Genomic DNA, 115,343 nt, shown 5'->3' with positions numbered 1-115,343 from the left:
TGCCTGGGCGGCCATCGGCAGAACGGCGGCGACGACTGCGGCGAGAATAAGTGGGCGTTTCATATAGCGAATCTCCTTTGCGCTGCGTTGCTATGAGGAGAATACTATTAGCAAGTTAATTAGCTTACTAACAGTTTGTCGCAATATGGTCGATGCGCTCTGCCTATCGGCGTCGGTGTCTACAACGGGGCCTGCAACGAAAACGCCGCCCCGGGGGGCGGCGTGACTAGTCACTGGGAGGCAAGACTATCGAGCCCGTTGCAGCAAGCACCTAGGCTCGACGCGCCAGGATGGAAGCCTCGATGCCGGAGACGTCGAGACCGCAGTCGCTGAGCAGCTCGGCGGGCGTGCCATGCTCAACAAAGGCGTCGGGCAGGCCCAGGTTGAGCACAGACACCGGCTCGCCGGCCTCGGCGAGCAGCTCATTGACGGCGCTGCCGGCCCCGCCGGCCACCACGTTTTCCTCGAGAGTCACCAGCAGGTCATGATAGCGCGCCGCCGCCAGCACCGCCTCTCGATCCAGTGGCTTCACCGAGCGCATGTTGAAGTGGGTAGCGTCCAGGCGCTCGGCGACCTCGGCGGCGGCACCGTTGAGGCTACCGAAAGCCAATATGGCGATGCCATGGCCCTGACGGCGCATCTCCGCCTTGCCGATCTCTACCGGCTCGAGGTGCGAAGGAATCTCCACCCCTGGACCAGTTCCACGCGGATAGCGCACCGCTGCCGGCCCCGGGTGATGATAGGCCGCCGAAAGCATGGCGCGACACTCGGCCTCGTTGGCCGGAGCCAGGACCACCATGCCGGGCACGCAGCGCAGGAAGGACAGGTCCATGGCCCCGTGATGCGTGGGGCCATCCTCACCGACCAAACCGGCACGGTCGATGGCGAAGGTGACGTCCAGCTCCTGCACGGCGACATCGTGAATCAGCTGATCGTAGCCGCGCTGCAGGAAGGTCGAGTAGATCGCCACCACCGGCTTGCTGCCCTCGCAAGCCATGCCGGCCGCCAGCGTCACTGCATGCTGCTCGGCAATCGCCACATCGAAATAGCGCTCGGGGTATTCCTTGGAGAAGCGCACGAGATCCGAGCCTTCGCGCATTGCCGGCGTAATGCCAAGCAGCCGCTCGTCCGCGGCGGCCATGTCGCACAGCCAGTCGCCGAAGACGTTGCAATACTTCTTCGGCTTCGGGCGCGGGGCCGTGGCGCCCGGCGGCATCACCGGCGCCGGCGATGCGGCCGGCGGCGCGCTGGGCTTTTCGAGCTTGGTGATGGCGTGATAGCCGATCGGATCGGCTTCGGCGGGCTCGAAGCCGCGACCCTTGCGCGTCTTGACGTGCAGGAACTGCGGGCCCTCCAGGTCGCGCATGCTGCGCAGGGTCTGGATCAGCAGCGGCAGATCGTGACCGTCGATGGGGCCGATGTAGTTGAAGCCCATTTCCTCGAACAGCGTCGCCGGGCTGACCATGCCCTTCATGTGCTCTTCGGTGCGGCGTGCCAGCTCCAGCGCGCCGGGCAGGTGCGAGAGCATGCGCTTGGAGTTCTCGCGCATCATGGTATAGGGCTTGCTGGTGAGGATCTTGGCCAGGTAGCTGGCCATGCCGCCGACGTTCTCGGAGATCGACATCTCGTTGTCGTTCAGCACCACCAGCAGGTTGGCGTCAACATGCCCGGCGTGGGCCAGGGCCTCGAAGGCCATGCCGGCGGTCAGGGCGCCATCGCCGATGACCGCACAGACGCGGCGATCCTCGCCCTGGGCGCGAGCGGCCAGCGCCATGCCGAGGGCCGCCGAGATCGAGGTGCTGGAGTGGCCGACCCCGAAGGTGTCGAATTCCGACTCGCTACGCCGCGGGAAGGCGGCCAGGCCGCCATGCTGACGAATGCCAAGCATCGCCTCGCGCCGGCCGGTAAGAATCTTGTGCGGATAGGCCTGGTGACCGACGTCCCAGACCAGTCGGTCATGGGGGGTGTCCAGCGCCTGATGCAGCGCCACGGTGAGCTCCACCACGCCGAGCCCGGCGCCAAAGTGGCCGCCGCTGACGCCAACGCTATATAAGAGGTAGGCGCGCAGTTCATCGGCCAACTGGGCGAGCTGAGTCGCGCTCATCGCATGCAGCGCGGCGGGCGTATCCAGGGTGTCGAGCAGCGGCGTGGCCGGACGCTCGGCGGGAATCTCGTCGAACAGCTTCATGTGGGCATCTATCGTGTCAGTGGTCGCGCTCGATCATGTGGCGAGCCAGGGCGGCCAGGGTAGCGGCCTCGTCGCCCAATGGCGCCAGCGCCGCCAGGGCCTCGTCGAGCAGGTCATCGGCCATGGCGCGAGCGCCATCGAGGCCGAGCAGGGCCGGATAGGTCGGCTTGTCTCGGGCGGCATCGGCCCCCGAGGTCTTGCCCAGCGTCACGGTATCACCGGTGACGTCGAGAATGTCGTCCTGGATCTGAAAGGCCAGGCCGACCGCCGCCGCGTAGGCGTCCAACGCCACCAGGCGCGGGTCGTCTGCCTCGACGGCCGTGAGGCCACCCAGGCGAACGGCGGCACGAATCAGCGCGCCGGTCTTGTGGCTATGCATGCGGGCCAACGCCTCGAGATCGGCCGGCTGGCCCACCGCGGCGAGATCCAGCGCCTGACCGGCCGCCATGCCGCTGCGCCCGGAGGCCTCCGCCAGCGTCGCCACCAGGGCGGCCAGCCGCGGATGTGCCTGGCGCGCCAGTACCTCGAAGGCCAGGGTCTGCAGGGCATCGCCAGCGAGAATCGCGCTGGCCTCATCGAAGGCCCGATGGACCGTCGGCTGGCCACGGCGTAGATCATCGTTGTCCATCGCCGGTAGATCGTCGTGCACCAGCGAGTAGGCGTGAATCAGTTCCACCGCCGCGGCGGGCGGATCGAGCGCCTCATCGGTAGCACCCAGGGCGCGGCCGGCGGCATACACCAGTACCGGCCGCAGACGCTTGCCGCCGCCCAATACACCATGTCGCATGGCGGCGTCGAGGCGCTCGGCCACGCTCGGCGTCGCGAACAGCGCCTGGAGCCAGGCATCGATGCGCGCTTGGTCAGCGCTCAACCTAGTCTTCAGCGTCACCGGCCCGGCGACGGCCGACGCGTTTTCCTGGGCACTCTCTTGGGCACTCTCTTGGGCACTTTCCTGAGCACTCACCGCACGTCCTCCGCAGCGCCTGGGAAGGGCGCTTCATCGAGATCGCCATCGCCGCCCTCGACCAGGCTACGCACCTTGAGTTCCGCTGCATCGAGGCGGCGCTGGGCCTCACGGGTCAGCCCCACGCCCTGCTCGAAGGCGGTAAGCGAGGCCTCGAGGCTCAACTCACCGGACTCGAGACGAGTCACCAAGGCTTCGAGCCGCTCGAGGGTCGAGGCAAAATCCTGAGGGGGCGCACCGGCATCCGGCATGCTGTCCTGATCGGCCATGGGCATCTCGCTGTCGTGGGCAGGCCGCCGGGCCCGCGCGCGTCAAAAAAATCTGGTCGATCAGTATACACGCAACCCCCGGGGGTGCGTCTGCCCCGTGCCCGACTTGCACCACCCTCATTCCTGCTGTTCATGCAGCCCGTTCATGACCAGCAAGCAGCATTTTCATTCCGGTCACCCACGGCGGAGGCCGCGTCTGTGCTAGGATATGCGCCCTGTTGACCCTGCTTCTCGCTTCTTACTTCTCGCTCCTTACTTCTCGCACCTATCAAGCTGTCAAGGGCGACCAACTAGTAGGGACGGCGCTTAGTCTGGGCGCCACGGGATGGAGCCTCAACAGGCCAACAGACGACATATCATCAAGAGGCACCGCGCCCGTGGTTGGCCGGGTCTCGCAGAACTAGGCGACTCACGCCAACGATAGGGTTGATTCGACAATGGCCAAAACGTCCCTGGACAAGAGCAAGATCAAGATCCTGCTGCTCGAGGGCGTCCACCAGAGCGCGGTGGACAACTTCCTGAATGCCGGTTACACCAACATCGAGCATCTCTCCACCTCGCTGGATGAAGAATCACTGATCGAGAAGATCCGCGATGTTCACTTCATCGGCCTACGTTCCCGCACCCAGCTGACCGAGCGTGTCTTTGCCGCCGCCGAGAAACTCGTTGCGGTGGGCTGCTTCTGCATCGGCACCAACCAGGTCGACCTGAACGCGGCGCTCAAGCGCGGCATCCCGGTGTTCAATGCCCCCTACTCCAACACCCGCTCGGTGGCGGAGCTGGTGCTGGCCGAGGCCATCATGCTGCTGCGCGGCATTCCGGAGAAGAATGCTCAGGCCCACAAGGGCGGCTGGCTGAAGAGTGCCAAGAACTCCCACGAAGCTCGCGGTAAGACGCTGGGCATCGTCGGCTACGGCAGCATCGGTGCTCAGCTGTCAGTGCTCTCCGAGTCGCTTGGCTTCGACGTCATCTACTATGACGTGGTGACCAAGCTGGCCATGGGCAACGCCCGCCAGGTGGGCAGCCTCGAGGAACTGCTGGCCCGCGCCGACATCGTCAGCCTGCACGTGCCCGACCTGCCCTCGACCCGCTGGATGATTGGCACCGAGCAGATCGGCCTGATGAAGCAGGGCGGCATTCTGATCAACGCCTCGCGCGGCAGCGTGGTGGAAATCGAACCGCTGGCCGAGTCCCTGAAGGAAGGGCGCCTGCTCGGCGCGGCCATCGATGTCTTCCCGGTCGAGCCCAAGGGCAACAGCGAGGAATTCGTCAGCCCGCTGCGCGGCTTGGAGAACGTGATTCTGACCCCGCACATCGGCGGCTCGACCCTGGAAGCCCAGGAGAATATCGGCGTCGAGGTCGCAGAAAAGCTGATCACCTACTCCGACAACGGCACCACCATCACCTCGGTCAACTTCCCCGAAGTGGCCCTGCCGGCGCACCCGGACAAGCACCGCCTGCTGCACATCCACGAGAACGTGCCCGGCGTGCTGTCCGAGATCAACCGCGTGCTGTCGGAGAACGGCATCAATATCTCCGGCCAGTACCTGCAGACCAATGAAGAGGTCGGCTACGTGGTGATCGACGTGGACAAGGCTTATGGCCCGCAGGCCCTCGAGGCCCTCAAGGAGGTCGCGCATACCCTGCGTATCCGCGTGCTCTACTCCGAAACCAACTATTCGGAGTGACCGGGTCTCGCCTGACCGGGTCTCGCCTGACCGGGTCTCGCCTGACCGGGTCTAGCGTGCCTCCGCGAAGCTAGCCCTGAGCGGGCACGCCCTGCATCAACGCCACGACCCCGGCTTTAGCGGCCGGGGTCGTGGCGTTTGGGCACACCTGACCACACCACTGACCACGCCAACTCGTCACCGGCCTGATCGAGATCAAGGCCCGCGGGGTGCGCACGCCTCGTCGGGCGGGTAAAATGCTTGCCACTTTCAACCCCGGTCCGTCCTTTGCGAGGACGACAACCAGGAGAGCTTCATGGCATCACCTCACATCGAGGGGGGCATCGTCGTTGCCGCCCTCTACAAGTTCGTAACGCTGGATGACTTCGAGGCCCTGCGCGAGCCGCTGCGCCAGGCCATGCTGACCTATGACGTCAAGGGCACCCTGCTACTGGCTCGGGAAGGCATCAACGGCACCGTCTCCGGCACCCGCGAGGGCATCGATGCCCTGCTTGGCTGGCTTGGCCGTGACCCGCGCCTTGCCGACGTGGATCACAAGGAATCCTACTGCGACGAGCATCCGTTCTACCGCACCAAGGTCAAGCTGAAGCGCGAAATCGTCACCATGGGCGTGCCGGACGTCGACCCCAACGCCAAGGTCGGCACCTACGTCGATCCCGAGGAGTGGAACGCGGTCATCGCCGACCCCGAGGTGCTGGTCATCGACACCCGCAACGACTATGAAGTGGCGATCGGCTCCTTCGAGGGCGCCGTCGATCCCCAGACCAAGTCATTCCGCGAGTTCCCGGATTACGTCAAAGCGCATTACGATCCGGCCAAGCACAAGAAGGTGGCCATGTTCTGCACCGGCGGCATCCGCTGCGAGAAGGCCTCTAGCTTCATGCTCCACGAGGGCTTCGAGGAAGTCTTCCACCTCAAGGGCGGCATTCTCAACTATCTAGAGAAAGTGCCCGAGAATGAGTCGATGTGGCGCGGCGACTGCTTCGTCTTCGACAATCGGGTGACGGTGCGTCACGACCTGAGCGAGGGCGTATTCGACCAGTGCCACGCCTGCCGCATGCCGATCTCCGCCGAAGATCAGCGCGCCGAGACCTATGAGCCAGGCGTGAGCTGCCCGCACTGCTTCGACTCGCTGCCCGAGAAGACTCGCGCTGGCGCCCGCGAGCGCCAGCGCCAGATCCAGCTGGCCAAGCAGCGCGGCGAGCCGCATCCGCTGGGCCGCGACCCGCGTCAGATGAAGGCAGGCGCAAACAGGCAGACCAGCGAAGACACTCAGTAAGCCTACACCCGTCCCTCACGATCAAAAGCGCCGCCCACGAGGCGGCGTTTTACATGCTTTCTTGCGTTCCTACTCGGCCAACCTTCGCGACTGGCTATCCACCGACACAGCTTGCGGTCGAGCCAGTTGATGATATACAAGGAATGTATACAAAATATTCCAAGGTGTGGACCCTCGAACAGGCGACCTGTCGACGCCACCGCACCCGCCCGCGATGGTTTCGCGGGCCATCCCACGCCCGCTCCAGCATCCCCAATCATCAACAACAATGCATGCGGAGAACCCAGGATGACCCTTCACAGCGACTCGCTCGCCGATGCGCCCTCGCGCGCTCGCAGCACCCATGACGTCAATGCCCTGCCACCCCTGACCCGAGCGATTCCGTTGGGGCTGCAGCACGTACTGGCGATGTTCGTCGCCAACGTCACCGTCCCCATCATCATCGCTGGTGCCGCCGGCCTGCCCGCCGAGCAGACCGCCTTCATGATCCAGGCGGCGATGTTCGTTGCCGGCGCCGCGACCCTGCTGCAATCGCTGGGCCTGGGGCCAATCGGCGCGCGACTGCCGATCGTGATGGGCACCAGCTTCGGTTTCGTGCCGGTGCTGATTCCCATCGCCGTGGGCATGGGCCTGCCCGCCGCGCTCGGCGCCGGGCTGTGCGGGGGCATCGCCATGGCGCTGGTCGGCAGTTGCCTGCGCTGGGTGCGCTTCCTGTTCCCGCCGGTGGTGACCGGCAGCTTCGTGGTCATGCTCGGCACCCTGCTGATTCCGGTTGGCTTTGCCTATGTGGGCGGCGGCTTTGGCGCCGAGGACTTCGGCGCCCCGCATCACCTGCTGTTGGCGGCACTGGTGCTGTTGGTGACCCTGGGGCTGCATCAGTTCGGCCGCGGCATCTGGTCAGAGGCCGCACCGCTGATCGGCCTGCTGGCGGGCTACGCCACCGCCGCGGCCTTCGGTCTGGTGGATGTCTCGGCGGTGGGTAAGGCGAGCTGGCTATCGCTGCCGACGCCGTTTGCCATCGGTGTCGAGTTCCATCTGGCGGCGATCCTGCCGGTGGTGCTGCTGGCGGTGGTGACCTGCGCCGAATCGATTGCCGATATCGTCGGCACGACGTCGGGCGGCATGGATCGCCAGCCGACCCGCCGCGAGCTCTCCGGTGGCGTAATGGCCGACGGCCTGTCCAGCGTGTTCGCCGCGGTGTTCAACGCCTTCCCGCAGATCAGCTTCAGCCAGAACGTCGGCATGGTGGCGCTGACCGGAGTGGTCAGCCGCTATGTGGTGGCGATCGGCGGGGCCTTCCTGGTGATCGCCGGCCTGGTCCCCAAACTGGGCGCACTGATCTCGAGCATTCCCGACGCCGTGCTCGGCGGCGCGGTACTGATCATGTTCGGCATGATCGCCAGTGCCGGCATCAAGATGCTTTCCCATATCGCCTTCGACAAGCGCAACATGGTGATCATCGGCGTCTCGCTGTCGGCGGCCATCGGCCTGCCGGCGCAGCAGGGCCTTTATGCGGGCCTCGGCGAGAACCTCCAGGCGATCATCGAATCCGGGCTGATTCCCGGCGCACTGTGCGCCATCATCATGAACCTGGTACTGCCCAACCGCGAGGCCGGGCCCGCCGAACACAAGCCGTCCTGACGCTAGGCCCCGCCGACAGGGATCACGCATGCCGATCTAGAAGTAGGTCGGCATCTCTTCGACTACATTCAGCGCCGCGTCGACCCGACAGACGCGGCGCCACTTGTCGAAGGTCAGGCAAGGATGCGAGGTGCCGAAGGCGATCACGTCGCCAACGGCGATAGGGGCGTCTTCAGGGATCTTAAGGAAGGTGTGCTGATCCATGATGTGAGTGGTCTGCCAGCCGCTCACATCGACCGGCTCCCTGCCCCCCTCGGGATTCGAGGCCAACGCATAGCGCCGCAACGGCAGCGGTAAGTCCGGTTCGTGGCCGATGTCACGCTTGCCGAGCGCGACGATCGCCAATCCCGGCTCGGGCAGCGACTGCACATGAGCGAACACCTCGAGTGCTGGCTTAAGCTCGCCTTCCAGCTGTGGCTGACGCGCCTTCACGTCCGCCATGGCACCGGCATAGAGGCGATGATCGTGGACCACGTAGCAGCCCGGGCGCAGCACTGGCGTATAGCCTTCGCGCAACGCCGCCTTGTCGAACGCCTCGGCGATCAGGTCGAACCACTTGGACCCGGAGGCGGTGACGATCGGCGCCTCGCGTCGCAGAACGCCGCTGGCCCGCAGGGCCTTGACGGTATCCACCAGGCGCTCGCCGTAGGCGCGAACCGCGGCGACCTCGTTGCCGCCCGCGATCATTCCCTCGTAACCCTCGACCCCGACCAACGCCAGTGCCGGCTGCGCGGCGATGGCCGCCACCAGCGCCTCGATCTGATCGGCATCACGACAGCCGCTGCGCCCCCCCATGACGCCCAGCTCTATCAGTACGTTAAGCGACTGGCCTCGCGCGGCAAAGTAGCGCCCCAGGTGCGCGACATTGGCGGCGCTATCGACCACGCAGAAAACCTCGGCGCCTTGTTCGACCAGCTCGGCGATGATCGCCATATTGGGCTCGCCGACCAGTTGATTGGCCATCAAAAGCCGCGTGACGCCATGAGCGAAAGCGGCCCGACACTGCGGCGCGGTGGCCAGGGTGATACCCCAGGCCCCCGCCTCGAGCTGACGTGTGAAGAGCGAAGGCGTCATGGTGGTCTTGCCGTGCGGAGCCAGGTGCGCGCCATGGGCGTCGGCGAAGCGCTGCATCCAGGCCAGGTTATGGGCAAGTGCCGGCTCGAAGACCGCCGCAGCAGGCAGGCTGACGCCGCCCAGCAGGCTAGGGCCAGTTTCGGTGGTGCCCTTGTCGGTGTTCATGGGGCCTCCTGGGGAGGGGGAAATGGGGGATAAGGTGAGCCGCCATCATGCCCCAGGAGCGGAGGTGGTAACCAGAGAGCCGCCCGAAGGCGGCTCTCAGCTAATGCGTATCATGATCGTCAAGAAAGGCTGACCCGCACCGGTAACGCCTGCTCGTCGCAGTTATTGCCGGGGCCGCCCCGGTCGACGACCAGAAACTCCCCTTCGCGCTCGAGCACCGACTGCACCGCGTGCCAGGTGCCGGCATGGTAGTTGACACCCTGGCGGCCATCGGTGACGAAGGCGCATACCTGACCGGGGTCGATGACGTCCCCCGGGGGCGCCACCACGATCAGGAAGCGCTCTTCGTGCAGCGGCATGAAGGCCTGGCTGCCCAGCGGATGCCGCTCGAGATGCGCGATCTCGAGCGGCAGGCTGACCGGCTGGCTGACGAACAGGCTGATCAGCGGTCGGGCGCCCTCTCCCAGGAGCTCGACGCTTGCCAGATCATGGTGGCGCTGGGTGCGCCCGGCATTGATGGGGAAAGACGCCGTGCCCCGGCTATCGATGACGTCGCCGAAGGTCGCGAAGGCCTCGTGAGTCAAGGGGCGGGCGATCAGCTCGAGCATGGCAAACTCCTCAACCAGCATTAACGTGTCAGGCCACGATAAGCCGCCGAGGCGTTCAACGCCATATGGCGATTGACGTCCTTGTAGAGCAGATAGCGGAAGGGACCCGGGCCACCCGCATAGCAGGCCTGCGGGCAGAAGGCGCGTAGCCACATATAGTCACCGGCCTCGACCTCGACCCAGTCCTGGTTGAGATGGTAGACGGCCTTGCCTTCCAGCACGTAGAGGCCGTGCTCCATCACATGGGTCTCGTCGAAGGGAATCACGCCGCCGGGCTGGAAGGTGACGATATTGACGTGCATGTCATGGCGCATGTCGCTGGGATCGACGAAGCGCGTGGTCGCCCAATTGCCGTCGGTATCCGGCATCGGGGTCGGCTCGATATCCTGCTCGTTGGTCACGAAGGCGGTCGGCGGATCGATGCCCTCGACGGCTTCATAGGCCTTGCGAATCCAGTGGAAGCGTACCTCGCTCGAGGCATCATTGCGCACCTGCCAGTCGCTGGCCGGTGGAATGAAGGCATAGCCGCCCGGCATCAGGCGATGGGTCTCGCCGGCAAGCGTCAGGGTCAGCTCACCTTCCACCACGAACAGCACCCCCTCGGCGCCGGGGTCGAGCTCGGGCCGGTCGCTGCCGCCACCCGGGGCAATTTCCATGATGTATTGGGAAAAGGTTTCCGAGAACCCCGTCATCGGCCGCGACAGCACCCAAAGCCGGGTCTTTTCCCAGAAGGGCAGATAACTGGCAACGATATCGCGCAGCACGCCCTTGGGTATGATCGCATAGGCCTCGGTAAACACCGCCCGATCCGACAGTAGTTGGGTTTGCGGGGGCAGTCCGCCCTTGGGGGCGTAATAGGAACGCTGTGGCATGCTCTCTCCTCAATCCATCGTTATGGCCCGGCTAGCGCCCGGCAACTGTTTTTTATCAGCTCAGCGCTGACTGATGCTTTGTCACTCTGCGCGCCGGCTGCCCTGGCTATCTACCAGGCCTATCTATCAGGTCTATCTATCAGGTCTAGGGCGCCAGCTCTTCGAGCTCCTGGTAGAGTTCCATTACCTCGCCAATGCGGGCACGCCCTTGCGCCAAGCGGCGATGCAGCATGGCATTGGCCAGCAGGCTGACCAGGCTCATCGCACTGGCATAGCTGTCGAACGCTGAAAGCGTCTCCAGCGAACATTCCAGCCGCCAGGTCACGCGATCATCATATTTGGCGGTCGTCGGGTCCCCGATCAGCAGCACCCGCTGCTCACGCCGGGCAAGGGTCTCGATCAGCGTCTCGAACAACCGTGGGCGACGCCGAAAACCGATCAGCACGATCAGCGCCTGTGGATCGAGCTCGACCAGTTCCTCCGCCAGCGACTGATTGGGGGACGGCAGTAGCTGTACCGCCGACCGTGCCTGCAACAGCTGCTGACGCAGATGCAGGGCGATGGGATAGCTATTGCGATAACCGATAACGGCCAGTGCCGGCGCTTCGTCCAGCGCGCCGACCACCTCATCGAACAGCACCGGCGTCAGTCTCTCGAGGCACTGGCGCAGGTTGTCCTGCTCACGCTCGGCATGACGCCGGAAGCGTTCGATTCCATCGCCCAGCGAATCGGCACCCGACGCCAGCGGCACACCGTAGTGGCGCAGTTGCCGCGCATGCGCCTTGACCGCCTTGAAGTCGTCGTAGCCCAAGCGCCTGAAAAGACGCGTGACGGTCGCCTTCGACACTCCGCTCAGCCGGGAGAGGTCGGCGGCACTGTAGACCGCCAGATCCTCGAGGTGGGCGAGAATGAAATCGGCCACCCGTCGCTCCTGGGGACCCAGTTCGGAAAAATGCTGCTGTAACCGACGCCCGATATGGGTCTGCGTGCTCGCTCCCGCCATGACGCTTCTCGCCTTCCATCTCAATTACCAATACGTTACCGCACCCGACGGCTTACTACTTGCTTACCACTTTCTTACAACACCGAGGCGATGAACTGGCTCAGTTCTGGGGTCTTGGGTTGGGTGAAGAGCGTCTGCGGATCACCCGATTCGTGAATGCGCCCCTGGTGCATGAACACCACCCGGTGGCTGACGTCACGGGCGAACTTCATCTCGTGTGTGACCAGAATCAGCGTCATGCCTTCCGCCGCCAGGCTCTCCAGCACCAGCAGCACTTCTCCCACCAGTTCGGGATCGAGCGCCGAGGTCACCTCATCGCACAGCAACACCTTGGGGTCCATCGCCAGTGCCCGGGCGATGGCCACACGCTGCTGCTGGCCGCCGGAAAGCTGGGCCGGATAGGCATCGACCTTTTCCAGCATGCCGACCTTGTCGAGCACTTCCTCGGCGATCTTGCGGGCCTCGGCGCGGGGCGTCTGCTTGACCACCACCGGCGCCAGCATCACGTTCTCGACCACCGTCTTGTGTGGGAACAGGTTGAAGCTCTGGAATACCATGCCCACGTTCTGGCTCAGCTCTCCCGGCGACATCGCGCTGCCGTCGAGACGCTGATCGGCCAGGTGAATGGTGCCCCAGTCGTGTTGCTCGAGCTGATTGAGACAGCGCAGAAAAGTGCTCTTGCCGGAGCCGCTGCGCCCGATGACGGCGACCACCTCCCCCGGTTCGATGTCCAGATCGATGCCCTTTAGTACCTCCAGATCGCCGAAGGATTTATGCAGGTCTTTAACGGATACCAGCGCCATAGAGTCGTTTCTCCAGATAACGGGCATAGCGGGACAGCGGATAGCAAAGGATGAAATATCCGAGCGCCACCAGCGCGAAGATGGTGAAGGGAGCGAAAGCTGCGTTGTTAAGCATGGTGCCGGCCTTGGTCAGCTCGACGAAGCCGATCACCGAGGCCAGGGCAGTGCCCTTGATGACCTGTACGGAAAAACCGACGGTCGGTGGCACGGCCAGCCGCAGCGCCTGAGGCAGGATGACGTGGCGCATCGACTGCAGGTAGTTCAGCCCGAGGACACGCGAGGCCTGCCACTGACCGCTGGGCACCGCTTCAACGCAACCTCGCCAGATATCGCACAGGAAGGCGCTGGTAAACAGCGTCAGTGCCAGGCTGGCAGCGGTCCAGGCGGAGACATCAAAGCCCAGCGCCGCCGCACCGAAATAGGCCAGGAACAGTTGCATGAGCAGCGGCGTACCCTGGAACACATCGACGTAGAGCCGAATCAGCCAGCGAATCGGCTTGAAACCGCCCATCCGCAGCAGGGTCAACACCAGCCCGACAGCGGCCCCGCCGACAAAGGCAATCAGTGACAGGACGACTGTCCAGCGCCCTGCCAACAGCAGGTTGCGGACGATGTCCCACAGCGTGAAATCCGTCATGCCGATCCTCCTTGGCGAAAGGCGAACAGTCGCCGCCCAACCAGCTCGAACGAGCGCCGCATGCCGACGGCCAACAGCAGGTAGATCAGGGTCACGACCAGATAGACCTCGAAGCCGCGGAAATTGCGTGACTGGATGAAGTTGGCGGCATAGGTCAGATCGAATACCGAAATCTGGGACACCACCGCCGAGCCCAGCATGACGATGATGCACTGGCTGATCAGCGACGGATAAACCCGCGAAAACGCCGGCACCAAGACCACATGGCGATAGCTCTGCAGCCGGGAAAGCCCCAGTGCCCGCGAGGCTTCATGCTGGCCGCGGGCGGTGGAGTCGATCCCTGCGCGCAGAATCTCGGCGGTATAGGCGCCCAGGTTCAATATCATCGCCACCAGGGCCGCGACCGTCGCGCTGATCGGTATGCCCAGCGCCGGCAGTCCAAAAAACAGAAAGAACAGCTGCACGATAAACGGCGTATTGCGCACCACCTCGACATAGCCGCCCAGCAGGCGGCTCATGATTCCCGATTCAAGGTCACGCACATAGGCGACGACAATCGCCAGGGCGATACCGACAAAGGTAGTGACGACCGTCAGCCATAGCGTCGTCACCAATCCCTCCATGATCTCGCCCGAATACGGCAGCAGGGTGGAAAAATCCAGCGTCATGGTCGGTCACCCGCTCAGTTGGACAGGTCGTCAGGTAGTGCAGTGTGGAACCACTTCTGCGACATCGATTCCAGGCTGCCATCCTGCTTGGCCTGCTCGATCAGCGTGTTGACCTTGTCCTTGAGCGCCTCATTGCCCTGGCTCAGGCCGATGTAGCAGGGCGAATTCTTGATCCGGAACACCATGGTCGGCGCCCGTTCGGCGTTGCGCTCGGCAATCTGTGCCGCCACTACGTTACCGGTAGCGATGTAATCGACCTGGCCGGAGAGAAACGCAGAGATGGTCGTCGCGTTGTCCTCGAAACGCTGGACGGTGGAATCGCTCGGCACCAGCTCGGAAAGCTCCATGTCCTCGACAGAGCCGCGGGTCACGCCGATGGTCTTGCCGGAAAGCCCGGCCGCATCTTCGATCATTACCGCCTCAGGTGTGCCGAAGACCCCCAGGAAGAAGGGCGCATAGGCGTCGGTAAAGTCGATCACCGCAGCACGCTCAGGGTTCTTGCCCAAACTCGAGATCACCAGGTCGACCTTGTCGGTCTGCAGGAACGGAATGCGGTTGGCGCTGGTCACGGCCACCAGCTCCAGGTCCACCTCCATCTGATCGGCCAGGTAATGCGCCATGTCGATGTCATAGCCCTGAGGCTGAAGGTCAGTACCCACCGAGCCGAACGGCGGGAAATCCTGCGGGACAGCGACCCGCAGCGTGCCACGCTCCTCGATGGTTGCCAGGTCGCTGGCCTGCGTCGAGACGGCGGCCAGGCCGGTCACGACGGTACAGCAGAGCGCCAGTAGGGCCTGGCGGTAGAATCGATGCTTGGTGAAAGCAAACATGACACATCTCCTGATGAGCTCGGTGTTGTTGTTCATATGGAGAAACGATTGGCGACTTCTATTAGCGATAAGAAACCTTCGTTTCACCTTTGGCTCTGCAAACACGACGCCAATCTTTGTTCTATTGGCGTCAATTCAGGGGATTAGCCAATATTCACGGCCGCAGCACGCTCACTTCAGGGCCCACTTGAAATGCTAAAACGCACGCATTGAGTGCGTGCTACGGGCCTCGTGCGCCATCGGGGCACACAATGGAGGCAAATGGACGATGAGCCTATGACGGCGTGCCCCATCACCACCAAGCCCCGCGACAAGCCTTTGGGATAGACCGCAACGAATCACGGCCAATCCTCACCGCCTCAATCTAAGGGCCGCTCAGCCGGGGTGCTCGGCCTGCCAATGGCGTGCGATATCCACACGCCGGGTGATCCACACCCTGTCATGGGCCTCGATATGGTCGAGAAACCGCTGCAGCGCCCGGAACCGCCCGGGACGGCCGATCAGCCGGCAATGCAGGCCGATCGAGAGCATCTTCGGTGTCTCCGCTCCTTCGGTGTAGAGCACGTCGAAGGCGTCCCGCAAGTACTGGAAGAACGGTTCACCGTGGTCGAAACCGGTCGGCGAGGCGAAGCGCATGTCATTGGTGTCCAGGGCGTAGGGCACGATCAGATGACGATGCGATTGCCCCTGGCTGTCCTCGGCGTCGGTCCAGAACGGCAGATCATCACCGTAGTAGTCGCTGTCGTAGAGGAAGCCGCCCTGATCGAGCAACAGGCGCCGTGTATTGGGGCTGTCGCGGCCGGTGTACCAGCCCAATGGCGGCTCACCGTAGAGCGACTCGAAGATCGCAAGCGCGCGCTGGAGGTGGTCGCGCTCGACCGCTTCCGACACGTTCTGATAGTGAATCCAGCGATAGCCATGGCAGGCCACTTCATGGCCGAGCTCCTTGAAGGCATGAGCCACCTCAGGGTGGCGCTGCAACGCCATGGCGACGCCGAATACCGTCAGCGGCAGGCCGCGGCGCTCGAACTCCTTAAGTACCCGCCACACGCCAGCGCGGGAGCCGTATTCATAGATCGACTCCATGCTCAGGTGGCGATCGGGGTAGGCCTCGGCGCCGGCGATCTCGGAGAGGAACTGTTCGGAGTGGCTGTCGCCGTGAAGCACGCAGTTCTCGGCGCCCTCTTCATAGTTCAGCACGAACTGAACGGCGATGCGGGCCTTTCCAGGCCAATTGGCCTGAGGTGGCGTGCGGCCGTAGCCGATCAGGTCGCGGGGATAGCCGTAAGAGTGCTTGCTCAGTGTGTCCCTGGTCATGGCTCAAGTTCCCGGGGCGGATGCGTGGTCAGCGATGAAGGCACCAACCGTCGCCCGCTCGTCGTCGGTCATGCCGGTCACGTTGCCAAGCGGCATATAGTGAGTGGTGACCGCGACGCGCTGAATGTCCTTGAGATGCCGGCGAATCTGCTCGCCGGTATCCAGCTGCACGCCGGCCGGTGCAGCAGCGAAGCCTCCGAAGGTCGGCACGACGGCGTGACAGCCTGCGCAGCGCTCCTCGATGATCGCCGACACCTCGCTGAAGGCGATCTCGGGGGCTGCGTTCTCAGTGGTCTCGGCGGCCGCGGTCGTCCCGCGAGACGAGGGAGCCGGCGCGGGCGCCATCACCGCCATCAGCGTCACCAGCACCAGGCCGGCGACGGGCAGCACCCATATCTTGCGCCCGGCCAGATGGCGGATATTGAAGTAGTGACGCACCAGTACGCTGAACGCCATCAGCCCCGCCAGCACCAGCCAACCCCACTCGGAGGCGTAGGTCATGGGATAGTGGTTGCTGATCATCAAAAACAGCACCGGCAAGGTCAGGTAGTTGTTGTGCCGCGAGCGCAGCAGGGCATGGCGACCGTGGGCGGGGTCCCGCTCGGCGCCGGTCTTCATCGCCGTCACCAGCGCCTTCTGGCCGGGGATGATCACCCGGAAGACGTTGGCCACCATGCAGGTGCCGATTGCCGCGCCGACATGGATATAGGCCGCGCGACCGCTGAAGACCTGCATCAGGGTCCAGGTCAGCCCGATCAGCAGCGCAAAGCCGATCAGCGCCAGCCAGGCCGGGCGGCGCCCCAAAGGGCTACGGCACAGGCCGTCATAGACGAACCAGGTGCCGAATATCACCGCCAGCCCCACCAGCACACCCTGCCAGGGTGCCAGCGCCGAGCCCGGTGGCAGCAGCATGGTATCCGCGTTCAGGTAGTAGACGACCCATAGCAGCGCGAAGCCGGTCAGGAAGGTGGTGTAGGCCTCCCACTTGAACCAGTGCAGGGGGTCAGGCAGGCGAGGTGGCGCCAGCTCGTACTTCTGCAAGTGGTAAAAGCCGCCGCCGTGGATCGCCCATAGCTCGCCGGCCACGCCGTCGCCCAGAGACGCATTCCGGCGCTCGAGATGGTTCTCGAGCCAGTTGAAGTAGAAGGAGGCGCCGATCCAGGCCACGCCAACGATCAAATGGCCCCAGCGCAGCAGCAGGTTGGCCCAGTCATGAAGATAGTCCATGAGCATTCCTCGAAGAGGGCGTTAGCTGCCGCGGTAGGTGGTATAGCCGTAGGGCGAGAGCAGCAGCGGCACGTGGTAGTGCTCGTCGGCACTGGCAACCCGAAAGCGCAGCGGAACACGTTCGAGGAAGACGCCCGACGCCGGCTCGCCAAGATAATCACCGGCATGAAAAAGCAGCTCGTATTCGCCCTCGGTGAAGGCATCACCCTGCAGCAGCGGCGCATCGCAGCGGCCATCGGCATTGGTCACGGCCTCGGTGAGGCGGGTGCGGGACTCGCCGTCGAGGCGATAGAGTTCGAGGCGGATGCCATGGCCCGGGCGTCCGCGAGCGGTGTCGAGCACATGGGTAGTCAGGTACCCCATGAGACCTCCTGTGGGTTGTCGGGACGTGTTTCGCCCCTGATTATTGTATACAGTTACTGTATCGCATATCTGCCGCCGCCGCGCAAAGGAGTCGCCATGGCCGATCGTTCCTCCGCTTCCCTGCCACTGCAGCTTCGCCCCAGCCGCCTCGACCGTGAGGCCTTCATCGCCCGCTTCGGCGATCTCTACGAGTCTTCGCCCTGGATCGCTGAGGCCGCCTGGGACCAGGGGCTCGGCCCGGAGGCGGATAGCCTCGACGGCCTCGCCGGACGGCTCGCCGCCGTGCTCGATGCGGCGGATGAAGACCGTCAGCTCGCGGTGATACGCGCCCACCCGGATCTCGCCGGTAAGGCGGCACTGGCCGGCGCCCTCACCGACGACTCGCTCAAGGAACAGGCCGGTGCCGGGCTGGATCAGTGTACTCCCGCGGAGCTTTCACGCTTTACACGACTCAATGAGGCCTACCAGTCGCGCTTCGCCTTTCCCTTCGTGATCGCGGTCAAGGGCAAGGATCGCCATGCCATTCTCGCCGCCTTCGAGGATCGGCTCGATAACACCCCGGATGAGGAACGCCGCACCGCCATCGACCAGATCCATCGTATCGCCCGACTGCGACTCGAATCCCGCGCCGCGGAATACGGCAAAGAGCGCGGGCATGAGCGCGAGCAATAACGACCGGCCCTGTCCCAGTGAAAAGGGGCTAGTGAAAGGGCTAGTGAAAAGGTGGAAGCCCTTTCCGTTTTCACGACAGCCCACCGCCGAGGCGGTATCCTGTGAACCGACTAGGCAGGCCATGAGGAGCACGGCGTGACAGACGGCAAACGCAAGACGGTGGGACGCCCCGCCGGCACGGGCAAAAGCGGCGGTGGCCACAGCCAGTCGCTGGTGCGCGGGTTGAACATCCTCGAGGTGCTGGCCGCTGAGCCCCAAGGGCTCGCGCTGTCGGATATCGCCGAGCGCATGGAACTCGCCCCTTCCACTACACACCGGCTGCTGCAAGCCCTGCACGGCCAGGGCTTCATCACCCAGGAGGCGGAGCTCGGCCGCTGGCGTATCGACGTCAAGACGTTTCGCATCGGCAACGCCTTCCTCGAGGCCCGCGACCTGGTCGCCACCGCCCGCCCCTTCCTGCGCCGGCTGACCGACGCCAGCGGCGAGTCCGCGAACCTCGGCATCGAGGACAACGGCCAGGCGGTCTTCCTGGCGCAGACCGAGTCGCCGCAGATGATGCGCATGATCACGCGACTTGGTTCACGCGCACCGATGCACGCCTCCGGCGTCGGCAAGGCCCTGCTGGCCTGGCTGCCCGAGTCCGAGGTGGCACGCATCCGCGATGCCCACGGCCTTCCGCGTGTTACCTCCAATAGCCTGGATAGCTCCGCCGCTCTCGAGGCCGCCATGGCCGAGATTCGTCGCGCGGGCTATGCCTGCGACCGCGAGGAGCACGCGATCGGCCTGCACTGCGTGGCCGCGGCCATTCACGATGAACACGGCCGGCCACTGGCGGCGATCTCGGTCTCCGGCCCGATGGCTCGCATCCCCGAGGTGCGGCTCAATGAACTTGGCCAGCTGGTGCGTGAAGCGGCCGACGAAATCACCGCCCTGCTGGGCGGCCGGCGACCCGACGCTCAGGCCTGAGTAAACGCGTTCAGCGGAGAGAATTAGCCACTAGGGTTGAGACAACAGCACACGAGAGCCGCCGGCGCGATGCGCCGAGGCTGAAGCGTGGCGCCACGCGGAGTACACTAGCGCCCACCGTATCCAGTCAGCCGAGGCCCGCGATGAGTTCCCACCTGCTCTCCGTCGATTCCCTGTCACGCGACGATGTCGATCACCTGATGCGCGTCTCCGCGCTGATGGAGCCGATAGCCCAGCGCCGCAAGGTCACCCGCGTGCTGGAAGGGGCGGTGCTCGGCAACCTGTTCTTCGAGGCCAGTACCCGCACCCGCGTCAGTTTCCACGCCGCCTTCAGCCGACTCGGCGGCAGCGTGTGCGATACCACCGGCTTCACCTTCTCGTCGATGGCCAAGGGCGAATCGCTCTACGACACCAGCCGCGTGATGAGCGGCTACTGCGACGCCATCGTGCTGCGCCACCCCGAGCAGGGCGCAGTGGCCGAATTCGCCCGCGCCACCAACGTACCGGTAATCAACGGCGGCGACGGCCCCGGCGAGCACCCCAGCCAGGCGCTGCTCGACCTCTATACCATCGACAAGGAATTCACCCGGCTCGGCAAGTCGCTTGCCGGCGCCCATATCCTGCTGACCGGCGACCTGAAATACGGGCGTACCGTTCACTCGCTGATCAAGCTGCTGTCGCTGTACGAGCCGATGCGTATCACCCTGGTGGCCCCACCAGGGCTCGAGATGCCGAACCACCTGATCGACCTGGTCAGCAACCGCGGCCACCGGATCGAGACCCGCGAGAGCCTGGCCAGCGATTTCAGCGACCTGGACGTGGTCTACACCACCCGCATTCAGAAGGAACGCTTCACCGCCGAGATGAGCGAAAGCTTCGGCGGCCTGACCCGCGACTTCACCGTCGACCGCGCCTTCATGGATCGCTACTGCAACCGCGACACCATCGTCATGCACCCGCTACCCCGCGACAGCCGCCCCGAGGCAAACGACCTGGACGTTGACCTTAACGGCGACCCGCGCCTGGCCATCTTCCGCCAGACCGATAACGGCATACCGGTACGCATGGCGATCTTCGCCACCCTGCTCGAGGTCGATCACCTGATCGAGAAGGACCTGCGCGACGTTCGCTGGTTCGTACCCGACACCGTCGGCGTCGACGACCTGCGCGGCTGATACACGACAGGCACTCGGCCTCTCACTATGCAAGGGCCCGCTCAATGGGCGGGCCCTTGCATGCTGACAGTAGAAGGGGAACAGGTCAGGCGAGCGCATGCCAGCCAGGGGCAGTGGAAAGGGCAAGCCAGCATCGACACTGGCTCTGGACTAGAGGACGGCCCAGCTCGCCATTGAAGCTCAGACCGCTATGCCACCTACTCGGTACAGACCTGGTCGCGACCAGCGCGCTTGGCGGCATAGAGCGCAGTGTCCGCGCGCTTGAACAGCTCCGAGAACGCCTCGCCCTGGGCATACTCGCTAAGACCGATACTAATGGTGATGGGCAGTTCACTGTCGTCCTGGAGGGTGACAGCGCCGGCCTTGATATATTGGCGCACCCGCTCCATGACGTTCTCTGCGGCTGGCAGGCTTGCCTGTCGCATCACGACAACGAACTCCTCACCGCCGGTTCGCGCCACGATGTCGCCATCGCGCAGACACTCCGAGATACGGCTACTCAACCACTGAATCGCGATATCCCCCACGTCATGGCCGTGGGTATCGTTGACTCGCTTGAAGTGATCGATATCGACCACCGCAAGCGAGAAGCGTTCTTGCCGCGCGATCAATGTCTCCAGGTGCTGATCCAAAAACGCGCGATTGGGTAGCCCCGTCAAATAATCCCGGGACGCCTTGTCGGCCATCAGGTCGAGCTCCTGGCGGACCTGTTCGATCTCGGCTTCGTTGGTGATGACACGCTCCACCGCATCGGCAATCAGCCTGACTAGCTCGACCTCCACTTGGCTAAAAGGCGCTTGACGCGGGCTTGTGCTCGAGAAATTGAGCGTTCCCCACACCTCGCCATTCAGATGCAGCGGCGTGCCGATATAGGTCTCGAGACCAAATTGCTGGTAACAGGGATGACCGCTGATGCGAGCATCCTGACTCGCTTGAGTGGTATAGAGGATATCCTGGGTATCGAGCATCAAACGACAGTAGGTATCTCCCAGGGCGAAGGTATCACCCGGCGAGATACCGGCATCTGCCGCAGCCCATTTGACGATGTACTGATCATCGATGATGCGGCTGACGAGGCCGATTTGCAGAGATAGGGTGTCCAACGCATCGCGGAGCAGTCGATCGATGATCTCGCTGGTGCTGATATCGGTACGATTCACGCTGCTGTGGATATCACGCAGCAGTTGGATCATGGCACGATCTTCTGAGACATCCTGGATAACGGCATAGAACCCCAGCACTTCCTGTTCCAGAAAGTCGGGGAAGTAATTCACTTTGAAAAAACACGTACGGCCGTCAGAGAGTGAGATTCTGTCCTCATAGTTGACTTCCTGGCCGGAGAAGGCCCGCTGAAAGCGGGGCCACAGCTTGGCGTAGGACTCGGCATCGAGGACCGACGACACCGGCTGGCCATAGAGCGCCTCCCGGCTTAGGCCGATGAAGTCCACGTAGGCCTGGTTATTGAAACGAAAACAGCCCTCTCGGTCGATGTAAGCCACCATGACAGGCAATTGGTCGGCGAGTCGCCCGAGGATGCCCTGACTGGCCTGAGGGGATGACGTAAGTTTGATGACGATACTGCCATCCGATAGCCCGTAATAGCAGCCTGCACCATCTTCGAACGCCCAGGTTGCGCCTGGCCGCACCTCACGCCTGGCCAGGCATTCCGAAACGGCGACACCGAGCTGCGTGCGAATGTCCTTCAGCTCATTCGGTGACAGGCCAATCAAATCCTCAGGGTTGCGACCTAGCAGCGACCGTGTGTCACCCACGGCATCGGTGATTATCCGCTCACTCGAAATGCGCAGGTAGGCAGACTGCGAGAGGGACAAGACCTCATTCCACCATTGCGGTTGGCTCACGGCGTCATATTTCCTTTATTGATTAAGCGGTACCACTGCCTAGTGCTCATGCCTCCAACTACGACTATGCCGAGCCGATCCCCCATGATCAATCAATGGATATCCAGCGCCTGATGAGGGGTGTGAGACGTTGTCGATTAACGACATCATAGTCTTATGGGAGGCGAGGCGTCTGGCGGGTATTCATTATTTTATTAGAGTCAGGAATCAAAATGAACTTCATTCATTTTGATGCGGGAATCCTTCATTGGTGGTAGCGGCTAAGGGCCTGCCAAAATGCGTCCTCAGTTGAAGACGCATACCACCACGGAGGCATCCAGCCATGACGCAAGACCTGATCACCCAACGACTCGACCAGGGTCCGCTTATCTGTGCCGAGGGCTTTCTGTTCGAGCTCGAACGGCGCGGTTACCTCTCCGCCGGTGAGTTCGTGCCTGAAGTGGCGCTGTTGCGCCCGGACGCGCTGGAAGCGCTGCATCGCGATTTCCAGCATGCGGGGTCGGATGTCGTTCAGGCGTTCACCTACAACGGCCACCGCGAAAAAATGCGGGTGATCGGCAAGGAAGAGCTGCTGGAACCACTGAACCGGGCTGCGTTGAAGGTCGCTCGCAAGGTGGCCGATGAAAAACCCGGCAACCTGATGGCCGGCAACATCTCCAACAGCAACGTCTGGGACCCGGAAGATCCGGCCGCCCAGCAGAGCGTGCGCGCCATGTTCGACGAGATGGTGCAGTGGGCCGTCGAGGAAGGTGCCGACTTCATCATCGCGGAAACCTTCTACTATGCCGGCGAAGCGGAAGCGGCCCTGGCAGCGATCAAGGCCCAGGGGCTTCCTGCCGTGGTCACCTTGGCGCCAATGGCCGAGAACCGCATGGTCGATGGCCCCGGCATCGTGGAAACCTGTGTCGCCCTCGAGCAGCAGGGAGCCAGCGTGGTCGGCCTGAACTGCTTCCGGGGGCCGGATACCATGCGCCCTTGGATCCAGCAGATTCGCGACGCCGTTTCCTGCCATGTGGCGGCACTGCCGGTGACCTATCGCACCACCGAGCAGGAGCCAACGTTCTTCAACCTCTCCGACAATCATGGATGCAGCTGCCCGGCGCCCCACGGACGCGCCTTCCCGACCGCCCTGGACCCGCTGTTCTGCAACCGTTACGAGCTCGGCGCCTTTGCTCGCGACGTGCATGCCCACGGGGTCAACTACCTCGGCGTGTGCTGCGGCGCATCGCCGATGCACGTGCGTGAGGTGGCCATGGCGGTGGGGCGTGAACCGGAAGCCGCCCAATTTGCAGAGCGCATGGAGAACCATTTCATGTACGGCTCCCATGAGCGCCTGCCGGAGCATATCGCCGCCCTGGGGGTAAAGGCCTAGGCAATGTCCGAAAAGTGCTGCATCTGAAAAGTACTACTGTACTTGACCATACGGCGTTAAAAATCGCCTCAGCCGCTCTTACGGCCACCGGGCAAGCCTTCCCCGTGAGCGAACCAGCCCTCGAGAATCAGCGCGGCGGCGAGGCCGTCGACGCTGTCCTCGCGGTAGTTGCCGCGGTGGCCGGCCTCCCGGGCGAGGGTCTTGGCCTCGCGGGTGGAGCCGCGCTCGTCGACCATTTCACAGGGTTTGCCGTAGCGCCCGTAGAGCCGGTTGCCGAACTTGCGGGCGCGGGTGCTCATCTCGGACTCGCTGTCGTCCATGTTGATCGGTAGGCCGACCACGAACAGGTCCGGACGCCACTCATCGATCAGCCGCGTGACCTGAGTCCAGTCGGGAATGCCGTCTCGAGCCGGCAGCGGCTCCAGGGCTGTGGCGCTCCTTAGCATCTCGTTGCCTACCGCCACGCCGATGCGCCGGGTGCCGAAGTCGAAGGCCAGAACCAGCCGTTCGCCTGAGTTGGCCATCAGGAGTGCCCCGCCTCGCGGCTCATCAGGTTCAAATCGATGCCGAGGATGCCGGCGGCGGCGTGCAGGCGCTGCTCCGGCGGGGTGTCGAAGAGAATGCGACTATCGCCCTCGACGGTCAGCCAGGCGTTGTCCTTCAGTTCGTCTTCGAGCTGGCCGGCCTCCCAGCCGCTACAGCCCAGGCAAATCAGGAAGTCGTCGGGGCCTTGGCCTTCCGCCAGCGCCTTGAGCATGTCCATCGAAGTGGTCAGGGCGATGTCGTTATCGACCTGAATGCTGGAATCCCAGGGCTTGGCGGAGCCGCGGTGCAGAATGAAACCGCGATCCTGATGGACCGGCCCGCCATAGTAGACAGGGGCGTTGCGATGCAGGCTCTCGCTGGCATCCAGATCCAGCTGCTCGAACAGGGCGTCGAGGCTCATATCCAGGGGGTGATTGACGATCACCCCCATGGTGCCGTTGTCGTCGTGATCACACAGGTAGCTCAGGCTGCCCGCGAAGTTGGGATCTTCGAGGTGGGGCATCGCCAGCAGAAAGTGGTGCTTCAAGCTTTGCATGGGCCTCCCGGGCGTCAGCGCACGCCGAAATCATTGCCGGTGCCGAATCGCCAGATGCGGCTGATGGACAGGCGGTCGAGCCCGGCCATACCACGATCGAAGGGCCGGTAAGGTGCTGCACCACGGATGGTATCCAGCGCCGCCTGGTCGAGTTCGGGATGTCCCGACGATTGTACCACCTCTGCCTGCAGGAGCTGTCCCCGGTGGTCGATCACCACGCGCACCTTCAACTGACCGTCCAGGTCCGGCGGCGCGGGGTAGAAGCGGTTGCCGTAATCTTGCACCCGCCGCGTCCAGGCATCCACGTAGCGGGCCTCGGCGGCCTCCCTCGCGGCCTGCTGCTCTCGGTCGGCGAGCTCGGCGGGCTGCTCACTCATGGCGAAATCCCGCTCGCGAAGCGCGGCGGTGGCATTGGCGGCCAGCTCGCGGCCGGACTGGGACGGCGCCTTATGCTCACTGACTGACTCACTGGCCGGCTCGCTGACGGGCTCATTCAACGTCTCAGTCACCGGTTCTGCGGTGACCGGTGGCTCGGGGGATGGGTCTGGGAGAGACTCGGTGGCCTGCTCGGACGTACGCCCCTCTGAAGTCGGCTCAGATGATGGCTCAGGCGTCGTGTCGGGCGCCATCTTGGAAGGCGTCGCCGGGGTAGGTTCGGACAGGGTATCGGCGCTTGCCGCCTGCTGCGAGGCCTCGGCGATGGCGGTGGCTCGCTCCGGCGTCGCTGCCGGGCGGCTGACCAGCACCACATCGAGGCTTTGCGACGATTCTGGCGCGGGCGCCTTGGGCAATGACACGCCCGCCACCAGGGCGAGCAGTATCAGGTGCAGGACGATCGCCACTCCCCAGGCGATGACATGCCGATAGCCCCGGGTAACCGGAACCTGGCTAGCATCAGGCGCCACGCCGAAGGGCATGCTGACGACATCGCCGAACCAAGCCATGGCGCAGGCGCTAGCCGGCCCGCTGGGCGTCGAGGCGGCGCTCGATGGCGTCCATCAGGGTACCGGCGATGTCGGTGCCGCGTTGGTCGTCGATCTCGCGCACACAGGTGGGGCTGGTCACATTGATCTCGGTGATGTAATCGCCGATCACGTCGAGGCCGACGAACAACAGGCCCTTCTCGCGAATCATCGGCTGCACCTGTTCGATCAGCCAGTGATCGCGAGCGGTCAGCTCACGGCTGATGCCACGCCCGCCGGCGGCCAGATTGCCACGGGTTTCGCCGGCCATCGGCACCCGGGCAAGACCATAGGGAATCGGCTCGCCGTCGACCAGCAGGATGCGGGTGTCGCCGTCCTTGATCTCGGGGAGGTAGCGCTGGGCCATGATCTGGCGGTGGCCACGATCGGAAAGCGTCTCGATGATGGCGCCGATATTGCGCCCGTCCGGCAGCACGTGAAAGATGCCGCTGCCACCCATGCCGTCCAGCGGCTTGAAGATGACATCACCATGCTCGGCCTGGAAGGCGCGCAGCACCGGCTCGCTGCTGGATACCAGGGTCGGCGTGCAGCACTGAGGGAACTGCTGGGCAAAGAGCTTCTCGTTGCACTCGAGCAGCGCACGGGTCGGGTTGACCACCAGCACGCCCTCGCGTTCGGCGAAGCCCAGTAAATGCACCGCATTCAGGAAGTTACCGTCTACCGGCGGGTCCTTGCGCATCAGGATAACGTCGAGCTCGGCGAGCGGCGTGGCCACTGGCTCACCGAGGCGATACCAGTCCTCGGGATCGTGGAAGACCTCGAGATCGCGAAGCCGGGCGTGGGCGCGGCCATCGCGCAGGTAGAGATCCTCCTGCTCCATGTAGTGAAGCGAGGCACCGCGTGCGGTGGCCGCCCACAACATGGCCAGAGTGGTGTCCTTCTTGTAGGTGATGTCGGCGATAGGATCCATCACCACCCCGATCTTCAGGGCGCGACCGCCCCGTGCGGCGTTCTTCGACTCGTTCATGGGCTCGTTAATCGGCTGGCTCATCAAGATGGCTCTCGGCTAGGGGAATGCCGCTAGGGGCATGATGGCCGCAGTATGCCGCAGCAACGTGGCCGGCACCAAGGTCGATGCCCCAGGCAGGCGACCTTGGCGTATCAGTCCTGGTCGTCTTCGCGCCGGCGAATGCCATTGGCCTCGAGGACGATCTGGCGAGCCTTGTAGAGGCCGCCGATGGCCTGCTTGAAGGCATTCTTGCTGACGCCAAGCCGTGCCTTGATCGCCGGCGCCGGGCTCTTGTCAGTCAGCGGAAGAAAGCCGCCGGCCTCGTCGAGGGCCGCCAGCACCTTGTCGGTGGCCAGATCGCGCTTGGCGCCGCCCGCCGGCATCAGCGACAGGTCGAGGCGGCCGTCATCGCGCCGCTGCTTCACATAGCCGGTCACCCGCTCACCGCGCCGCACCTGGCGTGGTAATTCGTCGTGATACAGAAGCCCCCAGATGCGGTCCTCGACCACCGCCTTGAGGCCCAGGTCGGTGCGATCGCCGATCACCAGCGTCACTGCCCGACCTGGCAGCATCGCCTTCGCCGCGTCTTCGCTCAAGCCGCCATCGCGCAGGGCATCGTCGATGCTGTCGTGAAGAAAGTCATCCAGGCGCATCGAGGCGGTAGGGCGACCCTGGTCGTCCTCGAAGATGATCACCAGCACGCGCTTGCCCACCGCGGGCCGGTAGGGCTGCTCGTTGAAGGGCAGCAGCAGGTCCTTGGGGCGCCCCCAGCCGAGGAAGGCACCGGTGTTATTCACCGCCACCACCTCCAGATAGGCCACCTGGCCGACCTCGGCCAGCGGCGTGTCGGCGGCAGGGGCAGGGCTCGAGGCAGAAGCGCCACGGGTGTCGGGGCGATCCTTGGAAGACCGGGTCATGGGCATATCCTGGAAATTAATGATGAGGGGCAAGGTAGAACGATACTGACGGGACGCAACAGCAGCACCAGCAGGGTAGTGCGCCGGATCACGCTGGGGACTAGAGATCGCCGAAGTGGTGCTGCAGCAGCGTCAGCGCCACCACCGGGGCGGTCTCGGTGCGTAGGATGCGCGGACCCAGCGTCAGCGGGGTGAAGCTATCAGCCAGGGCACGCTCGACCTCGCGAGGCGAGAGCCCGCCCTCGGGGCCGATCAGCAGCGCTGCCGCCTCGGGCGCTGACGACTGGCTAGCCGCCTCGAAGATGCCTTCCGTCGCCGGGTGCAGCACCAGGCGCAGCGGCTCGCCGCGCTCAGCGAGCCAGTCGGCCAGGGCCATCGGCGCATGCACCGGCGGCAGGGTGGCGCGGCCACACTGCTCGCAGGCGCTGGCAGCCACCGCCTGCCAGTGGGCGAGTTTTTTGGCCGCGCGATCGCCCTTGAGGCGCACGTCGCCATGCTCGGTGTAGAGCGGCGTGATCGCCGCCACGCCAAGCTCCACTGCCTTCTGGATAGCGTAGTCCATGCGATCGCCCTTGGAGATCGCCTGGCCCAGGTGCACCGCGAGCGGCGATTCACCGTGCCCCGGGGTCACCGACTCAAGGCGCGCCACCACCCGCTTACGGGTGACCTCAATCAGCACGGCAGCGGCCTCGAGACCCTCGCCGTCAAACAGCGTCAGCGTCGCGCCTTCCTTGAGACGCAGCACCAGCGCCACATGACGCGCAGGGCCCTCGGGCAGTACGAGTTCGCCGCCAACGCTGAGGCCGGCGGCGACATGGATACGCGGGCCGTTCATGGCCGCCCTCCAGCGATCGGATACATCTTACTGGGTCGTCTCGCTGGCCTGAGCCTCTCGCTGCTTCTTCTGGGCGTACATCGCCTCGAAATTGACCGGCGCCAGCATCAGCGGCGGGAAACCACCGCGATTGACCAGGTTGTCGATGCACTCGCGGGCATAGGGGAACAGCAGGTTGGGGCAGAAAGCGCCCAGGGTGTGTTCGAGCTGCGCGCCTTCGATGTTGGCGATGCGGAACAGGCCGGCCTGCTCGATTTCCGCCAGGAAGGAGGTGTTGCCGGTCTCGCTGTGGGAAACCTGGGCGGTGACCTTGATCACGACCTCATAGAGGCCTTCGCCGACCTGGCTGCTGGTGGTGTTCAGATCGAGACCGACCTTGGGCTTGAACGGCTGCTGGAACACCGCCGGCGAGTTCGGCGACTCGAAGGAGATGTCCTTGACGTAGATACGCTGCAGAGAAAACTGCGGCTGGTTCTGCTGCTCGCCGGAGGCGGCACCTTCGGCACCACCGGTGGTTTGGTTGTTGTCTTCCGCCATGGCTTTGGTTCCTTGATGCGTGCGTGATGGTATGGGGATATAAAGGCGGTGCGCAGCGGTTTACTTGCGCACCATCGGCAGGCCGTCCGCCTGCCACTGGGCCATGCCGCCCTTGAGCTTGAGCGCCCGGGTGAAGCCAGCCTTCTGAAGCTTGGCAAGCACCGTACCGGAGGCCTGGCCCTGCTTGCAGACCACAATCACCGGCTTGTCCTTGACCTTGTCGAGTTCATGAAGGCGATTGTCGAGTTTGCTCTGGGGAATATTACGGGCGCCGGCCAGGTGACCTGCCTTGAAGTCCTTGGCATCGCGGATATCGAGAACCACTGCATCTTCACGATTGATCAGCTGGGTGGCTTCGCTGGCGTCGACGCCGCTACGACCACTCTGCATGGTTTCGTAGGCGATCCAGGCCGCCAGCACGATCACGAAGGCGCCAGCCAGCAGCGCGTGGTTCTGCACGAATTCGAACAACTGATCGATCATGGGTCCGGGACACTCTCGTTGGAAATCACTGGTGTTGATAATCGCGGGTGTTGAGAAACACAGGATGCCCCGCCGCCGGGGCGGCGCCCAGTATACACAAGGCATCCTGACGCGTCTGGCACAAGGGCGGCTGACGTTATGCACCGCCCTAGGATATGATGCCCCAAGGAGCCGTGAGTCGCGACCCCGTGCCGGCACCGCCGACCGGGGAATCTCCGACGTTTACCAACGAGGCCTTTTCATGTCCGATGCCAACTCCCGCCCGCGCCCGGTGGCCCTGATCATTCTCGATGGCTATGGCCACAGCGATTCGCTGGAATCCAACGCCATCGCCGCCGCCAACACGCCAGTGATGGACCGCCTGACCAAGGACTATCCGCATAGCCTGATTCATACCGATGGCAAGTATGTCGGCCTACCCGAGGGCCAGATGGGCAACTCCGAGGTCGGCCACATGAACCTGGGGGCCGGTCGCGTCGTCTATCAGGACTTCACCCGCATCACCAAGGCCATTGAGGACGACACCCTCAAGGACAACACCACCCTGACCGCGCCGATCGATGCCGCCGTCGAGGCGGGTCGCGCCGTGCACCTGCTGGGGCTGCTGTCGCCCGGCGGCGTCCACAGCCACGAGGATCACATCCTGGCCGTGGCCGAACTGGCCGCCGCCCGCGGCGCCAAGCAGATCTATCTGCACGCCTTTCTCGACGGCCGCGACACCGCACCGCAAAGCGCCAAGGCCTCTATCGAGCGCGCCGACGCCAGGCTCGCCGAACTGGTCGGCGAGGGCAACGGCTTCATCGCCTCATTGGTCGGCCGCTACTACGCCATGGACCGCGACAATCGCTGGGACCGCGTCGAGAAGGCCTATCGCGTCGCCACCGAAGGCGCGGGCGAGCATGTCGCCGCCAGTGCCGCTGAAGGCCTGGACGCCGCCTATGAGCGCGGCGAAACCGACGAATTCGTCGACGCTACCAGCATTCGCCCCCAGGGTGAGCCGGTGACGATGGCCGACGGTGACGCGGCGATCTTCATGAATTTTCGCGCCGACCGCGCCCGGGAGCTGACCCGAGCCTTCGCCGAAGATGACTTCTCTGGCTTCAGCCGTCAGGCACGCCCCGCGCTTGCCGGTGACGGCCTGGTGATGTTGACCCAGTATGCCGCCGACATCCCGGCACCGGCTGCCTTCCCACCCGCAGAGCTGACCAACACCCTGGGTGAGGTGATCGCCAAGCGCGACATGAAGCAGCTGCGCATCGCCGAGACAGAGAAGTATGCTCACGTGACCTTCTTCTTCTCCGGCGGTCGCGAAGAGCCCTACAACGGCGAGATCCGCGAGCTGATTCCCTCGCCGCAGGACGTCAAGACCTACGACGAGAAACCCGAGATGAGCGCAGTCGAGGTCACCGACAAGCTGGTCGAGGCCATCGACGGCGGCAACTATGACCTGATCGTGTGCAACTATGCGAACGGCGACATGGTCGGCCATACCGGCAAGTTCGATGCCGCGGTCAAAGCCATCGAGGCCGTGGATGCCTGCGTCGGCCGCGTGGTCGAGGCCCTGGAGCGCGTCGGCGGCGAGTGCCTGATCACCGCCGACCACGGCAACGCCGAGCAGATGGTCAACCCGGAAACCGGTGCGCCGCAGACCGCTCACACCACCTGCGAAGTGCCGCTGATCTGGGTCACCAAGCGGAAGGCCAAGCTGCGCGAGGATGGCCGGCTTTGCGACCTGGCACCGAGCCTGCTGACCATGATGGGCGAGGCCATCCCCGAGGAAATGACCGGCCAGGTACTCACCGAACTGTCGTGACCTCGCTGCACCCCAAGGCCGCTTCGTCAGCCGGCACACGTCGTCTGCCAGACTGCACGTCGAAGCGGCGTCTCGCGACCCGGCTGATCGATGTCCTGTCAGCGGTGCCCGGGGCCGGGGCATCGCTGCTGGTGGTCTGTGCCCTGAGCGCTTTCCCGGTCACCGCCCTAGTCACGCCTGCCCTGGCCGCCCCCGACGAGGAGGCGGCCAAGGCCCGTGTGGACGCCCTGGCCAAGGACATTCAGGCCCTGGAGCGCGAACTGTCCGGCCGTCGCGAGGCCCGCGACGATGCCGCCGAATCGCTTGCCGAGGTGGAGACGGCGCTGGCCACCACCCACCGTCGGCTGGATGAGCTCCAGGCCGAGCGGCGCTCGCTGAACGATGACATCGCCGACCTGGAGGATCGCCGAGATATTCTTGAAGGTGAGCGCCGCGCCCAAGAGGCGGCTCTCGCCAAGCAGCTCGACGCCCTCTACCGCCTCGGCGTCACCCCCGAGCTCAAGCTGTTGCTCAACCAGGACGACCCGGCGCGACTGGATCGGCTGCAGACCTATCTCAATCACCTGTCACGCGCCCGCAAGGCCCGCCTGGACGAACTCGCGACCCTGGATGCCAAGCTTGCCGACAACCGCCAGACCTTGACCACCCAGCTCGGTCAGTTGGCCAAGGTGCGCGAGGAAGTCGAAGCACGCAGCCAGACGCTGGCCTCGCGGCGCAGCGAGCGCGAGGCCTTGCTCAACGAGCTCGATGCCGATATCAGCCGTGGTCGCACACGACAGGCGCGTCTCGAGGAAGAGCGGGAAAATGCCGAGCAGGTCTTGGGCCAAGTCCGCGACCGGCTCGCCGCGCTCAAGCGTCCGCCTCCCACCACGGCGATCGAATCGACCCGCGGCGATCTGCCCTGGCCGACTCAGGGTCAGGTGCTGTCGCGCTTCGGTGCCGGCGAGGGGGTGGATCGCGATGGCCTGCTGATCAAGGCCGCGGCGGGCAGCCCGGTCAAGGCGGTGCATGCCGGGCGGGTGGTGTTCGCCGACTGGATGCGCGGCTTCGGCAACCTGTTGATCATCGATCATGGTGACGGCGTGATGACCCTGCACGCCCACCTGCAACACTTCACGGTCTCTCCCGGTGACGCCGTGACCGGGGGGCAGACCATCGCCGCCGTGGGCGTGAGCGGCGGCCGCACCAGCCCAGCGCTCTACTTTGCGGTGCGCCGCAACGGCGAGCCGATCGACCCCTCGACCTGGATCGCCCGGCGCTAGGCGCCTCGATGCCTGCGCCATAAAAGAGGCACCCAGAGGCTTTTTCTGAAAAGTCGACGAGCGAAGGCAAGACCGGGGCGCGTGGCTAAGGCAAAAATCAGCGAAAGTGCGGACCGGGCTGGCGCTCCAGTTCACGGGGTGTAAATGAGCATCTTGACCGGACTCGCGCCCGAGACGATTTTTAACGCCGTATGGGCGAAGACATTGCCTGGCAATGGATTCCTGCCCCGCTGTAACGCTATGCTGGGCACTTGCCCCCAGTTCCGCGACGGAGACCGAATGCGCGTCAAGGCCCCTCTCTCATTTTCGACCCGGTTGTTCTCGTCCCGGCTCACGGCCTGGCTATTCGCCGCCCTGCTGACGCTGCCCGTTTCCGCTCAGGCACAGACCCCGAGCTCGGGTGACGACCTGCCGGTCGCCGACGTCCAGACCTTCGCCGAGGTCTTCGAGCGCATCAAGCGCGCCTACGTCGACGAGGTCGATGACAGCACCCTCTTGCATAACGCCATGCGCGGCATGCTCAGCGAGCTGGATCCACACTCGACCTATCTCGACCCACAGGAATTCCAGAGCCTCAAGGAAACCACCGAAGGCGAGTTCGGGGGCATCGGCATCGAGGTCGGCATGCGCGACGGTCAGCTAATGGTCATCTCGCCTATCGACGACACCCCCGCCGCAAACGCCGGCCTGCAGTCTCAAGACGCCATCCTGCGTATCGATGACACCGCCACCGACGGCCTGTCGCTGCAGGAAGCGGTTGAGCTGATGCGCGGCGAGCCGGGCAGCGATATTCGCATCACCATTCTGCGTCAGGGTGAAAGCATGCCCCGCGACCTGACGCTAACCCGTCAGGTGATTCGTACCGAGAGCGTCAAGCACGAGTTGCTGGCGACCGGATACGGCTACCTGCGCATCAGCCAGTTCCAGAGCAGCACCGGCGAGCAGGTCAATGACGCCCTTGCCGACATGCAACAGGAAGGCGACCTGGACGGCCTGGTGCTGGATCTACGCAATAACCCCGGCGGCGTACTGCAGGCGGCGGTCGAGGTGGTCGATGCCTTCGTTGATCAGGGCCTGATCGTCTACACCGAGGGGCGGCTGGAGGACAGTCAGATGAGCTTCTCCGCCCACGCCGAGACCACCGCCCCCGACGTACCGATGGTGGTGCTGATCAACGGCGGCAGCGCCTCGGCCTCGGAAATCGTCGCCGGTGCTCTGCAGGACCAGCGTCGCGCGGTGATCATGGGCACGGAAAGCTTCGGTAAGGGCTCAGTGCAGCAGATCATGCCGCTGGGTAACGACGACGGCCTGAAGCTGACCACCGCGCTCTACTACACGCCCAACGGCCGCTCGATCCAGGCGCTGGGCATTACCCCAGACGTGCAGGTGGTGCGCGGACGCCTGGAGGTGGCTGACGGTTATGCCCAGCAGCTGCGCGAGTCCGAACTCTCAGGGCACCTCAAGGGCAGCGGCGATAGCGCCACCGCCGCCGAGACCTCGCCCAAGGTGCGCGACGACTACCAGCTCGGCGAGGCGCTTAACCTGCTCAAGGCGCTTAACGTGCTGGGGCCAAGAGCCGAGCGCTAAATCGCCAACGCTAGTCCAGAGGGGCGAGTCCAAGGGCAGTGCCGCAAAGCGGCTCTCTAACAAAAGGGGCGCATCGACAGTCAGTCGATGCGCCCTTTTTTGTTCCTCGACGCGTGCGGATTGCCCGGGGCACGCTGCCCGGGGCACGCTGCCTGCGAGCGGTCGATCCGTGCCCGGTGCTTCAGCGACAGCTGACGGGCAGACGGCTACGCTCGCCGATCGCCTGGCGCATCATCAGGCGCTTGAGGGGCGTCAGCCGGTCGATGCCGGCAAGCCCCAGATTGCGCGCCAGGGTCAGCGCAGGCTGGCGCGACCCAAACAGCAGCCGGAAGGCATCCATCAGCATCAGCATGCTGGCGTTGTCACCACGCCGGCGCCGGGCATAGCGTGACAGAATTCGCTCGTTCCCCATCGACACGCCCCGCTCGCGAGCGGCCAGCAGTTCCTCGGCCAGCACGGCCACGTCCATCAGCCCCAGGTTGACTCCCTGACCGGCCAGCGGATGGATGCTGTGGGCGGCATCGCCGACCAGCGCCAGCCCCGGCTGGACATAGTCACGCGCGTGGCGCTGGGTCAGTGCCACGCTGACCGCGCTATCGATGGGAGTGACCTCGCCAAGCCGATGGTCGATGGCCGCCGCCAGTTCCTCGCCCAGCGCTTCGGGAGAGAGCCGCGTCAGCCGGCTGGCCTCGTCGGGGCTGGTCGACCAGACGATCGAGCAGTGATCATTGCGCCCGTCGATGCACAGCGGCAGGAAGGCCAGGGGGCCCGTGGCGAGGAATGCCTGGCGGGCCACGCCGCCATGGGTACGCCCAAGACGCACGGTGGTAACCACGGCGACATGCCCCGTCTCCCGAGACAGCGTCTCGATGCCCGCCCGTTCGCGAAGCGGCGAGCGGGCACCGTCGGCGGCCACCACCAGCGGAGCGCTGAACCGGCGGCCGTCTTCCAGCAGCAGCTCACGCCTTGGCTGATGCCCCCACTGGGCTTCCTCAAGGACAACGACCCGCGCCTCGGCCTCGCAGCGCACGTTGGGCAAGGCGGCGAGGCGCGTCTCCAGGGCGGCCTGGGTGACGTCGTTCTCGACGATATGGCCAAGTACCGGCACGCCGGCCTGATCGGCGTGGAAGTGAATTTCACCGCTGCCTTCGGCGTCCCACACCTGCATCGCGGTATAAGGCGACAGGCGGCGCTCGGCCATCGCCGACCAGACGCCGAGACCTTCCAGCAGTCGCTGAGAGACCGGCGTCAGGGTGCTGACTCTGAGCCCAGGCCGGCCGCGGCCGGCCGTGTCGTCGGGCAGGCTGGCCGGACGCGCATCGAGCAGCCGCACCGCGACACCGGCCTGGCCCAGCAGTACCGCCAGGGTCGCGCCCACCATGCCGGCGCCGACAATGATCACCTCATCCGGCGTGCCTTGCTGTTCCTGCATCTTGTTCTCCCATGTTTCCTTTGCCCCGGCCTGATGGCCCTGGATGATGACCTAGCATGAGCCTCCAGCGCACCGTCTCAGCGTTCTCGCCCCATGGCCCGACGCCCCAGCGCCCGACGCAGCGGTCCCGCCAGGTTGAGGCCAACAAGCCCTGCCGCCCGGGCATGGGAGAGCAGCGGGTGATCAACCCCAAACAGCCGGATCAGGCCATCGCTGAAGCGGGTGACGCTGTGACGGTCGGCGGCGCGCTGCGCCTCGAAGGCCTGCAGGGTCGCCATATCGCCCGGCGCGCGGCCGTCCTCAACTCCCGCCTCGAGGGCGGTCACCAGATCCATCACCCCGCGCAGCGCCAGGTTGAAGCCCTGACCGGCCACCGGATGCAGGGCATGGGCGGCGTTACCCAGCACCGCAAGACCCGGCCGTACCTGCTCGGTGGCAGTGACCAGCGACAGCGGATAAGCATGGCGCTTGCCGACCCGGCGGAAGTGGCCGGCCCGGTCGCCGAAGGCCTGCTGCAGGCGCGCCAGGAAGTCGCCGTCGCTTGCGGCCAGCGTCTTAGCCTCGGCGCCCCCCTGGTGGGTCCATACCAGTTCCATCCGTTGGCCAGACAGCGGCAGCAGTGCCAGCGGTCCTTCGGGCGTGAAGCGCTCGAAGGCCACGCCGTCGTGGGACCGACTGACCTCCAGGTTGGCGATCACCGCCACCTGATCATAGGCCTCGTGCCGGCTCTCGATGCCAAGCCGTTCCTTGAGCCCCGAGCGGCCGCCATCGGCCAGCACCGTCAGGTCCGCCTCGAGCCGGCCGCCGTCATCCAGCTCAAGCAGATGGCCACCATCCTGCGGGTTGATCGACGTCACCCGTGCCGGACAGTGCCAATCCAGCGACAGCTCACCGAGCCGCCGATGCAGCACTCGCCCCATCCAGGCATTGGGCAGCACATAGCCCAGCGCCTCGACGCCGAACTCCTCGGCATTCAGTCGGGTAGCCCCCAGCCGGCCGCGCTCGCTGACATGAATGCGGCGAATCGGCTCGGCCTCCTCGGCCATCTCCGCCCACAGCCCCAGTGCCTCGAAACGATCTCGAGAGCCCTGAGCGATGGCGCTGGCCCGGGCATCGAAACTGGGCTGATAGGCCGTCTCATCGGGGTCGGGAAGCGGGCTGGCCTCGATCACCGCCACCTTGAGCCCCGACCGCTCGATGAGGGGCGCCAGGGCACAGGCCAGGCTAGCCCCCACCAGGCCACCGCCGACAATGGCGATATCGACCCGCCGGCACGGCCTATCCTGCGTATTGCGGGCGTCTTGGGTCATGCGCTCTTGCATTGGCTGTCGCTCAACGTAAAGAAAATCACGCCTTTACGTAATTTACGTAAGGCAGTCTCATCGACCGTTCGCGTTGATCATTCCTTGGCCATCAGGGCTTCGATCTCGGCCACCCGCTTAGGCACGCCGGCGGTCAGCACTTCGTGCCCCTCAGCGGTCACCGCCACATCGTCTTCGATGCGAATGCCGATGCCGCGGAAGGGCGCGGGAATGTCCTCTTCGTCGGGAATATAGAGGCCGGGCTCCACCGTCAGCACCATGCCCGGCACCAGCGGGCGCGGCTCGCCATCGCGGCGATAGCTGCCCACGTCGTGCACATCCAGGCCCAGCCAGTGGGAGGTGGAATGCAGATAAAAGCGCTTATAGCGTTCTTCGCTGATCACCGTCTCCAAATCACCGTCGAGCAGGCCAAGTTCCAACAGCCCACGGGACAGGTCGCGCACCACGCCCTGGTGGATCGCGGCCAGGGTAGCGCCGGGCGTCACCGCCTCGATGGCGCGCTCTTGGGCCGCCAGCACGATGTCGTAAAGCTGGCGCTGAGGACTTGAGAAACAACCGCTAACGGGGAAGGTGCGAGTGATGTCGCCAGCGTAAAGATCAAACTCGGCGCCGGCATCGATCAACACCAGTTCACCGGCCTCAAGCGGGTCACGGTTCTCAATGTAGTGCAGCACGCAAGCGTTGGCACCGCCACCCACGATGCTGTCGTAGGCCGGGCCCTGGGCGCCCTGCCAGCGGAACTCGTGCTCGAGCTCTGCCTGCAGGTGATACTCGTTGAGGCCTGGGCGGGCGGTACGCATGGCGCGAACATGCGCCTTGGCCGAGACCTTGCCGGCATGGCGAAGCAGGGCGAGCTCGGCTTCGCTCTTGATCAGGCGCTGCTCGTGCAGCAGCGGGGCCAGGTCGGCCAAGGCCTGCGGGGCGGTGGCACCGCGCCGGGCGCGCCCCTTGAGCTCGCTGCGCACCTCATCGGCAAGCGCCAGGCTATCGGCATCGTCGAGCAGCAGGTAGAGCGTCTCGCGACCGTCGATCAGCTCGGCAAGATGCTCGACCCGCACCGGATTCTCGAAGGCCTCGTCGATGGCAAAGTGGGCCAGGGCACCCTCGATGCCCAGGCGAACGCCGGTCCAGGCCTCGATGGCCGGATTGCGCTCCTGGCAGAACAGCACGCTTTCCCCGGCCTCACGGCCGGGGAGCAGCAACAGCAGGGCATCCGGCTCGGGGAAACCGGTCAGGTAGTGGAAATCGCTGCGCTGACGAAAGGGGTAGTCGCTATCATTGCTGCGTGTCGTCAGGCTGGCGGCAGGCAACAACACGGCACTCTGCGAGGGGAGGGCGGCCATCAGGGCTTGGCAGCGCTGGCGATACTCGTCCCGTTCGATGGCGGCCGGGCGGGGAAGTAATTCGGGTGACATCTCGGCTCCTGAGGTGGGGTTCACTGTTGTGGGGCGTCAGCCTCTTCGACCTGCGGCTGGCCGGGATGTTGCTCGGTATAGAGCAGCATGGCCGCCATGCGGGCGTGCTCGGTGAGCGCGAAGAGGTCGTTCTCGTTCTCGCTGCTATCGTCCAGGTCGACCTCGATTGCCGCCAGCGCCTGCAGATCGTCCAGCGCTTCACGCAGATTGGCCGACCAGGCGTTGCGGGTCTCGGTGTCGACGGCCTGCACCAGCTCGAGGAAGCCCAGTGTCCACTCTTGCAGGCCCTGGGCGCGCTCGGCCAGGGAGAAGAGGTCATCGGGCAGCAACGGCTCGTAGTTAAGCTCCGCAGCGGACAGGGCATCTAGGGCCTGGCGGCGCCAGCCCAGCAGCACCTCGGCGCTTTCCTGGTCCCGGGGCTGCTCGATGCCGAAGGTCGCGCACAGCTCGTCGAGCCAGGCCTCGGCGGTCAGGTCATGGAGCGCCAGGGCGCCAGCCAGTCGCCCATCCTGGAAGGCCGGGGACTGCATGCTGCCGTGCATCAGGAAGACATCGGCGACGGTGGAAAAGTCGAGGCGATCGTTGATTAGGGACATGAAGCACTCTTGGATCGGGCCGGCGCGGCGGCCGGCTAATATGGCTTGCGTTGACCGCTCGTGAGCGGCTCTCTTATAGTGAATCGATATCTTTCATAGTAACGCATCGGGCCCGTCGCTGGCCCGGTCTGGAGCCCACCGATGACCGATGACGCCCGTCGCACTGCCGACATCACTCTTTTGGGCCGCAGCTACGTCATCGCCTGCCCGCCGGATGAGCAGGACCAGCTCGACCGCGCCGCCCGCTATCTGGATCGCGCCATGCATGGCATCCACTCCCAGTCCAAGGTGCTCGGCACCGAGAAAACCGCCATCATGGCGGCGCTGAACATCACCAATGAACTCTTGCAGATGATCGACGAGCGCAAGGCCGACGAGGAGAGCCTCAACCGCCTCAACGAACGTCTCGAACGTGCGCTGGATGCTGGCAAGGGCGACTGAACAATCTGCGCTTTGGCGCTTAGCCCCGCTCTGGTAGGATGAGGGCGTTCCCTGGAATGTACGCCAGTCGTTACAGTCCCTCGAGCCTATGCGCATTACCCAGGGGGCCAAATGCTAGACAGACCCGTGTGCATGTCCGCGCGACGGAAAGCCTGACGGTCTGTCTGCGGCCACCCACCTTGAACCAATGGGTTCAAGGGCCAGAACGACAGCGGCATTCTGGGGAACCTCGATATCCGCCGCCCGCCGTGAGCTCGTACGCCATGCCTCATGCGCCCTTATCTGATACGCCCCTCTCGCGTGATACCCATCACGACGAGCAAGCTCACGAACCGACAGTCGCCGATACGCCCAGGCAACGCCGTGAGCTGCGCCGTACCCTGCGCCGCCGTCGTCGCTCGCTAACGCCAAGACAGCAACGCCAGGCCGCCAAGGCTCTGTGCCACCGCCTGCGTGGGCTGCCGGAGTTGCGTCGCGCCAAACGCGTGGCGCTCTATCTGCCCAACGATGCCGAGATCGATCCCCAGCCGCTGATCGCCTGGCTCGAGCGCCGTGGAGCAGAGGTTTATCTGCCGGTACTGGCACCGCTGACACACAACCGGTTGTGGTTCGTGCGCTATCACGCAGGAACACCAATGGTCACCAACCGCTTCGGCATCCGCGAACCCGATACCCGGCACGGCGCCCATCGTGCCCGACGCCTGCCCGCCTGGGCGCTGCAACTGGTGTTGATGCCGCTGGTCGGCTTCGATGACCAGGGACAGCGTCTGGGCATGGGCGGGGGCTTCTACGATAGAAGCTTCGCCTTCACGCGCCAGCGCGGCCCGCGTCCCCGGCTGATCGGTCTGGCCCATGACTGCCAACGCGTACCGACGCTGCCGGTGGCGAGCTGGGACGTGCCTCTGGACGCTATCGTAAGCGACGCCCGAGTGCTGCGGCCCTAAGGACACCTCGTCAGGCCAGCACCTTCGCGAACCTCAGGCCGCGCAAAGAACTCCCGAACCGGCGCTAACCCTCCCGCCAACCTCAGGCCATCAAAAAAAGACCGGCCGCTGCCTGAAGGAGGCAGCGGCCGGTCTTTTCCCTAACCCGCTTTTAGCACGCACCGGTCACGCGAGGGAGCCGTCGGTGCGCGTCGGAGGGACAGAATAGGGGTATTCACAGTCGGTATGGCGTGGTTCGGGCTGTACGAGCCTAATGAAAAGCGCTCTGGTCAAGAAACCTCATCACATGAGCCCTAGCTGACTGAGTTCAAAAAGGCCTGAGAAGATCGGGTGGACCTTGCGATGCAAGCCACAGGGTGGCGCCTCTCGCGTCACCAGAGGCTCAGCGAAGTATCAGCTACCGACCAGGGCCTGAGCGTAACCGGTGGCGACCACTCCGAGACCGAAGACCAGCACCAACGCCATGACCAGATCGGGCTTGCGTTTCATTTCCAACTCCGTGTTGTCGTAACAAAAGATGAGAGCGTCGTCTGACTAACGACGTGTATGACTATAAGGCTAAGCCTAAAGAATGACAATTACCTTAATAGCCAAAACACATGATAAAACGCCTACCACCTCTAAGGCTAGCCGTTAGTCAACGCTTACCTACTATTACGATTACGGGCCATCAGGCCATGAACAGTCTATAGGCCGGGTTATGGGTTTCTTTCCAGTACCGATAACCGATGGCGTCGAAATACTCCTCCACGTGAGAGCGATCGTCGCTGGGCATCTGCATACCAACCAGCACCCGGCCATAGGCCGCACCATGGTTGCGGTAGTGAAACAGCGAAATGTTCCAATCGGCCGGCAGATGCGTCAGGAAGTTCATCAAGGCCCCGGGGCGTTCCGGGAACTCGAAGCGATAGACTTCCTCTTCGAACTGCTCTTTGGGCCGGCCACCACCCAGGTGACGAATATGCAACTTGGCCATCTCGTCATCTGTGAGATCAACCACCGGATAACCCTCGTCGCGCAGCTTGCCGATCACCGCCTGGCGATCCTCGCCGCCCGGCTTGACCTGCACACCGACGAAGATATGCGCGGCGTCGGGGTCGGCATAGCGATAGTTGAACTCGGTGACCATGCGCTTGCCGATGGCCTTGCAGAAGCGCTTGAAGCTGCCTGGCCGCTCGGGGATGGTCACCGCCAGAATGGCCTCGCGCTGCTCGCCAAGTTCGGTACGCTCGGCGATATGCTGCAGGCGATCGAAGTTGGTATTGGCGCCGGAGTTGATGCACAAAAGCGTCTCGCCCTCGGCGCCGTCACGCTGGATGTACTTCTTGAGGCCGGCAAGCGACAGGGCGCCTGAGGTCTCGGCAACCGCCCGGGTATCTTCGAAGATATCCTTGACCGCGGCACACATCTCATCGGCGTTGACGGTGATGATCTCATCGATCAGGTCCCTGGCAATGGCGAAGGGCACTTCACCGGCCTGAGCCACCGCGACGCCTTCGGCAAAGACGCCGACTTGATCCAGCACCACTCGCTCGCCAGCGTCCAGGGCGGCCTTGAAGCTGGCGCTGTCCTCGGATTCGACCCCGATGACCTTGACCTCGGGGCGCAGGTACTTGATGTAGGCGGCCACGCCGGCAATCAGGCCACCGCCACCCACCGGCACGAATACCGCATCCAGGCGACCGCTGTGCTGGCGCAGGATTTCCACGCCGATGGTGCCCTGACCCGCGACCACGTCGATATCGTCGAAGGGCGGAATGTAGGTATAGCCGTGCTCGGCGATCAGCTCCTGTGCATGGGCGGCGGCGGCGGCAAAGGCGTCACCCTTGAGGATGACCTTGGCACCCCGGGCGCGCACCGCCTGGACCTTAATTTCCGGGGTGATGCGCGGCATCACGATCACCGCCTTGACGCCCATCAGTTTGGCCGCCAGCGCCAGCCCCTGAGCATGGTTGCCCGCCGAGGCGGCAATCACGCCCTTGGCCTTCTGCTCGTCGGACAGCTGGGCCATCTTGTTGTAGGCGCCGCGTATCTTGAAGGAGTAGACCGGCTGGAGGTCTTCACGCTTGATCAGAATCTGGTTGTGCAGACGCTTGGAAAGGATGGTGGCCGCTGAAATCGGCGTTTCCCGTGCAGCTTCGTAGACCCGGGCGGTAAGTATCTTCTTGACGGTTTCTTCGAGCATCCTGATATCCCAAGGGCGTCGGCATGACCCAAGGCCATGCGGCCAACGCATGCGTGGCAAAACATCTATTGGTAGCAGACCCGCTACCGTGGCGTCCAGCGCCTTCGATACCGAGGCAGGGGACCATCAACACGGCCGTGTAACTGGCCTATAATCGCGGCGCATCTTCCGCCAATCCCAAGCGAGCTCTCATGACCCAAGACGAACTGAAGGATGCGGTGGCCGCCGCTGCCATCGAGGAAATTCGCCCGTTGCTCGGCAGCGAGGTGATCATCGGCGTCGGCACCGGCTCTACCGCCGACCGTTTCATCGACCGTCTGGCCGCTCTGCGCGACGACTTCAAGGCCGCCGTGGCCAGCTCCGAAGCGACCGCCAAGCGCTTGAAATCCCACGGCATCGACGTGGTCGAGATGAATTTCGCCGGCACGGTGCCGGTATACGTGGACGGCGCCGACGAGATCAATCCGCGCCTTGAGATGATCAAGGGGGGCGGGGCGGCCCTGACCCGCGAAAAGATCGTGGCCGCCTGCGCCCAACGCTTCGTCTGCATTGCCGATGCCTCAAAGCAGGTAGACGTGCTGGGCGACTTCCCGCTGCCGGTGGAGGTGATCCCCATGGCCCGTTCCTACGTGGCCAGGGAACTCATGAGGCTCGGTGCCACGCCGGTCTATCGTGAAGGCGTGGTGACCGATAACGGCAACCAGATCCTCGACTGCTATGAGTTCATGATCGAGGACCCGGTGGCCATGGAGGCCCGCATCAACGCCATCGTCGGCGTGGTCACCAACGGCCTGTTCGCCGCTCGCGGTGCCGATGTGCTGCTGCTGGGCGGCCCCCAGGGCGTGAAGCGCATCGAAAAAGACAACGCATAAGTAAGCGCCTACTTCGCCTCTATCATCCTCTCCAGGCCTTCCAGGGTGCGGGAGAGCGCGCCCCGGTTGGCGGCCACCACCTGCCACCCCGCCTCGCCGAGGCGGGCTCGAGCCGCCGGGTCGTCGATCAGCGTACCCAAGACCTTGGCAAGCGCCTCGGCATCGGCGACTTCGGTGAGCGCCCCGGCCTCACGCAGGATCGCGGCGACATCGCTGAAATTCTCAAGCGACGGCCCGGTGACCACCGGCACTCTCCGAACCGCGGGCTCGAGCAGATTGTGCCCACCGATGGGTACTAGGCTGCCGCCCACGAAGGCGACATCCGCCGCCCCATAGCAGGTCGAGAGTTCACCCATGGTATCGGCGAGATAGACGCTGGTGTCGTGGCCGGGGCGCTCATTTTTTGATCGACGCGCTAGCCGCATGCCCTGGGCCGTACACAGCGCGGCCACGTCATCGAAGCGCTGGGGATGACGGGGGACCAGGATCAACAGCGCATCGCCATGCCTCTCGCGCAGGCGTCGATGGGCGGCGAGAAGTTGCTCATCCTCGCCCGGATGCGTCGAGCCGGCGACCCAGATCGGTCGCTCGCCAAGCCAAGTATGCAAGCGCTCACTACCGTCTGAATCCTCGTCAGAGGTGCTGATATCGAATTTAAGCGAACCCACTACGCTGGTGTACGCATCGGCCATGCCCAGCAACCGGTAGCGTTCGGCATCCTGGGCGGACTTGGCGGCCAGCCAATCGACATGGGCCAGTGCATCCGCCATCAAGGGGCGAATCTTCAGGTAGCGCGCGAAGGCAAGGGGCGACAGGCGGCCGTTGACCACCGCCACCGGCACGCCCCGCCGGTGGCAGGCGGCAAGCAGGTTGGGCCATAGCTCGGTCTCGAAGAAGATCGCCTGCACCGGGGCAAGCCGGGCGACGAAGCGTCGCGCGGCGCCGGGGAAATCCAGCGGCACGAAGTGATGACTCACTATCGCGCCAGCGCCTTTTCCATTCAGGGTGTCGGCCAGGGCTTGAACCCGGTCGGCGCCGGTCGCTGTCATGGTGGTGACCACCAACCGGTGGCCGGGTCGCGCAGCGGCCAGCGCCTCGATCAGCGGACGCGCCGCCAGCACCTCGCCCACCGAGGCGCAGTGCAGCCAGGTCACGGGGCGCTTGCGGTGACTATCCGCGGCGGTGCCCGCAGAGGGAGGGGGAATCAGCCCGAGGCGCTCGCGCCGAGGGTGAGTGAGCGCCTGCTCACGCCATACCCGGCGCCAGATAAGCGGCGAGAGGGCATAGAGCGCCGCCGAATAGAGGCAGCGCGGCCAGCAGGCAAACATCAGCGCTCCCGATCGAGAATGGTCGAGATCATCGCCGTGGTAGAGACGCCGTCTTCGAAGTCGAGCACCCGCACCTCGCCACCGTTGGCGATTACCGCCTCGCCGCCGGCAATATCGGCAGGCTGATAGTCACCGCCCTTGACCAGCACGTCGGGCAGCACGGTCTCGATCAGCGACGCCGGGGTGTCTTCGCTGAAGGGCACCACCCAGTCCACGGCACCGAGGCCTGCGAGCACTTGCATGCGCCGCTTAAGAGGGTTGATCGGCCGGGTCGGCCCCTTGAGGCGCGCGATTGAAGCATCGTCGTTGACTGCCACGATCAGCCGATCACCGAGAAGGCGAGCCTGCTCCAGGTAGGCCACGTGGCCGGCGTGCAGAATGTCGAAGCAGCCATTGGTCATCACCACCTTCTCGCCGCGGGCCTGGGCGGCGCGCACCGCTTCGACCAGCGGCGCGGCCTCGATGAGGCCGAACTCGGCGAGCTTGTCGCCGTGCAGCGCCGTGTAAAGCTCTGCGATCGAGAGGGTCGCGGTGCCGGGTTTGGCCACCACCAGGCCGGCGGCCAGGTTGGAAAGCGTCATGGCTTCGGGGAAGCCGTGCCCGGCGGCCAGCGCCAACCCCAGCACGCCGATCACGGTATCGCCGGCGCCGGTGACGTCATAGACCTCGCGGGCCCGGGTGGGCAGGTGAAGAGGGGCATGATCAGCGCGGATCAGGGTCATGCCCTTCTCGCTACGGGTGATCAACAGCGCCTCCAGGTCGAGCTCGTCCCGCAGTGCCTCACCCTTGGCGGCCAGTTCCTCGTCGGTTCGGCAAGGGCCCGCCACGGCCTCGAATTCGGTCAGGTTGGGGGTGACCACGCTGGCCCCACGATAGCGGCGGAAATCGCTGCCCTTAGGATCGACCAGCACCCGCTTGCCAGCATCGCGCACCATCTGAATCAGCGACTCGACGCGATTCAGGGTGCCCTTGCCGTAATCGGAGAGGATCACCAGATCGGCGTCACCGAGCTGTGCCGCGACCCGGTCATGCAGGTCCTGGGTATCCACCTCGTCCAGCGCCTGCTCGAAATCCAGACGGATCAGCTGCTGATTGCGGCTCATGACCCTGAGCTTGGCAATCGTCGGAATCTCAGGGCTACGCTGAAAGTGAGTACTCACTCCAGAATCCTCGAGCCGATGAGTCAGCAGGTTGGCATTCTCATCGTCACCGACCAGACCCGCCAGGGCGGCGTGGGCACCCAATGAGGCGATATTGAGCGCCACGTTGGCAGCCCCGCCGGGGCGGTCTTCGCCGTCGTTGACCTTGACCACGGGGACCGGCGCCTCCGGAGAGATCCGCGAGGTGCCGCCGTGCCAGTAGCGATCGAGCATCACATCGCCGACTACCAGCAGACGGGCCTGTTCGAGAGCAGTCAGATCAAACTTCATCGCGGGACTCCATGAGTAGAGCGTCGAGGTGAGCGATCACGTCATCGGCATGGATCAAGGACATGGCATCGGGGTGACGTACACGGGTGCCCCAGACGATTTCGTCAGGCGACTTGTGCAGGTAAGCGCGCACGGCCTCGGGATAGCGATTGACGACATGCTCGCGCCAGCGATAGGGAGCGGCACGCTCGGGGTTGGTGGTGGCATAGAGCCCCACGGTCGGCGTATTCAGGGCGTTGGCCATATGCACCGGACCGGAGTCCGGCGCGACGACGGCACGTGCCGCGTCGATCAGTGCCAGCAACCCTTTTAGCGAGGTACCGCCGATGGCGTCGATCACCGCACCCTCCGAGCACAACGCCTGAATGCGGGCGCCCATCTCGCGCTCCTGGGTGCTGCCGCCACCGCTCATCACCGTCGCCAGGCCGTGACGGCTCCACAGGTGTTCGATCACTGCGGCATAGCCCTCGGCGGACCAGTTGCGGAAGTTGCGCAGCCGCGGATTGGCGCAGGGGCTGATCAGCACATAATCCTGCTCGCCGCTGACCTGGCGCGCCTCGCGACGGGCCTCATCGGGAATCGCCAGATCCCATTCAGGCGTCAGATCCTTGACACCGAGCTCGCGGGCGAAGTCCATGAATGACTCGAGCACATGGGCACGCGGATGCGGGGCCAACTGATGCTGAGTGAACCAGTGCTGCCAGTCCTTGGCGCGAGCCTTGTCGTAGCCGATACGCACCTTGGAGCGCAGCCCCAGCGACAGCACGCTGGCACGCAGCGACTGCTGCATGTGCAGCAGCGCATCGAAGCGGGTGTCCTTGAGCATGCGCCATATCTCGCGCATGCCGGCAAGGCCGGTCGACTTGTCGTAAACCACGAACTCGACCCCGGACAGGCCCGACAGTAAACTGTGCTCCGCCTTACCGACGATCCAGGTAATGCGCGCGCCCGGCCACTGTCGCTGCAGGGCACGCACGGTCGGCACCAGGTTACAGACATCGCCCAGGGCCGAGAGCCTAAGCACGCATAGGTGCGTGGGGTGGACGGGCAGAGGATGCTTCATGCAGTTGGCAACGTTCCAGAAAGACAGGGCCCTCATTCTATATGATGCGGGGCGTTTTTGTGACGGGGGAAAACCGGCACAGGGCCGCGAGACTGCCACCAAGCATGCTACGGCCAGCGACCACCTGGCGTCACCTATACCCTTGGAGCCACGCTGGTTCTGCCCGGACTATTGGCGTGCGCATGGCACCGTGACCGGCGAGGCGCCCGGTCGGGGGGCGAGCCTCTTCTTGGAGGCACCCGACCGACCGGACGAGCAATGGGTGCTACGCCCCTACCGGCGCGGCGGCCTGATCGCCCGCGTCAACGACTCAAGCTACCTGTGGACCGGGCGCGAGGGAACCCGCGCCTTTCGTGAGCTGCGTCTGACCGCTGCCCTCCATGCCAAGGGGTTGCCGGTGCCTCGCCCCGTGGCTGCCGGCGTCTGGCGACGCGGCCTCGCCTATCAGGCCGCCTTGATCACCGTGCGACTGACCGGGGCTCGCGCCTTGGCCGACTGCCTGACGAGCGCTGACGCTGCGCTGCTCGAACGGGTCGGCGTTACCATTCGCCGCTTTCATGACGCCGGCCTCGATCATGTCGACCTCAATGCCCGGAACCTGCTGATCGGCCCGCAGGGCGAGGTATTCATGATCGACCTGGACCGCTGCCGCCTGCGGGCTCCGGGGCGCTGGCAAGCCGGCAACCTGGCACGACTCGAACGCTCTCTCGAGAAGTTCGCCTCAGCGGCGGCAGTGCCCGCCATCCTCGCCGGTTACCACGGCAATACCGATGCCTGACCCGAGCGGGCGAAGTACTTGTCCATCACCAGCAGGCTGACCAGACGCTCGCGCCGCTTGTCCTCGAACTGCGCCACATAAGCGTTGGCGTTGGCGATGATGCGCTTGGCCTCATCGGGGTGTTCCCGGTAGTGAGCCATCTTTTCATCGAGATCGCCATAGTCGTCGGCGAGCTGCACATAGTGCTGACCGGGAATCAACCGTCCCTCCATGAACCAGGTCTCAAAGCGCGGCGCGGCCATGAAACACAGGGAATTCGAGGCCATGACCCACTTCAGGTTGGTCGCCACATCCTTGCCTTCGATGCTCAGCACGAACTTGTACTGAAGCTGCTCCTCGATGCTCATGAAGGGCCGGTGATAGGGCTGACCCTGCGAGCAGCGACGTACATCGCCCACGTCGCATAGCGGGTGATCGTGGAAGCGTTCGACGAAAGCCTTGCGGTGCGCCCGATGGCAGGCGCCGCGCCATACCAGCCGGTCCTCCTTGGCCTCGAAAGGCGTGCAGTCGGGAACGACGTAGTAATGGCGCACGCTATTAAGCTTGAGCAGCACCGAATGCTGATTGTCATCGCTCACCGGCCGGCTCTTCAGGAAGGTGGGTCGCTCTGGCACCTCACGAATATCGCCGAAGAGATGGCGAAAGCGTAGGTGCCGGGGAAAGAAACGCAGATAGCGCAGCAGATCGAGGTAGTAAGCCCAGCTGCCGTCGCGGCTGAAGTCGCCAATCGTGGTGGCTTTGCCGCCTGGCTCAAAGGCCGAGGCGCAGCGGTTATAGTAGGCGACCCGCGCCTCGACCTCCTGCCGCGACGCCTCATCGAGGGCTTCGAGCTCGGCCAGGATACTCGCCAAGCGCCACCTCTGTATGGCGGCCGGCACCACCAGCCCCGCCGCATGCCTGGCATAGAAACGAAATTTGTGCGCGTTCTTGTGCAGCTGCGCCAGTAGCGTCTTCATCCGGGCCATCACTTTGCCATTGCGGCCGGCAAGCGTCCTCAGTGGGGCCGCTTGCGCCAGTGTCTAAAGGCGTCCATGCGTCTTGTCGTCTCATCGCCGCCACCGGTCCTGTGGCCGTGTCATGCTATATCACGTCCCGATAGAGCCGCCAATAAGCCTCGGCCATGGCCTTGGGCGTATAGCGACCGAGCTGTGCACTCGCACCGTCGACCAACCGCTGGGCCAAGGCGGGCTCATCATGCAACCGGGCAATGGCGGTCGCCAGGGCCTCGGCATCGCCGGGTGGCACCAGCAGCCCGGTGTCGTTATCGCGGACGATGTCGGGGATGCCGCCGACCCGCGAGGCCACGATCGGCACCCTGGCATCCATCACATCCAGCAGCACCGAGCCCAGCCCTTCGTTGCGTGAGGGAAACGCGAAGAGATCGAGCCCCGGCAGGTAGTCACCGATATTGTCCTTGAAGCCCATGAAGGTAACGTTACCAAGGTCAGCCGCCTCGGCCTCTAGCACTTTGGCATCCTCACCTTGACCGAAGAACAGCACCTGCAGGTCAGGCCGAGCCTCCTCTAGGCGCCGGGCGGCAGCGACCAACACCCGCTGGCCCTTGTGGCGATCGACCAGGGCACCAACATGCCCGACCAGATATTTGCCCGGGAAGTCGGCATGCAGGGCCTTGGCCCCGGCCGGATCGGCCTTGATTCCAGACAGGGCGCTGGGAATCAGCGCCACCTCGCCCCAGTCACGCGCCTCGAGCTGGCGCTTGATCAGCGACGAGATCGCCACTCGCCGTGCGGCGCCGCGATAGAAGAGGCGATTGCTGAGCTTGTTTTTGACCGGCGCATCGACCCGACGTGTCAGCAGGTAAGGGACGCCATGCCGCCAGCGGTGCAGGCCCGCCCAGTGCACCGCCTTGGCATCGTGGGCATGCACGACATCGGCGCCCAGGCGTCCCGCCTGCGCGTGGCCCGCAAGCTGGTGGTCGGCATCGATAAAGGCAAGCCCAGGCACCTCGGCAAGACGGTCACGCAGCGGCGAATCTCGTCGGCAGGCTAGCCATTGTCTTGCGCCCTGGCGAACGGCCAGGGCGCGAATCAGCAGTTCGGTCTGACGCTCGCCGCCACGGAACCCCTTGGCCAGATTGACATGGATGATCTTCAACAATGGCTCCCACTGAAAACAGGCTGACTCGGGGCGAAGGCTGGACGCCGCGGAGTGACTCATACAATGCAGTGGTGCGGGCAAATGGCCCGCCCCGGTCACAGCGGGGTACTATACCCCTTTGCACGACGAGGCTTAAGGCACTGAACGGACAGGCACCCAGCAGGGTCGCTGTGGCGACCTAGCCGCCCAGTACCAAGCATTGCTCGCGGCCTGGTTCGACGCCACCATGCCCACCGCACTCGCACAACAAGAGATCGCACCATGACGCCGATTACCGGAGTGGTCATCACTCTCAACGAAGAACGACAGATCGCTGAATGCATCCGCTCACTGTTTCGGGTCTGTGACGAGGTCATCGTGGTGGATTCGCTCAGCCAGGATGACACCGTCAGGATCGCCGAGGCCGAAGGCGCCCGGGTGATCGAACAGGCTTACCTGGGCGACGGGCCGCAGAAGGCCTTTGGCGTGCCCTACGCAAGCCATGATTGGATCCTGGCCCTGGATGCCGATGAGCGGCTCGACGACGATGCCGTTACCTGCATCCAGTCGCTAGGCCTCACTGACCCCTCCACGGCCTATGCGTTTCGGCGCAAGAACTACGTCGGACACCACTGGATTCGGGCGGCCGGGTTCTATCCCGACTCGGTGGCACGGCTATACAACCGTACTCAGGCCGGCTACGAGCCCAAGAAGGGCCATGCCGCCGTCAAGGCCCCCAAGGTCGAGCCTACCGGCGCCCACCTGCACCACTTCACCTATCATGATCTCAAGCACTGGATCGAGCGCATCAATCAGCTGTCATCACGAGATGCCTGGGCGATGAAGGATCGCGGCGTGCCCGCCTCGAACTGGGCGCCAGCATTGCATGCCCTGACCGCCACCCTGCGCAAGTTGATCCTCAAGGGCGGTATCTTCCAGGGCAGCGATGGCATGACGGTAGCGATGACCACCGCCTTCAGAGCCTATATGAAGTACGCCAAGCTCAATGAGCTCTACGAGAACGAACGGGTCAACCGGCAGGCGTAAGCACCTGGGGCGAGGCGGGCAGGATCGACGCCAACATGCGCTCGGGAGAGATATCCTTGAGGCAGTTGGTGTGGCCAAGCGGGCACTCCCGGGCAAAACACGGCGAGCAGGACAGCGCCAGATAGTGAATGCGCGCGTTACTGGTCAGCGGCGGCGTGTACTCGGGCGACGAGGAGCCATAAATGGCATGCACCCGAGTGCCGACCGCGGAGGCCACGTGCATCAGCCCTGAGTCGTTGGTCACCACCTGCTCGCAGTCGGCGAGCAGGTCAACGGCATCGGCCAGCCGCGTGCGCCCGCACAGATTATGGGCATGAGGCAGCCCCGCGCAGATCACCTCACCGGCGGTGGCATCCTTGTCTCCCCCCAAGACCCGAACCTCGTAGCCCTCGGCCACCAGCTTTTCCGCCAGCGAATGAAAGTGCTCGAGGGGCCACTGCTTGGCAGGGCCATATTCGGCCCCGGGCATCATGCCGATGGCCGGGCGCGATGACAGCTGATGCGTGAGCCTGAGCTCGACCAGATTGTCCGGGTCCACGGCGAGGCGGGGGCGTGGAATGGCAAATTTCCCGCCAGCCGCTTCCTGCTCGGGTAGCCCCAGAGAGACGAAGCGCTTGACGGTCTGGTCGAGCACCGTCTTGTCCAGGTGGCGCCGCTCGTTGAGCAGCCACAATCGCTGCTCGCCGGTAAAGCCTCGGCGCTTGGGAATGCGTGCCAGGAAAGGCACCATCGCCGACTTCCAGGAGCGTGGCAGCACGATGGCCCGATCGAAGCGCCCCTTGAGACGACGTGCCAGCTCACGGCGAGCGGCGAAACCGAACTCCCCGTGACCCACCTCCAATGCCAGCGCCTCGTCGACCTCCGCCATGCGCTCGAGGATCGGCAGCGACCAGCCTGGAGCGACCACGCCCACCGTGCAGCCGGGATGGCGCGCCTTGAGCGTCATCAGAAGGCTCTGGGCCATCACCATGTCTCCGACCCAGGACGGCCCCACTACCAGAATCCGCTCGCCGGCGTTAGCCATTCAGCCACTCCAGATACTCGCGCACGCCCTCGGCGACGGTCTTGAACTCGGCAGTATAGCCGGCCTCGCGCAGACGCGTGATATCGGCGCGGGTATAGCTCTGATAGCGCCCCTTGAGCTCATCCGGAAAGTCGATGAAATCGATCTGCCCTTTGCCGTAGTAGTCGATTGCGGTATCGGCGATCGCCTTGAAGGGTTCGGCCCGGCCGGTCCCCAGATTGAAGATTCCCGAACGCTCCGGGTTGTCGAGGAACCACAGGTTCACCTTCACCACGTCGCCGACGTAGACGAAATCGCGGCTCTGCATGCCGGCCTCATAGCCGTCCCAGGCGCCGAAAAGCTTGGGATTCTGCCCAGCCTGCACCTGGGTGTGGTGGTGGTAGGCCACACTGGCCATCTTGCCCTTGTGCTGCTCTCGGGGCCCGTAGACGTTGAAGTAGCGAAAGCCTACCACCTGGCTGTTGAAGGTATCCCAGCGCGCCCGCACATACTGATCGAACAGCAGCTTGGAGTAGCCGTAAACGTTGAGCGGCTTCTCGTGCTCAGGGGCCTCGAAGAATACCTCGCTGCCGCCATAGGTCGCCGCCGAGGAGGCATACAGGAAGGGAATGCCCTTGGCCTGGCAGAAGTGGAGCAGCACCTTCGAGTACTCGAAGTTGTTTTCCATCATGAAGCGCCCATCCCACTCGGTGGTGTCTGAGCAGGCGCCCTCGTGAAAGATCGCTTCGATCTCCGGTAGCCCGGCGTCATCGCCGCGCAGCGAGGCCTCGACGCGCATCAGGAAGTCATCCTTGTCGAGATAGTCCCCCAGCGTGCAGTCGGCCAGATTGACGAACTTGGTGCCGTCGGAAAGATCATCCACCACCAGCACGTCTTGCCGGCCGCGGGCATTCAGTGCCTTGACCAGATTGGCGCCGATAAAGCCGGCGCCGCCTGTGACTACGATCATCGTCAACTCCCCATCATGTCCGGCACGCGGCTCAATCCGTCCACGCGCCTATATCCGATTAACCTCTGATTGTATACTTGGCAGTTCTTGAATTCATGGGCCAACGGTGCTTCACCAATGACACAGTCGACGCCAGACGTGAAAACCTTCCAGGGCCTGATCCTCGCCCTGCAGCAATATTGGGCCGAACAGGGCTGCGCCATCATGCAGCCGCTGGATATGGAAGTCGGTGCCGGTACCTTCCACCCCGCCACCTTCCTGCGCTCCATCGGCCCGGAAACCTGGAACGCCGCCTACGTTCAGCCTTCGCGCCGACCGACAGACGGCCGCTACGGCGAGAACCCCAACCGCCTGCAGCATTACTACCAGTTCCAGGTCGTCATGAAGCCGTCGCCGGCTAACTTCCAGGCCCTCTATCTCGGCTCGCTCGAGCGTCTCGGCATCGACCCGCTGGTCCATGACATCCGCTTCGTCGAAGACAACTGGGAATCGCCGACCCTGGGCGCCTGGGGCCTGGGCTGGGAAATGTGGCTAAACGGCATGGAGGTGACCCAGTTCACCTACTTCCAACAGGCCGGCGGCATTGAATGCTATCCAGTGACCGGCGAGCTGACCTACGGCCTCGAGCGCATCGCCATGTACCTGCAGGACGTCGACAGCGTCTATGACCTGGTCTGGACCATCGCGCCGGACGGCACGACTGTCACCTATGGCGATGTCTTCCTGCAGAATGAACGAGAGCAGTCGGCCTACAACTTCGAACACGCCGACGTGCCGGCCCTGTTCGACGCCTTCGATTATCAGGAACGCGAGTGCAGCAAGCTGCTCGAGGCCGGCCTACCGCTGCCGGCCTATGAGATGGTGCTCAAGGCCTCCCACACCTTCAACCTGCTCGATGCCCGGCATGCGATCTCGGTCACCGAGCGCCAGCGCTTTATCCTGCGTGTCCGCACCATGGCCCGCGACGTGGCCCATGCTTATTACGAATCGCGCAAGGCCGCTGGCTTCCCGATGGCCCCGGACGCCCTGAAACGCGAACTGCTAGCCGAACAAGGAGACGCCTGAGCCATGGCCACCGATACCTTTCTGATCGAACTCGGCGTCGAGGAACTGCCACCGAGCGCCATCGACAGTCTCTCCGATGCCCTGGCCAAGAGCCTGCGCCAAGGCCTCACCGAGGCTGAAGTACCCTTCGCCGAGGTGCGTGCCTATGGCACACCGCGCCGCCTCGCCGTGCAGATCGACGCCCTGGCCGACAAGCAGCCAGATCGCGAGATCGAACGCCGAGGCCCGGCGCTGGCTGCCGCCTTCAAGGACGGCGTAGCCACCAAGGCTGCCGAAGGTTTCGCCCGCTCCTGCGGCGTCAGCGTCGATGATCTCATCCATCTCGAAACCTCCAAGGGCACCTGGCTCGGCTACCGCGAACAGCAACAGGGTGAGGCCGTTACCGCCCTGCTGCCGGCGATCATTGCCAAGGCTATCGACGGCCTGCCGGTACCCAAGAACATGCGCTGGGGCAGCTCGCGTATCGAGTTCTCCCGCCCGGTGCATTGGCTGGTGATGCTTTATGGCCGCGAGGTCGTCGAGGCCAAGGTGCTGGGCCTGGATGCCGGCCGCACCACCTATGGACATCGCTTTCACGCCCCTGAGGCGATTGCGCTGGCCCATGCCGATGACTATCTCAGCGCCCTGGAAGAGGCCTATGTACTCGCCGACCGCGACCGTCGTCGCGAACGCATCCGCGAACAGGTACTGGCCGAAGCCGAGTGTCTAGATGCCGAAGCGGTGATCGATGAGGACCTGCTGATCGAAGTCAGCGGCCTGGTGGAATGGCCGGTGGCCCTCACCGGCAGCTTCGACGAGCGCTTCCTGGAAGTACCGCCGGAGTGCCTCATTTCTTCTATGAAGGCCAACCAGAAGTACTTCCACCTGCTGGATGTCGACGGCCGCCTCAAGCCACTGTTCATCACTATCGCCAATATCGAAAGCCGTGACCCGCAGCAGGTGATCGAAGGCAACGAGAAGGTGATCCGGCCTCGCTTGGCCGACGCGGCCTTTTTCTACGACATCGATCGCAAGACGCCGTTAGCGGCGCGCCGCGAGGGGCTTGGCAATGTCGTCTTCCAGCAGCAACTGGGCACCCTGGCCGACAAGGCTACCCGCAGCGTAGCAGTGGCGAGCTTCATCGCCGAACGCATCGGCGGCAATGCCGAGCATGCACAGCGCGCCACCCAGCTCGCCAAATGTGACCTGGTCACCGAAATGGTGCTGGAGTTCCCCGAACTGCAGGGCATCATGGGCTGCTACTACGCCCGCCAGGATGGTGAAGCCGAGGAAGTCGCCCAGGCTCTCTACGAGCAGTACCTGCCGCGTTTTGCCAGCGATGTGATTCCCCAGACCCGTACCGGCCAAGCGTTGGCGCTGGCTGATCGACTCGACACCCTTACCGGCATCTTCGGTATCGGCGCGCGTCCCACCGGCGCCAAGGATCCCTTCGCCCTGCGCCGCGCCGCCATCGGCGTGCTGAACATCCTGATCAAGGGCGAGCTGGATCTGGACCTGCGCGAATTGCTCGAGCTGGCCGCGGCCCAGCATTCGGACCTACCCAAGGCCGACGGGCTCGTCGATGACGTCTTCGACTACATGCTCGACCGTTTCCGCGCCTGGACCCAGGATGAAGGCATCGCCGTCGAGGTGTATCTCGCCGTACGCGCGCGTCCTGTCACCAAACCGCTGGACTTCGCGCGCCGCGTGCAGGCCGTGCATGCCTTCAGCCAGCGAGAGGAAGCTGCCGCCCTGGCTGCAGCCAACAAGCGAGTGGCCAATATCCTGGCTAAACAGGACCACGACGGCTCGACTCACGTCGACACTCACCTGCTGGCGGAACCCGCAGAACACGCCCTGGCGGAGGCGCTGGAAGCGCGCCGTGTCGCCGTGACGCCTCTGTTCGCTGAGGCTCGCTATGCCGAGGCACTGGATGCGCTGTCCAGTCTGCGTGAGCCGGTCGACCGTTTCTTCGATGAAGTGATGGTGATGGCCGATGACGATGATGTTCGCCGCAACCGCCTGGCGCTGCTAGCCAACTTGCAGGCTCTCTTCCTAGGTGTGGCCGATATCGCCGAGCTACAGCAATAAAAGCCTGGAGTTCCACGTGAAACAAAAAGCCCGACAAATATGTCGGGTTTTTTATGCCACCTGTCATCCTCTTGCCTCAGCTCTACGCCGTGTTTCACGTGGAACATTCCTTCCTGCTATGCGAGAGGTATTGCATCCCTCAGTTGTTCCATGTGAAACACCCACCTACACTAAACGTCTGAGCCTACCCACTGAGACACCCATCATGCCCATTGCACCAAAACTTGTGATTCTCGATCGTGATGGCGTCATCAACCAGGACTCCGACCAGTACATAAAATCCCTCGACGAGTGGGTGCCCTACCCCAGCGCCATCGATGCCATCGCATGGCTGAGTCGCAACGGCTGGACAGTGGCGGTTGCCACCAACCAGTCAGGCGTCGCTAGGGGATATTTCGACGAGAGGGTCGTCGACGCGATTCATGCCCGGCTGAATGCCCTAGTAGAAGGCGCCGGCGGCAAGATCGAACAAATCGTCTACTGCCCACATGAACCCGCTGACAACTGCCATTGTCGTAAGCCCAAAGCGGGGCTGCTGGAAACGATTCGCGACCGCCTCGGCCTAGCAGACCTTGCGCGCAGCTGGATGGTCGGAGACAGTCTGCGCGACCTCCAGGCAGGAGAAGCTATTGGCTGTCGTAGCGCACTGGTGCGAACAGGCAAGGGACGTGATACCGAGGCTAAGGGAGAAGGATTGCAGCATGCCCGCGTCTTCGATGACCTAGCCACCTTCGTGGGATGGCTGATCAACGACGCTCAGGCGGACAGTCTCGATTCCAGCCCACCTGCTGGCACCCCGGATGCCGCCATGGATGAAGGCGCCAGCCTAGCTGCTACCCGGACATCACCACTGAACCATCCACCCGCCTCCTGACGGCTCGCATGCGCCAGGCACTGAGAACACCCTCCTTCCAGAACCAACGACACGAGGCCGGCATTTGCCGGCCTCGTGTCGTTAAGGGATAAAGAAGATGGGACCATGTTTCACGTGGAACATTGGCCTGGACACCAACGTCACGAACAAGCTCGCACATGCCCCATGGTGCCAACCCAGTCGGCGGTCAGACGTCCAGGTTGGCGACCAGGGCGAAGCGCTCGATAAAGTCACGACGTGGCTCCACCTCATCGCCCATCAGGGTGTTGAACATCATGTCTGATGCCACCGCATCCTCGATGGTCACGCGTAGCATACGACGGGTCTCCGGGTTCATGGTGGTATCCCATAGCTGATCGGGGTTCATCTCACCAAGTCCCTTGTAGCGCTGGATGGAGAAGCCTCGCTGGGCCTCCTTCATCAGCCACTCGAGGGCATCATAGAAGGTCGTGATTGGCTGCTGACGCTCACCGCGTGATACGTAGGCGCCTTCTTCGAGCAAGCCTTCCAAGGCATCGCCAAGGCCGGTCATGGCCTGGTAATCGACGCTGCGGAAGAAGTCCATACCCCACACATAATCCGTCGACACGCCATGAGCGGTAAGCGTCACCGCCGGCAGGAAGAGACCGCGTTCCGTATCCTCCTGGAGTTCGAAGGTATAGCGGGGTCCGCCCTCATAAGCAATCAGCGCATCCATCTCGTCCTGCAGCTGGTCGATCCAGCGCTGCATCCGGTCGCGATCCTTGAGGCTCTCCTCTCCCGCCAGGCTCTCGGCATGCACGATCTTGCGCAGCACCTCGCTGGGGTAGACCCGCGACAGACGGTCGATGCGGTTCATGACATCTCGATATTGCTGCACGAGTGCTTCTAGCTGCTCGCCACCGATCCCAGGCGCATCCGCATTGACGTGCAGGCCGGCGCCATCCAGCGCTGTCGTGGTCAAATAGTTGACCAGTGCCTGTTCGTCCTTGAGGTAGCTCTCCTGCTTGCCGCGCTTGATTTTGTAGAGCGGCGGCTGGGCGATAAAGACGTGCCCCCGCTCGATCAACTGCGACATCTGACGGAAGAAGAACGTCAGCAGCAGGGTGCGGATATGAGAGCCGTCAACGTCGGCATCGGTCATGATGATGATCGAGTGATAGCGCAACTTGTCAGGGTTGAACTCTTCGCGACCGATGCCACAGCCCAAGGCGGTGATCAGGGTGCCGACTTCAGCCGAGGACAGCATCTTATCGAAGCGCGCTTTTTCGACGTTGAGGATCTTGCCCTTGAGCGGCAGGATCGCCTGGGTGCGACGATCACGCCCCTGCTTGGCACTACCTCCCGCCGAGTCACCCTCGACCAGGTAGAGTTCGGAAAGACTAGGGTCCTTCTCTTGGCAGTCCGCCAGCTTGCCGGGCAGGCCGGCAATATCCAAGGCACCCTTGCGGCGCGTCATGTCGCGGGCCTTACGAGCCGCTTCTCGGGCACGAGCAGCATCGAGCATCTTGTTGACGATCGACTTGGCTTCGTTGGGCCGTTCCACCAGATAGTCTGAGAACTGACGCCCCATCTCCTGCTCGACGGCCGTCTTGACCTCGGAGGAGACCAGTTTTTCTTTGGTCTGGGAGGAGAACTTGGGGTCTGGCACCTTGACCGAAATAATCGCAGTCAATCCCTCACGGGCATCATCGCCGGAGGTACTGACCTTCGCTTTCTTCAGCAGGCCCTCAGCTTCGATGTAGTTGTTGAGACTGCGGGTCAGCGAGGCACGGAAACCGGCCAGGTGGGTACCACCATCGCGCTGGGGAATATTATTGGTATAGCAGAAGATATTCTCGGCGAAGGTGTCGTTCCACTGCATCGCCACCTCGACGCCAACGCCATCTTCCCGCTCCACGTTGAAGTGGAAGACCGGATTAAGCACCGTTTTATTGGTATTGAGGTGATCGACGAAGGCCTTCAAACCGCCTTCATAGTGGAACAGCTCCTCCTTGCCGCTGCGCTCGTCCATCAGACGAATCGCCACCCCGGAGTTCAGGAATGACAGTTCGCGCAGGCGCTTGGCGAGAATATCGTAGTGAAATTCAATGTTGGCAAAGGTCTCCGGAGACGGCCGGAAGTGCACCCGTGAGCCGCTCTTTTCGGTCTTGCCGACGATCGACAGCGGTGAAGCCGGCACGCCGTGATGATAGATCTGTTCGTGAACCTGGCCGGCCCGCCAGATGGTCAACTTCAACTCTTCGGAGAGCGCATTGACCACCGACACCCCTACCCCGTGCAGGCCACCGGAGACCTTGTAAGAGTTGTCGTCAAACTTGCCGCCAGCGTGGAGCACGGTCATGATCACTTCCGCTGCCGACACGCCCTCTTCCTGATGAATGTCGGTAGGGATGCCACGGCCGTTATCACTGACGGTGATCGATTCGTCCGGATGAATGACGACGCGAATCTCGCTGCAGTGACCGGCCAGTGCTTCATCGATGGAGTTGTCTACCAGCTCGAACACCATGTGATGCAGGCCGGTGCCGTCATCGGTGTCACCGATATACATGCCAGGACGCTTGCGTACGGCATCCAGCCCTTTGAGTACCTTGATGCTCGATGAGTCGTAAGCCTGTTCGCTCATTGACTACTCCGTCGTGAAGTCTTTCATTCCGTATGCCGCCAGCCGGCCATGTTCCACGTGAAACATCGCTACTGGCGTTGTCGACTGCCATACCCCGGAGAGAACATCGGGGTCGACAGTAGTGATGAACACCTGGCACTCCATACGCTCCAGCCACCGGCAAAAAACACGGCGATGGTTGGCATCGAGTTCGGCAGGCAGATCATCGATCAGATAGATGCAGGTGCGCCCGGTGGACATTTCCAGTAATCGTCCCTGTGCCAGCTTCAGCGCGCTTACCACCAGTTTTTGCTGGCCTCGCGACAGCACCTCGACCGCCGGCCGACGCTGCACGCGAAGTTTTAAATCCGCCCGCTGCGGCCCCTGCTGGGTAAACCCCATCTGACTGTCGCTTTCCCGTCCCTGCCGCAGAACCTCAGCCAGGGTCCGCTGCCGATCCCAACCGCGCGAATAACGAAGGCTCAAACCAGGAAGCGGCAGCAACTCGGCTAGCGTGTCCTCGAAAACCGGGAGGAAGGCATCCATATAAGCATGTCGCAAGGCGTCAAGCCGCTCACTCCACTGTGCCAACTCGTGGTCCCAGACATCCAGTGAACGACCGTCAATTCTATCACGCCTGAGCAGCGCATTCCGATGTTTCAGCGCCCTGCGTACGCGCCGCCAGGCCTCGAGGAAATCGTGTTCCACGTGAAACACACCCCAGTCGAGAAACTCGCGACGGGATGAGGGAGAACCTTCCAGCAAACGAAAGGCGTCGGGATTGATCAGCTGCAGGGGGAGCGCTTCGACCAGCTGAGAGACTCGCGCCACCCGCTCGCCTGCCATGCGCATTTCCAGCTCAGACTGGTCACGACGCCGCCGGATGCCTACCGGCAGCGGAGGGTCGCCAACCAGTCGACCATGCAGGGTCATCGTCTGATCGTCATGATCAATGGCATGCTTGAGCTGCTGGGTACGAAAGGAACGCCCCATGCCGAGAATATGAATACCCTCGAGGAGGCTGGTCTTGCCGCTACCGTTGGCCCCGACGATGACGTTGATCCCCGGTTGAGGGGCCATCTCCAAACTGACCAGATTGCGAAGCCCCATGAAGGCGAGACGGTCGAGGGTCATGAAACACTTCCCGGGATACCCGGCGGCGCACCGGGCATCATCCGTGGTGCAGAGGAGGGAGAGATCAGAGACGCATCGGCATGACGACGTACATGGCATCGCCGCCACCCGGCTCTTCCATGAGGGCACTGCTGTTAGGGTCAGCCAGCGTCATCTGCACGCGATCCTCGTCGAGAACCCCTAGCACATCAATGAGATAGCCAACATTGAAGCCGATTTCCAGCGCCGGCCCGGAATACTCGATGGCCACGTTCTCCTCGGCTTCCTCCTGCTCGGGGTTATTGGCCATGACCCGCAGATTGCCCTCTTCGAGGTGCAGCCGGACGCCGCGATACTTCTCGTTGGAGAGAATCGAGGTACGTGACAGAACCTGGCGCAGTTCGGCACGGTCCGCGATGAACACCTTGTCGCCGTTACGCGGCACTACCCGCTCGTAGTCAGGGAACTTGCCATCGACCAGCTTCGAGGTGAAGGTGAACTCACCGGTGTGAGCACGCACGTGCGTGGAGCCGAGCGTCAGGCTGACAGGCTCATCACTGTCGTCGAGCAGACGTGAAAGCTCAAGCACCCCCTTGCGCGGCACGATCAGCTTCTGGGCCGGTTCGACTTCGATGTCGGCTGGACGCGAGCAGACCGCCAGACGGTGACCGTCGGTAGAGACGGTGCGCACCAGGTTGGAGCGCAGCTCGAGCAGCATGCCGTTCAAGTAGTAGCGAACGTCCTGCTGGGCCATGGCGAAGGAGGTCGAATCAATCAGGTGTTTGAGGGTACCCCGTGGCAGGCTCAGCTCAACGCTGCCCTGGCCATCCTCGATATTGGGGAATTCCGCCACCGGCAAGGTCGACAGGGTGAAGCGCGAGCGACCGCTGCGCAGCACGGCACGCCCGTCTTCCAGAACGAACTGAATCTCCGACTGCTCGGGCAGCGACTTGCAGATGTCCATCAGCTTGCGCGCTGGCACCGTAGCCGAGCCAGGCTCATCGACCTGAGTCGGGGCCGTACGACCGATCAATTCGACCTCGAGGTCGGTGCCGGTCAGGGCCACTTGGGTATCCTGGACCTGGATTAGCACATTGGAGAGTACCGGCAGGGTCTGGCGACGCTCGACCACGCCGGCGACCAGCGCCAGGGGGCGCAGCAGGGCTTCGCGGGAGATGGAAAATTTCATGTGTGCTCCACTCTTGTCCTGAATTCGATGACGTGATGCGAAGGTAACCGGTCGGCGGCCATCAGCTGGTCAGCAGGCGCAACAGGTTCTTGTAATCTTCGCGGATGTCCGCGTTCTCTTCCTGCAACGCCTGCACCTTGCGGCAGGCATGCAGCACCGTGGTGTGATCGCGCCCGCCGAAGGCGTCGCCGATCTCCGGCAGGCTGTGGTTGGTGAGCTCCTTGGCCAGGGCCATGGCCACCTGACGGGGACGCGCCACCGAACGCGAGCGACGTTTAGAGAGAAGATCAGACAGCTTGATCTTGTAGTATTCGGCGACGGTGCGCTGGATATTGTCGACCCCTACCTGCTTGTCCTGCAGGGCCAGCAGATCCTTCAGGGACTCACGGATGAAATCCTGAGTGATCGTCTTGCCCATGAAATGGGAATCGGCGATGACCTTCTTGAGGGCGCCTTCCAGTTCACGCACATTGGAGCGAATCTTCTGAGCTATAAAGAAAGCCGCATCATGGGGCAGGTCGACTTTGGCCTGATCGGCCTTCTTCATCAGGATCGCGACCCGGGTCTCAAGCTCCGGCGGTTCGATAGCCACCGTCAGCCCCCAACCAAAACGTGACTTCAACCTCTCTTCTACCCCACTGATTTCCTTGGGATAACGGTCGGAGGTCAGGATCATCTGCTGGCCGCCTTCAAGCAACGCATTGAAGGTATGGAAGAATTCTTCCTGGGAACGCTCCTTACCGGCGAAAAACTGGATATCGTCGATCAGCAGGGCATCCACGCTCCGATAGAAGCGCTTGAAGTCATTGATAGCATTGAGCTGCAGCGCCTTGACCATGTCGGCCACGAAGCGCTCGGAATGCAGGTAGACCACCTTGGCGTTCTCGCTGCGGCCGGCCAACTGGTTACCCACCGCGTGCATCAGGTGCGTCTTACCCAGACCCACGCCGCCATAAAGGAACAGCGGGTTATAGGCGCCACCGGGATTCTCGGAGACCTGGCGGGAGGCGGCACGGGCCAGCTGGTTCGACTTACCCTCAACGAAGGTCTCAAAGGTGAAGTTGGGATTGAGGCCGCTCTGGTGTTTGAGACTGCCCTCGACCTGTACCTGGCGGGCATTACCGGCAGGCCTCCGGGGCCCCTCGTCACGCATCTGACCAATCTCACGCTCATCGGCATAATCGCCCCGAGGTGGCGTATGCACCGCCGGTGCGGCCTGCGCTGGACGCGACCCGGCGGAAACCGGGTTGCCCAGTTCGCGGGGTTGAGGCGCTGGAGCGGCACGCCGACTGCCCACCGTCAGCGACACCTTGGGTGGCTTCGCTGGGGACAGCTCACGCATCAGTTCACTGATGCGCTTGGCGTACTTGTCACTGACCCAGTCACGCACGAAGCGGTTGGGGGCCAACAGGCAAAGCTCGTTGGACTCCCCTTCCTCCGCCTGCAAGGGACGGATCCAGGTATTGAACTGCTGGGAGCTCAGTTCGTCCTGCAGGTAATCCAGACATTGTTGCCAAAGAGCGACAGACACGCGACCTCACCAACCGGTTGACGAAAGACCCGCATTGTAGCGTTCGAGGCTCAGGTTATCCACATGACACGGCATGGTTTTCTCCCTGTGGACAACCTTGCGTCTGTCTCCTTAAGAACCCCTGGATGAACCTGAGGGCAACCACTGGCTGTGGACAGCCCTTCAACTTGTCATCAACTTATCCCCTGAGCGTCCTTCTGGCATCGACCGTTTGCACACAGGCTTGTTGTCCATATAAAAAACTGTAATAAATGACTTATATTGGCTTATCCACAAATATTGTCCCCACTATTAATAACAACATCAGTAAGAAGGTCTAATATAGTTATTGAAGTGGTCATGATGTTTAAAACAGCGAACGATGCTTGCCTGATGAGCGGGTCACTGGATGCCACTGGAACGGCGATGGCAGAGAAAAGACCACGAGAGGTCGACGGAAAAATTGCACCGAGACGGCGAATTCACTAGAATTCCCGGTCTTGAGCCGAATCTACCCGGGTTCCCCGTCGGAGCCAGGGCTTCGCCAATTAGACGTCATGTCCAATTAACCACGTGGGAATCAAATAGTTATGAAACGCACCTTTCAGCCCAGCGTCCTCAAGCGCAAGCGTAACCATGGCTTCCGTGCACGCATGGCCACCAAAAATGGTCGCGCCGTCCTCGCACGTCGTCGTGCCAAGGGTCGCAAGCGTCTGAGCGCGTGATCTCGGATTGCGCTTGCCCCATCAGGACTTTCCCCGGTCGCTGCGCCTGCTGAACGCCGGGGAATACCGTCACGTCTTCGACCATGCGTCACTCAAGGTTCACGGCAAGGGGATGCTGGCTCTCGCCTGTCATAACCCGCTTGGCCACCCTCGTGTCGGCATGGTGTTCAGCAAGAAGACCGTGCGACGAGCCGTCGATCGCAACCGTCTTAAGCGCCTAGTGCGTGAATCCATTCGTCACCAGCAGCATCGCCTACCTTCCGTGGACATCATCGTCCTGGCCCGGCGCGGCGTTCATGAGCTGGATAATGACACTCTGCATCGCCAGCTTCATGGCATGTGGCGGCGTCTGGAAAAAGACGTTCGCAAGCAGTCGGCCTCGCCATCCTGATCGGACACACCGGCGATCCTCGGAGCCTGCCCCTGGCAGGCTTTCGTGTGTATTAACGGGGCAACGATCCCTGCACTGCAGAATGTTCATTTTCCATCGGGCAGGACCCTCATGGACGTAAAACGACTCCTACTGCTGATTCCTCTCGCCGTACTGGCCTATCTGCTGGTGGTACAGTGGAACCAGGACTACGGCCAGGTCACCACTGAGACCCAGGCACCCTCGGTTGCCACCAGTGGCCAACCCACTGGTCAGGACAACGCCGATGAGGCGTCGGGCCTGTCGGTACCAACGACTTCTTCGAACCCGCAAGGGGCATCGGACCTAACCGGTAGCATGAGTGATCCAGCGGCTGCCGACGACAACAGCCGTGCTCTAGTCGCCGTGACCACCGACGTGCTCGACGTTCGCATCGATCCGCAAGGCGGCGATATCGTCTACGCGGCCCTGCTCGATCACAAGCTGACCAATAATTCCGACCAGCCCTTCGTGTTGCTCTCCGACAACGCGAACCGTAGCTTCGTCGCCAAATCGGGCCTCCAGCTCGAGGGACACGAAGGACGGATCGCCTTCACGCCGAGCCAGGCCGACTATCGCCTCAACGAGGGCGATGACAGCGTGGTGGTCGAGCTCAGCGCTACGGTCAACGGCGTCGATGTGACCAAGCGCCTGACGTTCCAGCGCGATACCTATGCCGTCAAGGTCGACTACTTCCTCAACAATGACCGAGGGGAACCCGTCAGCGCACGCTTCATCGGTCAATTGGCCCGGGACAACAGTGCCGATCCGAGCACCGGTTCGGGCATGGGCATGAAGTCCTATCTTGGGGCGGCCTACTCTTCTCCGGAGAACCACTACGAGAAGGTCGACTTCGAGGATATTCAGGACGGCAGCTTCAACAACCGTGATGTCGAGGGTGGTTGGGTCGCCATGATCCAGCACTACTTCACCACGGCCTGGGCTCCTCAGCAGGGCCAGCAGAACCTGTACTATGCGGCCACCGATTCTCGCGGCCGCAATGTCGCCGCCTTCGCCGGTCCGCTGCAGACGCTGGCACCGGGCGGTGAAGCCGCTCTCGGTGCTACCGTCTACATGGGGCCAAAGGTGCAAGAGCGCCTCGAGGCCGTGGCTCCGCACCTGGAGCTGACCGTGGACTTCGGCTGGCTGTGGTTCCTGGCCAACCCGTTGTTCTGGCTGCTCGACCATATCCATGATTTGCTCGGCAACTGGGGCTGGTCGATCGTGGTCCTGACCATAGTCGTCAAGCTGGTCCTGTTCCCGCTGTCTGCCAAGGCCTATAAATCGATGGCCCGCATGCGCAAGCTGGGGCCCGAGATGCAGCGTCTCAAGGAACAGTTCGGCGATGATCGCCAGAAGATGTCCCAGGAGATGATGAAGTTCTACCAGAAGGAGAAGATCAATCCTCTGGGGGGCTGCCTACCGATCCTGATCCAGATGCCGGTCTTCATCGCCCTGTACTGGATGCTGATGGAATCCGTTGAACTGCGTCACGCGCCCTTCATGCTCTGGGTGCAGGATCTGTCGGTGAAGGATCCCTACTTCATCCTGCCGATCCTGATGGGTGCCTCCATGTTCGTGCAGCAGCTGCTGAACCCGACGCCGCCGGATCCCACTCAGGCGAAGATCATGAAGATGCTGCCGGTGATCTTCACCTTCTTCTTCCTGTGGTTCCCGGCTGGTCTGGTGATCTACTGGGTGGTCAACAACACCATCTCGATCCTGCAGCAGTGGTTCATCACGCGGAACATCGAGAACGATCCAAGCGTTGGCAAGGGCATGAAGACCAAGGAGTGATCCTGGTCACCGCCACGCTTCCAGACCCCCGCCCCGGCGGGGGTCTGGCGTTTCTGCCCCCGTCACGGGACAATTCCACGACCTTGTCACCGGAGTCATCATGGCTGCCAGTCGTCTCTATACCCAGGACACCATCGTCGCCCTCGCTACCCCGCCGGGGCGCGGCGGGGTGGGCATTGTGCGCGTCTCAGGGCCGCTGTGTGCCGCGATCGCTCGGCACATGCTGGGCACCCTGCCGCGACCTCGTCAGGCTCACTATGGCCCTTTCCAGGGCCAAGAGGGCATCATCGACGAAGGCATCGCCCTCTACTTCGAGGGCCCGCATTCCTTTACCGGCGAGGATGTACTGGAACTGCAGGGCCATGGCGGCCCGGTGATCATGGACCTGCTGCTCGAATGCTGCGTGCAGCAAGGCGCTCGGTTGGCCCGGCCCGGAGAGTTCTCCGAGCGCGCCTTCCTCAACGACAAGCTGGACCTGGCCCAGGCCGAGGCCATCGCCGACCTGATCGATGCCAGCTCGCGCAGCGCCGCCGAGAACGCCCTGCGTTCGCTGCAGGGCGAGTTCTCGTCCCGCGTCGACGCCCTCGTTCAGCGATTGATCGAGCTGCGAATGTATGTCGAGGCGGCCATCGACTTCCCCGAAGAGGAAATCGATTTCCTGGCCGATGGCAAGGTCGCGGCAATGCTCACCGCGGTCAAGGAAGAGCTGGCGGCAGTGCGGGTCAGCGCCGGCCAGGGGGCCCTAATGCGCGAGGGCATGAGCGTGGTGATCGCCGGGCGCCCCAATGCCGGCAAATCGAGCCTGCTCAATGCGCTGACCGAGCAGGACACCGCCATCGTCACCGATATTGAGGGCACCACCCGAGACGTGCTGCGCGAACATATCCATATCGACGGCATGCCGCTGCACGTGATCGATACCGCCGGACTTCGCGACACACCGGATGCCGTCGAGCAGATCGGCGTCGCCCGCGCCTGGGCGGAGATCGAGAAGGCCGACCGGGTGCTGCTGATGGTCGATGCCAGCATCAGCGAGGCGACCGATCCGATGGCCATCTGGCCGGAATTCGTCGCACGTCTCGCCGACCCGTCCCGGCTGACCCTGGTCCGCAACAAGGTCGATACCAGCCAAGAAGCCCCAGGGCTCGACTTATCCACACCCACCCCGGTGCTGCGCCTTTCGGCGAAGACCGGAGAGGGTGTGGATAACTTGAAGGAGCACTTGAAGACGGTAATGGGCTTTTCCAGCACCACCGAGGGCCGTTTCTCGGCTCGCCGGCGCCACCTGGACGCCTTAGACCGTGCGACGGCGGCCCTGGAAAACGGAGAGGCGCAACTGGCGGGTTACGGAGCGGGGGAACTGCTGGCCGAAGATCTCCGCGATGCTCAGCAGTCCTTGGGTGAAATCACCGGTGAGTTCAGCGCCGACGACCTGCTTGGCGAGATATTCGGCAGTTTCTGTATCGGTAAATGAATGGATCCAAATAGCGAGCCCCGGGCGCGATCAAGCGAAAACCGCTCTACTCGCAAGCCCAGGGCTTCACCGTCACCATTCTATAAGCCTCACACTATAAGCCATACAGACGAAGTGAACGCTTACTCCCCTACCCACCAGCCACTCTCATGGCGGCCCTGAGGGGCCAGGCGTGCGCGGATCAGCGACATGGTTGGGTTCAGCATCTCGTCGAGGCCCCAGGGGGGGTTCATCACCAGCATGCCGCTGCCATACATGCCATGAGAGGCCGCCCCGGGATCCCGAAGGATGAACTCACTGCGCCACAGCTTGCGGAGTCCTGCCCGTTTGACCTCGTCGAGCAGCACATGATGTCGCCCTGCCGGCAGCAATGGATACCAGATCATCACGACCGCATGACGGGCCTTGCGGCCGATCTCGCGAAGGCTAGCAGCCACCTCGGCATATTCTTCCTTGCGTTCATAGCTGGGGTCGATCAGCACGCACAGGCGCGGAGTAGCAACGGGCAGCCGCTTTTTGAGCCCTTCCAGTCCATCGCCATGGATACGCCTAGCATTGTCGGGTAGGGCCTGTCCGCTCAGGTGATCGTGCTCCTTGGGATGGAGCTCGAACAGACTGAGCCGGTCCTGCGAGCGTAGCGCCTGATTCAGCCACCAAGGCGAGCCGGGATAGACCGCCAGATGAGACTTGCCTTCAGGACGTGCCTCGCGCTGTGCCAGATCCAGCCTATCCAGCCACTCGCCAAGCAAGGGATCGCTCTGCCCCAGGGTCTTACGCTCATCCCAGAGCGGCGCCACTCCGTGGCGGTACTCCTCGAGCTTTAGGGTCTCCTCGGCATCCAGGGGATAACTTCCGCGGCCGGCGTGCGTATCGATATACGTAACAGGCGATTTTTTACGTAATAAATAATGCGTAACGGCAAAAAGCGTTAGATGCTTATGAACGTCGGCGAAATTGCCGGCATGGTAGGCATGTTGATAGGCAAGCATAGTCGAATCCACGAAAAAGACCCGCGGGCTGGCTGGCAGGCCCGCGGGTCAGAATGCGGCCTGCCAGAGCAGGCACAGGGTGGCGTATTACTGCTGCTGCTGTTGCATCGGAGTCAGCGTGATCTCGACCCGACGGTTCTGGGCACGACCCTGCTCGGTATCGTTGCTGGCGATCGGCTGATTTTCCCCATAGCCGGTCATCGACAGGCGCATGCCGGCGACGCCGGTCTGGGACAGGTAGTTGCCCACCGCAGAAGCACGCCGCTCGGATAGGCGCTGGTTGTAGTCAGCCGCCCCCGTGCTGTCGGTGTGACCAGCGATATTGACGCGGGTCTCAGGGTACTGTTGAAGCACGTTAGAGACATCATTCAGGGCTGAGCGTGCTGCGGGGGTCAGGTCGCTGGAATCGAAGGCGAAGGTCACGCTGCTCGGCATGTTGAGAATGATGTTGTCACCCTGGCGGTCTACGCCGATACCGGTGCCTTCCATGCTCTGGCGCAGCTCGGCTTCCTGGCGATCCATATAGGCGCCGATACCGCCACCGGCAGCTGCACCCACCGCGGCACCGATCAGCGCACGGTCACGGCTGCTGGAACCACCATCACCACTGATCATGCCTGCCATGGCACCGACAGCGGCACCGATAGCTGCACCGGTTCCCGTGTTGCTGCGTTGGGTCTCGCCGGTGTTGGAGTTGGTGGTCGAACAGGCGGCCAGCGTCAGGGCTGCAGCCAGCGGCAGGGCAAGGCGAAAGTATTGGGTCATACGGTTCATACTCCTTGGGGTCACGAACTCGTCACCTTGGGTTAGTCGTCACTGACCATAGCCAAGAGATCATTGAGAAACAACAAGCCTTGAGCAGAGGCTCGCAGATGCGAGGGATCTTCCACAAGTAATCCTTTTTTGCGCGCTTCCTTCAGCGACCGCTCCAATTGCTCGAGTGAACGTCCGGTATGGCGTACCCAGGTGTCCGAAGGGACGCCCTCGACCAGGCGCAACGTGTTCATGGCGAATTCGAGCACTAGGTCCTGTTCAGGAATACGCTGGTGGCCGGCGACAAAGCCGCGGGGATCATTCAGGCGACGCAGATAGGCCTCGGGCTGGCGGCTCTTCCAGCGACGCTCGATCTCCAGCCCCTGTCTTCCCGGCCGGCTCAGCTTGCCATGTGCACCGGCGCCGATACCCAGATAGTCGCCAAAGGTCCAGTAATTCAGGTTATGACGTGCTTCACGCCCGGGGCGACTGTAAGCCGAAATCTCGTAGCGATGAAAACCGGCCGCTTCGAGTTGGTCATGGCCCTTGTCTTGAATCTTCCAAAGCGTTTCTTCTTCGGGCAAGGCCGGCGGATGGGAATGGAATTCGGTATTGGGCTCCAGGGTCAGCTGGTACCAAGACAGATGATCGGGGCCGAGCGCTAGCGCCTGCTGAAGATCGTCTTCCGCCAATGCGGGGTCCTGCCCGGGCAGGCCGTGCATCAGATCCAGGTTGATATTGTCAAAACCGGCATCCCGCGCCTGCTCGAAGGCATGCTTGGCATCGTTACCGCTGTGAATGCGGCCCAGCGCTGCCAACTGCGATGACTGAAAGCTTTGAATGCCCAGGGAGAGCCGGTTGATCCCCGCTTCCCGATACCCTTCAAAGCGATCGTGCTCGACGGTACCCGGGTTGGCTTCGAGCGTGATCTCGATGTCCTCGGCCAGCGGCAACCTGAGGCGAAGCTCAGCGATGAAACGGCGATAAAAGTCGGCCGACATCAGGCTCGGCGTTCCCCCACCGATAAAGATGCTGACCAGCTCACGCCCGTCGGCCAAGGGAAGATCGGCATCGAGATCGGCCAGCAACGCCTGGAGGTAGGTATCCTCAGGCAGGTCTGCTCCATAGCCCACACCGTGGGAGTTGAAGTCGCAATACGGACATTTGCGAACGCACCACGGCACATGGACATAGAGCGCAAGAGGCGGCAGGGCACTCATGTTGCCAGTTGCTCCAATAATGCCTGCATGGCCTGGCCTCGGTGGCTGACACGATTTTTCTCATCGCCATCTAGCTCGGCGGCTGATCGGCCAAGGGAGGGTAGCCAAAAAAGCGGATCATAACCGAATCCACCTTCACCCCTTGGCGAGAAAAGGATCTCGCCATCCCAGCTGCGTTGCACGATCAGGGGAACCGGGTCATCGGCATGGCGCAGATAGACCAGCACACACCAGTAGCGTGCCGCCCGCTGACCTTCTGGCACCTCGGCCAAGGCGGCGAGTAGCTCGCGGTTGTTGGCATCGTCGCTTTTCGGTACCCCGGCATAGCGGGCGGAGTAGATCCCAGGGGCCCCATTCAACGCGTCCACCGCCAAGCCGGAGTCATCGGCGAGCGCGGGCAAACCACTCACTCGACATGCTTCGCGTGCCTTGAGCAGCGCATTCTCGACGAAGGTAAGGCCGGTTTCCTCTACCTCAGGTACCTCATACTCTGCCTGCGGATGTACGGCGTACCCCAGGGGTGCCAGAAGGCGATGAAACTCCTGCAGCTTTCCGCTATTACCACTGGCCAATACCAGTCGTTGCATGGTCATCATTTTGGCTCCTGCTAGAGAAATGCCACCATTTTACGCTCCAGGCCACGCCTGTGACATCCAGCACTGGGGAGGAGGGATAGGCTTCGACGATTAGGAATGTCACCGAAAAGCACGAACCCAGCCCGCTCAACAATCAGTTACATTATGAAAATCGACTCAGCGTTATGCTTCAGCCGGCTCATCCTGGACTCGGTAAAAACAACTAACTATATGATATATATAGTGTAATAAGAAAATGATGGTGGCCAGCAGTTGCCATTCCGATAGGCAGGTGCAAGCTATTTTTGTAACTAAACTTTACAAATAGGCCGGAACAAGCAACGCTTAGGCGAGAGATCGGCTATACATATGGATCATATGAGGCGTCATCCTATCGGATGATGAAAATTTCGCCGGAGTACAGGTCATGAATCATCCAGGCATTTCAATCCTGCTCGTCACGGACTGCAACCCCCAGTCTCAGCTCTTCATCAACTATATTCATGAGCAGTTAGATGAGACGGTCACTGCCCTTCCACCGGATGCACAAGTCATTCCAGATGGCAGTAGCAAGAACATCGTGTTGCTGGACACGAACCATGTGGCGGAAGAAGCGATTCAGCAATGGCACAACCTGTCGCTGGAAAATGAGACCGTGGTGCTCGCGGCCCTGAATCTTCGCGATGAGGATCACGCTGCCGACTTACTGGCGGCCTACCACCTACAGGGCGTTTTCTACCGCAACGATAGCTTGCTATTGACCTGCAAGGGGATCAACCGACTCATCGAAGGCGACCTTTGGATGTCGCGTAGCCTGATGGCACGGCTGATAAACTTCTATCGGCAGCAGCAGCGCAATGCGTATCGCCCGGTTTGTGGGCTGACACACCGCGAAATGGAAATCATCAGCCTGCTGAGTTCTGGTGCTTCCAATACCGATATCGCCGATAAACTTTTTGTCAGCGAACATACCGTTAAATCGCACCTTTACAATATTTTCAAAAAAATAAAAGTCCACAACCGTATTCAAGCAATGAATTGGGCACGGCAAAACTTGGCGACTAGCCCTGCCCCATTAAAAAAAATTCTCAAAGGAGCTTGAAAAAGCAACTAGAATAGCCAGCTTCTCTATATCTTTTAAAGATAAAGGTGAATCGAATGGACTCGCCTGAGTTCTTCATTTTCCCCCATGAGTGCTCTCCACATATTCGGGATAAGCTTGATATACTCGAGGAAAAAGGCTGGATAGGAATTTCGTCTGCTAAGTTGCAAGTTAAATCGCAAAATGAGGGAAGTAGAATACCTATCGGGCTCATACCTATTCATAGCTCAGATGAGGATGAATTATCTACGCTTGAAGAGTCCATCAGTGCTTACCCTGATATGGACTGGGTCGGATGGTTGGTAAATGACCCGGCCTCTTTTCGAGCTAGTCACGTACTCGAGACATTTATATTACGCAACCTTTTCGTCTTTCATGAGCACGATGATTCCGTTGATGACATCATTATTTCATTATTTCGCTGCAAGGCGATGTCACTGCTAAGGAGAGAAAACAGTGCAAGATCCCCTCGCGAGGGAATGAAGCAGGGTAGCATGCTAAAAATGTTAGGTAACACAGCATCAATGAAGGGGCTGTTTTGTAACATCAAAAAAGTGGCTGCAGTCGATGCTCCCGTGTTTATCAATGGCGAGTCCGGAACAGGCAAAGAGCTGACAGCCCGAAGCATTCATGAAATATCAGCACGTAAACATGGCCCTTTCAATGCCGTGAATTGTGGTGCTTTGCCGACCCATCTCATTCAGTCCGAACTTTTTGGTCATGAAAAAGGGGCCTTTACAGGGGCGATAAAGCGCAAGGTTGGACGCATTGAAGCGACTCAAGGAGGAACGCTTTTCCTGGATGAAATAGGGGATCTTCCGCTCGAAATGCAAGTTAACCTACTACGGTTTCTAGAGGACCATAAAATACAACGCATTGGCGATACGACTGAAATATCAGTAGACGTCAGGGTATTGGCAGCGACTCATGTCGATTTGAATAAGGCGATCGAAGAAGGAAAGTTCCGAGAGGACCTCTATCACCGTTTGAATGTACTCCATATCTCAGTCCCTCCCTTAAGAGACCGTAGCCAGGATATTGGACTTATATCTGATCATTTCTTCGATAAATTTTCAGGTGAGACTAGAACCAGAGCTCGTGGCTTCAGCAAGGACAGCAGAGCTGTGATGCAGCAGTATCAATGGCCAGGCAATGTCAGGGAGCTCATCAACCGCGTAAGGCGGGCTACGGTGATGTGCGAGCATCGTTTGATTTCGCCAGAAGATTTGGGGCTGGAACGACGCAGTCATGACTGGCGAGAACCGCTCACGCTGGAAAAGGCCCGTGAGATCGCCGAGCATGAAGTCATCAATGCCGCCTTGGTCAGGAACAAGTACAAGGTACAAAAAGCTGCCAAGGAGCTAGGTGTCTCCCGTGTAACACTCTATCGCCTAATGGAGAAGCATCACCTATCTCGCCAAGCTACCGAAGGATGTGATACCCAAAAGACCATTTTTGAAACTTCCAATATAATAAATTCATCATCTATCTAGCGGGTAGGCAACTCATTACTCACAATATTTTTTTATCCTGAACGCAAATTTCTTGAGGCCGGCTATAGATGCACTAAGCTTGCCTATGGGTAGGTAAGAAAATAAGCACTCATCATTAGCTGGCACATCATACCTGATACGAGTAAACCAACATGATCGAGATCAATCGATCAACACATTGTTGGGGTCAAAGGGGCTAAAAAGCGAGGGGACGACTATGCACGAGATGACCAAAAGGGTAATCATTTTACCCAGTCTGCTAACAATGATGGTGGCTGGATCCTCATACGCCCAGACATCTGACGATCAGAACATGGAGCAGGTCGGCCAGCCGCCTCCTGCACAGGAAAAACAGCCAGAAATCCAGGCAATTCCCGATATAGGTGGGGTACTGACGCCTCAAGGTCGGTTTGTACTAGAGCCTGAATTCCAATACTCACACTCCAGCGTCAATCGACTGACCTTCCGCGGTGTCGAAATACTCAGCACCCTGCTGATCGGCGCCTTGAATGCCGAAGATGTTGATCGGGATACCTGGACGACGTCGCTGACAGGGCGCCTGGGGGTGACCAATCGACTGGAGCTCGAGCTCAAGGTTCCCTATGTCTATCGTGAGGATACGGTTACTACTACCATTGCAGAAGTTGAACCCTCATTTGATCAATCACGCTCTCTCTCCGGCGATGGCTTGGGTGATATTGAAGTTGCTGCCCACTATCAGCTCAATCGTAACCTCGATGGTGGTCCCTTCTACGTCGGCAACCTGCGCTACAAGTCAACAACGGGCAAGAGCCCCTTCGAGATAGATCGTACCGATGATGGTATAGAGCGGGAGCTGGCCACAGGCTCAGGCTTCCATTCCATTGAGCCCAGCCTGACCATCCTGTTTCCATCAGACCCGGCCATCTACTTCGCTAACATCGGCTATCTTATTAACCTCAAGAAAGATGTTAATGAAAGGATCGGTGAATTTGTCATCGGTGAAGTGGACCCCGGTGATGCTATACGCATGAGTTTTGGCATGGCCTACGCCATCAACCAGAAGTCTTCCTTCACGATAGGCTATAAGAATGATTTCATTGGTGAGACAGATACTGAGTTTACAGACCCTGATACCGGGATTAAGACCACACAAACGGCTGAATCTTTAAATGTCGGCTCTATGCTACTCGGGTGGTCTTACCAAATTGATCCGGATGTCGCCCTAAGTTTAAACCTTGAGTTCGGTGTCACTGAAGATGCTCCCGACACTACACTGACACTACGCGCGCCTTTTGGTTTTGATGTTTTCTAAACAACTGGTTTTTAAAAGCCGTACTGTAAAATAAAAGGCCTTCAATGAAGGCCTTTTTAATATATAAAATTAAATAAAATCTCTAAAAACTCCTGAATGAACGCATAATGGCGGACTGTGTCTGTGAGGATTGAAGTGCTTCAGCATTTCTCAACGTCACACTGACGTCAATACTCTGAGAAATATTCTGTCCGGAACCATTGCTTACAACGGTACTGATAATGGCATTTCGGGTGATATTATGAAGCGCCGCCGTGAAACTTCCAGCGTCGGAAAAAGCCACCCCGGAAAAATCTGCAAGCCCTGCCAGATTGAATGTCTTCGGAGCAACCTGGGTAACAGATGTACCATTAGGGCTGATACTCGTGGCATTTGGCGACAGGTAGGTAGTTTCCTCTGAGACGACATTGATGCCGGCCTGGCTAAATGCTAATTGCGTCTGCATACGAACCATGCCGTCGATTTTGGTCTGCAAGGTGGCACCGAAGTCCACATCAACACCACCAATCGAAAAGCCGCCACGCAGTTCTTCCATGTCATCCAAGGGGATGACATCCGCATGGGAGTGCGTATAGATATCTTCATTGAGCGGTGATGCAGCCGCCTCACTTAGAATCAAGCTTTCTGCTTCCACTGTGCCAGGCACCAACACCAGGCCTGCTACTACCAACGCAGTGAGGGCAGCTCCATGCACCTTGCAACAGCTCCCCTTCTTGATGCTCCTTGACGCTTCCATGGTTTGCCACTCCTGTGGTGATAAACCAACCATTGCTAAATAGTATAGGACCTAGTCAAAAGCCGGTTAAGGCTTCGATAACTAGCGACCCAGCTCATTGCGACCCGGCAGAGGCAACATGGCCGAACCAATGGCCGAGCGCTGCATACCTCGCTGGAGAGGAGAATTCGGCCTAACCTGCCAATCACGATCATTATTGAAATACTGTTTTGCCAGCAGCATGTCTTCACGAGCGCCTAGCACGGTTCCGGTCCATAACGTCTCGAAATGTTCCTTGGGAACCACCACAGTGCCAACCGCTGGATCACCAACCAGTACATTACCGTCGTCCATTCCCTTGATCACCACGAAGTGCTTGTATCCGCCGGTATTGATTAGAGTAATGGCAGGTAGTCCAATGCCGATAAAGTCTTCTAGCTTCACACGGAAACCATCGGAATTAAGACCCTGTGAATCCAGATACTGCTTCATGTCAAGCATGGAAAAACCATAGGTACGAATCTTGTCCGCATCGCCACGATTAATCATCGATTCAAAAACTTCAGCTTCGGAAGTAGGACGCTCATAATGATAAGTCAGCAGTGTCGCGACGGCAGCGGAACCACAACTGAAGTCATACTGCTGACGTACCACGCTTTCCCAACGTAACTCATTGAGACTTTCAGCTTTGACATTAAAAGAGCCAAAGGGACTGACAATCGTCACTGGCCCTGCCCAAGCCGGCTGAGTCGCTAGGCTCAAAAAGGCTGCTATCGCGGCTGAACGAAAAAACATCGACATCAAACTCTCCCCCTTTTGATATCATCACTAGCAATCAATGGCGCAAGCATCACTGGGGGTTTGCGATGTAAACACTAATACCTACTGCACCACTTACGGCATTGGCATTACCCGTCGTGATATTGAACACACCTACACCGCTGTAACTATTTAGCGAGTCTGGCTGGATGTTTACATTACCGGTCACCACATCTCCGGAAACATTGAAACTGGTCGTGTCCACCGATGTATCAATATTCTGAATACTCTGGACATTGGTAAGGTTAATGCCCTCGCGGCCTCTTTCTTGCTGCATTTCTTCCATGTCGAGACTATTACTATCATCGAAGCCGGTAGCGGTAGATGAGACGGAGGTGTCGGCATAACTCAATTGACTCATACCGGCAGCAGCGATTAGCCCGGCAGCGATGAGAATTGCTTTGTACCGAGGCAAAAAGATACGGACTGCGCACATGGCCTGGCACTCCTTGCTATGAAAACTCGTGATGAGCAACAGGCTGGCGGAGCAAGCCCCGCCAGCCGTTAACCATTACTGCTCAGGAGGAGTTCATCCCGACCTTATGTCATGTCGGTCGAACCCAACCCTCAGTTGCCGATGCTGACGTTGCTGTGCGCTGCCACATTGGTCCCGGCCAGTTGGGAGTTGTAGATCCCGGTTGAGACGTTCATGTTGGCGATGCCACCGAAGTTGCCAGCCGCAACACTAACGTTGGCTGCTCCGGTGCTCAGCAGAGCCGCTCCACCAGCGCCGCCGGCGCCACCAGCTCCGCCGTTACCGGTAGCGGCCGTTGCGGCTCCACCAGTACCGGTGCCGCCACCGCCGCCACCGCCGTTGCCTGCACCACCGCTGCCGGTAGAAGCCGTGGCAGCAGCGCCGTTACCGCCGGCCCCGCCAGTACCGGAGCCTGTGCCAGATCCAGCACCGGTGCCGTCGCCGGCAGTAGCATTGCCCGCAGTCGCGCTAGATGATGACGTGGAGCTTGCCGCTGTGCTCTGGGTATTATCATCATCCAGATCGTCGTTATAGTTTGAAGCAAAGCCACCAGCCATCGAACCGGAGCCGGCTGCTGAATCAGCCTCGCCGCCTGCCCCCAGACCCAAGCCTGCGCCCAGCCCAGTGGCATTGCCGCCATCATCACCGTCGCCGCCATTGGCATCGGCATAACCGCTGTTGCCACCGTTACCGTTTCCGCCAGCACCGCCAGCACCCAGACCCACGCTAATGGCACCGGCATCACCGCTAGCAGCGCCTGCACCACCACCAGCCCCAGCACCGCCGGTGACATTGATACGAGCCCCTGTCACCTTGGAGCTCATCTCCTGCAGCGAGATCACGCTGGTAGAGGTGTTGTAGGATTCGCTCATGGACCAAGCGTCACCACCACGACCGGTAGATCCGCCAGCGCCGCCGGTACCGGAACCTGCACCAGCACCAGCAGTACCACCAGCGCCGGCATTCATGCCTGAAGAGGTATTGTCATCGTCCAGGTCCAGGCTGTTATCGGCGTCACCGCCTGAGGAGCTGCCGCCCCATCCCATCCCGAACCCACTGCCCCCGTTGGCACTGCCGCTGCTACCACCTACCGACAAGGCGGTTGAATGAACCGTCTGGTCTGCTTTGTCGGCAACGCCAGCACTCGGGTTGGCATGTGCAGCCGAAATTGCCATCACCAGGGCCAGCATTGATGTACCTGCGATTACATAGTTCTTCATGACCGTTTCTCCACTCTGGATATGATCCCTTGCTTCTCGCTGCGAACCATGACTCGTCAAAGAACCGGTAGCGGTCAGTGGCTGGCGACATTCATTCGCAGTCGTTATTTACAGGGCATAATGCGTGCCAGTTTTTGTGAAACGGTTTGTAAAACACTGTAAGTATCAGGAAATAAAATAGCGGTAGCCCGGAGCGCCACAACATGGTTTTACAAAGCGGCGGTCAGATGGCTTGGAAAGTGTTTCATCCTTGCAACACTCCCTGGGAAAAGCTCAGGAATTAGACAGATTTGTTTTTAAATTCAATCAATTAAGGTGTTATCGCCAGTGATGCATTGGTGATACAAAAAGCCGGCACTGGGCAATCCAAGCACCGAATAAACACGGGAGAAGAGGGGAAAATCTAGTGGAAACAATGCAGTGAAGTACGTCGTATCCTTTTGTAAATAGGCATACGACGACTTCTTGGGGCGGGCGCTTCAGAGCTTATTCATATGCTGATGGATCAGTTCCGCCAGCGTCTCGCTGGCATTTCCGGCGGTGGTGTCCAAATGAACCAAATGGTGGCGTTCCTCTTCGCTGAAAGGCTCAAAGTGCTTGAGCTGCCGCTCGAGCACCGAGAGGCTCGCCTCGGATGGATCGCCCCCCAGTCGTGCACGCTTCTCGATGCGTGACCGCAGGGTAGCCTCGTCTGCCTCGAAACTGATGATCAACACCGCCAGTCCTCGGGCCTCGGCCTGATCCGCCAACAGGTCACGCTGCGATTGCTTCAGACAGGTGGCATCGATACACACCGACAGCCCCGCTTCGAACAGAGTGCCGCTGATATGCGCCAGGTGCCGGTAGGTCCGCTCGGTCGCCTCCGGGGTATAGATATCCACACCCTCTTGCCGACTATCCGCCTGTGGAGCGAATCCGAACAGGCGCTTACGCTCGACATCGGAGCGCAGACGCACGCCGCCCAGACGCCTGACCATTTCGCCGGTGAAACGGCTCTTGCCACTACCCGAGACACCGACGCCAATCAGTAGATAGGGAAAGCGGAACTCGCTATAGCCTTCGGCCAGCAAGAGATGGCGCTGGTACTCAGACCAAAGCGATGCTCGCTCATCATCGGTTAGGTCGGGTTCGGCATAGCGCAGCATAGCGACCTTGGCACGCACCAGGGCCCGATAGATTTTGTAGTAGTCCAGTACCCGCACCAGCGCATAATCGCCTGAGAGCTCCAGGTAACGATTCAGCGCATGGCGGGCCAGCATTAGCTCGCCGCGGGCTTCCAGATCCATCAACAGGAAGGCCAGGTCACAGCCGACATCGTTCCAGCGCAGGGCATCATTGAACTCGATGCCATCAAACAGCAGCGCCCGGCCCTGATGGCGCACCGCGTTGCCCAGATGAATATCCCCATGCGTCTCGCGAACGAAACCTTCGCGATGGCGCTCGGCAAACACCGGTGCCAACCGCGCTTCCATTTCGTTGACACGCTCCTGTAGCGCCTTCAGCCGCTCGCCATCATCATGGCCAGGCAGCCGCTCGCCAATCAACAAGAACTCCCGGGCGACGATCTCGCGAGTTGACTCGGCACTCCCATGGTGGCTCGTCGCCTCCACCCTAGCCGCCTGCTCGTGAAAATCCACCAGTTGATCGACCAGATCGTCGAGCAGCTCCATCGACAGCTCACCTTCGGCCTGCAGGCTGCTGAACAGGTGGCGATTGCTGAACTGGCGCATCTTCACCGCATATTCGAAAGGCACACCGTCCCCGTTGAGGCGAGGATCCTCGGGCGAGCCACAGATCGGCACCACGTCCAGGTACAGGCTCGGCGCCAGGCGCCGATTGAGGCGCACCTCCTGCTCGCATAGTGCGCGGCGTTTCTCCAGGGTCGAAAAATCCAGGAAGCTGCCGAAATCGACCGGCTTCTTGATCTTGTAGGCATAGTCGCCGGTCAGCAGGATCCATGAGATATGGGTCTCGTGAATCTCGATATCGCCTACCGGATGCTCGTAGCAGGCCGCCTGGCGGAGGGCCTGAATCATGACATCGCTCACCGAGATGCCTCCTCAGGCTTCGTTCATGGCGGCAAAGGCACGCTCGGCGCCATCCAGGGTAGCCTGAATGTCTTCCGGCGTATGGGCGTTGGACATGAAGCCGGCTTCAAAGGCCGAGGGGGCCAAATAGATTCCCTCGTCGAGCATCAACGAGAAAAAGCGGCGGAACGCCTCGGCATCGCATGCAGTCGCCTGCGCGAAGTTATCGACCTGCGACTGGGCGGTGAAGAACAGCCCGAACATGCCGCCGGCCCGTTGGGTGATCATTTCGATGCCAGCAGCATCGGCCCGGGCCTGTAGGCCATCGCAGAGCGTATCGACGCGCTGGGTAAGGGCGTCATGGAAGCCCGGCTCCTGAATCTTGGTCAGCAGAGCGATGCCCGCTGCCATGGCCAACGGATTGCCGGCCAGGGTGCCTGCCTGATAGACCGGTCCCAGCGGTGAAAGCTGCTCCATTACCTCACGCTTGCCGCCAAAGGCACCCACCGGCATGCCGCCGCCGACGATCTTGCCCAGGCAGGTCAGGTCCGGGGTTACCCCGAAGTGCGCCTGGGCACCCCCCTTGGCGACCCGAAAACCGGTCATGACCTCATCGAAGATCAGCACGCAGGCATGACGGTCGCAGACCTGGCGAAGCGACTCGAGAAAGCCCTCCCGCGGCGGAATGCAGTTCATGTTGCCGGCCACCGGCTCGACGATGATACAGGCCACTTCATCGCCGATTTCTGCAAAGCAATCTTCCACCGCATCGATATCGTTGTACGGCAGGGTCACGGTGTGCTCGGCAAGCGAAGCCGGCACCCCCGGCGAGCTCGGCACGCCATGGGTCAGGGCGCCGGAACCAGCCTTGACCAGCAGCGAGTCGGAGTGGCCATGGTAGTTACCCTCGAACTTCACGATCTTGTCACGCCCGGTATAGCCACGGGCCAGACGGATCGCCGACATGGTGGCCTCGGTACCCGAGTTGGTCATGCGCACCATGTCGATGGACGGCATGATCTCGCAGATCAACTCGGCCATGCGGGTCTCGATGGCCGTCGGGGTGCCGAAGGACAGCCCCATGTCGAGACGCTCACGCACCGCGCCCAGCACGTCCGGGTCAGCATGACCGGTGATCATCGGCCCCCATGAGCCAACGTAGTCGACGTAGCGCTTACCCTCGACGTCATGCAGGTAGGCGCCCTGAGCGCGTTCGATGAACACCGGCGGGCGATCCATGCCCTTGAAGGCACGAACCGGCGAATTGACGCCGCCTGGGATGTGGCGACAAGCCTGTGCGAAGAGCTCTGCTGAGGTGGTCATGGAAGCCTCTCGGTCAGCGAATATTGTGGATAAGTCTCTGGACACTGCGGATAACTTTCGGTGAGTGCCCTGTGGATAAGCTATGAATCAAGCGCTGCCGCGGCCAAGCGACGGTTAAGCTCACTAACACGCGCCTCGGGATCCTGGCCGCCGAATACCGCGTCCACGGCGGCGACGATATCAGCGCCGGCCCGACGCACCTTGGCGATGTTGTCGGCCGCGATGCCGCCAATCGCCACCCGCGGCAGGCCGAAACGCCCGGCCTCGCCGAGCAGTGATAGCGATGCCGGCGGCGCGGAAGATTTGGTACGGGAGTCAAAGAAGCGTCCAAAGGCCAGGTAAGACGCCCCCTCGGCCGCAGCCCGCTCGGCAAGATCCAGCCGCCCATGACAGGTGACACCGACGATCGCCATGGGGCCCAGCCGATAACGAGCTCCGTCCACATGGCCATCCTGCTGGCCGAGATGTACTCCGACTCGCCGGTGGCCAGCCGAGCGCAAACGAGCGGCAAGCGCCACGTCATCGTTGATGATCAGCGGAACCTCAAACGTCGCACAGCGCGCCGCCAGTTCGCTGGCCTGGCGCCAACGCTTTTCGCTGTCGCCGGATTTGTCTCGGTATTGCAGCAGTGCCAAGCCACCGCGCAGCGCAGCATCGCAGGCACTGAAGAGGCGCTCGTCATCCGACAGCAGGGCCTCATCGGTAATGGCATAAAGGCCACGAGTCCATTCAGGCTCAATCATGGTCACTCCGAAGTGGTAGCAGGGCAAGGGTGGCGCCACAGGCGGCGTGGCAGCGCCTGTCCATCGGCTGGGCGCCAGCCATGGCGCAGCGTCTGCCAGGTATATCCCTGGGCCAGCTCACAGGCTTGAATCAGGCTCTCGCCGGCCGCCAGATGAGCGGCCAGAGACGCCGCCAGGGTACAGCCGGAGCCGTGGAAGTTGCCGGCCAGACGCGGCCATTGCCATTGGCGTCCATTGTCCGGCGTATGCAGGGTGTGGACAACCTTGTCGGCGGTGCTTCCCGCCGTCGGCGAATCGGTCCCGGTCACCAGCACCGCCTGGCATCCGGCGGCCATCAGCGCAATGGCGCGATCGGTGTCATTCTGCCAGCAGGAATCGGTGAGCCGCGCCAATTCGGCCCGGTTCGGCGTCAGAATATCCACCAGCGGCAGCAGCCGTTCATGAAAGGCATCGATCAGCTCGGCGGAACTCAGCTCGCGCCCGCCGCCGGCGCGCAGCACCGGGTCGACCACCACTGGCACGCCGGGATAGCGACGCACGATATCGACCACCGCATCCAGACTCTCGAGATCCGCCACCAGCCCCACCTTGATCGCAGACACCGAGAACTCGCCGAGGGCCGCGGCCATGGCGCGCATGTCATCGCCGCGACAAGGCATGACGGCGCTGACATCGCAACTGTTCTGTACCGTCAATGCCGTCGGGATGGTCAGCGGCCAGCCGCCGCAGGCGCCGATGGTCTCGGCATCCGCGGTTAGCCCGGCGCCGCCGCTGGGATCGTGACCGGCCAGCACCAGCACCACCGGTAGCTGGCGAGTGTCATGCAGTGCATATTCGTTGGCATCAGGCATCAAAATGGCTTGACCACCGCCAGGATCACCACCAGGACCAGCACCACGACCGGCGCTTCGTTGAACCAGCGGAAGAAGACGTGAGATTTCTGACAAGTGCCGGCGGCCAGCTTCTTCATATAGGCCAGGCACACGTGGTGATAGCCGACCAGCAGCACGACCAGCGTCAGCTTGGCATGCATCCAGCCTTGGCTCATCAGGCCCGGCACCATCGCCAGCATGCTTACACCAAACACGATCACGGCAATCATCGACGGCATCATGATGCCGCGATACAGCTTGCGTTCCATGGTGGTGAAGTAGCCGATGGCCTGCTCATCGCCGGCATCGCGCGCCATGGCGTGATAGACGAACAGGCGCGGCAGGTAGAACAACGCGGCAAACCAGGTCACCACGGCGATCAGGTGAAGGGCCTGAATCCATAAATACATAACCACTCCTCATAGGTCATCGCTGGGGTAGCGGCCCGCCGGGCCACGCCCGCTCACGGCGTGTAGCGATAGTAATTCTCGATGCTCTCACGGGTGATGATACCGGAAATGCGCCGCTTGATCGGCCCCATCGAGGTTTCCACGTAAAGCGCATCGACACGCGCTTCGTTGAGCCGATCCAACGCCTCGCTGAGGGTGGCCTCGAGATGAATCGGCGCCATGTCCAGACGCTGGCCAGGCACTTCGAGCAGGTCGATCTGCTGCTCCTTGGCCCAGGCTTCATCATCAAGTAGTACCCGGGCCAGATCCGCGGCCTTGAGCGCCAGCGTCGGCTTGTCATCCCGGGAGCGCACGATGACCACCCAGGCCGGCTTGGCATGCAAAAGCGCCTCGGCTTCCTCGCGGCTCACCATGCGCTGGCTGCGCACCAGGCTGCGCTCCATCACCGCCGGCACCGAAACCCGTGATAACGCCTGCGCCAGCGGCTGCTGCAAAGGGTGCAGGCCATGGCGGGTCAGGTTGATGAAGAACCCCTCGCAGCGACACAAGCGACGAGCGGTAAGGCCGGAGATCACCACCGCCAGCATGCCGGGCAGGATGATATTGGGGTTGTGGGTCAGCTCGAGCAGCGCCATCAGCGCCGCCAGTGGTGCCTGCAACACCGCACCCATCATCGCTGCCATGCCCAGCATGGCGAACAACGACGGATCCGCCGCTGCCGCCGGCCAAAGCCAGTGGCCAAGCAGGCCGCAAAGGCCTCCGGCCGCGGCACCGCACACCAGCACAGGGCCGATGATGCCGATGGGAATCCCACTGGCCACGGTGAGTGCAGTCAGGCCCAGCTTGGCCAGCGCCAGGGCGACCAGCACGCTCACCGCCAGCTCGCCGTCCAACATCGATGCCAAGCTGTCGTAGCCGATGCCCTGGACCTCGGGGTACCACCAGGCCACCAGGCCGGTGGCGAGCCCCACCGCGGCCAAACGCGCCGCGACCGGCCAGGCCGCAAAGCCCGTCGTCAGCTTGGCCAGGCGAATGAAACCACCGGACAGCAGGCCGATAACCAGCGCGCTGACCAGAATCCAGGAAAGGTTGAACCAGGAATCCAGCGACACGCTCGAGCTCTGGAAGGCCGGCTCGGTGGAATAGACCAGTTGGGCGACGACCGCGCCCATGCTCGAGGCCAGTATCACCGGCATGAAGCCGGCGATGGTGTACTCCATCATCACCACTTCCATGGCGAAGATGACCCCGGCGACCGGCGTATTGAAGGAAGCAGAGATGCCCGCCGCCGTGCCGCAGGCGACCAGCACCCGCAGGCTGTTGTGGGGCAAACGTAGACGCTCGCCGATGCCACTGACCGCCGCCGCACCGAGATGGATCGCCGGCCCCTCACGGCCGGCGGAAAGCCCGCCGAGCACTGAGGCCACCCCAACCCACCACTGGTTGATCCAGTTGCGCAGCGGAAATCGCCCCTGATGATAGGTCAGACGCTCGATCACGTGACCGACGCCGAGCTTGCGCGCCGCCGGCGGCTGGCGCCATAGCCCTACGCCGATCAACGTCACGGCGACCAATGGAAGAAGCGCACGAAACCAAGGGGCCAGCCCCTCGAAGTCCTCCGATTCAGCCCCGGGCATGAAAGCCAGCGCCCCCAGGTCCAGCAGTAGCTGAAAGCCTACCATCAAGCTGCCGGTGACAAGTCCGGCAATTGTCCCCAGCACGCACAGCTGGGGAAGGGCATCGACGTTGGCCAATTTGCGACGAAAGGTCGCAAGGCTCAGATCGGGAAGATGAGGGCGTGGCACGTCGGCGCGTCCTTGACCAAGGGGCCCCTGGTGGGGCCGGGATTCCACCTGTCATTGTCAGACATGTGTATCATATCGGGACCATCTCTTCAGACTCGACCCCATCGAGGTCGACCCAGTACCCAAGCCAGCACCTAAGGAGGGACATCGTGATCAAGGTGGGCATTGTCGGAGGCACCGGCTATACCGGCGTCGAACTGCTGCGGCTGTTGGCACAGCATCCTCAGGTCGAAGTCGCGGCCATTACGTCGCGTTCCGAAGCGGGACTCGCCGTGGATGAGCTCTATCCCAATCTACGCGGCCACTACCCCGGCCTCGTTTTCACCGCCCCGGACGCCGAACTGTTGGGCCGCTGCGATGCGGTGTTCTTCGCCACTCCGCACGGTGTCGCTCATGCACTGGCCGGCGACTTGCTCGCGCGCGGCACCCGGGTCATCGACCTGTCCGCCGACTTCCGTCTGGAAGACGCCAAGGAATGGGAGGCGTGGTACGGCCAGCCTCACGGGGCCCCCGAGCTGTTAAACGAGGCCGTCTATGGACTGCCCGAAGTCAACCGCGAGGCGATCCGGCAGGCACGCCTGATCGCGGTGCCGGGCTGCTATCCCACCGCCGTGCAGCTGGGACTGCTGCCACTGCTCGAAGCCGGCCTGATCGATCTCGAACATGTGATCGCCGACTGCAAGTCAGGCGTCACCGGTGCCGGGCGCGGCGCCAAGGTGGGCTCGCTGCTGGCCGAGGCCAGCGAATCCATGAAGGCCTATGGCGCCAGCGGTCATCGCCACCTGCCCGAGATCCGCCAGGGCCTTGGTCGTGCGGCCAAGACGCCGGTGGGCCTGACCTTCGTGCCTCATCTGACGCCGATGATTCGTGGCATTCACGCCACTCTCTACGGGCGGCTGACCGAGGAGGCTGACGATCTGCAGGCACTGTTCGAAACCCGCTTCAAGGACGAACCGGCCGTCGATGTCATGCCCCCCGGCAGTCACCCCGAGACCCGCAGCGTCAAAGGCAGCGACATCTGCCGGCTGGCCGTGCACCGTCCCGGCGGCGGCGACACCGTAGTGGTGCTTTCCGTGATCGACAACCTGGTCAAGGGCGCCTCCGGCCAGGCCATCCAGAACCTCAACCTGATGTTCGGCTTCGATGAGATGGCAGGCCTTACCGCCCCGGCGCTGATGCCCTGATATCCCTCTTGGACTATCTCCAAGGACGCCGTAGGTAGGTCACAGCGAAGGTCCTCTGCCATGGATGGCAGAGGTAGCGCCCAGGGATGGGTTTATAGCGCCTTCGCAAGTGACCTGCCTACGGCTTAGCCCCTCAAAAGTTGACCCTTTTGCTGGGGATTGGGGATAATCACTATATGAACCTCATTCCATCAACCGCGGGAGAATCTCCATGAGCGGTGCCGAATCCTTCGACCCCGGGTCCCTCAAGCCAATGCAGCTGTCCCCCAGCGCCCAGCGGCGCCTGCGTGGGCTGATCGCCGAGGAGGGTAACGCCGCACTCAAGTTGCGTGTCTACGTCACTGGCGGTGGCTGCTCGGGATTTCAGTACGGTTTCGATTTTGCCGATGATGCCAGCGAGGACGACACCCTGATCGCCTTCGACGACGTCGCCATGATCGTCGATCCGCTGTCCTATCAGTACCTTGTCGGTTCCACGGTCGACTACGAGGAAGGCCTGGCCGGTGCACGCTTCGTGATCCAGAACCCCAACGCCACCAGCACCTGTGGCTGCGGTGCCTCCTTCATGGTGTAAAACACCGTCAAAATGGCGCTTTTTTCTTCAACTTGACGCTTCCCCGGGAACTCGCCATTGTTAAAGGCGTGTTCCGTAAACAAAATTTCCAAACGGGGAACCTCATGTCAACACTGCATAAAAAAGCCTCTCTGCTTTCCGCTCTTGCCCTCGGCCTTGGCATGTCCACCCTGGCCAGTGCCGCCGACCAGCCGACCCTCGATGTGGTCACCGACCCGAGTTTCGTTCCCTTCGAGATGATGGATACCGACTCCGGCCAGATGGTCGGCTTCGATATCGACATCATCAACGAAGTCGCCGATCGCGCCGGCTTTGATGTCAACCTGAACACCATGGACTTCAACGGCATCATCCCGGCGATTCAGACCGGTAACGTGGATATCGCCATCGCCGGCATCACCATTACCGACGAGCGCAGCGAGATCGTCGACTTCTCCGACCCCTACTACGATAGCGGCCTGCGTATCATGGTAGCCGCCGACGACGACAGCATCAGCACCATCGACGACCTGGCCGGCAAGACCATCGGCACCAAGATCGGTTCGACCAGTTACGATTACCTCACCGAAAACCTCGGTGACGAGGCCACCATCACGCCCTATCCGGGCAGCTCCGACATGTATATGGCCCTGCTCGGCGGCAGCGTCGATGCCGTCTTCTACGACGCGCCCAACGTCGGCTACTTCTCCAAGACCCGCGGCGAAGGCCGAGCCAAGGTCGTGGGACCGCTCTATGAAGGCCAGCAATACGGCATCGCCCTGGTCAAGGGCAGCGAGTGGGTCAAGCCCGTCAATGATGCCCTCGCCGCCATGCGTGAAGACGGCACCTACGACGAGATCCACGAAAAGTGGTTCGGTAGCGCCGAATAACACGGCCAGCTGACACTGTGTCTGAGACGTTTACGAACGGCCAGACATGGCTCAGTCGCAGGGGGTCGAGTCACTAGGCTCGACCCCTTTGCGTAGCGCCTTGGCAACGCCTCTTTACCCCTCTATCTGACGAAGTTTCTGGACGGGAGATCCCTCGTGGACGTCACCTTTCAATTCGACTGGCAGGCCGCCATATCCTCGATTCCCTACTTGCTGACGGGGATTCCCTACACCCTGCTGATCTCATTCGGTGGTCTCGCCATCGGCTTTCTGATCGGCATCCTGTTTGGCCTTTTACGCATCAGTCCGGTCGCTTGGCTGCGCATTCCCGCCATCGCCTATATCGAGATCTTCCGCGGCACGCCAGTGCTGGTACAGGTGCTCTTCATCTTCTATGGCCTACCGCAGATCATCGGCGGACCGGTCAATGCGCTGGTGGCCGGCATCGCCGCCATTGCGGTCAACTCCGGCGCCTACATCTCAGAAATCGTACGCGGTGGCGTGCAGTCCATCGAACGAGGCCAGCGAGAAGCCAGCCTGTCGCTTGGCTTGTCACGCACCCAATCGTTCCGCTACGTGATCTGGCCCCAGGCCTTTCGCCGCATGATCCCCTCGCTTGGCAATCAGGGCATCATCAGCATCAAAGATACCTCGCTGTTCTCAGTGATCGGCGTCGGGGAACTGGTCCGTCAGGGTCAGATCTACATCGCCACCACCTTCAGTGCCCTGGAGGTCTATCTCATGGTCGCCATGCTGTATCTCGCGATCACCCTGAGCCTCTCGCTGGCCCTGCGCCTGCTCGAGCGCAAGGGACTGGTAGGTCAATAACGCCGGTACTCGCACATCGTTACAAGGCACATCGGTACAACGAGGGAACCGATCATGACAGATATCAAGACAGAGCCCGGCGCTGAGCTGATCGTGCGCATGGAGAAGGTCAACAAATTCTTCGGCAGCCTGCACGTGCTGCAGGACATCGAGCTTTCGGTCACTCACGGCGAAGTGGTGGTGATCATCGGGGCCAGTGGTTCTGGCAAGTCCACCCTGATCCGCTGCATCAACGGCCTCGAGGAGTTCCAGCACGGCCATATCGAGGTTGACAGCAACGAACTGCTGCCAAACGGCAAGAGCAGCAAGTCGCTGCAGACCATCCGCACGGAAGTCGGCATGGTCTTCCAGCAGTTCAATCTCTTTCCGCATCTTAGCGTGCGCGACAATGTCACCTTGGCGCCTATCAAGGTCCGCGGCACCAGCGAGGCCGATGCCATCGAGAACGCCGACAGGCTGCTGGAACAGGTCAATATCGCCGACCAGGCCGATAAGCTGCCGGGTCAGCTCTCAGGCGGCCAACAGCAGCGCGTGGCGCTGGCCCGTGCCCTTGCCATGGAACCAAGGCTAATGCTCTTCGATGAGCCCACCTCGGCCCTGGACCCGGAGATGATCGGTGAGGTGCTGGATGCCATGCGCGAGCTGGCCAAGGCCGGCATGACGATGATGATCGTGACCCACGAAATGGGCTTTGCCCGGGAAGTGGCCGACCGTGTGATCTATATCCATCAAGGCCAGATCGTCGAGCAGGGCAAGCCGGAAGACGTCTTCGACAATCCGCAGAATGAACGCACCCAGAGCTTCCTGGGGCGCGTCCTCAAACACTGACACAAGAGCTTTAGCAAGCTGCCAATAGGCTAGAAACCCTTCAGGTACCGCTGTAAAAGACCTGATTTTGGCACCTCAAAGGGCCTGTCGAGAAGTCGACAGGCCCTTTTTTTGGCTGTGGACAAGTTTTTTTCACACAGCCTCCAAATCCTTCCACAACCACCGGCATCAGCGTCTTTACGGATATCGGTTTCGCATGTTGACCGCTGCGGTAACAACCCAGGCTAGGCTCGGTGGATAACCTTGGGTCATTTAGCCTTGTGGACAAGGCGCCCATTCGTCCACAGGCTCACGACAAGCTGTACGCACGCCCTTCGCCGTTTTTCACACGATCGGTCAACATTTTAAGCAATTGATAAAAATACAAATAACTCAGTTTTCCACAGAAAGTATCCACACTAGTAGTTACTACAACAACAGAACTTCTTTCTTATTTAATCTGTATTTTATATAGAACCCCGCATTGAACCGCCTGGCTTCGAATCTGGGTGTGGAAAACCCCTGACGGTTACCCACAGGAGGTTTATACTGTGCCGCTGATTTCTCACCCCGTCGGTTGACGACGGTTATGGACACGGCGCCATCGGCGCCATTCGAGGTGCAACGTGGACTACCCCGACCGTTTTGACGTCATCGTCATCGGCGGAGGCCATGCGGGAACCGAAGCCGCCCTGGCCTCCGCTCGCATGGGTGCCAAAACCCTGCTGCTGACCCACAACATCGAGACCCTGGGCCAAATGTCCTGCAATCCGGCCATCGGCGGGATCGGCAAGAGCCATCTGGTTAAGGAGATCGATGCGCTCGGTGGCGCCATGGCGCTGGCCACTGACCAGGGCGGCATCCAGTTTCGACGGCTCAATGCCCGCAAGGGGCCTGCCGTCCGTGCCACTCGCGCCCAGGCCGACCGAGTCCGCTACAAAGCGGCGATTCGCGGCATGCTGGAAAACCAGCCCAATCTGACGATTTTCCAGCAGGCAGCCGGCGACCTGATCGTCGATGGCGACACCGTGCGTGGTGCGGTCACCGAAACCGGTATTCGCTTCCTCGGCGAGAGCGTAGTGCTCTGTACCGGCACCTTCCTCGGCGGCGTGATCCATATCGGCCTAGATCAGAGCCGCGGCGGTCGCGCTGGCGATGCGCCGTCCAATGCCCTGGCCGAGCGGCTGCGGGCGCTACCCTTCAATGTGGCGCGCCTCAAGACCGGCACACCGCCGCGCATCGATGCTCGTACCGTTGACTTCACCCATCTCGAAGAACAACCCGGCGACAGCCCGGTGCCGGTGATGTCGTATCTCGGTAACCAGGCCATGCATCCCGATCAGGTCAGCTGTCACATCGCGCATACCAATGAGCGCACTCACGAGATCATCTTCGCCAATCTCGACCGCTCGCCGATGTATTCCGGCACCATCGAGGGCGTTGGCCCGCGTTATTGCCCGTCCATCGAGGACAAGGTGCATCGCTTTGCCGACAAGTCGAGCCACCAGATCTTCATCGAGCCTGAGGGCCTGGATACGCACGAGCTCTATCCCAACGGGATTTCCACCTCGCTGCCCTTCGACGTGCAGCTCCAGGTGGTGCGCTCGATCAAGGGCTTGGAAAACGCACACATCACGCGCCCGGGTTACGCCATCGAGTACGATTTCTTCGATCCCCGCGATCTGAAGCACACCCTGGAAACCAAGTTTGTCCACAACCTGTACTTCGCCGGGCAGATCAACGGCACTACCGGTTACGAGGAAGCTGGCGCCCAGGGGCTGCTGGCGGGCCTCAACGCTGCCCGCCGTGCACATGGGCTCGAGGGCTGGTCACCGCGCCGGGATCAGGCCTACCTCGGGGTGCTGGTCGACGACCTGATCACCCTGGGAACGCAAGAGCCCTATCGCATGTTCACCTCGCGGGCCGAGTATCGCCTGCTGCTGCGTGAAGACAACGCGGACCTGCGCCTGACCGAGATCGGTCGCGAGCTGGGGCTGGTCGATGACGACCGCTGGGCGGCCTTCACCACCAAGCGTGAGGTCATCGAGCAAGAGGCCGCGCGCCTCAAGACCAGCTTCGTGCAGCCGGGCAGTGATGCTGCCGCCTCGCTCGAGGCCAAAGTCGAGAAGCCGTTGACCCGCGAGTACAGTCTCACCGAGCTGCTGCGTCGCCCGGAGCTCGAGTACGCCGATGTGGCCGGGCTTCCCGGAGTGGCCGGCGAGCCGGTCGAGGATCCTGCGGTGGCCGAGCAGGTGCAGATCCAGACCAAGTACCAGGGTTATATCGATCGCCAGCAGGAGGAAATCGACAAGCTCAAGCGCCACGAGGCAACGCCGCTGCCCGCTGACCTGGACTATCAGCGCGTCGAAGGGCTCTCCCATGAGATCCGCCAGAAGCTCGAATCCGCGCGCCCGGAAACCCTGGCGCATGCCGGGCGTATCTCCGGGGTGACCCCGGCGGCGGTGTCGATCCTGCTGATTCACCTGAAAAAGCGCCGCCTGCTGGATGACAGTCAGGCGGTGAGCGCATGAATCAGGCCCTGGTCAATGCAGTACCCAAGGCCGTGGCGGAACGGCTGGATGCTGGGCTCGCGGGCCTCGACATCGTGCCCGATGCCGGCCAGCGCGAGCGCCTGCTGGGCCTGTTGGCGTTGTTGCACAAGTGGAATCGCGCCTATAACCTCACCGCGGTACGCTCGCTCGATGATATGGTCACCAAACACCTGATCGACAGCGCCTCGGTGCTTGACCATGTGCATGGCCCGCGACTGCTCGATGTCGGTGCCGGCCCGGGCCTGCCGGGGCTGGTGCTGGCGATTCTCAAGCCGGAGCTTCAGGTCACGCTGCTCGACAGCAACGGCAAGAAGGTTCGCTTCCAGCGCCAGGCAATCTTCGAGCTGGGCCTGGATAACGTCACGCCCAGCCAAGCGAGGGTCGAGGCCTTCGACGCCGCACCCTTCGATCAGGTGATCTCCCGGGCCTTCGCCAGTCTCGAGGATTTCATCGGCTTGACCGAGGCGCTGCTGGCCGAGGACGGTGAATGGTTGGCCATGAAGGGCAAGGCCAGCGATGAAGAGTTGGCCGCCCTGCCCGATGGGGTGACCCTCGTCGAGCGCCGCGCCCTTGCCGTACCCGGTGAGGAAGGCGCGCGCCACCTGCTGACGCTGGCTCGCCGAACCGGCTAAAACAGCGCTGCAATGCGACCACCAAGGCTGCCCCGGTTTTCAGGGAGCCGGACCCAGGAAGGATGCCGCTCGTGACCAAGATCATCGCCTTGACCAATCAGAAGGGTGGGGTAGGCAAGACCACCACGGCCGTCAATCTCGCCGCCAGCCTGGCGGCGCTCGACCGCCGCGTGCTGCTGGTCGACCTCGATCCTCAGGGCCATGCCACCATGGGCAGCGGCGTCGACAAGCATGAACTCGACGGCAGCGTGCTGGACGTGCTGCTGGGCGACAAGCGGGCCTCCAAGGTGATCCTGGACTGCCCCGTCGCCGGCTATGCGCTGCTGCCCGGCAATGGCGACCTGACAGCCGCCGAGGTGGCGCTACTCGATCGCGAACAGGGCCGTGAGCGCTGCCTGCACAACGCTATCCAGAGCGTGGCGAGCGCCTATGACGTGGTGCTGATCGACAGCCCGCCCTCGCTGAACATGCTCACCGTCAACGCCCTGACCGCCGCTCACGGCGTGCTGATTCCGCTGCAATGCGAATTCTATGCCCTCGAGGGGCTCTCGGCGCTGCTCGATACCGTCGAGCAGCTGCAGGCGAGCGTCAATCCTAGCCTCGAGGTGCTGGGCATCGTGCGCACCATGTTCGATGCGCGTAACAGCCTGACCCGCGATGTCAGCAAGCAGCTGATGGACTACTTCGGCGATGGCCTGCTCAAGACCACCATCCCCCGCAATGTGCGCGTCGCCGAGGCCCCGAGCCACGGTCTGCCGGTGACAAAATATGCCCGCTTCTCCCGCGGCAGCCAGGCCTATCGAGTGCTGGCCAAGGAGCTGATTCGTCGTCAGCTGATCTAGCCGCCTGAACGGACAACGCGGTAATGTCAGCGTGATTGGCGGTAATGCATGGCCTGAGACCGTGCCCAAACGGTCGATGCTGGCTGCGCGGGGGACTGTAATGTTGGATCGATTTCGAGGATTGCCAGATGACGCGTAAGCGAGCCCTGGGACGAGGCCTGGATGCCCTGATCGGTGCCGGTTCCCGCCATCGTTCTCTTCAGCCCGATGAGACTCTTGACGCTGCCGACGGCGAGGTCATGGTGCCGGTCGACGCCGCGGAAGATCTCGCTCCGCAGGATCAGGAGCGACTCGAACGCCTGCCGCTCGGACAGCTGACCCGTGGCAAGTACCAGCCGCGCCGCGACATTCAACCCGAGGCGCTTGAGGAACTGGCCGACTCGATCCGCTCCCAAGGGGTAATGCAGCCCATCGTGGTGCGCCCGATCGATGACCATCGTTATGAGATCATCGCCGGTGAGCGGCGCTGGCGTGCCGCCCAGCTTGCCGAGCTCGACGTCATCCCCGCGGTCATTCGCGAGGTCAGCGATCAGGTCGCCCTGGCGCTGGCGGTTATCGAGAACATCCAGCGCGAGAACCTCAACCCGGTCGAAGAGGCCATGGCCCTCAAGCGCCTGCAGGACGAATTCGAGCTGACCCAACAGCAAGTTGCCGATGCCGTGGGCAGGTCTAGAGCCCAGGTCGCCAACCTGATGCGGCTGCTGTCGCTGGACCCGGAAGTGCAGACCCTGCTCGAGCGCGGCGACCTGGACATGGGCCATGCTCGCGCCCTGCTGGCGCTGTCCGGGGCGGCGCAGCGCGCGGCGGCGCACGACGTGGTCGACAAGGACCTGACGGTGCGCGCCACCGAAGCCCTGGTGAAGCAACTGCTCGAAGGCGCACCGGCCAAGCCCGAGAGCCAGCCTCGCTCGACAGATGTGGTGCGCCTCGAGAATCAGCTCGGCGAGTTGCTCGGTGCCCCGGTGAAGATCCAGCACGGTCGTAGCGGCAAGGGTCGCCTGACCATTCGCTACACCAGCCTCGATGAGCTGGACGGCATCCTTGGCCATATCCGATAGGGGGAAAATTGCCTACATTCGTCCCGGCTTCTTTTAGCAAGCTAACGTGATTTGTCGACGTTTAGCGGGCTATTGGTCGTCTACTGAAGCAATATCGTACAAAATCGCGATAGCTTTGGTTGAAGCCGCCAAGGGCCTTCCCTATAATCGCGCCGGAGTTTGTCGTGAGTTATAGCGGCAGAAACGGACAGACGATAGCGTGAGACGACGCGAGGCAGGGAGTAACCGGTGGCAGCCAAGCTCAAGCGACCACCCATTGCGCGCCTGCTCGTGGCTCAAAGTCTCATGTTGGCCGTGGTCAGCGCCCTCGGGATGCTGGCCGCCGGGATCGGCGGCGCGGTATCGGCGCTGACCGGAAGCGGTGTGGCACTGTTGCCCAATGCCTATTTCGCCTGGCGTGCCTTTCGCTTTCAACATGCGCGGCATTACCGGCAAATGGTCAACGGGTTTTATCGGGCAGAGGCCGGAAAGTTTGGTTTGACGGTGGCATTGTTCACGATCGTGTTCGTGACAGTGCCCCCCTCAAATCCCGCTTTCTTCTTTGGCGCTTACGTGGCGACGCTGTTGGTGCATTGGCTGGGGCCCTGGCTCTTACGTCGACCGTCGCACACCTGAAATCGAGGCAGAGTATGGCAGGCAACAACCCGACTCCTACGGAGTACATTCAGCACCACCTGCAGAACCTGACCTTCGGGCATCACCCGGAAAACGGTTGGTCGATGGCGCATTCCGCTCAGGAAGCTGCCGACATGGGGTTCTGGGCGATACACGTGGATACCATGGGCTGGTCAGTGGCCATGGGCGTTCTGTTCATCTGGCTGTTCCGCAAGGTTGGCAAGGCAGCAACGACAGGTGTGCCTGGCAAGTTGCAGAGCGCCATCGAGATGATCTTCGAGTTCGTCGAGGACATGGTGCGGGGCGCCTTCCACGGCAAGAACACCATGATCGCTCCGCTGGCCTTGACGCTGTTCGTGTGGATCTTCTTGATGAACCTGCTCAAGCTGGTGCCCGTGGACCTAGCACCCGAGCTGTTTGCCAAGTTTGGCGTCGAATACATGAAGCTAGTCCCCACCACGGATCCCAATGCCACCTTGGGCATGGCCCTCGGTGTCTTCTGCCTGATCATCTACTACAGCATCAAGGTGAAAGGGGCCGGTGGCTTCGTCAAAGAGCTGTCCTTTACCCCGTTCAACCACTGGTCGCTCATTCCCTTTAACCTGGTGATGGAAATCATCGGCCTGCTGGTGAAGCCGCTCAGCCTTGGTCTGCGTCTCTTCGGCAACATGTTTGCCGGCGAGGTGATTTTCATCCTGATCGCCCTGTTGCCGTTCTGGGTCTCTTGGACACTGAACGTCCCCTGGGCCATCTTCCATATTCTCGTTATCACTCTGCAGGCGTTCATCTTCACCGTGCTGACGGTGGTTTATCTGAACTCTGCACACGAGCATCACTGAATCACGTATCACCCGATAAACCCTTAACCTTCGTCTCAACTCGATAGGAGCATCACCATGGAACTCATCTACATTGCTGCCGCTCTCATGATTGGCCTCGGCGCCCTCGGCACCGCTATCGGCTTCGCCCTTCTGGGTGGCAAGCTGCTCGAAACCACCGCTCGTCAGCCGGAAATGGGTGACCATCTGCAGACCAAGACCTTCCTGATGGCTGGCCTGTTGGACGCCGTTCCGATGATCGGTGTCGGTATCGCGATGTACCTGATCTTCGTCGTCGCCGGTTAACAATTAGCATACCGAGCGCACCGCGCTCGGTTGGCTTGTTTCCGGTCGCCACGAATCTGTCAGAGGTACGTCCCTGTGAATATCAACATGACGCTTATCGGGCAGATGATCGCCTTCGCGATCTTTGTCTGGTTTTGCATGAAGTATGTGTGGCCGCCGATCAGCACTGCGCTCCATGAGCGCCAGAAGAAGATCGCCGATGGCCTGGACGCTGCCAGCCGCGCAACACGCGACCTCGAGGTGGCTCAAGAAGAGGCCAACGAGACGCTACGTGCTAGCAAGGAACAGGCAGCAGAAATCCTGGAGCAGTCCCACAAGCGGTCCAGCCAGATGATCGAGGAAGCACGTGAGCAGGCTCGCCAAGAAGGTGAGCGCATGATCGCCTCTGCCAAGTCCGAGATCGATCAGGAAGTGAACCGCGCCAGGGAAGAGCTGCGCGGGCAGGTATCTCGTTTGGCCATTGTGGGTGCAGAACGCATTCTGCAATCGTCGATCGACGAGACCAAGCATCGCGAACTTGTCGACAAACTCGCCAAAGAGCTTTGAGGAGGTGACCCATGACGGGAATGTCTACCGTCGCACGTCCTTACGCTAAAGCGGCCTTCGAATACGCGCTTGGCAAGAAGGCGCTCGAAGACTGGTCCGACATGCTGGCAACGCTTGCGCAGGTCGCTCAAGACGGCGATGTGCATGAGCGGGTCCTGAGCAACCCTCAGCTGACCAGCACCCAGAAAGCGGATCTGCTGCTTGATGTTTGCGGCGACGCCGTAAACGACGAGGTCGGCAATTTCCTTCGCTTGGTCGGCTCCCAGGCTCGCCTGGCCGCGCTGCCGGCAATCGCCGAGCAGTTCGAGCTGCTCAAGGCCCAGCAAGAGAAGCGCATGGACGTGAACATCGTCTCTGCCTTCGCGCTGGACGACGCACAGCAAGAAAAGCTCGCGAGTGCACTGGCCAAGCGTCTGAACCGCGAAATCTCCATTACCACTCAGGTGGATTCCACCCTCCTGGGAGGCGTCATCCTGCGCGCCGGCGACACCGTCATCGACGGGTCGGTGCGCGGTCGACTGAGTCGCCTCCACGAGGCCCTTTCCGCCTGAGTCTGAGGGACATGGCATGCAGCAACTGAATCCTTCCGAGATCAGCGACATCATCAAGCAGCGTATCGAAAAGCTGGATGTCGCATCCGAAGCCCGTAATGAGGGCACCATCGTCAGCGTGTCTGACGGTATCGTGAAGATCCACGGTCTGGCCGACGCAATGTTCGGCGAGATGATCGAGTTCCCCGGTGGCATCTACGGCATGACGCTGAACCTCGAGCGGGACAGCGTCGGCGCGGTAGTGCTCGGCGACTATCAAAAGCTCGAAGAGGGCATGACCGCCCAGTGTACCGGCCGCGTCCTCGAAGTACCGGTAGGCCCGGAGCTGATCGGCCGCGTGGTCGATGCACTGGGTAACCCGATCGATGGCAAGGGCGATATCAACGCCAAGCTGACCGATGCGGTAGAAAAGGTCGCGCCGGGCGTCATCACCCGTCAGTCCGTCGACGAGCCGATCCAGACCGGCCTCAAGTCGATCGACGCCATGGTGCCGATCGGTCGCGGTCAGCGTGAGCTGATCATCGGCGACCGTCAGATCGGTAAGTCGGCGATCGCCATCGACGCGATCATCAACCAGAAAGGCAAGGGCATTACCTGCGTCTACGTGGCGATCGGTCAGAAGCAGTCGACCATTGCCAACGTGGTGCGCAAGCTCGAAGAGCACGGTGCCATGGAACATACCATCGTGGTTGCGGCTGGCGCAGCCGACCCGGCCCCGATGCAGTTCCTCGCCGCTTACTCTGGTTGCACCATGGGCGAGTACTTCCGCGACCGTGGCGAAGACGCCATGATCGTCTACGACGACCTGTCCAAGCAGGCCGTGGCTTATCGCCAGACCTCGCTGTTGCTGCGTCGTCCGCCGGGTCGTGAAGCCTTCCCGGGTGACGTCTTCTATCTCCACTCTCGTCTGCTGGAGCGCGCCGCGCGCGTCAACGCCGACTACGTGGAGAAGTTCACCAACGGTGAAGTCAAGGGCAAGACCGGCTCGCTGACCGCGCTGCCGATCATCGAGACCCAGGGTGGCGACGTCTCGGCGTTCGTTCCAACCAACGTGATCTCTATCACCGACGGTCAGATCTTCCTGGAGACCAACCTGTTCAACTCGGGCATCCGTCCGGCGATCAACGCCGGTCTGTCGGTATCCCGTGTCGGCGGCTCGGCCCAGACCAAGATCGTCAAGAAGCTCGGCGGCAGCGTGCGCCTGGCCTTGGCTCAGTACCGTGAGCTGGCGGCATTCTCGCAGTTCGCTTCCGACCTCGACGACGCGACCCGTAAGCAGCTCGAACACGGTCAGCGCGTTACCGAGTTGATGAAGCAGAAGCAGTACTCGCCGATGTCCGTGGCCGAGATGGCGCTGTCGCTGTATGCCGCTAACGAAGGCTTCCTGGATGATGTCGACGTGAGCAAGGTGCTCGACTTCGAGCATGCCCTGCACGCCTACATGAAGGCCGAGCACGGCGATCTGCTCGACAAGATCAATGCCAGCGGCGACTACAACGACGAGATCAAGTCAGGCCTCAAGGCCGGTCTCGAGAAGTTCAAGGCCACTCAGAGCTGGTGATTTCCCGGCCCGGTAAGGGCGTGTCCCGGCCGGGCCACGGATGTTTCTGAGGGCCACGAACGAGAGGTAGATCGCTATGGCAGCTGGAAAAGAGATACGCACCCAGATCGGGAGCATCAAGAATACGCAGAAGATCACCAGCGCCATGGAAATGGTTGCTGCGTCGAAGATGCGTAAAGCCCAAGAGCGCATGTCGGCCAGCCAGCCGTATGCGCGCCAGATCCGCAATGTCGTTGGTCATATTGCCGACGCCAACCCCGAGTATCGCCATGACTATATGGTCGAGCGGGAGGTCAAGCGGGTCGGTTACATCGTGGTCTCCTCCGACCGCGGCCTGTGCGGTGGCCTGAACAACAATCTGTTCAAGGCCGTGCTCAAGGACGCCAAGGCGTGGCAGGACAAGGGCGTTGAGCTCGATTTCTGCGCGCTGGGCGCCAAGGCCGGCAGCTTCTTCCGCAAGTACGGTGGACGCCTGGTGTCAGCGACCAGTGGCATGGGCGAAGCTCCCGCGGTCGAAGACCTGATCGGCAGCGTCAAGGTGATGCTGGAAGCCTACGATGCGGGCCAGCTGGACCGGCTCTACGTGGTGCACAACCAGTTCGTGAACACCATGACCCAGAAGCCGGCCGTGCGGCAGCTGCTGCCGCTGTCTTCGGACATGGGTGCCGACAACTCGCAAGACGAAGAAAACAGCCGTCCCGCAAGCTGGGACTACCTGTATGAGCCGGATGCCAAGGTGCTGCTGGACCGGCTGCTGGTGCGCTTCATCGAATCCCAGGTCTATCAGGGGGTGGTCGAGAACGCCGCCTGCGAACAGGCCGCGCGGATGATCGCGATGAAGAGTGCCACCGACAATGCCGGCGACCTGATCGACGAGCTTCAACTGGTATACAACAAGGCCCGTCAGGCCGCGATTACCCAGGAAATCTCCGAGATCGTTGGCGGCGCGGCAGCCGTATAGCGCCACTGGGCCGGGCCGTCGCGAGGCGACCGGCCGCCCAGGCACACAGGTTTCATTTGCAGGTATCTAAGAGGAACCAAGATGAGCGGACGTATCGTACAGATCATCGGCGCGGTGATTGACGTAGAGTTTCCGCGGGACGCAGTTCCCAAGGTCTACGACGCGCTGAATGTCTCGCAGAGCGAGACCGTACTCGAGGTCCAGCAGCAGCTGGGCGACGGCGTGGTGCGCACCATCGCCATGGGCTCCACCGAAGGCCTCAAGCGGGGCACCGAGGTCGAGAACACCGGTGCTGCCATCTCCGTGCCGGTTGGCAAGGAGACCCTGGGTCGCATCATGAACGTGCTCGGCCAGCCGATCGACGAAGCAGGCGAGATCGGTGAGCAAGAGCGCATGCCGATCCACCGCAAGGCGCCGGGCTATGCGGACCAGGCAGCGACCAGTGAGCTGCTGGAGACCGGCATCAAGGTCATCGACCTGGTTTGCCCGTTCGCCAAGGGCGGCAAGGTCGGCCTGTTCGGCGGCGCCGGCGTCGGCAAGACCGTCAATATGATGGAGCTGATTCGCAACATCGCCACCGAGCACAGCGGTTACTCCGTGTTCGCCGGTGTTGGCGAGCGTACCCGTGAGGGTAACGACTTCTATCACGAGATGACCGAATCCAACGTTATCGACAAGGTATCGCTGGTTTACGGTCAGATGAACGAGCCGCCCGGGAACCGCCTGCGCGTGGCCCTGACCGGCCTGACCATCGCCGAGAAGTTCCGCGATGAAGGTCGTGACGTGCTGCTGTTCGTCGACAACATCTATCGTTATACCCTGGCCGGTACCGAGGTGTCCGCACTGCTGGGCCGTATGCCGTCAGCGGTAGGCTATCAGCCGACCCTGGCCGAGGAGATGGGTGTCCTTCAGGAGCGCATCACCTCCACCAAGGATGGCTCGATCACCTCCGTGCAGGCCGTCTACGTGCCCGCGGATGACTTGACCGACCCGTCACCGGCGACCACCTTCTCGCACCTGGATGCGACCGTGGTACTGGCGCGTTCGATCGCCGAGCTGGGTATCTATCCGGCCATCGATCCGCTCGACTCCACGTCTCGCCAGCTCGATCCGCTGGTGGTGGGTGACGAGCACTACGACACGGCCCGCCGCGTGCAGGGCGTGCTGCAGCGTTACAAGGAGCTCAAGGACATCATCGCGATCCTGGGCATGGACGAGCTGTCTGATGAAGACAAGCTGGCCGTGAACCGGGCGCGTAAGATTCAGCGCTTCCTGTCGCAGCCGTTCTTCGTGGCCGAGGTGTTTACCGGTGCGCCGGGTAAATACGTGTCTCTGAAGGAAACCATCCGTGGCTTCCAGGGCATCCTCAATGGCGATTACGACGAGCTGCCGGAGCAGGCCTTCTACATGGTTGGCACTATCGACGAAGCGGTCGAGAAAGCCAATTCCATGCAGTAAGGTCGTCCACCCTACGGGAGCCCCAGAGGGGACATAGCTATGGCGAAAAGCTTCAAGTGCGAGATCGTCAGCGCCGAGGCTTCGATCTTTTCCGGAGCCGTCGAGCAGGTGATTGCCGCGGGTGTGATGGGTGACCTGGGGATTCTCCCGGGTCACACCTCGCTGCTCACAGAGCTCTCGCCGGGACCGGTGCGGGTCATCCACGACGGCGGTCAAGAAGATCATTATTACGTCACGGGCGGCTTCCTCGAAGTGCAGCCCAAGATTGTAACGATCCTGGCCGACACCGCCGTGCGCGCCGACGATCTGGATGAGGCGGCTGCCGAAGAGGCCCGCCAGCATGCACTGAAGGAACTCAACGACAGCAACGCCGACCTCGATTATTCGCGCGCTTCTTCAGAGCTCGCCGAGGCCGTTGCCCAGTTGCGGACCATTCAGCAATTGCGCAAGAAGGCCGGCAAGGGCTAAGTCTTATCCCTGGCCGTCCGCGACGCCCCTTGGACTCCCGGTTCAAGGGGCGTTTTTGTGTCGGCTCCGGCCGTCTTGTCACACCCGGCGAGGTATCGTTGGGCAGTTGTCCAGAGACAGAATCGGAGTCAGGAGGAGGCGATGGCAAAGACAGATAGCTTGCAGGCTGACAAGGGGCTGCTTGAAACCGCCCTTGCGCAGAAGGATCAGATCGCTCTCGAGGCCTTGCTTGGCAAGCGGCGCTCTGCGGATGTGGCCGAACTGCTCGAGACGTTCATCGACGATGACGATGACGAGGCAACGGCGCTTGCACTGCTCGAGACGCTGTCGTTCGAGCGGGGCGGCAATGTCTTCAGCTACCTGCAGGATGAGACCCAGCAGCGGCTTGCCGCCGGCATGGCCGACAAGCGATTGGTCAAGCTGCTCGAGGAGATGGGGTCGGACGAGCGTGCCGATTTCTTCAATCTGGTCGGTGAGGACCGACGCGAGGCCCTGCTGCGCCGAATGGCGCGCCACGAACGCGAGGAGGTCCTGCTGCTGGCCAGCTACGAGGAGGGCACCGCCGGGGCGCTGATGACCGCTGACTATGTGGCGATCCCGGCTGGGTTGAGTGTGTCCCAGGCGATGATGCGGGTCCGCCAGACGGCGCCGGATGCCGAGACCGTCTACCAGATTTATATTCTCGATGGCGATGGTCGGCTCATCGGCACCCTGTCGCTGCGTCAGCTGATGGTGGCGCGTCCTGGTGCCGCGGTTGACGACCTGATGATTCGCGATGTTATCCACACCCAGGTGGATGCCGAGCAGGAAGACGTGGCCAAGCTGGTGGCTCGCTACGACCTCTTGGCTGTCCCGGTGGTCGATAACAGCGAGCGTCTGGTGGGCATCGTGACCCATGATGACGCCCTGGACGTGGTCGAGGCCGAGGCCACTGAAGATATCCACAAGGGGATGTCGATCGGCCAGCTGGAGACCGGTGTCAGCCGAGTGCCGCTGCTGAAACTGTATCGCAAGCGCATTGTCTGGCTGGTGCTGCTGGTGTTCGGCAACCTCTTCTCAGGAGCCGGCATCGCCTTCTTCGAGGACACCATCGCCGCCCAGGTAGCGCTGGTATTCTTCCTGCCGTTGCTGATCGGCAGTGGCGGCAACGCCGGCGCCCAGGCGGCCACCTTGACGGTACGTGGCATGGCCACCGGCGATGTCGGCGTGCGGGATTGGGGCAAACTGATGGGCCGCGAGCTGCTGGTGGCCGGCGCCCTGGGCCTGACCATGGCATTGGCCGTGGCGCCGATCGGCGTGATACGCGGTGGCGAAGCGGTGGCCCTGGTGGTGGCGATCAGCATGATCACTATCGTGCTGTTTGGCAGCCTGCTCGGCATGTGTCTGCCTTTCCTGCTCGACCGCCTGGGCTGGGACCCGGCGACGGCATCGGCACCGCTGGTGACCACCGTAATCGATGCCTGTGGAGTGGTGATCTACTTCGGTATCGCCAGCCATTTGCTGGGGCTTGGCTAGATTACTCCGGTAGCCCGCCCGGCTAGATGATTCGGCCAAGCCGACTGGCCAGGTTGAGTTTCAGGTTCTGGAGAAGAACCCGAGTCGGGGGGGGCGAGGACAAGACTGGGTCTGACGTGTATCCTCAAGCCCCACTTGGCGCAGGCGTAAGAGGCAAGAGGCGTCTGGCGGGTTAACCCGATCAACGAAAGTGAACCGCATGGATTGGCTACAGGTCGTCGTTTTGGCCCTGGTACAGGGCATCTCCGAATTCTTGCCGGTCTCGAGTTCGGCCCATCTGGTGCTGGTTCCGGCCCTCACTGACTGGCCCGATCAGGGGCTGGCTTTTGACGTGGCGCTGCATGTCGGCAGCCTATCGGCGGTGGTGGTGTATTTCCGCCGCGATCTGATCAAGATGATGACCAGCTGGTGTGGCTCGCTCGCGGGGCGCGGCCAGGATGAGAGTTCGCGGCTCACCTGGTGGGTGATCCTTGCCACCATCCCGGTCGGCCTGGTGGGGCTTGCCTGCAAGGACCTAGTCGAGGACAACCTGCGTTCGGGCTTGGTGATCGGGGCGAGTCTGGCCGTCTTCGGGCTGGTGCTGGGCTGGGCCGATCTTCGTCATCGCGGACATCGCAATGAGTTCGATCTGACCTGGAAGGATGCCCTGCTGATCGGCCTCGCCCAGGCGCTGGCGCTGATTCCAGGCACCTCGCGTTCGGGTATCACCATGACCGCGGCCCTGATGCTGGGGCTGAGTCGAGAGGCCTCGGCGCGCTTCTCCTTCCTGTTGTCGATGCCCGTGATCGTACTGGCCGGCGGTCTCAAGACCCTCGATCTGCTCGAGTCTCCCGTACCCGTGAACTGGATAACGCTGGCCGTCGGCACCCTGTTGTCAGGTATCAGCGCCTATCTGTGCATCCATTATTTCCTGGCATTCATTCACCGCATCGGTATGCAGCCCTTCGTGATCTATCGCGTGGTCTTCGGGCTGTGGCTGGTGTGGTTCTTCTGGTAGGACAGCGATCATGACTCGACGCCTTTCCCTGTTTGCGCTTGCGGCGCTGTTGCTCGTGGTAGCGCTGAGCGGTTGTAGCGAGCCGCTCCGCGAGGCCCCGATCACGCTCAAGGGGCAGATCTTCGGCACTTACTATCAGGTGATTCTGGCCAAGCCGATGACCCGCGACCAGGTCGCCGATATCGAGGCCGGGATTCTCGATGAACTCGAGGCCGTCGATGCCTCGATGTCGACCTATCGTGAGGATTCGGAGCTCTCAACCTTCAATCGCTCGCCGGTCGGCGAGTGGCAGCCTCTCTCGCCTGAGCTGATGCAGGTACTCGAGATCAGTCGGCGGGTCTCCCAGGCAAGCGATGGTGCCTTCGATATCACTGTGGGTGGCCTTGTGAACCTGTGGAGCTTTGGTCCCGAGGCGCGCCCCGAGAAGGTACCGCCTGAGGATCAGCTTCAGGAGCGCCTGGCCCAGATCGGTCCCGACAAGGTCGAACTGGATATAGACGCCGGCCGAGCTCGGCGCCTGAGCGATGTCTATGTCGATCTCTCGGCGGTGGCCAAGGGCTTCGGTGTCGATCAGGTCGGCGACTATCTCGAGGAACAGGGGATCGAAAACTTCCTGGTCGATATCGGCGGCGAGCTGGTGCTGCGTGGTCATCGCGACGATGACGGCGACCCCTGGCGGGTCGGGGTGGAAGTGCCGGACGAGCATCGCCAGGTGGCGCAGTACGTGCTCGCCCTGACCGACATGTCGGTCGCCACCTCGGGCGACTATCGCAACTACTTTGAAGAAGACGGCAAGCGCTACTCCCATACCATCGACCCGCGCACCGGGCGGCCGGTAGAGCATGCGCTGGCATCGGTGACGGTGCTGGGTGAGACTACCGCCTACGCAGATGCCTGGGCGACCGCGCTTAGCGTCCTTGGCCCCCGGGCCTCTCTCGAGACGGCGCGCCGCGAAGGACTGGCGGTGCTTACCCTCGAGCGCGAGGGCGAGGGCTGGATCAGTCGGGCCAGCCCGGCCTTCGCCGAGCGGGTCGGCGATGCCACGCTCGACAAGCTAGGGATTCCGCGGCCGGATCAGGATACGGCGCAAGACCCGGTTCAAGGCTCGCTTCAAGACTCGGACCAAGACTCGGACCAAGACAACGAGGAGACATGATGACACTCGACGTGGTGATTCTCGCCGCTGGCCAGGGAACGCGCATGCGTTCTCGCAAGCCCAAGGTCCTGCACACGCTGGCGGGTAAGCCGATGGTGCGTCATGTGATCGATACGGCGGCTGGCCTCGGCGCCGACAAGCTGCATGTGGTGATCGGCCACGGCGGCGATGACATGCGTCAGTCGCTGGGTGACGCCGGCGTGCATTTCGCCGTGCAGGAGCAACAGCTCGGCACTGGCCATGCCGTCGCCCAGACCCTCGATCAGCTCGGCCATGACAAGGTCCTGGTGCTCTACGGCGATGTGCCGTTGATTCGCCGTGAAACCCTCAGAGAGCTGCTGGCTCGGGTCGACGAGGATCATATGGGGCTGCTCAGCGTGACCCTCGATGAGCCCAAGGGCTATGGCCGTATTCTGCGCGACGCAGACGGCCAGGTGGTCGCCATCGTCGAGCACAAGGACGCCAGCGAGGCGGAGCGCGCGGTCAAGGAATGCAATACCGGCATCATGGCCATGACGGCGGCCCAGCTGAAACGCTGGCTACCGCAGCTATCCGCCGACAACCAGCAGGGTGAGTATTATCTGACCGACGTGATCGCCATGGCCGCCGCCGAAGGGGTAGGGGTCGTCACCGCCCAGCCGGCCACGCCGATCGAGGTCGAAGGCGTCAACAACCGCCTGCAGCTGGCGCGCCTGGAGCGGGCTTACCAGCACAGCGTCGCCGAACGGCTGATGACCGAGGGCGTCGCCCTGGCCGACCCGTCGCGGATCGACGTGCGAGGGACCCTGACCTGCGGCCGTGACGTCGAGATCGACGTCGGCTGCGTCTTCGAAGGCGACGTGGAACTCGGCGAAGGCGTGCGCATCGGCCCCTACTGCGTGATCCGTGACAGTCACTTGGGCGCAGAGACGGTGGTCGAAGCCCACAGCATGATCGATCAGGCGGTGGCCGCCGGCCACAACCAGATCGGCCCTTTCGCTCGGCTGCGCCCCGGCACTCAGCTTGCCATCAAGGCCAAGGTCGGCAACTTCGTCGAGACCAAGAACGCTCGGGTCGGCGAAGGCAGCAAGATCAATCACCTGAGCTATGTCGGTGATGCGCGCCTTGGCGAGGGCGTGAACGTTGGCGCCGGCACCATCACCTGCAACTACGATGGCGTCAACAAGCACCGTACCGAGATCGGCGACGGCGCCTTCATCGGCTCCAATACCGCCCTGGTCGCGCCGGTCAGTATTGGTGAGGGAGCCACCGTTGGCGCCGGCTCGACCATCAGCAAGGACGTCGCTGACCACGCCCTGGCGGTGTCTCGAGCGCGTCAGATCAGCAAGGCCGACTGGCCGCGGCCGAGCAAGAGCGCCAAGGACTGAAATAGCGTCAAGGACTAACGGCGCATCATAAAGTGAATTTATCCGGCCCCGGGTGCGAGGCGCTGAGTCAGTGCCCGCCGGGGGCCGACTCGATGGCTCGACACGAAGGTCCGGCCGTCGGCAAGCATGAGAGGAGAACGGCATGTGTGGAATCGTCGCAGCGGTCGCCGAGCGTAACGTCCAGGGCATCCTGCTCGAAGGCTTGAAGCGCCTCGAGTATCGGGGCTATGACTCGGCCGGAATGGCCGTACTGACGGCCGAGGGGCGTCTCGAACGCCAGCGCGCTGCCGGCAAGGTGGCGGCACTCGAAGCCTGTCTCGATGCCTCACCGCTGGTCGGCAGCGTGGGCATCGCCCATACCCGCTGGGCGACTCACGGCAAGCCCAGCGAACACAATGCCCATCCGCACCAGTCCGGCGACAGCCTGGCGGTCGTTCATAACGGCATCATCGAGAACTTCGAGGTGCTCAAGACCGAGCTGGAAGGGCAGGGCTACGCCTTTACCTCGCAGACCGATACCGAGGTCATTGCCCACTTGGTCGGCCGGGAGTTCACCCTCGGTCAGGATCTGCTGGCATCGGTGCAGCGTGTGCTGGCGACCCTGGACGGCGCTTATGCGCTGGGGGTGGTTCACCGCGGCGAACCCGATACCCTGGTCGGCGCCCGCAAGGGCAGCCCGCTGGTGGTCGGCGTGGGCATCGAGGAGGCCTTCCTGGCCTCTGACCCGCTGGCGTTGCTGCAGGTCACCGATCGCTTCATCTATCTGCAGGAGGGCGACGTGGTACGCCTGCGTCGTGGCGGCAGCATCGAGATCTTCGACGCCGCCGGGCAGGGCGTCGAGCGGCCGATCCAGGTCTTCGAGCACGGCGACGGTGCCGCCAGCAAGGGCGAGTATCGCCACTTCATGCTCAAGGAAATCTACGAGCAGCCTCAGGTGATTGCGGCAACTCTCGAGGGTCGTCTTGGCGAGCGCAGCGCACTGATCGAGAGCTTCGGCAATGGCGCCGAGGAGCTGCTGTCGCAGGTCAAGCAGGTGCACATCGTCGCCTGCGGCACCAGCTATCACGCGGGTCTGGTGGCGCGCTACTGGCTCGAGCAGTACGCCGGCATTCCCACTCAGGTCGAGGTGGCGTCGGAGTTCCGCTATCGCCGGGTGGTGGTGCCCGAGGGCACCCTGTTCGTGACCCTGTCACAGTCCGGGGAGACCGCCGATACCCTGGCTGCGCTGCGCTTCTCCCGAGAGCTCGGCTACTTGGGAAGCCTGGCGATCTGCAACGTACCCGGCAGTTCCCTGGTGCGGGAATCCGACCTGACGCTGATGACCCAGGCAGGCCCCGAGATCGGCGTAGCCTCGACCAAGGCCTTTACGACACAGCTTGCTGCCCTGATGCTGCTGACGCTGGGCCTTGGCAAGGTGAATGGCATGGACGAGGCTCGCCAGGCCGAGATTGTCACGGCGCTGCGCGGCCTGCCCACCTTGATGGGCCGCGTGCTGGGACTCGACGGCGAGATCGAGGCACTGTCCACGGCCTTCGCCGAGAAGAATCATGCGCTCTTCCTGGGCCGTGGCGCCCACTTCCCGATTGCCCTGGAAGGTGCGCTCAAGCTCAAGGAAATTTCCTATATCCACGCCGAGGCCTATCCCGCCGGCGAGCTCAAACACGGCCCGCTGGCGCTAGTCGACAGCGAGATGCCGGTGATTTCGGTGGCCCCCAACGACGCCCTGCTCGACAAGCTCAAGTCGAACCTGCAGGAAGTGCGTGCCCGTGGCGGCGAGCTTTACGTGTTCGCCGACGAGAGCGTGGGTCTCGAGGAAGCCGAGGGCCTGCATGTGCTGCGTCTGCCGCACATCGACGAGGCCCTGGCGCCGATCCTCTACACCCTGCCGTTGCAGCTACTGTCCTACCATGTCGCGGTGCTCAAGGGCACCGACGTCGATCAGCCGCGTAACCTGGCGAAATCCGTGACCGTGGAATAACGCCAGCGGCCTGTGTGTCTCTTGGGCGCGTGGGCCAGTAAAGGCCTTTAACGCCGGCCTCCCATGCCGATCTGCTCGGCGAGGGAGGCCGGCGTTTTATTGCCAGCCAAAGGAATACTCAAGAAAGAAAGCCGAAATGCCGCTGCCAGGTCGCTGTGCGTGCCTGATCTCGTGCCTCGTAGTCGGCTAGCGCCTCCTCGAGGCTGCCAGGCGATTCGGTGTCTCGATCCTCGCCGAGCCGGGTGAGTCGCATGGTGTACCAGGCGGTGACGCCCCCCTCTGGTGGCGTGTCGAAGCGCGGAAAGGCAAGCTCAGAGCAGTGTCCATGGCGCCACTGGTGGGGCAGATCAGGCGCGAGCGCCAGGCCGCGGGCCAGGCCGATGATATCGGCGGCGCCTTCGGCGACGACATCGCGGGCCTGGGCCAGGGACTTGAAGCCGCCGGTCAGCATCAATGGCAGCGTCGTTTTCTGGCGTGCCTGTCGGGCGAAGTCCAGAAAGTAGGGGCCGCTCGCCGAGCCGTCCGAGGCCGATCGCGCTCCGGGGAAGTAGGTGCCGCCACTTATGTCCAGCAGATCGATGGCCTCGCGGTCCAGTGCCTCGACCACCGCGAGGGCGTCGACCTGACTCAAGCCGCCTTCCAACTGGTCGGTGGCATTGAGCTTGACCGCGATCGGAAACGCCGGCCCTACGGCTTCACGTACTGCTTGGATTACCTCGATCAGCAGGCGCTGGCGGTTGTCGATGGAGCCGCCATAGGCGTCTTCGCGCTGGTTGAACAGGGGAGACAGGAACTGGCTCAACAGGAAGCCGTGGGCCGCATGGATCTGCACGCCGCCGAAGCCGGCGCCCTTGCCAAGACGGGCCGTGCGGGCGAACTCCTCGGGCAGGGCGTGAATCTCGGCAAGGCTCAGGGCCTCGCAGCTAAGCCCAGGCAGGTCCAGGGCACTGGGGCCCCTGGGCATGCTGGTCGGCGGATAGGCCAGCGCTCCCGCATGGCCCAACTGAAGCCACAGGCCGCTGCCGTGCTGGTCGCCAGAACGCGCGAGTCGCTGGAAGCGTTCTATATCCGACTGGTCGTTCAGGACCAGGTTGCCAGGTTTCTCGGCGACATCGGACCTGCCTTGCACCTCACCAATCAAGGAAAGGGCAACCCCGCCTTCGGCCCAGCGCTCGTAGAGCCGGCATTGGGTAGTCGTTGGGTGGCCGGTGCCGTCGCCGAGGGAATCCGACATTGCCGCCTTGGCGATGCGGTTCTTCAATACGCTGCCGCAGGGTAGGGTCAGGGGGATAAAGAGGACGTCGGCATCGTTCATGAACGCTGCCCCGGCGCTGAAGCTCGACTCGGTCATGTTGCGCTCCTTGGACATTTCAAATGCTGTCCTCATCGTGACAGTCGCCGCGGCGGCCGATAATCCGTTGCCGAGGCACAGGATCTGTGAGCATATGGAACAGATGAAACCGGATACCGAACTCGCCATCTTCCACGCGGTCGTCGAGGCAGGGAGCTTCTCGGGAGCCGCCCGCCAGCTGGGTATCACTCACTCGGCGGTCAGCAAGCGCATTGCCCGCCTGGAGCAGCGCCTGGGGACAGCCTTGCTGGTGCGTTCCACCCGACATATGCGCCTGACAGAGGCCGGCGAGGCCTACGCCGGCGAAACCCGGGAACTGCTGGCCAGGCTCAGGCAGGTGGAACAGGAGATTACCGAGGGCACGGGGGCGCTCAGAGGCCGCATCCGGATCACCGCACCGACGGCGCTGGGCAAGCAGCAACTGATGCCGCTGTTGCTGGCCTTCATGGATGATTATCCGGCGGTGGAGATCGACCTGACGCTGACCGATGCGATCGTCGACCTGGTGCATGAGGGCATGGACCTGGCGGTCCGCAGCGCCTCTCTGGACGATTCCGGGCTGATCGCCCGACGGCTTACCACCCATCCTCGCCTGATCTGCGCCGCGCCCGGCTATCTGGCGCGACACGGCTGGCCGGCAAGCCCCGGCGACCTGGCGCGGCATACCTGCCTGTTCCTGAACCTGTCGCGGGGCGTCTCCATGTGGGGGCTGCGGGAAAGCCCTCGCGGCCAGCCCGGCTTCCTGTCCAATTCCCTGGAGACCCTGCATGCCGCCTGCCTGCATGGACGGGGGATCGCCTGTTTGCCCCGCTACATGGTGGCAGAAGATCTTGCGGCCGAGCGGCTTCACCCCCTGCTGGATGCTTACCGTGACACTCAGGTCGGCACCGCCATTTCGATTCTACGCCCCGAGACCAGCCTGCTGCCGCGGCGGGTACGCGCCCTGATCGACTACCTGGTGGAACACTTTCCCTGAGGGCTCAGCGTTTGAGCGCCTTCGAGGCTAGCTCCTGGCGTTAACCCTTCCCCACCAAGGACGGTATCGGCGCTGACTCTCTGGGTTCTGTCGCCATCAGTCTGGGGCTTTAGCGTTGCTGTTGTCCTACGTTGGCGTGCCGTTCAGCGTCTCTTCCAGCCAGCCCAGCAATGCCCGTGTGGCGTAGCGTTCCGATGATCTGTGGCGTGTGTACACGGCGATCGCCTCCGGTTGATACAGGCTTTCGCGCACGGGACGCACCAGCTCATCCGACGCGATCAGCCGTTCGGCCGTGCGTCGCCAACCCAGTGCCACGCCGTGGCCTTCCAGCGTTGCTTGAAGCATCAGCGGATAGCTGTCGAAGGTCTTTCCCGGCAGGGGGGCCGTCAGCGGATGCTCCATGGCGCGGAACCAGTCGGCCCACTCTATCCAGTCCGGTGGCTCCACTCGATGATGAAGCAACTCGGCTCCAGCGAGCGACGCCAACGAGAGGGGTGCCTTTACTGCCGCAGGATGGTCTGGGCTGCAGATAGGATAAATCTCGTCGCTGGCAGTAAAAGCGAGGTGATGGTTGCCGCTGGGCCTGCCGTTGGTTTGCAGTGCGATATCAAACGGATCGGGATATTCGGTCAAGGGGCGTGTCGAGGTGGCCAGCTTTAGATCGATGTCGGGGTAGCGGCGGTTGAAGCTCGCCAGGCGCGGCATCAACCAATAGAACGCCTCACAGAGCTGACAGAAAAGAATCACCTGAGCACCGTGGCTGGGGCCGCGCAAGTCGTTGGCCTGATCCGCCATGTTGCCTAACGAGCGAGAGACGATATGGGCAAACTCGCGACCCTCTGGGGTGAGAAAGACGCCGCGATTTCGGCGCTCGAATAGCGCCTGGCCCAGGTCTTCCTCCAGTGCGCGGACCTGGCGGCTGATCGCGGCCTGGGTGAGATGCAGTTCATCCGCCGCTCGGGAGAAACTCTCGAGGCGTGCGGCTGCCTCGAAGGGCAGCAACGTCGACAAGGGCGGAAGTGATCGGCCTAGCCAATTCATAATCTGAGCTCATGGATGGTGACGCAGAAGTCGTTAGTCAGGTGAAAGGCGCCCCATGCATGCTGATTCCCTCTCAATCCAGAAAACACAGGGATCATCATGCACGACACACGCCATGACAATCATCGCCAAGGGGTGATGTTGATCGTCGGCTCGGTCTGTCTGCTCGCTTTATCCGATGCTCTGGTTAAGTATCTCAGCGCAGCTCTGTCACTTTGGCAACTGCTCGCATCGGCATCATTGGTGTCACTCCCCATGCTGGCGGGATGCTTGGTCTTGCGCGGAGGGCTTGCCGCCCTTGTGCCCGAGAGGATCGGGTGGGTGGTACTGCGAAGCTTACTGTTGTTGGCGATGTGGTTGTTGTTCTACGCCGCGCTGCCATTGATTCCGCTCGCCACCGCCGCGGTGGGCATCTATACCACGCCACTGTTCATTGCGATTATCGCCTCTCTGGTGGGCGATGAAAGGCTGACGCTCCATGGCTGGGCGGCGATCGGTATCGGTTTCGCAGGCGTCCTGTTGGTGCTGCGTCCAGGAACGGGATTGGTCTCTTTCGCCGCGATATTGCCGGTGGCGGCCGCCTGTTGTTATGCCGTTGCCATGGTCTTGACGCGTCGTCACTGCGCTGGCGAGCGCCCGCTGGTATTGGCGCTGGGCCTGAACCTCTCCTTTGCGTTGGCTGGCATAGTGGGCAGCGGCCTGACGGGGGGGATCGATGACGCAGCGAGTCAGCAGGGCTTCTTGAACCGTGAGTGGCAGCCACTCGAGGCCATCGAGATAGGGCTGATCCTGCTTTATGCGCTATTGATGGTGACCGTCAACACGGGCGTCGCGCGGGCCTATCAGATTGCGCCGTCTTCCCTGGTGGGGACCTTCGATTACGCCTATCTACTCTTTGCAGCCGTCTGGGGCCTGGTGTTGTTCGATGAGGTGCCTGACCGGCTTTCCGTGATGGGGATGGGGGTGATCCTGATCGCAGGCGGGCTAGTCATGCGGCGACGAGGACGCTGACTCGGTTAATCTGCACAAACGACGCAATGACCGGTGGGATGGACCAGCTGTGCCATCCCACCGGGCTTTTCGCTCGCCTTTATCGCTTTCTTGAGGCGCCCTTTCTCAGTCTGCCGTGGCGCTCCCCAGGGTCTTCAGCACCCCTTCCTTGGAAATGCTCTCACGCTCGGCGTAGAGGGCGAGCTCATCGGTGACAGTAGCGCCCAGGGCGGCCTCGAAGGCTTCGCGGTTGGCGTGCCCGGTATAGGCATCGTTCTGCGCGCCGCCGAGGTTCGACTGGAAGATGCCCGCCGCACTGACCGGCAGGAAGTCCTCATAGGTGATCGGCCGAGCCGTGACCAGACCCTGCGCAATCAGCGCGTCAAGGTCCGTTTCATGGCCTGCATCGGCGGCGTGCCCGGCATCGGTGAGGCGGTACTCGAAGAAAGCCAGCTCCTCGCGGCGCAGGGTAGCCTCATCATCCGGGAACTCGGCGAATACCTCGGCCAGCGCCTGCTGGTGGGCGTCGTTGGCGAGCCCTTGGGTCTTGTCCCGGGAGGCGGCGAGCAGGCGATCATAGAGCGCTCGACCCTTGCCGGTCAGCGCCACGCCGCGCTGTTCGATCTCGCCGAAGCGGGCGGTGTGGGTCCCCTGACGCTCGCCCTTGAAGTGAGTCGGTTCCTCCAGGGCCTTGAAACTGGTCTGGCGCAGCAGGATCGGGCAGTGACGGCGGGGCGGCCCCTCGATGATTTCCTTGGCGTTCATGCCGGCGGCCGGCATGCGCTTCTGGACTTCATCGATATCCAGGGTGCGGGGCGTCAAATGGTTGATATGCGGGCCACGGAAGCAGACCACATCGGCGATCAGCCGGTGCTCGGCGTGCAGCGCCTCATAGGTGGCGAGATCCACGGTGGCATCGCGGTGCCAGCGAAAGGTCTCCAGTGCCTCGGCCACGAAGCGGTCGGCCTGTTCGTCGCTGAGCCCGCCCTGAGATTCGCTGAGCGCGATCAACTCCCGGGCGCCAGCGGTGAAGATATCGCGCTCGGCAAGGATCGACGCGGCCTGCTCGCGAAGTGCGGGGCTCTCGATCAGCTCCAGGCGCAGCAGCGAGGTGAAGACCCGGAAGGGGTTACGAGAAAGGGCGGCATCGTCGATAGGGCGGAAGGCGGTGGAATGCACCGGCACCCCGGCCTCGGAGAGGTCGTAGTAACCGACCGGGTGCATGCCCATCACCGCGAACAGCCGGCGCAGCATGGCAAGCTCTTCCGCAGTGCCGACGCGAATGGCGCCGTGGCGCTCGACCCCGAGACGATTCAGCTCGTCATGGGCGGCAAGCCGCTCGGCGAGTGCGGTGTCACGCTCGAGGGTCTCGCGATTCACCTCGTCGACCAGCTCGAGCAGCGTTTCGTACTGGGGCACCTCGGCCTGGTACATGGCCGACATCGCCTTCGAAAAACGGTCGCGAATGTCATCGGGAGCAACGAGAGAAGTATTCGACATGTTTATGTCTCCATGGGTATGTGGTGAGCATCGAAAGCTGAGTTAACGGCAGAGGCCTGTTTCAGCGTCTCCAGCAGCCCCTGCAGGGGGTGAGGCAATGACGTGTCGGAGAGTCGCTTGGCCTGGCTGCGGCAGGAATAGCCGGTGGCCAACAGGCGGCCGGTGTTGGCGGGGTCTTCCA

General features: G+C 62.4%; 107 protein-coding genes and 1 other RNA gene (1 of these 108 running past the window's edge). 51 read left to right on the top strand and 57 right to left on the bottom strand.

The window, feature by feature from the left end:
* From HUS66_RS14580 to HUS66_RS14565, 4 genes are all read right to left on the bottom strand, one after another.
* On the bottom strand, positions 1-63 hold the beginning of the coding sequence (locus HUS66_RS14580) for a hypothetical protein (protein WP_175071777.1). The gene continues 222 nt to the left of window position 1, outside the view; 63 of the gene's 285 nt are visible here — the first part of the coding sequence; its start codon is at positions 61-63; its stop codon lies off the left edge, out of view.
* 208 nt (positions 64-271) lie between these two features.
* On the bottom strand, positions 272-2,188 hold the full coding sequence (gene dxs / locus HUS66_RS14575; protein ID WP_175071775.1) for a 1-deoxy-D-xylulose-5-phosphate synthase: 1,917 nt from the start codon (positions 2,186-2,188) through the stop codon (positions 272-274).
* 16 nt (positions 2,189-2,204) lie between these two features.
* Complete coding sequence (gene ispA, locus HUS66_RS14570; protein WP_425340090.1) at positions 2,205-3,059, bottom strand: (2E,6E)-farnesyl diphosphate synthase; 855 nt, start codon at positions 3,057-3,059, stop codon at positions 2,205-2,207.
* An 89-nt stretch (positions 3,060-3,148) separates the two neighbouring features.
* The gene (locus tag HUS66_RS14565; protein WP_175071813.1) at positions 3,149-3,403 is read right to left on the bottom strand and encodes an exodeoxyribonuclease VII small subunit; all 255 of its coding nucleotides are present in this window, start codon (positions 3,401-3,403) and stop codon (positions 3,149-3,151) included.
* A 455-nt stretch (positions 3,404-3,858) separates the two neighbouring features.
* Between HUS66_RS14565 and serA the strand changes: the two genes are divergently transcribed.
* The 3 genes from serA to HUS66_RS14550 all read left to right on the top strand — a co-directional run bounded on the left by serA (position 3,859) and on the right by HUS66_RS14550 (position 8,029).
* Entirely contained in the window at positions 3,859-5,109 is a 1,251-nt protein-coding gene (gene serA / locus HUS66_RS14560; protein ID WP_175071773.1) for a phosphoglycerate dehydrogenase, read from the top strand.
* A gap of 295 nt (positions 5,110-5,404) precedes the next feature.
* Positions 5,405-6,388, top strand: a complete 984-nt coding sequence (locus tag HUS66_RS14555) for a rhodanese-related sulfurtransferase (RefSeq protein ID WP_175071771.1) — start codon at positions 5,405-5,407, stop codon at positions 6,386-6,388.
* Positions 6,389-6,676: 288 nt separating this feature from the next.
* Positions 6,677-8,029 carry a uracil-xanthine permease family protein gene (locus HUS66_RS14550; RefSeq protein WP_175071769.1) on the top strand — a complete coding sequence of 451 codons (1,353 nt, stop codon included), beginning with the start codon at positions 6,677-6,679 and terminating at the stop codon, positions 8,027-8,029.
* 36 nt (positions 8,030-8,065) lie between these two features.
* Here HUS66_RS14550 and HUS66_RS14545 read toward each other — a convergent pair whose 3' ends face one another.
* The 11 genes from HUS66_RS14545 to uraH form a co-directional block, all read right to left on the bottom strand.
* A complete protein-coding gene (locus HUS66_RS14545; protein ID WP_175071767.1) occupies positions 8,066-9,268 on the bottom strand; it encodes an amino acid deaminase in 1,203 nt (400 codons plus the stop codon).
* A gap of 119 nt (positions 9,269-9,387) precedes the next feature.
* Positions 9,388-9,876, bottom strand: a complete 489-nt coding sequence (locus tag HUS66_RS14540; RefSeq protein ID WP_092525445.1) for an ureidoglycolate lyase — start codon at positions 9,874-9,876, stop codon at positions 9,388-9,390.
* 20 nt (positions 9,877-9,896) lie between these two features.
* Positions 9,897-10,748, bottom strand: a complete 852-nt coding sequence (locus HUS66_RS14535) for a bifunctional allantoicase/(S)-ureidoglycine aminohydrolase (RefSeq protein WP_175071765.1) — start codon at positions 10,746-10,748, stop codon at positions 9,897-9,899.
* Between the two features lie 145 nt (positions 10,749-10,893).
* A complete protein-coding gene (locus tag HUS66_RS14530) occupies positions 10,894-11,751 on the bottom strand; it encodes a MurR/RpiR family transcriptional regulator (RefSeq protein ID WP_175071763.1) in 858 nt (285 codons plus the stop codon).
* Positions 11,752-11,825: 74 nt separating this feature from the next.
* Positions 11,826-12,554: an amino acid ABC transporter ATP-binding protein gene (locus HUS66_RS14525; RefSeq protein WP_175071761.1), complete on the bottom strand. Its 729-nt coding sequence runs from the start codon at positions 12,552-12,554 to the stop codon at positions 11,826-11,828.
* Positions 12,535-13,191, bottom strand: coding sequence for an amino acid ABC transporter permease (locus HUS66_RS14520; RefSeq protein ID WP_175071759.1), 657 nt, complete (start codon positions 13,189-13,191; stop codon positions 12,535-12,537). Before HUS66_RS14520 ends, HUS66_RS14525 begins: the two co-directional genes overlap by 20 nt.
* On the bottom strand, positions 13,188-13,859 hold the full coding sequence (locus HUS66_RS14515) for an amino acid ABC transporter permease (RefSeq protein WP_175071757.1): 672 nt from the start codon (positions 13,857-13,859) through the stop codon (positions 13,188-13,190). Before HUS66_RS14515 ends, HUS66_RS14520 begins: the two co-directional genes overlap by 4 nt.
* A gap of 14 nt (positions 13,860-13,873) precedes the next feature.
* Positions 13,874-14,689, bottom strand: a complete 816-nt coding sequence (locus HUS66_RS14510) for a transporter substrate-binding domain-containing protein (protein ID WP_175071755.1) — start codon at positions 14,687-14,689, stop codon at positions 13,874-13,876.
* A gap of 375 nt (positions 14,690-15,064) precedes the next feature.
* Positions 15,065-16,006: an allantoinase PuuE gene (puuE, locus tag HUS66_RS14505; RefSeq protein WP_175071753.1), complete on the bottom strand. Its 942-nt coding sequence runs from the start codon at positions 16,004-16,006 to the stop codon at positions 15,065-15,067.
* A 3-nt stretch (positions 16,007-16,009) separates the two neighbouring features.
* Complete coding sequence (locus tag HUS66_RS14500) at positions 16,010-17,233, bottom strand: urate hydroxylase PuuD (protein WP_175071750.1); 1,224 nt, start codon at positions 17,231-17,233, stop codon at positions 16,010-16,012.
* 21 nt (positions 17,234-17,254) lie between these two features.
* Positions 17,255-17,596 carry a hydroxyisourate hydrolase gene (uraH, locus tag HUS66_RS14495; protein ID WP_175071749.1) on the bottom strand — a complete coding sequence of 114 codons (342 nt, stop codon included), beginning with the start codon at positions 17,594-17,596 and terminating at the stop codon, positions 17,255-17,257.
* Between the two features lie 96 nt (positions 17,597-17,692).
* On the opposite strand from uraH, the gene uraD reads away from it, so the two are divergent.
* From uraD to HUS66_RS14480, 3 genes are all read left to right on the top strand, one after another.
* Entirely contained in the window at positions 17,693-18,268 is a 576-nt protein-coding gene (gene uraD / locus HUS66_RS14490) for a 2-oxo-4-hydroxy-4-carboxy-5-ureidoimidazoline decarboxylase (RefSeq protein ID WP_175071747.1), read from the top strand.
* A gap of 135 nt (positions 18,269-18,403) precedes the next feature.
* A complete protein-coding gene (locus HUS66_RS14485) occupies positions 18,404-19,234 on the top strand; it encodes an IclR family transcriptional regulator (protein WP_175071745.1) in 831 nt (276 codons plus the stop codon).
* The gene (locus tag HUS66_RS14480) at positions 19,231-20,409 is read left to right on the top strand and encodes an aspartate carbamoyltransferase (RefSeq protein ID WP_340162765.1); all 1,179 of its coding nucleotides are present in this window, start codon (positions 19,231-19,233) and stop codon (positions 20,407-20,409) included. Before HUS66_RS14485 ends, HUS66_RS14480 begins: the two co-directional genes overlap by 4 nt.
* A 197-nt stretch (positions 20,410-20,606) precedes the next feature.
* On the opposite strand, the gene HUS66_RS14475 is transcribed toward HUS66_RS14480, so the two are convergent.
* Positions 20,607-22,271, bottom strand: a complete 1,665-nt coding sequence (locus tag HUS66_RS14475) for a diguanylate cyclase domain-containing protein (protein WP_175071744.1) — start codon at positions 22,269-22,271, stop codon at positions 20,607-20,609.
* A 322-nt stretch (positions 22,272-22,593) separates the two neighbouring features.
* On the opposite strand from HUS66_RS14475, the gene HUS66_RS14470 reads away from it, so the two are divergent.
* Complete coding sequence (locus HUS66_RS14470; RefSeq protein WP_175071742.1) at positions 22,594-23,643, top strand: homocysteine S-methyltransferase family protein; 1,050 nt, start codon at positions 22,594-22,596, stop codon at positions 23,641-23,643.
* Positions 23,644-23,711: 68 nt separating this feature from the next.
* On the opposite strand, the gene ruvX is transcribed toward HUS66_RS14470, so the two are convergent.
* The 8 genes from ruvX to HUS66_RS14430 form a co-directional block, all read right to left on the bottom strand.
* The gene (gene ruvX / locus HUS66_RS14465; protein ID WP_175071740.1) at positions 23,712-24,167 is read right to left on the bottom strand and encodes a Holliday junction resolvase RuvX; all 456 of its coding nucleotides are present in this window, start codon (positions 24,165-24,167) and stop codon (positions 23,712-23,714) included.
* Positions 24,167-24,724, bottom strand: coding sequence for a YqgE/AlgH family protein (locus HUS66_RS14460; protein WP_175071738.1), 558 nt, complete (start codon positions 24,722-24,724; stop codon positions 24,167-24,169). Before HUS66_RS14460 ends, ruvX begins: the two co-directional genes overlap by 1 nt.
* 14 nt (positions 24,725-24,738) lie before the next feature.
* Entirely contained in the window at positions 24,739-25,668 is a 930-nt protein-coding gene (locus tag HUS66_RS14455) for a TonB family protein (protein ID WP_175071736.1), read from the bottom strand.
* Between the two features lie 10 nt (positions 25,669-25,678).
* A complete protein-coding gene (gene gshB / locus HUS66_RS14450) occupies positions 25,679-26,674 on the bottom strand; it encodes a glutathione synthase (protein WP_175071809.1) in 996 nt (331 codons plus the stop codon).
* A 134-nt stretch (positions 26,675-26,808) separates the two neighbouring features.
* Complete coding sequence (locus HUS66_RS14445) at positions 26,809-27,573, bottom strand: CvfB family protein (RefSeq protein WP_175071734.1); 765 nt, start codon at positions 27,571-27,573, stop codon at positions 26,809-26,811.
* Positions 27,574-27,673: 100 nt separating this feature from the next.
* Positions 27,674-28,408: a 16S rRNA (uracil(1498)-N(3))-methyltransferase gene (locus tag HUS66_RS14440; protein ID WP_175071732.1), complete on the bottom strand. Its 735-nt coding sequence runs from the start codon at positions 28,406-28,408 to the stop codon at positions 27,674-27,676.
* A gap of 27 nt (positions 28,409-28,435) precedes the next feature.
* Positions 28,436-28,945 (bottom strand): protein-export chaperone SecB, encoded by a 510-nt coding sequence (gene secB, locus HUS66_RS14435; RefSeq protein ID WP_175071730.1) that lies wholly within the window; start codon positions 28,943-28,945, stop codon positions 28,436-28,438.
* A 60-nt stretch (positions 28,946-29,005) separates the two neighbouring features.
* Positions 29,006-29,428 (bottom strand): rhodanese-like domain-containing protein, encoded by a 423-nt coding sequence (locus HUS66_RS14430; protein WP_175071729.1) that lies wholly within the window; start codon positions 29,426-29,428, stop codon positions 29,006-29,008.
* 241 nt (positions 29,429-29,669) lie between these two features.
* Here HUS66_RS14430 and gpmI point away from each other — a divergent pair, with 241 nt between their 5' ends.
* The 3 genes from gpmI (at position 29,670) to HUS66_RS14415 (ending at position 34,090) form a co-directional block, all read left to right on the top strand.
* The gene (gpmI, locus tag HUS66_RS14425) at positions 29,670-31,241 is read left to right on the top strand and encodes a 2,3-bisphosphoglycerate-independent phosphoglycerate mutase (protein WP_175071727.1); all 1,572 of its coding nucleotides are present in this window, start codon (positions 29,670-29,672) and stop codon (positions 31,239-31,241) included.
* Positions 31,238-32,503 carry a murein hydrolase activator EnvC family protein gene (locus HUS66_RS14420; protein WP_282847438.1) on the top strand — a complete coding sequence of 422 codons (1,266 nt, stop codon included), beginning with the start codon at positions 31,238-31,240 and terminating at the stop codon, positions 32,501-32,503. Before gpmI ends, HUS66_RS14420 begins: the two co-directional genes overlap by 4 nt.
* A gap of 279 nt (positions 32,504-32,782) precedes the next feature.
* Positions 32,783-34,090, top strand: coding sequence for a S41 family peptidase (locus HUS66_RS14415; protein WP_175071725.1), 1,308 nt, complete (start codon positions 32,783-32,785; stop codon positions 34,088-34,090).
* 181 nt (positions 34,091-34,271) lie between these two features.
* Here HUS66_RS14415 and HUS66_RS14410 read toward each other — a convergent pair whose 3' ends face one another.
* The 4 genes from HUS66_RS14410 to HUS66_RS14395 all read right to left on the bottom strand — a co-directional run bounded on the left by HUS66_RS14410 (position 34,272) and on the right by HUS66_RS14395 (position 38,855).
* Positions 34,272-35,522, bottom strand: a complete 1,251-nt coding sequence (locus tag HUS66_RS14410; RefSeq protein ID WP_175071723.1) for a UbiH/UbiF/VisC/COQ6 family ubiquinone biosynthesis hydroxylase — start codon at positions 35,520-35,522, stop codon at positions 34,272-34,274.
* 77 nt (positions 35,523-35,599) lie between these two features.
* Positions 35,600-36,832: a 2-octaprenyl-6-methoxyphenyl hydroxylase gene (gene ubiH, locus HUS66_RS14405; protein ID WP_175071721.1), complete on the bottom strand. Its 1,233-nt coding sequence runs from the start codon at positions 36,830-36,832 to the stop codon at positions 35,600-35,602.
* A gap of 89 nt (positions 36,833-36,921) precedes the next feature.
* Positions 36,922-38,259: a Xaa-Pro aminopeptidase gene (gene pepP / locus HUS66_RS14400; protein WP_175071719.1), complete on the bottom strand. Its 1,338-nt coding sequence runs from the start codon at positions 38,257-38,259 to the stop codon at positions 36,922-36,924.
* A gap of 20 nt (positions 38,260-38,279) precedes the next feature.
* On the bottom strand, positions 38,280-38,855 hold the full coding sequence (locus HUS66_RS14395; protein ID WP_175071718.1) for a UPF0149 family protein: 576 nt from the start codon (positions 38,853-38,855) through the stop codon (positions 38,280-38,282).
* Between the two features lie 141 nt (positions 38,856-38,996).
* On the opposite strand from HUS66_RS14395, the gene HUS66_RS14390 reads away from it, so the two are divergent.
* The 3 genes from HUS66_RS14390 (at position 38,997) to HUS66_RS14380 (ending at position 40,240) form a co-directional block, all read left to right on the top strand.
* Positions 38,997-39,296 (top strand): cell division protein ZapA, encoded by a 300-nt coding sequence (locus HUS66_RS14390; RefSeq protein WP_175071716.1) that lies wholly within the window; start codon positions 38,997-38,999, stop codon positions 39,294-39,296.
* A gap of 45 nt (positions 39,297-39,341) precedes the next feature.
* A non-coding RNA gene (ssrS, locus tag HUS66_RS14385) (6S RNA) lies at positions 39,342-39,526 on the top strand.
* Between the two features lie 33 nt (positions 39,527-39,559).
* Positions 39,560-40,240 (top strand): 5-formyltetrahydrofolate cyclo-ligase, encoded by a 681-nt coding sequence (locus HUS66_RS14380; RefSeq protein WP_175071714.1) that lies wholly within the window; start codon positions 39,560-39,562, stop codon positions 40,238-40,240.
* Between the two features lie 670 nt (positions 40,241-40,910).
* On the opposite strand, the gene ilvA is transcribed toward HUS66_RS14380, so the two are convergent.
* Positions 40,911-42,425: a threonine ammonia-lyase, biosynthetic gene (gene ilvA, locus HUS66_RS14375; protein ID WP_175071712.1), complete on the bottom strand. Its 1,515-nt coding sequence runs from the start codon at positions 42,423-42,425 to the stop codon at positions 40,911-40,913.
* Positions 42,426-42,616: 191 nt separating this feature from the next.
* On the opposite strand from ilvA, the gene rpiA reads away from it, so the two are divergent.
* Positions 42,617-43,297 (top strand): ribose-5-phosphate isomerase RpiA, encoded by a 681-nt coding sequence (gene rpiA / locus HUS66_RS14370; protein WP_175071710.1) that lies wholly within the window; start codon positions 42,617-42,619, stop codon positions 43,295-43,297.
* An 8-nt stretch (positions 43,298-43,305) separates the two neighbouring features.
* Here rpiA and waaA read toward each other — a convergent pair whose 3' ends face one another.
* The 3 genes from waaA to HUS66_RS14355 are packed head-to-tail and all read right to left on the bottom strand — an operon-like array spanning position 43,306 to position 47,118.
* On the bottom strand, positions 43,306-44,625 hold the full coding sequence (gene waaA, locus HUS66_RS14365) for a lipid IV(A) 3-deoxy-D-manno-octulosonic acid transferase (RefSeq protein ID WP_175071708.1): 1,320 nt from the start codon (positions 44,623-44,625) through the stop codon (positions 43,306-43,308).
* Positions 44,625-46,055, bottom strand: coding sequence for a bifunctional D-glycero-beta-D-manno-heptose-7-phosphate kinase/D-glycero-beta-D-manno-heptose 1-phosphate adenylyltransferase HldE (hldE, locus tag HUS66_RS14360; RefSeq protein ID WP_175071706.1), 1,431 nt, complete (start codon positions 46,053-46,055; stop codon positions 44,625-44,627). The genes waaA and hldE overlap by 1 nt, the downstream gene beginning before the upstream one ends.
* Positions 46,045-47,118: a glycosyltransferase family 9 protein gene (locus tag HUS66_RS14355; RefSeq protein ID WP_175071705.1), complete on the bottom strand. Its 1,074-nt coding sequence runs from the start codon at positions 47,116-47,118 to the stop codon at positions 46,045-46,047. The genes hldE and HUS66_RS14355 overlap by 11 nt, the downstream gene beginning before the upstream one ends.
* Here HUS66_RS14355 and HUS66_RS14350 point away from each other — a divergent pair.
* A complete protein-coding gene (locus tag HUS66_RS14350) occupies positions 47,117-47,896 on the top strand; it encodes a 3-deoxy-D-manno-octulosonic acid kinase (protein WP_175071703.1) in 780 nt (259 codons plus the stop codon). The genes HUS66_RS14355 and HUS66_RS14350 overlap by 2 nt on opposite strands.
* On the opposite strand, the gene HUS66_RS14345 is transcribed toward HUS66_RS14350, so the two are convergent.
* Positions 47,872-48,861, bottom strand: coding sequence for a glycosyl transferase family 90 (locus HUS66_RS14345; protein WP_254628846.1), 990 nt, complete (start codon positions 48,859-48,861; stop codon positions 47,872-47,874). The genes HUS66_RS14350 and HUS66_RS14345 overlap by 25 nt on opposite strands.
* 115 nt (positions 48,862-48,976) lie before the next feature.
* Entirely contained in the window at positions 48,977-50,011 is a 1,035-nt protein-coding gene (locus tag HUS66_RS14340) for a glycosyltransferase family 4 protein (RefSeq protein WP_254628845.1), read from the bottom strand.
* 264 nt (positions 50,012-50,275) lie between these two features.
* On the opposite strand from HUS66_RS14340, the gene HUS66_RS14335 reads away from it, so the two are divergent.
* On the top strand, positions 50,276-51,040 hold the full coding sequence (locus HUS66_RS14335) for a glycosyltransferase family 2 protein (RefSeq protein WP_175071697.1): 765 nt from the start codon (positions 50,276-50,278) through the stop codon (positions 51,038-51,040).
* Here the strand turns inward: HUS66_RS14335 and waaF are convergent.
* On the bottom strand, positions 51,024-52,064 hold the full coding sequence (waaF, locus tag HUS66_RS14330; protein ID WP_175071695.1) for a lipopolysaccharide heptosyltransferase II: 1,041 nt from the start codon (positions 52,062-52,064) through the stop codon (positions 51,024-51,026). The two genes, HUS66_RS14335 and waaF, sit on opposite strands and share 17 nt — an antisense overlap.
* A complete protein-coding gene (rfaD, locus tag HUS66_RS14325) occupies positions 52,057-53,013 on the bottom strand; it encodes an ADP-glyceromanno-heptose 6-epimerase (RefSeq protein ID WP_175071694.1) in 957 nt (318 codons plus the stop codon). The genes waaF and rfaD overlap by 8 nt, the downstream gene beginning before the upstream one ends.
* Positions 53,014-53,130: 117 nt before the next feature.
* On the opposite strand from rfaD, the gene glyQ reads away from it, so the two are divergent.
* The 3 genes from glyQ to gmhB are packed head-to-tail and all read left to right on the top strand — an operon-like array spanning position 53,131 to position 57,022.
* Positions 53,131-54,078, top strand: a complete 948-nt coding sequence (gene glyQ / locus HUS66_RS14320) for a glycine--tRNA ligase subunit alpha (protein ID WP_175071692.1) — start codon at positions 53,131-53,133, stop codon at positions 54,076-54,078.
* A gap of 3 nt (positions 54,079-54,081) precedes the next feature.
* Positions 54,082-56,148, top strand: a complete 2,067-nt coding sequence (glyS, locus tag HUS66_RS14315) for a glycine--tRNA ligase subunit beta (RefSeq protein ID WP_175071690.1) — start codon at positions 54,082-54,084, stop codon at positions 56,146-56,148.
* Positions 56,117-57,022, top strand: coding sequence for a D-glycero-beta-D-manno-heptose 1,7-bisphosphate 7-phosphatase (gene gmhB / locus HUS66_RS18030; protein WP_340162764.1), 906 nt, complete (start codon positions 56,117-56,119; stop codon positions 57,020-57,022). The genes glyS and gmhB overlap by 32 nt, the downstream gene beginning before the upstream one ends.
* Positions 57,023-57,209: 187 nt before the next feature.
* On the opposite strand, the gene gyrB is transcribed toward gmhB, so the two are convergent.
* The 4 genes from gyrB to dnaA all read right to left on the bottom strand — a co-directional run bounded on the left by gyrB (position 57,210) and on the right by dnaA (position 63,442).
* Positions 57,210-59,630 (bottom strand): DNA topoisomerase (ATP-hydrolyzing) subunit B, encoded by a 2,421-nt coding sequence (gene gyrB, locus HUS66_RS14305; protein ID WP_175071687.1) that lies wholly within the window; start codon positions 59,628-59,630, stop codon positions 57,210-57,212.
* Between the two features lie 3 nt (positions 59,631-59,633).
* Positions 59,634-60,743: a DNA replication/repair protein RecF gene (recF, locus tag HUS66_RS14300; RefSeq protein WP_112055678.1), complete on the bottom strand. Its 1,110-nt coding sequence runs from the start codon at positions 60,741-60,743 to the stop codon at positions 59,634-59,636.
* A 64-nt stretch (positions 60,744-60,807) separates the two neighbouring features.
* Positions 60,808-61,911, bottom strand: coding sequence for a DNA polymerase III subunit beta (dnaN, locus tag HUS66_RS14295; protein ID WP_112055677.1), 1,104 nt, complete (start codon positions 61,909-61,911; stop codon positions 60,808-60,810).
* A 61-nt stretch (positions 61,912-61,972) separates the two neighbouring features.
* Positions 61,973-63,442, bottom strand: a complete 1,470-nt coding sequence (gene dnaA, locus HUS66_RS14290; protein WP_175071684.1) for a chromosomal replication initiator protein DnaA — start codon at positions 63,440-63,442, stop codon at positions 61,973-61,975.
* Between the two features lie 569 nt (positions 63,443-64,011).
* Between dnaA and rpmH the strand changes: the two genes are divergently transcribed.
* The 4 genes from rpmH (at position 64,012) to mnmE (ending at position 67,826) form a co-directional block, all read left to right on the top strand.
* Complete coding sequence (gene rpmH / locus HUS66_RS14285; RefSeq protein WP_092388829.1) at positions 64,012-64,146, top strand: 50S ribosomal protein L34; 135 nt, start codon at positions 64,012-64,014, stop codon at positions 64,144-64,146.
* A gap of 13 nt (positions 64,147-64,159) precedes the next feature.
* Positions 64,160-64,537, top strand: a complete 378-nt coding sequence (gene rnpA / locus HUS66_RS14280; RefSeq protein WP_175071682.1) for a ribonuclease P protein component — start codon at positions 64,160-64,162, stop codon at positions 64,535-64,537.
* A 111-nt stretch (positions 64,538-64,648) separates the two neighbouring features.
* A complete protein-coding gene (gene yidC, locus HUS66_RS14275) occupies positions 64,649-66,352 on the top strand; it encodes a membrane protein insertase YidC (protein WP_175071680.1) in 1,704 nt (567 codons plus the stop codon).
* 100 nt (positions 66,353-66,452) lie between these two features.
* Positions 66,453-67,826 carry a tRNA uridine-5-carboxymethylaminomethyl(34) synthesis GTPase MnmE gene (gene mnmE, locus HUS66_RS14270; protein ID WP_175071678.1) on the top strand — a complete coding sequence of 458 codons (1,374 nt, stop codon included), beginning with the start codon at positions 66,453-66,455 and terminating at the stop codon, positions 67,824-67,826.
* Positions 67,827-67,948: 122 nt separating this feature from the next.
* Here mnmE and HUS66_RS14265 read toward each other — a convergent pair whose 3' ends face one another.
* From HUS66_RS14265 to rdgB, 4 genes are all read right to left on the bottom strand, one after another.
* Complete coding sequence (locus HUS66_RS14265) at positions 67,949-68,815, bottom strand: 23S rRNA (adenine(2030)-N(6))-methyltransferase RlmJ (RefSeq protein ID WP_175071676.1); 867 nt, start codon at positions 68,813-68,815, stop codon at positions 67,949-67,951.
* Between the two features lie 87 nt (positions 68,816-68,902).
* Positions 68,903-69,580, bottom strand: a complete 678-nt coding sequence (locus tag HUS66_RS14260; RefSeq protein WP_175071674.1) for an OmpA family protein — start codon at positions 69,578-69,580, stop codon at positions 68,903-68,905.
* A gap of 41 nt (positions 69,581-69,621) precedes the next feature.
* Positions 69,622-70,788 (bottom strand): radical SAM family heme chaperone HemW, encoded by a 1,167-nt coding sequence (gene hemW / locus HUS66_RS14255; RefSeq protein WP_175071672.1) that lies wholly within the window; start codon positions 70,786-70,788, stop codon positions 69,622-69,624.
* A complete protein-coding gene (rdgB, locus tag HUS66_RS14250; RefSeq protein ID WP_175071670.1) occupies positions 70,785-71,384 on the bottom strand; it encodes an RdgB/HAM1 family non-canonical purine NTP pyrophosphatase in 600 nt (199 codons plus the stop codon). Before rdgB ends, hemW begins: the two co-directional genes overlap by 4 nt.
* A 406-nt stretch (positions 71,385-71,790) precedes the next feature.
* Between rdgB and HUS66_RS14245 the strand changes: the two genes are divergently transcribed.
* The 3 genes from HUS66_RS14245 (at position 71,791) to HUS66_RS14235 (ending at position 75,252) form a co-directional block, all read left to right on the top strand.
* Positions 71,791-72,465, top strand: coding sequence for a LuxR C-terminal-related transcriptional regulator (locus HUS66_RS14245; protein ID WP_175071668.1), 675 nt, complete (start codon positions 71,791-71,793; stop codon positions 72,463-72,465).
* Between the two features lie 56 nt (positions 72,466-72,521).
* Positions 72,522-73,958 (top strand): sigma-54 interaction domain-containing protein, encoded by a 1,437-nt coding sequence (locus tag HUS66_RS14240; protein ID WP_175071666.1) that lies wholly within the window; start codon positions 72,522-72,524, stop codon positions 73,956-73,958.
* 217 nt (positions 73,959-74,175) lie between these two features.
* Positions 74,176-75,252, top strand: coding sequence for a transporter (locus HUS66_RS14235; protein WP_175071665.1), 1,077 nt, complete (start codon positions 74,176-74,178; stop codon positions 75,250-75,252).
* Positions 75,253-75,334: 82 nt separating this feature from the next.
* Here the strand turns inward: HUS66_RS14235 and HUS66_RS14230 are convergent, their stop codons facing one another.
* The 10 genes from HUS66_RS14230 to HUS66_RS14185 all read right to left on the bottom strand — a co-directional run bounded on the left by HUS66_RS14230 (position 75,335) and on the right by HUS66_RS14185 (position 85,661).
* Positions 75,335-75,988: a hypothetical protein gene (locus HUS66_RS14230; protein WP_175071662.1), complete on the bottom strand. Its 654-nt coding sequence runs from the start codon at positions 75,986-75,988 to the stop codon at positions 75,335-75,337.
* An 81-nt stretch (positions 75,989-76,069) separates the two neighbouring features.
* The gene (locus tag HUS66_RS14225; RefSeq protein WP_175071660.1) at positions 76,070-76,768 is read right to left on the bottom strand and encodes a C39 family peptidase; all 699 of its coding nucleotides are present in this window, start codon (positions 76,766-76,768) and stop codon (positions 76,070-76,072) included.
* 49 nt (positions 76,769-76,817) lie between these two features.
* On the bottom strand, positions 76,818-77,222 hold the full coding sequence (locus HUS66_RS14220; RefSeq protein ID WP_175071658.1) for a hypothetical protein: 405 nt from the start codon (positions 77,220-77,222) through the stop codon (positions 76,818-76,820).
* A 131-nt stretch (positions 77,223-77,353) separates the two neighbouring features.
* Positions 77,354-78,481, bottom strand: coding sequence for a hypothetical protein (locus tag HUS66_RS14215; protein WP_175071656.1), 1,128 nt, complete (start codon positions 78,479-78,481; stop codon positions 77,354-77,356).
* A gap of 479 nt (positions 78,482-78,960) precedes the next feature.
* Positions 78,961-80,529: an AAA family ATPase gene (locus HUS66_RS14210; RefSeq protein WP_282847423.1), complete on the bottom strand. Its 1,569-nt coding sequence runs from the start codon at positions 80,527-80,529 to the stop codon at positions 78,961-78,963.
* Between the two features lie 12 nt (positions 80,530-80,541).
* Complete coding sequence (gene hemL / locus HUS66_RS14205) at positions 80,542-81,831, bottom strand: glutamate-1-semialdehyde 2,1-aminomutase (protein WP_175071654.1); 1,290 nt, start codon at positions 81,829-81,831, stop codon at positions 80,542-80,544.
* Between the two features lie 80 nt (positions 81,832-81,911).
* Entirely contained in the window at positions 81,912-82,574 is a 663-nt protein-coding gene (gene thiE / locus HUS66_RS14200) for a thiamine phosphate synthase (RefSeq protein ID WP_175071652.1), read from the bottom strand.
* A 2-nt stretch (positions 82,575-82,576) separates the two neighbouring features.
* Positions 82,577-83,425 carry a bifunctional hydroxymethylpyrimidine kinase/phosphomethylpyrimidine kinase gene (gene thiD / locus HUS66_RS14195; RefSeq protein WP_175071651.1) on the bottom strand — a complete coding sequence of 283 codons (849 nt, stop codon included), beginning with the start codon at positions 83,423-83,425 and terminating at the stop codon, positions 82,577-82,579.
* Positions 83,425-83,856 carry a protoporphyrinogen oxidase HemJ gene (gene hemJ, locus HUS66_RS14190; protein ID WP_175071649.1) on the bottom strand — a complete coding sequence of 144 codons (432 nt, stop codon included), beginning with the start codon at positions 83,854-83,856 and terminating at the stop codon, positions 83,425-83,427. Before hemJ ends, thiD begins: the two co-directional genes overlap by 1 nt.
* 53 nt (positions 83,857-83,909) lie before the next feature.
* Complete coding sequence (locus HUS66_RS14185) at positions 83,910-85,661, bottom strand: chloride channel protein (protein WP_175071647.1); 1,752 nt, start codon at positions 85,659-85,661, stop codon at positions 83,910-83,912.
* Between the two features lie 149 nt (positions 85,662-85,810).
* Between HUS66_RS14185 and argC the strand changes: the two genes are divergently transcribed.
* From argC to glmS, 23 genes are all read left to right on the top strand, one after another.
* Positions 85,811-86,845: an N-acetyl-gamma-glutamyl-phosphate reductase gene (argC, locus tag HUS66_RS14180; RefSeq protein WP_175071646.1), complete on the top strand. Its 1,035-nt coding sequence runs from the start codon at positions 85,811-85,813 to the stop codon at positions 86,843-86,845.
* A 211-nt stretch (positions 86,846-87,056) separates the two neighbouring features.
* On the top strand, positions 87,057-87,419 hold the full coding sequence (gene erpA / locus HUS66_RS14175; protein WP_175071644.1) for an iron-sulfur cluster insertion protein ErpA: 363 nt from the start codon (positions 87,057-87,059) through the stop codon (positions 87,417-87,419).
* Between the two features lie 104 nt (positions 87,420-87,523).
* Entirely contained in the window at positions 87,524-88,288 is a 765-nt protein-coding gene (locus HUS66_RS14170; protein WP_175071642.1) for a transporter substrate-binding domain-containing protein, read from the top strand.
* Between the two features lie 156 nt (positions 88,289-88,444).
* Positions 88,445-89,116 (top strand): amino acid ABC transporter permease, encoded by a 672-nt coding sequence (locus HUS66_RS14165; protein ID WP_112055654.1) that lies wholly within the window; start codon positions 88,445-88,447, stop codon positions 89,114-89,116.
* Positions 89,117-89,170: 54 nt separating this feature from the next.
* Positions 89,171-89,944: an amino acid ABC transporter ATP-binding protein gene (locus HUS66_RS14160; protein ID WP_175071640.1), complete on the top strand. Its 774-nt coding sequence runs from the start codon at positions 89,171-89,173 to the stop codon at positions 89,942-89,944.
* Between the two features lie 605 nt (positions 89,945-90,549).
* Positions 90,550-92,454 (top strand): tRNA uridine-5-carboxymethylaminomethyl(34) synthesis enzyme MnmG, encoded by a 1,905-nt coding sequence (mnmG, locus tag HUS66_RS14155; protein ID WP_175071638.1) that lies wholly within the window; start codon positions 90,550-90,552, stop codon positions 92,452-92,454.
* Complete coding sequence (gene rsmG, locus HUS66_RS14150) at positions 92,451-93,107, top strand: 16S rRNA (guanine(527)-N(7))-methyltransferase RsmG (protein WP_175071636.1); 657 nt, start codon at positions 92,451-92,453, stop codon at positions 93,105-93,107. Before mnmG ends, rsmG begins: the two co-directional genes overlap by 4 nt.
* Before the next feature lie 71 nt (positions 93,108-93,178).
* A complete protein-coding gene (locus HUS66_RS14145) occupies positions 93,179-93,949 on the top strand; it encodes a ParA family protein (RefSeq protein ID WP_175071634.1) in 771 nt (256 codons plus the stop codon).
* A gap of 128 nt (positions 93,950-94,077) precedes the next feature.
* Positions 94,078-95,007, top strand: a complete 930-nt coding sequence (locus HUS66_RS14140) for a ParB/RepB/Spo0J family partition protein (RefSeq protein WP_175071632.1) — start codon at positions 94,078-94,080, stop codon at positions 95,005-95,007.
* Positions 95,008-95,235: 228 nt separating this feature from the next.
* A complete protein-coding gene (locus HUS66_RS14135) occupies positions 95,236-95,622 on the top strand; it encodes an ATP synthase subunit I (protein WP_175071630.1) in 387 nt (128 codons plus the stop codon).
* A 14-nt stretch (positions 95,623-95,636) separates the two neighbouring features.
* Positions 95,637-96,461: a F0F1 ATP synthase subunit A gene (atpB, locus tag HUS66_RS14130; RefSeq protein ID WP_175071628.1), complete on the top strand. Its 825-nt coding sequence runs from the start codon at positions 95,637-95,639 to the stop codon at positions 96,459-96,461.
* 57 nt (positions 96,462-96,518) lie between these two features.
* Positions 96,519-96,746, top strand: a complete 228-nt coding sequence (gene atpE / locus HUS66_RS14125) for a F0F1 ATP synthase subunit C (RefSeq protein WP_175071625.1) — start codon at positions 96,519-96,521, stop codon at positions 96,744-96,746.
* A 75-nt stretch (positions 96,747-96,821) separates the two neighbouring features.
* Positions 96,822-97,292, top strand: a complete 471-nt coding sequence (locus HUS66_RS14120; RefSeq protein ID WP_175071624.1) for a F0F1 ATP synthase subunit B — start codon at positions 96,822-96,824, stop codon at positions 97,290-97,292.
* 11 nt (positions 97,293-97,303) lie between these two features.
* Entirely contained in the window at positions 97,304-97,843 is a 540-nt protein-coding gene (locus tag HUS66_RS14115; RefSeq protein WP_175071623.1) for a F0F1 ATP synthase subunit delta, read from the top strand.
* Positions 97,844-97,859: 16 nt separating this feature from the next.
* Entirely contained in the window at positions 97,860-99,404 is a 1,545-nt protein-coding gene (gene atpA, locus HUS66_RS14110; RefSeq protein ID WP_175071621.1) for a F0F1 ATP synthase subunit alpha, read from the top strand.
* Between the two features lie 76 nt (positions 99,405-99,480).
* Positions 99,481-100,365 carry a F0F1 ATP synthase subunit gamma gene (gene atpG, locus HUS66_RS14105; protein ID WP_175071620.1) on the top strand — a complete coding sequence of 295 codons (885 nt, stop codon included), beginning with the start codon at positions 99,481-99,483 and terminating at the stop codon, positions 100,363-100,365.
* An 81-nt stretch (positions 100,366-100,446) separates the two neighbouring features.
* The gene (atpD, locus tag HUS66_RS14100; RefSeq protein WP_175071618.1) at positions 100,447-101,823 is read left to right on the top strand and encodes a F0F1 ATP synthase subunit beta; all 1,377 of its coding nucleotides are present in this window, start codon (positions 100,447-100,449) and stop codon (positions 101,821-101,823) included.
* 39 nt (positions 101,824-101,862) lie between these two features.
* Positions 101,863-102,291, top strand: a complete 429-nt coding sequence (locus HUS66_RS14095) for a F0F1 ATP synthase subunit epsilon (protein WP_175071616.1) — start codon at positions 101,863-101,865, stop codon at positions 102,289-102,291.
* Positions 102,292-102,432: 141 nt separating this feature from the next.
* On the top strand, positions 102,433-103,806 hold the full coding sequence (gene mgtE / locus HUS66_RS14090; RefSeq protein ID WP_175071615.1) for a magnesium transporter: 1,374 nt from the start codon (positions 102,433-102,435) through the stop codon (positions 103,804-103,806).
* Between the two features lie 199 nt (positions 103,807-104,005).
* Positions 104,006-104,803 carry an undecaprenyl-diphosphate phosphatase gene (locus tag HUS66_RS14085; RefSeq protein WP_175071613.1) on the top strand — a complete coding sequence of 266 codons (798 nt, stop codon included), beginning with the start codon at positions 104,006-104,008 and terminating at the stop codon, positions 104,801-104,803.
* Positions 104,804-104,813: 10 nt separating this feature from the next.
* A complete protein-coding gene (locus tag HUS66_RS14080) occupies positions 104,814-105,959 on the top strand; it encodes an FAD:protein FMN transferase (RefSeq protein ID WP_175071611.1) in 1,146 nt (381 codons plus the stop codon).
* Positions 105,956-107,326, top strand: coding sequence for a bifunctional UDP-N-acetylglucosamine diphosphorylase/glucosamine-1-phosphate N-acetyltransferase GlmU (gene glmU / locus HUS66_RS14075; RefSeq protein WP_175071609.1), 1,371 nt, complete (start codon positions 105,956-105,958; stop codon positions 107,324-107,326). The genes HUS66_RS14080 and glmU overlap by 4 nt, the downstream gene beginning before the upstream one ends.
* A 142-nt stretch (positions 107,327-107,468) precedes the next feature.
* Positions 107,469-109,304, top strand: a complete 1,836-nt coding sequence (gene glmS, locus HUS66_RS14070; RefSeq protein ID WP_175071607.1) for a glutamine--fructose-6-phosphate transaminase (isomerizing) — start codon at positions 107,469-107,471, stop codon at positions 109,302-109,304.
* Between the two features lie 118 nt (positions 109,305-109,422).
* Here glmS and HUS66_RS14065 read toward each other — a convergent pair whose 3' ends face one another.
* Positions 109,423-110,655: an oxidoreductase gene (locus HUS66_RS14065; RefSeq protein ID WP_217488052.1), complete on the bottom strand. Its 1,233-nt coding sequence runs from the start codon at positions 110,653-110,655 to the stop codon at positions 109,423-109,425.
* A gap of 94 nt (positions 110,656-110,749) precedes the next feature.
* Here HUS66_RS14065 and HUS66_RS14060 point away from each other — a divergent pair, with 94 nt between their 5' ends.
* Complete coding sequence (locus tag HUS66_RS14060) at positions 110,750-111,631, top strand: LysR family transcriptional regulator (RefSeq protein ID WP_254628844.1); 882 nt, start codon at positions 110,750-110,752, stop codon at positions 111,629-111,631.
* Positions 111,632-111,757: 126 nt separating this feature from the next.
* On the opposite strand, the gene HUS66_RS14055 is transcribed toward HUS66_RS14060, so the two are convergent.
* Entirely contained in the window at positions 111,758-112,672 is a 915-nt protein-coding gene (locus HUS66_RS14055) for a LysR substrate-binding domain-containing protein (RefSeq protein ID WP_175071605.1), read from the bottom strand.
* Between the two features lie 99 nt (positions 112,673-112,771).
* Between HUS66_RS14055 and HUS66_RS14050 the strand changes: the two genes are divergently transcribed.
* Positions 112,772-113,683 (top strand): DMT family transporter, encoded by a 912-nt coding sequence (locus HUS66_RS14050; RefSeq protein WP_175071603.1) that lies wholly within the window; start codon positions 112,772-112,774, stop codon positions 113,681-113,683.
* Between the two features lie 105 nt (positions 113,684-113,788).
* Here the strand turns inward: HUS66_RS14050 and hglS are convergent, their stop codons facing one another.
* Positions 113,789-115,162, bottom strand: a complete 1,374-nt coding sequence (hglS, locus tag HUS66_RS14045; RefSeq protein ID WP_175071601.1) for a 2-oxoadipate dioxygenase/decarboxylase HglS — start codon at positions 115,160-115,162, stop codon at positions 113,789-113,791.
* Positions 115,163-115,343: the final 181 nt, after the last annotated feature.

This window comes from Onishia taeanensis (assembly GCF_013349955.1).
GTDB lineage: Bacteria > Pseudomonadota > Gammaproteobacteria > Pseudomonadales > Halomonadaceae > Onishia > Onishia taeanensis_B.
The sequence above is the reverse complement of the archived record's forward strand: the minus strand, read 5'-3'. Positions and strand labels throughout refer to the sequence as shown.

Coding starts and splice junctions, on each gene's coding strand:
- HUS66_RS14500 (WP_175071750.1), bottom strand. CDS start 17,233: ATGGACTATCTTCATGACTGGGCCAACCTGCTGCTGCGCTGGGGCCAT.
- glmS (WP_175071607.1), top strand. CDS start 107,469: ATGTGTGGAATCGTCGCAGCGGTCGCCGAGCGTAACGTCCAGGGCATC.
- HUS66_RS14060 (WP_254628844.1), top strand. CDS start 110,750: ATGGAACAGATGAAACCGGATACCGAACTCGCCATCTTCCACGCGGTC.
- HUS66_RS14430 (WP_175071729.1), bottom strand. CDS start 29,428: ATGATCGATCAGTTGTTCGAATTCGTGCAGAACCACGCGCTGCTGGCT.
- yidC (WP_175071680.1), top strand. CDS start 64,649: ATGGACGTAAAACGACTCCTACTGCTGATTCCTCTCGCCGTACTGGCC.
- HUS66_RS14515 (WP_175071757.1), bottom strand. CDS start 13,859: ATGACGCTGGATTTTTCCACCCTGCTGCCGTATTCGGGCGAGATCATG.
- HUS66_RS14410 (WP_175071723.1), bottom strand. CDS start 35,522: ATGCAGGAACAGCAAGGCACGCCGGATGAGGTGATCATTGTCGGCGCC.
- HUS66_RS14440 (WP_175071732.1), bottom strand. CDS start 28,408: ATGAACGGCCCGCGTATCCATGTCGCCGCCGGCCTCAGCGTTGGCGGC.
- HUS66_RS14335 (WP_175071697.1), top strand. CDS start 50,276: ATGACGCCGATTACCGGAGTGGTCATCACTCTCAACGAAGAACGACAG.
- rsmG (WP_175071636.1), top strand. CDS start 92,451: ATGAATCAGGCCCTGGTCAATGCAGTACCCAAGGCCGTGGCGGAACGG.
- hldE (WP_175071706.1), bottom strand. CDS start 46,055: ATGAAGTTTGATCTGACTGCTCTCGAACAGGCCCGTCTGCTGGTAGTC.
- HUS66_RS14550 (WP_175071769.1), top strand. CDS start 6,677: ATGACCCTTCACAGCGACTCGCTCGCCGATGCGCCCTCGCGCGCTCGC.
- HUS66_RS14085 (WP_175071613.1), top strand. CDS start 104,006: ATGGATTGGCTACAGGTCGTCGTTTTGGCCCTGGTACAGGGCATCTCC.
- HUS66_RS14520 (WP_175071759.1), bottom strand. CDS start 13,191: ATGACGGATTTCACGCTGTGGGACATCGTCCGCAACCTGCTGTTGGCA.
- atpG (WP_175071620.1), top strand. CDS start 99,481: ATGGCAGCTGGAAAAGAGATACGCACCCAGATCGGGAGCATCAAGAAT.
- HUS66_RS14555 (WP_175071771.1), top strand. CDS start 5,405: ATGGCATCACCTCACATCGAGGGGGGCATCGTCGTTGCCGCCCTCTAC.
- HUS66_RS14140 (WP_175071632.1), top strand. CDS start 94,078: ATGACGCGTAAGCGAGCCCTGGGACGAGGCCTGGATGCCCTGATCGGT.
- HUS66_RS14065 (WP_217488052.1), bottom strand. CDS start 110,655: ATGACCGAGTCGAGCTTCAGCGCCGGGGCAGCGTTCATGAACGATGCC.
- ubiH (WP_175071721.1), bottom strand. CDS start 36,832: ATGACCCAAGACGCCCGCAATACGCAGGATAGGCCGTGCCGGCGGGTC.
- rdgB (WP_175071670.1), bottom strand. CDS start 71,384: ATGATGACCATGCAACGACTGGTATTGGCCAGTGGTAATAGCGGAAAG.
- gpmI (WP_175071727.1), top strand. CDS start 29,670: ATGTCCGATGCCAACTCCCGCCCGCGCCCGGTGGCCCTGATCATTCTC.
- HUS66_RS14225 (WP_175071660.1), bottom strand. CDS start 76,768: ATGTCGATGTTTTTTCGTTCAGCCGCGATAGCAGCCTTTTTGAGCCTA.
- mgtE (WP_175071615.1), top strand. CDS start 102,433: ATGGCAAAGACAGATAGCTTGCAGGCTGACAAGGGGCTGCTTGAAACC.
- secB (WP_175071730.1), bottom strand. CDS start 28,945: ATGGCGGAAGACAACAACCAAACCACCGGTGGTGCCGAAGGTGCCGCC.
- HUS66_RS14395 (WP_175071718.1), bottom strand. CDS start 38,855: ATGTCCCTAATCAACGATCGCCTCGACTTTTCCACCGTCGCCGATGTC.
- serA (WP_175071773.1), top strand. CDS start 3,859: ATGGCCAAAACGTCCCTGGACAAGAGCAAGATCAAGATCCTGCTGCTC.
- HUS66_RS14535 (WP_175071765.1), bottom strand. CDS start 10,748: ATGCCACAGCGTTCCTATTACGCCCCCAAGGGCGGACTGCCCCCGCAA.
- HUS66_RS14160 (WP_175071640.1), top strand. CDS start 89,171: ATGACAGATATCAAGACAGAGCCCGGCGCTGAGCTGATCGTGCGCATG.
- gshB (WP_175071809.1), bottom strand. CDS start 26,674: ATGAACGAGTCGAAGAACGCCGCACGGGGCGGTCGCGCCCTGAAGATC.
- hemL (WP_175071654.1), bottom strand. CDS start 81,831: ATGACCACCTCAGCAGAGCTCTTCGCACAGGCTTGTCGCCACATCCCA.
- atpA (WP_175071621.1), top strand. CDS start 97,860: ATGCAGCAACTGAATCCTTCCGAGATCAGCGACATCATCAAGCAGCGT.
- mnmE (WP_175071678.1), top strand. CDS start 66,453: ATGGCTGCCAGTCGTCTCTATACCCAGGACACCATCGTCGCCCTCGCT.
- HUS66_RS14115 (WP_175071623.1), top strand. CDS start 97,304: ATGACGGGAATGTCTACCGTCGCACGTCCTTACGCTAAAGCGGCCTTC.
- HUS66_RS14240 (WP_175071666.1), top strand. CDS start 72,522: ATGGACTCGCCTGAGTTCTTCATTTTCCCCCATGAGTGCTCTCCACAT.
- HUS66_RS14530 (WP_175071763.1), bottom strand. CDS start 11,751: ATGGCGGGAGCGAGCACGCAGACCCATATCGGGCGTCGGTTACAGCAG.
- HUS66_RS14415 (WP_175071725.1), top strand. CDS start 32,783: ATGCGCGTCAAGGCCCCTCTCTCATTTTCGACCCGGTTGTTCTCGTCC.
- HUS66_RS14525 (WP_175071761.1), bottom strand. CDS start 12,554: ATGGCGCTGGTATCCGTTAAAGACCTGCATAAATCCTTCGGCGATCTG.
- erpA (WP_175071644.1), top strand. CDS start 87,057: ATGAGCGGTGCCGAATCCTTCGACCCCGGGTCCCTCAAGCCAATGCAG.
- uraD (WP_175071747.1), top strand. CDS start 17,693: ATGGCCGATCGTTCCTCCGCTTCCCTGCCACTGCAGCTTCGCCCCAGC.
- dxs (WP_175071775.1), bottom strand. CDS start 2,188: ATGAAGCTGTTCGACGAGATTCCCGCCGAGCGTCCGGCCACGCCGCTG.
- HUS66_RS14380 (WP_175071714.1), top strand. CDS start 39,560: ATGCCTCATGCGCCCTTATCTGATACGCCCCTCTCGCGTGATACCCAT.
- glmU (WP_175071609.1), top strand. CDS start 105,956: ATGATGACACTCGACGTGGTGATTCTCGCCGCTGGCCAGGGAACGCGC.
- HUS66_RS14050 (WP_175071603.1), top strand. CDS start 112,772: ATGCACGACACACGCCATGACAATCATCGCCAAGGGGTGATGTTGATC.
- HUS66_RS14355 (WP_175071705.1), bottom strand. CDS start 47,118: ATGAAGCATCCTCTGCCCGTCCACCCCACGCACCTATGCGTGCTTAGG.
- HUS66_RS14245 (WP_175071668.1), top strand. CDS start 71,791: ATGAATCATCCAGGCATTTCAATCCTGCTCGTCACGGACTGCAACCCC.
- HUS66_RS14055 (WP_175071605.1), bottom strand. CDS start 112,672: ATGAATTGGCTAGGCCGATCACTTCCGCCCTTGTCGACGTTGCTGCCC.
- HUS66_RS14350 (WP_175071703.1), top strand. CDS start 47,117: ATGCAGTTGGCAACGTTCCAGAAAGACAGGGCCCTCATTCTATATGAT.
- HUS66_RS14565 (WP_175071813.1), bottom strand. CDS start 3,403: ATGCCGGATGCCGGTGCGCCCCCTCAGGATTTTGCCTCGACCCTCGAG.
- atpE (WP_175071625.1), top strand. CDS start 96,519: ATGGAACTCATCTACATTGCTGCCGCTCTCATGATTGGCCTCGGCGCC.
- waaA (WP_175071708.1), bottom strand. CDS start 44,625: ATGTTTGCCTGCTGGCCGCGCTGCCTCTATTCGGCGGCGCTCTATGCC.
- HUS66_RS14390 (WP_175071716.1), top strand. CDS start 38,997: ATGACCGATGACGCCCGTCGCACTGCCGACATCACTCTTTTGGGCCGC.
- hemW (WP_175071672.1), bottom strand. CDS start 70,788: ATGAGTGCCCTGCCGCCTCTTGCGCTCTATGTCCATGTGCCGTGGTGC.
- atpD (WP_175071618.1), top strand. CDS start 100,447: ATGAGCGGACGTATCGTACAGATCATCGGCGCGGTGATTGACGTAGAG.
- HUS66_RS14095 (WP_175071616.1), top strand. CDS start 101,863: ATGGCGAAAAGCTTCAAGTGCGAGATCGTCAGCGCCGAGGCTTCGATC.
- glyS (WP_175071690.1), top strand. CDS start 54,082: ATGGCCACCGATACCTTTCTGATCGAACTCGGCGTCGAGGAACTGCCA.
- HUS66_RS14510 (WP_175071755.1), bottom strand. CDS start 14,689: ATGTTTGCTTTCACCAAGCATCGATTCTACCGCCAGGCCCTACTGGCG.
- HUS66_RS14230 (WP_175071662.1), bottom strand. CDS start 75,988: ATGGAAGCGTCAAGGAGCATCAAGAAGGGGAGCTGTTGCAAGGTGCAT.
- gyrB (WP_175071687.1), bottom strand. CDS start 59,630: ATGAGCGAACAGGCTTACGACTCATCGAGCATCAAGGTACTCAAAGGG.
- HUS66_RS14540 (WP_092525445.1), bottom strand. CDS start 9,876: ATGCTCGAGCTGATCGCCCGCCCCTTGACTCACGAGGCCTTCGCGACC.
- thiD (WP_175071651.1), bottom strand. CDS start 83,425: ATGCCTGATGCCAACGAATATGCACTGCATGACACTCGCCAGCTACCG.
- rpmH (WP_092388829.1), top strand. CDS start 64,012: ATGAAACGCACCTTTCAGCCCAGCGTCCTCAAGCGCAAGCGTAACCAT.
- puuE (WP_175071753.1), bottom strand. CDS start 16,006: ATGACCAGGGACACACTGAGCAAGCACTCTTACGGCTATCCCCGCGAC.
- pepP (WP_175071719.1), bottom strand. CDS start 38,259: ATGTCACCCGAATTACTTCCCCGCCCGGCCGCCATCGAACGGGACGAG.
- thiE (WP_175071652.1), bottom strand. CDS start 82,574: ATGATTGAGCCTGAATGGACTCGTGGCCTTTATGCCATTACCGATGAG.
- uraH (WP_175071749.1), bottom strand. CDS start 17,596: ATGGGGTACCTGACTACCCATGTGCTCGACACCGCTCGCGGACGCCCG.
- waaF (WP_175071695.1), bottom strand. CDS start 52,064: ATGGCTAACGCCGGCGAGCGGATTCTGGTAGTGGGGCCGTCCTGGGTC.
- HUS66_RS14260 (WP_175071674.1), bottom strand. CDS start 69,580: ATGACCCAATACTTTCGCCTTGCCCTGCCGCTGGCTGCAGCCCTGACG.
- ilvA (WP_175071712.1), bottom strand. CDS start 42,425: ATGCTCGAAGAAACCGTCAAGAAGATACTTACCGCCCGGGTCTACGAA.
- HUS66_RS14545 (WP_175071767.1), bottom strand. CDS start 9,268: ATGAACACCGACAAGGGCACCACCGAAACTGGCCCTAGCCTGCTGGGC.
- HUS66_RS14470 (WP_175071742.1), top strand. CDS start 22,594: ATGACGCAAGACCTGATCACCCAACGACTCGACCAGGGTCCGCTTATC.
- rfaD (WP_175071694.1), bottom strand. CDS start 53,013: ATGATCGTAGTCACAGGCGGCGCCGGCTTTATCGGCGCCAATCTGGTC.
- recF (WP_112055678.1), bottom strand. CDS start 60,743: ATGACCCTCGACCGTCTCGCCTTCATGGGGCTTCGCAATCTGGTCAGT.
- glyQ (WP_175071692.1), top strand. CDS start 53,131: ATGACACAGTCGACGCCAGACGTGAAAACCTTCCAGGGCCTGATCCTC.
- HUS66_RS14220 (WP_175071658.1), bottom strand. CDS start 77,222: ATGTGCGCAGTCCGTATCTTTTTGCCTCGGTACAAAGCAATTCTCATC.
- HUS66_RS14345 (WP_254628846.1), bottom strand. CDS start 48,861: ATGGCCCGGATGAAGACGCTACTGGCGCAGCTGCACAAGAACGCGCAC.
- atpB (WP_175071628.1), top strand. CDS start 95,637: ATGGCAGGCAACAACCCGACTCCTACGGAGTACATTCAGCACCACCTG.
- dnaN (WP_112055677.1), bottom strand. CDS start 61,911: ATGAAATTTTCCATCTCCCGCGAAGCCCTGCTGCGCCCCCTGGCGCTG.
- HUS66_RS14080 (WP_175071611.1), top strand. CDS start 104,814: ATGACTCGACGCCTTTCCCTGTTTGCGCTTGCGGCGCTGTTGCTCGTG.
- rpiA (WP_175071710.1), top strand. CDS start 42,617: ATGACCCAAGACGAACTGAAGGATGCGGTGGCCGCCGCTGCCATCGAG.
- HUS66_RS14445 (WP_175071734.1), bottom strand. CDS start 27,573: ATGACCCGGTCTTCCAAGGATCGCCCCGACACCCGTGGCGCTTCTGCC.
- HUS66_RS14235 (WP_175071665.1), top strand. CDS start 74,176: ATGCACGAGATGACCAAAAGGGTAATCATTTTACCCAGTCTGCTAACA.
- hglS (WP_175071601.1), bottom strand. CDS start 115,162: ATGTCGAATACTTCTCTCGTTGCTCCCGATGACATTCGCGACCGTTTT.
- HUS66_RS14215 (WP_175071656.1), bottom strand. CDS start 78,481: ATGAAGAACTATGTAATCGCAGGTACATCAATGCTGGCCCTGGTGATG.
- HUS66_RS14265 (WP_175071676.1), bottom strand. CDS start 68,815: ATGCTTGCCTATCAACATGCCTACCATGCCGGCAATTTCGCCGACGTT.
- HUS66_RS14455 (WP_175071736.1), bottom strand. CDS start 25,668: ATGGCTTGGTTCGGCGATGTCGTCAGCATGCCCTTCGGCGTGGCGCCT.
- HUS66_RS14460 (WP_175071738.1), bottom strand. CDS start 24,724: ATGCAAAGCTTGAAGCACCACTTTCTGCTGGCGATGCCCCACCTCGAA.
- hemJ (WP_175071649.1), bottom strand. CDS start 83,856: ATGTATTTATGGATTCAGGCCCTTCACCTGATCGCCGTGGTGACCTGG.
- ruvX (WP_175071740.1), bottom strand. CDS start 24,167: ATGGCCAACTCAGGCGAACGGCTGGTTCTGGCCTTCGACTTCGGCACC.
- HUS66_RS14170 (WP_175071642.1), top strand. CDS start 87,524: ATGTCAACACTGCATAAAAAAGCCTCTCTGCTTTCCGCTCTTGCCCTC.